At 70.3% G+C, this 110,399-nt stretch carries 118 protein-coding genes, 1 tRNA gene, 6 pseudogenes and 1 other annotated feature (1 of these 126 only partly in view); of the genes and pseudogenes, 74 read left to right on the top strand and 51 right to left on the bottom strand.

What is annotated here, in order from left to right:
• The first annotated feature begins 80 nt into the window (after positions 1–80).
• Complete coding sequence (locus JOE53_RS13115) at positions 81–599, top strand: adenine phosphoribosyltransferase (RefSeq protein ID WP_036290523.1); 519 nt, start codon at positions 81–83, stop codon at positions 597–599.
• Here the strand turns inward: JOE53_RS13115 and JOE53_RS13110 are convergent.
• A complete protein-coding gene (locus tag JOE53_RS13110) occupies positions 596–1,453 on the bottom strand; it encodes a substrate-binding domain-containing protein (protein ID WP_325168505.1) in 858 nt (285 codons plus the stop codon). The genes JOE53_RS13115 and JOE53_RS13110 overlap by 4 nt on opposite strands.
• Here JOE53_RS13110 and JOE53_RS13100 point away from each other — a divergent pair.
• Positions 1,436–3,052, top strand: a complete 1,617-nt coding sequence (locus tag JOE53_RS13100) for a MinD/ParA family ATP-binding protein (protein ID WP_271170967.1) — start codon at positions 1,436–1,438, stop codon at positions 3,050–3,052. The two genes, JOE53_RS13110 and JOE53_RS13100, sit on opposite strands and share 18 nt — an antisense overlap.
• Before the next feature lie 170 nt (positions 3,053–3,222).
• On the opposite strand, the gene hpxO is transcribed toward JOE53_RS13100, so the two are convergent.
• The 4 genes from hpxO to JOE53_RS13080 form a co-directional block, all read right to left on the bottom strand.
• Positions 3,223–4,416: an FAD-dependent urate hydroxylase HpxO gene (hpxO, locus tag JOE53_RS13095; protein WP_204947974.1), complete on the bottom strand. Its 1,194-nt coding sequence runs from the start codon at positions 4,414–4,416 to the stop codon at positions 3,223–3,225.
• A 245-nt stretch (positions 4,417–4,661) separates the two neighbouring features.
• Positions 4,662–4,982, bottom strand: a complete 321-nt coding sequence (gene uraH, locus JOE53_RS13090) for a hydroxyisourate hydrolase (RefSeq protein WP_061681921.1) — start codon at positions 4,980–4,982, stop codon at positions 4,662–4,664.
• Positions 4,979–5,473, bottom strand: a complete 495-nt coding sequence (uraD, locus tag JOE53_RS13085; RefSeq protein WP_233449572.1) for a 2-oxo-4-hydroxy-4-carboxy-5-ureidoimidazoline decarboxylase — start codon at positions 5,471–5,473, stop codon at positions 4,979–4,981. Before uraD ends, uraH begins: the two co-directional genes overlap by 4 nt.
• Positions 5,474–5,487: 14 nt before the next feature.
• Positions 5,488–6,114, bottom strand: coding sequence for a helix-turn-helix domain-containing protein (locus JOE53_RS13080; RefSeq protein WP_016463960.1), 627 nt, complete (start codon positions 6,112–6,114; stop codon positions 5,488–5,490).
• Between the two features lie 220 nt (positions 6,115–6,334).
• On the opposite strand from JOE53_RS13080, the gene JOE53_RS13075 reads away from it, so the two are divergent.
• The 7 genes from JOE53_RS13075 (at position 6,335) to JOE53_RS13045 (ending at position 15,867) form a co-directional block, all read left to right on the top strand.
• Entirely contained in the window at positions 6,335–8,005 is a 1,671-nt protein-coding gene (locus JOE53_RS13075; RefSeq protein ID WP_204947972.1) for an NCS1 family nucleobase:cation symporter-1, read from the top strand.
• Positions 8,002–8,844: an aspartate/glutamate racemase family protein gene (locus JOE53_RS13070; RefSeq protein WP_204947971.1), complete on the top strand. Its 843-nt coding sequence runs from the start codon at positions 8,002–8,004 to the stop codon at positions 8,842–8,844. Before JOE53_RS13075 ends, JOE53_RS13070 begins: the two co-directional genes overlap by 4 nt.
• Positions 8,832–10,262 (top strand): allantoinase AllB, encoded by a 1,431-nt coding sequence (gene allB / locus JOE53_RS13065; protein WP_204947970.1) that lies wholly within the window; start codon positions 8,832–8,834, stop codon positions 10,260–10,262. The genes JOE53_RS13070 and allB overlap by 13 nt, the downstream gene beginning before the upstream one ends.
• Complete coding sequence (locus tag JOE53_RS13060) at positions 10,259–11,368, top strand: acetamidase/formamidase family protein (RefSeq protein ID WP_204947969.1); 1,110 nt, start codon at positions 10,259–10,261, stop codon at positions 11,366–11,368. The genes allB and JOE53_RS13060 overlap by 4 nt, the downstream gene beginning before the upstream one ends.
• Before the next feature lie 316 nt (positions 11,369–11,684).
• Complete coding sequence (locus tag JOE53_RS13055; protein WP_204947968.1) at positions 11,685–13,250, top strand: AtzH-like domain-containing protein; 1,566 nt, start codon at positions 11,685–11,687, stop codon at positions 13,248–13,250.
• Positions 13,247–14,557: a pyridoxal-phosphate-dependent aminotransferase family protein gene (locus JOE53_RS13050; protein ID WP_204947967.1), complete on the top strand. Its 1,311-nt coding sequence runs from the start codon at positions 13,247–13,249 to the stop codon at positions 14,555–14,557. The genes JOE53_RS13055 and JOE53_RS13050 overlap by 4 nt, the downstream gene beginning before the upstream one ends.
• Positions 14,554–15,867, top strand: a complete 1,314-nt coding sequence (locus tag JOE53_RS13045) for a Zn-dependent hydrolase (RefSeq protein ID WP_061681904.1) — start codon at positions 14,554–14,556, stop codon at positions 15,865–15,867. Before JOE53_RS13050 ends, JOE53_RS13045 begins: the two co-directional genes overlap by 4 nt.
• 124 nt (positions 15,868–15,991) lie before the next feature.
• On the opposite strand, the gene JOE53_RS13040 is transcribed toward JOE53_RS13045, so the two are convergent.
• The gene (locus tag JOE53_RS13040) at positions 15,992–16,609 is read right to left on the bottom strand and encodes an LOG family protein (protein ID WP_204947966.1); all 618 of its coding nucleotides are present in this window, start codon (positions 16,607–16,609) and stop codon (positions 15,992–15,994) included.
• Positions 16,610–16,702: 93 nt separating this feature from the next.
• Here JOE53_RS13040 and JOE53_RS13035 point away from each other — a divergent pair, with 93 nt between their 5' ends.
• Positions 16,703–18,079 (top strand): amidohydrolase family protein, encoded by a 1,377-nt coding sequence (locus JOE53_RS13035; RefSeq protein ID WP_204947965.1) that lies wholly within the window; start codon positions 16,703–16,705, stop codon positions 18,077–18,079.
• A 197-nt stretch (positions 18,080–18,276) separates the two neighbouring features.
• Here JOE53_RS13035 and JOE53_RS15135 read toward each other — a convergent pair whose 3' ends face one another.
• From JOE53_RS15135 to JOE53_RS13005, 6 genes are all read right to left on the bottom strand, one after another.
• Positions 18,277–19,167, bottom strand: coding sequence for an ABC transporter permease (locus JOE53_RS15135; RefSeq protein ID WP_204947964.1), 891 nt, complete (start codon positions 19,165–19,167; stop codon positions 18,277–18,279).
• A gap of 2 nt (positions 19,168–19,169) precedes the next feature.
• Complete coding sequence (locus JOE53_RS13025; RefSeq protein ID WP_005051686.1) at positions 19,170–19,976, bottom strand: ABC transporter permease; 807 nt, start codon at positions 19,974–19,976, stop codon at positions 19,170–19,172.
• A gap of 2 nt (positions 19,977–19,978) precedes the next feature.
• The gene (locus JOE53_RS13020; RefSeq protein WP_204948256.1) at positions 19,979–20,791 is read right to left on the bottom strand and encodes an ABC transporter ATP-binding protein; all 813 of its coding nucleotides are present in this window, start codon (positions 20,789–20,791) and stop codon (positions 19,979–19,981) included.
• Between the two features lie 22 nt (positions 20,792–20,813).
• Complete coding sequence (locus JOE53_RS13015; RefSeq protein ID WP_061681896.1) at positions 20,814–21,911, bottom strand: ABC transporter substrate-binding protein; 1,098 nt, start codon at positions 21,909–21,911, stop codon at positions 20,814–20,816.
• Positions 21,912–21,985: 74 nt separating this feature from the next.
• Positions 21,986–24,742: a molybdopterin-dependent oxidoreductase gene (locus JOE53_RS13010; RefSeq protein WP_204947963.1), complete on the bottom strand. Its 2,757-nt coding sequence runs from the start codon at positions 24,740–24,742 to the stop codon at positions 21,986–21,988.
• Positions 24,739–25,542, bottom strand: a complete 804-nt coding sequence (locus JOE53_RS13005) for an FAD binding domain-containing protein (RefSeq protein ID WP_204947962.1) — start codon at positions 25,540–25,542, stop codon at positions 24,739–24,741. The genes JOE53_RS13010 and JOE53_RS13005 overlap by 4 nt, the downstream gene beginning before the upstream one ends.
• Positions 25,543–25,685: 143 nt before the next feature.
• On the opposite strand from JOE53_RS13005, the gene JOE53_RS13000 reads away from it, so the two are divergent.
• Both JOE53_RS13000 and JOE53_RS12995 read left to right on the top strand, forming a co-directional pair.
• On the top strand, positions 25,686–26,777 hold the full coding sequence (locus JOE53_RS13000) for an XdhC family protein (RefSeq protein WP_204947961.1): 1,092 nt from the start codon (positions 25,686–25,688) through the stop codon (positions 26,775–26,777).
• Positions 26,774–27,328 carry a nucleotidyltransferase family protein gene (locus tag JOE53_RS12995; RefSeq protein WP_204947960.1) on the top strand — a complete coding sequence of 185 codons (555 nt, stop codon included), beginning with the start codon at positions 26,774–26,776 and terminating at the stop codon, positions 27,326–27,328. The genes JOE53_RS13000 and JOE53_RS12995 overlap by 4 nt, the downstream gene beginning before the upstream one ends.
• Positions 27,329–27,882: 554 nt before the next feature.
• On the opposite strand, the gene purQ is transcribed toward JOE53_RS12995, so the two are convergent.
• Positions 27,883–28,590 (bottom strand): phosphoribosylformylglycinamidine synthase subunit PurQ, encoded by a 708-nt coding sequence (purQ, locus tag JOE53_RS12990; protein WP_036321138.1) that lies wholly within the window; start codon positions 28,588–28,590, stop codon positions 27,883–27,885.
• On the bottom strand, positions 28,587–28,832 hold the full coding sequence (purS, locus tag JOE53_RS12985) for a phosphoribosylformylglycinamidine synthase subunit PurS (RefSeq protein WP_036289123.1): 246 nt from the start codon (positions 28,830–28,832) through the stop codon (positions 28,587–28,589). Before purS ends, purQ begins: the two co-directional genes overlap by 4 nt.
• A 345-nt stretch (positions 28,833–29,177) precedes the next feature.
• On the opposite strand from purS, the gene JOE53_RS12980 reads away from it, so the two are divergent.
• The 5 genes from JOE53_RS12980 to JOE53_RS12960 all read left to right on the top strand — a co-directional run bounded on the left by JOE53_RS12980 (position 29,178) and on the right by JOE53_RS12960 (position 35,108).
• Positions 29,178–30,452: an ABC transporter substrate-binding protein gene (locus JOE53_RS12980; RefSeq protein WP_204947959.1), complete on the top strand. Its 1,275-nt coding sequence runs from the start codon at positions 29,178–29,180 to the stop codon at positions 30,450–30,452.
• A gap of 86 nt (positions 30,453–30,538) precedes the next feature.
• Positions 30,539–31,639 carry a carbohydrate ABC transporter permease gene (locus JOE53_RS12975; RefSeq protein WP_204947958.1) on the top strand — a complete coding sequence of 367 codons (1,101 nt, stop codon included), beginning with the start codon at positions 30,539–30,541 and terminating at the stop codon, positions 31,637–31,639.
• Positions 31,636–32,553 (top strand): carbohydrate ABC transporter permease, encoded by a 918-nt coding sequence (locus JOE53_RS12970; RefSeq protein WP_204947957.1) that lies wholly within the window; start codon positions 31,636–31,638, stop codon positions 32,551–32,553. The genes JOE53_RS12975 and JOE53_RS12970 overlap by 4 nt, the downstream gene beginning before the upstream one ends.
• Before the next feature lie 29 nt (positions 32,554–32,582).
• A complete protein-coding gene (locus JOE53_RS12965; protein WP_204947956.1) occupies positions 32,583–34,091 on the top strand; it encodes a GH1 family beta-glucosidase in 1,509 nt (502 codons plus the stop codon).
• 3 nt (positions 34,092–34,094) lie between these two features.
• Positions 34,095–35,108 carry a LacI family DNA-binding transcriptional regulator gene (locus tag JOE53_RS12960; RefSeq protein WP_039413784.1) on the top strand — a complete coding sequence of 338 codons (1,014 nt, stop codon included), beginning with the start codon at positions 34,095–34,097 and terminating at the stop codon, positions 35,106–35,108.
• 66 nt (positions 35,109–35,174) lie between these two features.
• On the opposite strand, the gene JOE53_RS12955 is transcribed toward JOE53_RS12960, so the two are convergent.
• Positions 35,175–36,530: a uracil-xanthine permease family protein gene (locus tag JOE53_RS12955; RefSeq protein ID WP_204947955.1), complete on the bottom strand. Its 1,356-nt coding sequence runs from the start codon at positions 36,528–36,530 to the stop codon at positions 35,175–35,177.
• Between the two features lie 173 nt (positions 36,531–36,703).
• Entirely contained in the window at positions 36,704–37,543 is an 840-nt protein-coding gene (locus JOE53_RS12950) for a MurR/RpiR family transcriptional regulator (RefSeq protein WP_204947954.1), read from the bottom strand.
• 127 nt (positions 37,544–37,670) lie between these two features.
• Between JOE53_RS12950 and murQ the strand changes: the two genes are divergently transcribed.
• Positions 37,671–38,606, top strand: coding sequence for an N-acetylmuramic acid 6-phosphate etherase (gene murQ / locus JOE53_RS12945; RefSeq protein WP_204947953.1), 936 nt, complete (start codon positions 37,671–37,673; stop codon positions 38,604–38,606).
• Between the two features lie 63 nt (positions 38,607–38,669).
• Positions 38,670–38,999 carry a hypothetical protein gene (locus tag JOE53_RS12940; protein ID WP_026095586.1) on the top strand — a complete coding sequence of 110 codons (330 nt, stop codon included), beginning with the start codon at positions 38,670–38,672 and terminating at the stop codon, positions 38,997–38,999.
• Here the strand turns inward: JOE53_RS12940 and JOE53_RS12935 are convergent.
• Positions 38,980–39,826, bottom strand: a protein-coding gene (locus JOE53_RS12935) for an IS5 family transposase (RefSeq protein WP_233449959.1) whose coding sequence is annotated in 2 segments (ribosomal slippage) — positions 38,980–39,519 and positions 39,521–39,826 — 846 coding nt in all. Because the reading frame shifts where the segments join, the coding sequence is not laid out codon by codon here. The genes JOE53_RS12940 and JOE53_RS12935 overlap by 20 nt on opposite strands.
• A 139-nt stretch (positions 39,827–39,965) precedes the next feature.
• Here JOE53_RS12935 and JOE53_RS12930 point away from each other — a divergent pair.
• A pseudogene (locus tag JOE53_RS12930) lies at positions 39,966–40,848 on the top strand (IS5 family transposase).
• A gap of 396 nt (positions 40,849–41,244) precedes the next feature.
• Here the strand turns inward: JOE53_RS12930 and JOE53_RS12925 are convergent.
• Positions 41,245–41,928 (bottom strand): Crp/Fnr family transcriptional regulator, encoded by a 684-nt coding sequence (locus JOE53_RS12925; RefSeq protein WP_204947952.1) that lies wholly within the window; start codon positions 41,926–41,928, stop codon positions 41,245–41,247.
• 164 nt (positions 41,929–42,092) lie between these two features.
• On the opposite strand from JOE53_RS12925, the gene JOE53_RS12920 reads away from it, so the two are divergent.
• The 4 genes from JOE53_RS12920 (at position 42,093) to JOE53_RS12905 (ending at position 45,944) form a co-directional block, all read left to right on the top strand.
• Complete coding sequence (locus JOE53_RS12920) at positions 42,093–42,332, top strand: heavy-metal-associated domain-containing protein (protein ID WP_204947951.1); 240 nt, start codon at positions 42,093–42,095, stop codon at positions 42,330–42,332.
• Positions 42,333–42,426: 94 nt separating this feature from the next.
• Positions 42,427–44,433: a heavy metal translocating P-type ATPase gene (locus tag JOE53_RS12915; RefSeq protein ID WP_204948255.1), complete on the top strand. Its 2,007-nt coding sequence runs from the start codon at positions 42,427–42,429 to the stop codon at positions 44,431–44,433.
• Positions 44,434–44,536: 103 nt separating this feature from the next.
• Entirely contained in the window at positions 44,537–44,962 is a 426-nt protein-coding gene (locus JOE53_RS12910) for a cupin domain-containing protein (RefSeq protein ID WP_204947950.1), read from the top strand.
• A gap of 76 nt (positions 44,963–45,038) precedes the next feature.
• The gene (locus tag JOE53_RS12905) at positions 45,039–45,944 is read left to right on the top strand and encodes an NADP-dependent oxidoreductase (RefSeq protein ID WP_204947949.1); all 906 of its coding nucleotides are present in this window, start codon (positions 45,039–45,041) and stop codon (positions 45,942–45,944) included.
• Positions 45,945–45,968: 24 nt separating this feature from the next.
• Here JOE53_RS12905 and JOE53_RS14810 read toward each other — a convergent pair.
• Positions 45,969–46,202: pseudogene (locus JOE53_RS14810) on the bottom strand (integrase core domain-containing protein); the annotation flags it as partial.
• Positions 46,203–46,218: 16 nt separating this feature from the next.
• Positions 46,219–46,614, bottom strand: a complete 396-nt coding sequence (locus tag JOE53_RS12895; RefSeq protein WP_204947948.1) for a transposase — start codon at positions 46,612–46,614, stop codon at positions 46,219–46,221.
• Positions 46,615–46,669: 55 nt separating this feature from the next.
• Here JOE53_RS12895 and JOE53_RS12890 point away from each other — a divergent pair.
• From JOE53_RS12890 to JOE53_RS12880, 3 genes and pseudogenes are all read left to right on the top strand, one after another.
• Positions 46,670–47,619, top strand: a pseudogene (locus tag JOE53_RS12890) (IS3 family transposase); the annotation flags it as partial.
• Positions 46,969–47,103 (top strand) — a sequence feature (AL1L pseudoknot). It overlaps the preceding pseudogene by 135 nt.
• Before the next feature lie 46 nt (positions 47,620–47,665).
• Positions 47,666–49,063: an IS30 family transposase gene (locus JOE53_RS12885; protein WP_204946865.1), complete on the top strand. Its 1,398-nt coding sequence runs from the start codon at positions 47,666–47,668 to the stop codon at positions 49,061–49,063.
• Positions 49,064–49,070: 7 nt separating this feature from the next.
• Positions 49,071–49,388 (top strand): annotated as a pseudogene (locus JOE53_RS12880) (integrase core domain-containing protein); the annotation flags it as partial.
• Positions 49,389–49,400: 12 nt separating this feature from the next.
• On the opposite strand, the gene JOE53_RS12875 reads toward JOE53_RS12880, so the two are convergent.
• Positions 49,401–49,706: a hypothetical protein gene (locus JOE53_RS12875; protein ID WP_204947947.1), complete on the bottom strand. Its 306-nt coding sequence runs from the start codon at positions 49,704–49,706 to the stop codon at positions 49,401–49,403.
• A gap of 135 nt (positions 49,707–49,841) precedes the next feature.
• Positions 49,842–51,019: pseudogene (locus JOE53_RS12870) on the bottom strand (IS3 family transposase).
• Positions 51,020–51,162: 143 nt separating this feature from the next.
• Between JOE53_RS12870 and JOE53_RS14805 the strand changes: the two are divergent.
• On the top strand, positions 51,163–51,543 hold the full coding sequence (locus JOE53_RS14805) for a phospho-sugar glycosidase domain-containing protein (protein ID WP_204947946.1): 381 nt from the start codon (positions 51,163–51,165) through the stop codon (positions 51,541–51,543).
• A gap of 101 nt (positions 51,544–51,644) precedes the next feature.
• Here the strand turns inward: JOE53_RS14805 and JOE53_RS12860 are convergent, their stop codons facing one another.
• A complete protein-coding gene (locus JOE53_RS12860) occupies positions 51,645–52,592 on the bottom strand; it encodes a phosphoribosylaminoimidazolesuccinocarboxamide synthase (protein ID WP_061681327.1) in 948 nt (315 codons plus the stop codon).
• A gap of 7 nt (positions 52,593–52,599) precedes the next feature.
• Positions 52,600–52,926 (bottom strand): hypothetical protein, encoded by a 327-nt coding sequence (locus JOE53_RS12855; protein WP_204947945.1) that lies wholly within the window; start codon positions 52,924–52,926, stop codon positions 52,600–52,602.
• Positions 52,927–53,014: 88 nt separating this feature from the next.
• Between JOE53_RS12855 and JOE53_RS12850 the strand changes: the two genes are divergently transcribed.
• Together JOE53_RS12850 and JOE53_RS12845 are read left to right on the top strand one after the other, a co-directional pair.
• Entirely contained in the window at positions 53,015–53,647 is a 633-nt protein-coding gene (locus JOE53_RS12850; protein ID WP_204947944.1) for a PadR family transcriptional regulator, read from the top strand.
• Positions 53,644–55,116, top strand: coding sequence for a DHA2 family efflux MFS transporter permease subunit (locus tag JOE53_RS12845; protein ID WP_204947943.1), 1,473 nt, complete (start codon positions 53,644–53,646; stop codon positions 55,114–55,116). Before JOE53_RS12850 ends, JOE53_RS12845 begins: the two co-directional genes overlap by 4 nt.
• A 55-nt stretch (positions 55,117–55,171) precedes the next feature.
• Here JOE53_RS12845 and purD read toward each other — a convergent pair whose 3' ends face one another.
• Positions 55,172–56,446 carry a phosphoribosylamine--glycine ligase gene (gene purD / locus JOE53_RS12840; protein ID WP_204947942.1) on the bottom strand — a complete coding sequence of 425 codons (1,275 nt, stop codon included), beginning with the start codon at positions 56,444–56,446 and terminating at the stop codon, positions 55,172–55,174.
• A gap of 54 nt (positions 56,447–56,500) precedes the next feature.
• On the opposite strand from purD, the gene JOE53_RS12835 reads away from it, so the two are divergent.
• Complete coding sequence (locus tag JOE53_RS12835; protein ID WP_061681321.1) at positions 56,501–56,869, top strand: sterol carrier family protein; 369 nt, start codon at positions 56,501–56,503, stop codon at positions 56,867–56,869.
• Between the two features lie 25 nt (positions 56,870–56,894).
• Here the strand turns inward: JOE53_RS12835 and JOE53_RS12830 are convergent, their stop codons facing one another.
• On the bottom strand, positions 56,895–57,818 hold the full coding sequence (locus tag JOE53_RS12830) for an NADP-dependent oxidoreductase (protein WP_204947941.1): 924 nt from the start codon (positions 57,816–57,818) through the stop codon (positions 56,895–56,897).
• 68 nt (positions 57,819–57,886) lie between these two features.
• Between JOE53_RS12830 and JOE53_RS12825 the strand changes: the two genes are divergently transcribed.
• The 6 genes from JOE53_RS12825 to JOE53_RS12800 all read left to right on the top strand — a co-directional run bounded on the left by JOE53_RS12825 (position 57,887) and on the right by JOE53_RS12800 (position 61,300).
• Entirely contained in the window at positions 57,887–58,876 is a 990-nt protein-coding gene (locus JOE53_RS12825) for a Gfo/Idh/MocA family protein (RefSeq protein ID WP_204947940.1), read from the top strand.
• Positions 58,873–59,310, top strand: coding sequence for a helix-turn-helix transcriptional regulator (locus JOE53_RS12820; RefSeq protein WP_373876949.1), 438 nt, complete (start codon positions 58,873–58,875; stop codon positions 59,308–59,310). The genes JOE53_RS12825 and JOE53_RS12820 overlap by 4 nt, the downstream gene beginning before the upstream one ends.
• A 5-nt stretch (positions 59,311–59,315) precedes the next feature.
• Entirely contained in the window at positions 59,316–59,726 is a 411-nt protein-coding gene (locus tag JOE53_RS12815; protein WP_036321319.1) for a VOC family protein, read from the top strand.
• Between the two features lie 12 nt (positions 59,727–59,738).
• Positions 59,739–60,176, top strand: a complete 438-nt coding sequence (locus JOE53_RS12810; RefSeq protein ID WP_204947939.1) for a hypothetical protein — start codon at positions 59,739–59,741, stop codon at positions 60,174–60,176.
• Between the two features lie 99 nt (positions 60,177–60,275).
• Complete coding sequence (locus JOE53_RS12805) at positions 60,276–60,968, top strand: hypothetical protein (RefSeq protein ID WP_061681358.1); 693 nt, start codon at positions 60,276–60,278, stop codon at positions 60,966–60,968.
• Positions 60,965–61,300 carry an amino acid transporter gene (locus JOE53_RS12800; RefSeq protein WP_204947938.1) on the top strand — a complete coding sequence of 112 codons (336 nt, stop codon included), beginning with the start codon at positions 60,965–60,967 and terminating at the stop codon, positions 61,298–61,300. The genes JOE53_RS12805 and JOE53_RS12800 overlap by 4 nt, the downstream gene beginning before the upstream one ends.
• Positions 61,301–61,329: 29 nt before the next feature.
• Here JOE53_RS12800 and purB read toward each other — a convergent pair whose 3' ends face one another.
• Entirely contained in the window at positions 61,330–62,718 is a 1,389-nt protein-coding gene (gene purB, locus JOE53_RS12795) for an adenylosuccinate lyase (RefSeq protein WP_204948253.1), read from the bottom strand.
• A 58-nt stretch (positions 62,719–62,776) separates the two neighbouring features.
• Positions 62,777–63,280: a low molecular weight protein-tyrosine-phosphatase gene (locus JOE53_RS12790; protein WP_036282749.1), complete on the bottom strand. Its 504-nt coding sequence runs from the start codon at positions 63,278–63,280 to the stop codon at positions 62,777–62,779.
• Positions 63,281–63,408: 128 nt separating this feature from the next.
• Here JOE53_RS12790 and JOE53_RS12785 point away from each other — a divergent pair, with 128 nt between their 5' ends.
• Both JOE53_RS12785 and JOE53_RS12780 read left to right on the top strand, forming a co-directional pair.
• A complete protein-coding gene (locus JOE53_RS12785) occupies positions 63,409–63,660 on the top strand; it encodes a hypothetical protein (protein ID WP_204947937.1) in 252 nt (83 codons plus the stop codon).
• Complete coding sequence (locus JOE53_RS12780; protein WP_204947936.1) at positions 63,657–64,985, top strand: hypothetical protein; 1,329 nt, start codon at positions 63,657–63,659, stop codon at positions 64,983–64,985. The genes JOE53_RS12785 and JOE53_RS12780 overlap by 4 nt, the downstream gene beginning before the upstream one ends.
• Positions 64,986–65,001: 16 nt before the next feature.
• On the opposite strand, the gene JOE53_RS12775 is transcribed toward JOE53_RS12780, so the two are convergent.
• On the bottom strand, positions 65,002–65,403 hold the full coding sequence (locus tag JOE53_RS12775; RefSeq protein WP_005051743.1) for a phage holin family protein: 402 nt from the start codon (positions 65,401–65,403) through the stop codon (positions 65,002–65,004).
• A 79-nt stretch (positions 65,404–65,482) separates the two neighbouring features.
• Between JOE53_RS12775 and JOE53_RS12770 the strand changes: the two genes are divergently transcribed.
• The 5 genes from JOE53_RS12770 (at position 65,483) to JOE53_RS12750 (ending at position 70,853) form a co-directional block, all read left to right on the top strand.
• Positions 65,483–66,553, top strand: a complete 1,071-nt coding sequence (locus JOE53_RS12770) for a histidinol-phosphate transaminase (protein WP_204947935.1) — start codon at positions 65,483–65,485, stop codon at positions 66,551–66,553.
• A 93-nt stretch (positions 66,554–66,646) separates the two neighbouring features.
• Complete coding sequence (locus tag JOE53_RS12765; protein ID WP_204947934.1) at positions 66,647–67,774, top strand: thiamine pyrophosphate-dependent enzyme; 1,128 nt, start codon at positions 66,647–66,649, stop codon at positions 67,772–67,774.
• A complete protein-coding gene (locus JOE53_RS12760; protein ID WP_204947933.1) occupies positions 67,774–68,751 on the top strand; it encodes an alpha-ketoacid dehydrogenase subunit beta in 978 nt (325 codons plus the stop codon). Before JOE53_RS12765 ends, JOE53_RS12760 begins: the two co-directional genes overlap by 1 nt.
• Positions 68,752–68,869: 118 nt before the next feature.
• Positions 68,870–70,195: a dihydrolipoamide acetyltransferase family protein gene (locus tag JOE53_RS12755; protein ID WP_204947932.1), complete on the top strand. Its 1,326-nt coding sequence runs from the start codon at positions 68,870–68,872 to the stop codon at positions 70,193–70,195.
• Between the two features lie 31 nt (positions 70,196–70,226).
• Positions 70,227–70,853 (top strand): MarC family protein, encoded by a 627-nt coding sequence (locus JOE53_RS12750; protein WP_204947931.1) that lies wholly within the window; start codon positions 70,227–70,229, stop codon positions 70,851–70,853.
• 15 nt (positions 70,854–70,868) lie between these two features.
• Here the strand turns inward: JOE53_RS12750 and JOE53_RS12745 are convergent, their stop codons facing one another.
• Positions 70,869–71,102: a hypothetical protein gene (locus tag JOE53_RS12745; protein WP_036287816.1), complete on the bottom strand. Its 234-nt coding sequence runs from the start codon at positions 71,100–71,102 to the stop codon at positions 70,869–70,871.
• Positions 71,103–71,160: 58 nt separating this feature from the next.
• Positions 71,161–71,652: a manganese efflux pump MntP gene (locus JOE53_RS12740; RefSeq protein ID WP_271171029.1), complete on the bottom strand. Its 492-nt coding sequence runs from the start codon at positions 71,650–71,652 to the stop codon at positions 71,161–71,163.
• Positions 71,653–71,946: 294 nt separating this feature from the next.
• On the opposite strand from JOE53_RS12740, the gene JOE53_RS12735 reads away from it, so the two are divergent.
• Genes JOE53_RS12735 through JOE53_RS12700 form a run of 8 tightly spaced genes read left to right on the top strand, consistent with a single transcriptional unit; the run spans position 71,947 to position 78,863 of the window.
• Entirely contained in the window at positions 71,947–72,885 is a 939-nt protein-coding gene (locus JOE53_RS12735) for a metal ABC transporter solute-binding protein, Zn/Mn family (RefSeq protein WP_204947930.1), read from the top strand.
• A gap of 29 nt (positions 72,886–72,914) precedes the next feature.
• A complete protein-coding gene (locus JOE53_RS12730) occupies positions 72,915–73,721 on the top strand; it encodes a metal ABC transporter ATP-binding protein (RefSeq protein ID WP_204948251.1) in 807 nt (268 codons plus the stop codon).
• Positions 73,718–74,578, top strand: coding sequence for a metal ABC transporter permease (locus JOE53_RS12725; RefSeq protein ID WP_204947929.1), 861 nt, complete (start codon positions 73,718–73,720; stop codon positions 74,576–74,578). The genes JOE53_RS12730 and JOE53_RS12725 overlap by 4 nt, the downstream gene beginning before the upstream one ends.
• Before the next feature lie 56 nt (positions 74,579–74,634).
• The gene (locus JOE53_RS12720) at positions 74,635–75,057 is read left to right on the top strand and encodes a Fur family transcriptional regulator (protein WP_204947928.1); all 423 of its coding nucleotides are present in this window, start codon (positions 74,635–74,637) and stop codon (positions 75,055–75,057) included.
• Positions 75,047–76,057, top strand: a complete 1,011-nt coding sequence (locus tag JOE53_RS12715; protein ID WP_204947927.1) for a permease — start codon at positions 75,047–75,049, stop codon at positions 76,055–76,057. Before JOE53_RS12720 ends, JOE53_RS12715 begins: the two co-directional genes overlap by 11 nt.
• Positions 76,050–76,781: a TIGR03943 family putative permease subunit gene (locus JOE53_RS12710; RefSeq protein WP_204947926.1), complete on the top strand. Its 732-nt coding sequence runs from the start codon at positions 76,050–76,052 to the stop codon at positions 76,779–76,781. The genes JOE53_RS12715 and JOE53_RS12710 overlap by 8 nt, the downstream gene beginning before the upstream one ends.
• The gene (locus JOE53_RS12705; RefSeq protein WP_204947925.1) at positions 76,771–78,195 is read left to right on the top strand and encodes an Ig-like domain-containing protein; all 1,425 of its coding nucleotides are present in this window, start codon (positions 76,771–76,773) and stop codon (positions 78,193–78,195) included. Before JOE53_RS12710 ends, JOE53_RS12705 begins: the two co-directional genes overlap by 11 nt.
• Entirely contained in the window at positions 78,192–78,863 is a 672-nt protein-coding gene (locus JOE53_RS12700; RefSeq protein ID WP_204948250.1) for a DNA-3-methyladenine glycosylase, read from the top strand. The genes JOE53_RS12705 and JOE53_RS12700 overlap by 4 nt, the downstream gene beginning before the upstream one ends.
• Before the next feature lie 4 nt (positions 78,864–78,867).
• Here JOE53_RS12700 and JOE53_RS12695 read toward each other — a convergent pair whose 3' ends face one another.
• Positions 78,868–79,644, bottom strand: coding sequence for a LysR substrate-binding domain-containing protein (locus tag JOE53_RS12695; protein WP_233449569.1), 777 nt, complete (start codon positions 79,642–79,644; stop codon positions 78,868–78,870).
• Between the two features lie 48 nt (positions 79,645–79,692).
• Here JOE53_RS12695 and JOE53_RS12690 point away from each other — a divergent pair, with 48 nt between their 5' ends.
• The 7 genes from JOE53_RS12690 (at position 79,693) to JOE53_RS12665 (ending at position 84,085) form a co-directional block, all read left to right on the top strand.
• Positions 79,693–80,160 carry an MFS transporter gene (locus tag JOE53_RS12690; protein WP_233449568.1) on the top strand — a complete coding sequence of 156 codons (468 nt, stop codon included), beginning with the start codon at positions 79,693–79,695 and terminating at the stop codon, positions 80,158–80,160.
• Positions 80,145–80,480 (top strand): hypothetical protein, encoded by a 336-nt coding sequence (locus tag JOE53_RS14800; RefSeq protein ID WP_233449567.1) that lies wholly within the window; start codon positions 80,145–80,147, stop codon positions 80,478–80,480. Before JOE53_RS12690 ends, JOE53_RS14800 begins: the two co-directional genes overlap by 16 nt.
• Positions 80,481–80,647: 167 nt before the next feature.
• The gene (rpmB, locus tag JOE53_RS12685) at positions 80,648–80,884 is read left to right on the top strand and encodes a 50S ribosomal protein L28 (RefSeq protein WP_005051771.1); all 237 of its coding nucleotides are present in this window, start codon (positions 80,648–80,650) and stop codon (positions 80,882–80,884) included.
• Positions 80,884–81,054: a 50S ribosomal protein L33 gene (gene rpmG, locus JOE53_RS12680; protein WP_005051772.1), complete on the top strand. Its 171-nt coding sequence runs from the start codon at positions 80,884–80,886 to the stop codon at positions 81,052–81,054. The genes rpmB and rpmG overlap by 1 nt, the downstream gene beginning before the upstream one ends.
• A 4-nt stretch (positions 81,055–81,058) precedes the next feature.
• Positions 81,059–81,364 carry a 30S ribosomal protein S14 gene (gene rpsN, locus JOE53_RS12675; protein ID WP_005051773.1) on the top strand — a complete coding sequence of 102 codons (306 nt, stop codon included), beginning with the start codon at positions 81,059–81,061 and terminating at the stop codon, positions 81,362–81,364.
• 360 nt (positions 81,365–81,724) lie between these two features.
• Positions 81,725–82,003, top strand: a complete 279-nt coding sequence (locus JOE53_RS12670; RefSeq protein WP_005051774.1) for an HU family DNA-binding protein — start codon at positions 81,725–81,727, stop codon at positions 82,001–82,003.
• Between the two features lie 93 nt (positions 82,004–82,096).
• Positions 82,097–84,085: a cytochrome c oxidase assembly protein gene (locus JOE53_RS12665; protein WP_204948249.1), complete on the top strand. Its 1,989-nt coding sequence runs from the start codon at positions 82,097–82,099 to the stop codon at positions 84,083–84,085.
• 20 nt (positions 84,086–84,105) lie between these two features.
• Here JOE53_RS12665 and JOE53_RS12660 read toward each other — a convergent pair whose 3' ends face one another.
• The gene (locus JOE53_RS12660) at positions 84,106–85,203 is read right to left on the bottom strand and encodes a hypothetical protein (protein WP_204948248.1); all 1,098 of its coding nucleotides are present in this window, start codon (positions 85,201–85,203) and stop codon (positions 84,106–84,108) included.
• 47 nt (positions 85,204–85,250) lie between these two features.
• On the opposite strand from JOE53_RS12660, the gene JOE53_RS12655 reads away from it, so the two are divergent.
• Positions 85,251–86,636 (top strand): ATP-dependent DNA helicase, encoded by a 1,386-nt coding sequence (locus tag JOE53_RS12655; RefSeq protein WP_233450091.1) that lies wholly within the window; start codon positions 85,251–85,253, stop codon positions 86,634–86,636.
• A gap of 28 nt (positions 86,637–86,664) precedes the next feature.
• Here the strand turns inward: JOE53_RS12655 and JOE53_RS12650 are convergent, their stop codons facing one another.
• Positions 86,665–87,324: a biliverdin-producing heme oxygenase gene (locus JOE53_RS12650; RefSeq protein WP_204947923.1), complete on the bottom strand. Its 660-nt coding sequence runs from the start codon at positions 87,322–87,324 to the stop codon at positions 86,665–86,667.
• A gap of 83 nt (positions 87,325–87,407) precedes the next feature.
• Positions 87,408–87,719 carry a DUF2470 domain-containing protein gene (locus JOE53_RS12645; RefSeq protein ID WP_204947922.1) on the bottom strand — a complete coding sequence of 104 codons (312 nt, stop codon included), beginning with the start codon at positions 87,717–87,719 and terminating at the stop codon, positions 87,408–87,410.
• 148 nt (positions 87,720–87,867) lie between these two features.
• Between JOE53_RS12645 and JOE53_RS12640 the strand changes: the two genes are divergently transcribed.
• The 3 genes from JOE53_RS12640 (at position 87,868) to JOE53_RS12630 (ending at position 90,802) form a co-directional block, all read left to right on the top strand.
• Positions 87,868–89,130 (top strand): serine hydrolase domain-containing protein, encoded by a 1,263-nt coding sequence (locus JOE53_RS12640; protein WP_204948247.1) that lies wholly within the window; start codon positions 87,868–87,870, stop codon positions 89,128–89,130.
• Positions 89,131–89,165: 35 nt separating this feature from the next.
• Positions 89,166–90,053: an EamA family transporter gene (locus JOE53_RS12635; protein ID WP_204947921.1), complete on the top strand. Its 888-nt coding sequence runs from the start codon at positions 89,166–89,168 to the stop codon at positions 90,051–90,053.
• Positions 90,054–90,142: 89 nt separating this feature from the next.
• Entirely contained in the window at positions 90,143–90,802 is a 660-nt protein-coding gene (locus JOE53_RS12630; RefSeq protein ID WP_271171027.1) for a peptidase M23, read from the top strand.
• A gap of 113 nt (positions 90,803–90,915) precedes the next feature.
• Here JOE53_RS12630 and JOE53_RS12625 read toward each other — a convergent pair whose 3' ends face one another.
• On the bottom strand, positions 90,916–91,794 hold the full coding sequence (locus JOE53_RS12625; RefSeq protein WP_204947920.1) for a hypothetical protein: 879 nt from the start codon (positions 91,792–91,794) through the stop codon (positions 90,916–90,918).
• 118 nt (positions 91,795–91,912) lie between these two features.
• Positions 91,913–92,083, bottom strand: a complete 171-nt coding sequence (locus JOE53_RS12620; RefSeq protein ID WP_157556949.1) for a hypothetical protein — start codon at positions 92,081–92,083, stop codon at positions 91,913–91,915.
• 190 nt (positions 92,084–92,273) lie between these two features.
• Here JOE53_RS12620 and JOE53_RS12615 point away from each other — a divergent pair, with 190 nt between their 5' ends.
• From JOE53_RS12615 to JOE53_RS12580, 8 genes are all read left to right on the top strand, one after another.
• The gene (locus tag JOE53_RS12615; protein WP_204947919.1) at positions 92,274–92,591 is read left to right on the top strand and encodes a hypothetical protein; all 318 of its coding nucleotides are present in this window, start codon (positions 92,274–92,276) and stop codon (positions 92,589–92,591) included.
• Between the two features lie 139 nt (positions 92,592–92,730).
• Positions 92,731–93,018 (top strand): ArsR/SmtB family transcription factor, encoded by a 288-nt coding sequence (locus JOE53_RS12610; RefSeq protein WP_325168503.1) that lies wholly within the window; start codon positions 92,731–92,733, stop codon positions 93,016–93,018.
• Positions 93,019–93,021: 3 nt separating this feature from the next.
• Positions 93,022–93,414: a VOC family protein gene (locus tag JOE53_RS12605; RefSeq protein WP_233449566.1), complete on the top strand. Its 393-nt coding sequence runs from the start codon at positions 93,022–93,024 to the stop codon at positions 93,412–93,414.
• 371 nt (positions 93,415–93,785) lie between these two features.
• Positions 93,786–94,145 carry a VOC family protein gene (locus tag JOE53_RS12600; RefSeq protein WP_204947918.1) on the top strand — a complete coding sequence of 120 codons (360 nt, stop codon included), beginning with the start codon at positions 93,786–93,788 and terminating at the stop codon, positions 94,143–94,145.
• Positions 94,145–95,086: an ATP-binding cassette domain-containing protein gene (locus JOE53_RS12595; protein ID WP_061680917.1), complete on the top strand. Its 942-nt coding sequence runs from the start codon at positions 94,145–94,147 to the stop codon at positions 95,084–95,086. The genes JOE53_RS12600 and JOE53_RS12595 overlap by 1 nt, the downstream gene beginning before the upstream one ends.
• On the top strand, positions 95,083–95,883 hold the full coding sequence (locus JOE53_RS12590) for an ABC transporter permease (protein ID WP_204947917.1): 801 nt from the start codon (positions 95,083–95,085) through the stop codon (positions 95,881–95,883). Before JOE53_RS12595 ends, JOE53_RS12590 begins: the two co-directional genes overlap by 4 nt.
• Before the next feature lie 8 nt (positions 95,884–95,891).
• The gene (locus JOE53_RS12585; protein ID WP_061680919.1) at positions 95,892–96,242 is read left to right on the top strand and encodes an ArsR/SmtB family transcription factor; all 351 of its coding nucleotides are present in this window, start codon (positions 95,892–95,894) and stop codon (positions 96,240–96,242) included.
• The gene (locus JOE53_RS12580) at positions 96,239–96,697 is read left to right on the top strand and encodes an SRPBCC family protein (protein WP_204947916.1); all 459 of its coding nucleotides are present in this window, start codon (positions 96,239–96,241) and stop codon (positions 96,695–96,697) included. The genes JOE53_RS12585 and JOE53_RS12580 overlap by 4 nt, the downstream gene beginning before the upstream one ends.
• A gap of 144 nt (positions 96,698–96,841) precedes the next feature.
• Here the strand turns inward: JOE53_RS12580 and JOE53_RS12575 are convergent.
• Positions 96,842–96,915, bottom strand: a tRNA-Gly gene (locus JOE53_RS12575).
• Between the two features lie 619 nt (positions 96,916–97,534).
• Between JOE53_RS12575 and JOE53_RS14795 the strand changes: the two are divergent.
• Positions 97,535–97,672, top strand: a pseudogene (locus tag JOE53_RS14795) (alpha/beta fold hydrolase); the annotation flags it as partial.
• A 103-nt stretch (positions 97,673–97,775) separates the two neighbouring features.
• Here the strand turns inward: JOE53_RS14795 and JOE53_RS12570 are convergent.
• Genes JOE53_RS12570 through JOE53_RS12560 form a run of 3 tightly spaced genes read right to left on the bottom strand, consistent with a single transcriptional unit; the run spans position 97,776 to position 99,591 of the window.
• Positions 97,776–98,507 (bottom strand): hypothetical protein, encoded by a 732-nt coding sequence (locus tag JOE53_RS12570; protein WP_204947915.1) that lies wholly within the window; start codon positions 98,505–98,507, stop codon positions 97,776–97,778.
• A complete protein-coding gene (locus tag JOE53_RS12565; RefSeq protein WP_204947914.1) occupies positions 98,504–99,004 on the bottom strand; it encodes a DUF6114 domain-containing protein in 501 nt (166 codons plus the stop codon). Before JOE53_RS12565 ends, JOE53_RS12570 begins: the two co-directional genes overlap by 4 nt.
• The gene (locus JOE53_RS12560) at positions 98,995–99,591 is read right to left on the bottom strand and encodes a DUF6230 family protein (protein WP_016464019.1); all 597 of its coding nucleotides are present in this window, start codon (positions 99,589–99,591) and stop codon (positions 98,995–98,997) included. Before JOE53_RS12560 ends, JOE53_RS12565 begins: the two co-directional genes overlap by 10 nt.
• A gap of 162 nt (positions 99,592–99,753) precedes the next feature.
• Between JOE53_RS12560 and JOE53_RS12555 the strand changes: the two genes are divergently transcribed.
• Together JOE53_RS12555 and dcd are read left to right on the top strand one after the other, a co-directional pair.
• Positions 99,754–100,344 carry a TetR/AcrR family transcriptional regulator gene (locus JOE53_RS12555; protein ID WP_204947913.1) on the top strand — a complete coding sequence of 197 codons (591 nt, stop codon included), beginning with the start codon at positions 99,754–99,756 and terminating at the stop codon, positions 100,342–100,344.
• 40 nt (positions 100,345–100,384) lie between these two features.
• On the top strand, positions 100,385–100,990 hold the full coding sequence (gene dcd / locus JOE53_RS12550; RefSeq protein WP_005051803.1) for a dCTP deaminase: 606 nt from the start codon (positions 100,385–100,387) through the stop codon (positions 100,988–100,990).
• A 61-nt stretch (positions 100,991–101,051) separates the two neighbouring features.
• Here the strand turns inward: dcd and JOE53_RS12545 are convergent, their stop codons facing one another.
• The 10 genes from JOE53_RS12545 to JOE53_RS12500 form a co-directional block, all read right to left on the bottom strand.
• The gene (locus JOE53_RS12545; RefSeq protein WP_271171026.1) at positions 101,052–102,044 is read right to left on the bottom strand and encodes an NAD(P)/FAD-dependent oxidoreductase; all 993 of its coding nucleotides are present in this window, start codon (positions 102,042–102,044) and stop codon (positions 101,052–101,054) included.
• Positions 102,041–103,450, bottom strand: coding sequence for an FAD-dependent oxidoreductase (locus JOE53_RS12540; protein WP_204947912.1), 1,410 nt, complete (start codon positions 103,448–103,450; stop codon positions 102,041–102,043). The genes JOE53_RS12545 and JOE53_RS12540 overlap by 4 nt, the downstream gene beginning before the upstream one ends.
• Positions 103,447–104,244, bottom strand: a complete 798-nt coding sequence (gene cobA / locus JOE53_RS12535; protein ID WP_061680934.1) for a uroporphyrinogen-III C-methyltransferase — start codon at positions 104,242–104,244, stop codon at positions 103,447–103,449. The genes JOE53_RS12540 and cobA overlap by 4 nt, the downstream gene beginning before the upstream one ends.
• Positions 104,241–105,158, bottom strand: a complete 918-nt coding sequence (locus JOE53_RS12530; RefSeq protein WP_061680936.1) for an ABC transporter permease — start codon at positions 105,156–105,158, stop codon at positions 104,241–104,243. The genes cobA and JOE53_RS12530 overlap by 4 nt, the downstream gene beginning before the upstream one ends.
• Positions 105,148–105,903 (bottom strand): ABC transporter ATP-binding protein, encoded by a 756-nt coding sequence (locus JOE53_RS12525; protein ID WP_061680956.1) that lies wholly within the window; start codon positions 105,901–105,903, stop codon positions 105,148–105,150. The genes JOE53_RS12530 and JOE53_RS12525 overlap by 11 nt, the downstream gene beginning before the upstream one ends.
• Before the next feature lie 104 nt (positions 105,904–106,007).
• Positions 106,008–107,087, bottom strand: a complete 1,080-nt coding sequence (locus JOE53_RS12520; RefSeq protein WP_204947911.1) for an ABC transporter substrate-binding protein — start codon at positions 107,085–107,087, stop codon at positions 106,008–106,010.
• A 60-nt stretch (positions 107,088–107,147) separates the two neighbouring features.
• Positions 107,148–108,461 (bottom strand): sulfate adenylyltransferase subunit 1, encoded by a 1,314-nt coding sequence (locus JOE53_RS12515; RefSeq protein WP_204947910.1) that lies wholly within the window; start codon positions 108,459–108,461, stop codon positions 107,148–107,150.
• A complete protein-coding gene (gene cysD, locus JOE53_RS12510; protein WP_204947909.1) occupies positions 108,461–109,378 on the bottom strand; it encodes a sulfate adenylyltransferase subunit CysD in 918 nt (305 codons plus the stop codon). Before cysD ends, JOE53_RS12515 begins: the two co-directional genes overlap by 1 nt.
• Positions 109,375–110,118: a phosphoadenylyl-sulfate reductase gene (locus tag JOE53_RS12505; protein ID WP_061680945.1), complete on the bottom strand. Its 744-nt coding sequence runs from the start codon at positions 110,116–110,118 to the stop codon at positions 109,375–109,377. Before JOE53_RS12505 ends, cysD begins: the two co-directional genes overlap by 4 nt.
• Positions 110,115–110,399 carry the 3' portion of a nitrite/sulfite reductase gene (locus JOE53_RS12500; protein ID WP_061680946.1) on the bottom strand. 1,464 nt of this gene lie beyond the right edge of the window, so only the last 285 of its 1,749 coding nucleotides appear in the window; its start codon lies beyond the right edge, outside the window; it ends in the stop codon at positions 110,115–110,117. The genes JOE53_RS12505 and JOE53_RS12500 overlap by 4 nt, the downstream gene beginning before the upstream one ends.

Raw genomic sequence — 110,399 nt, 5'->3', positions numbered from 1 at the left:
TCAGCGTAGCGCAAGCGCTTGCGCACCCGGTGGCGGTTCCCGCGCGACGGGTCGCGTCCGGCGGCGACTAGCCTTGACCGGTGACTTCCGAGGCCCTCGCCCACGCCGAATCGCTCATCGCCGGCATCCCCGACTTCCCGCAGCCGGGCGTGCTGTTCCGCGATATCTCGCCGCTGCTCGCCGACGCGCAGGCCCTGCGCACCGTCGTGGATGCCGTGATCGAGCCCTTCGCGGGGCAGTTCGACGTCGTCGCGGGCATCGAGGCGCGCGGGTTCATACTGGCCGGCGCGGTCGCGATCGCGGCGGGTGTGGGGATGGCGCCGATCCGCAAGGCGGGCAAGCTGCCGCGGCCCGCGGCATCCGTCTCCTACGCCCTCGAGTACGGCACGGCCGAGATCGAGATGAGCGACGACCTCGAGGCGGGCACGCGCGTGCTGCTGGTCGACGACATCCTCGCCACGGGCGGCACTCTGCGCGCGGGCCAGCACCTGCTCGACGAGCTCGGCCTGCAGCTGGCGGGGACGGCGGTGCTGATGGAGCTCGTCGAGCTTCAGGGGCGCGCGGTGTGCGGCCCGGTCCATTCCGTCTTCCGGGTCTAAGTCCGGTCGGTGACCGACGAGCGCATCCGCAACGGCAGCGGAACCAGGTGCGCCGGGGGAGGGGATGATCCGTCCGTCGCGGCACCGCGCTCGATCAGGTCGATGAGTTCGTCCGCGGCGGCGCGGCCGAGCGCGCGCTGCGGGAAGGCGAAGGTCGTGAGGCCCGGTCGCAGCCAGCGGGCGAACGACGTGTCGTCGAACGAGAGCACCGAGACGTCCTCGGGCACGCGCACCCCGCGCTCCTGGAGCGCCTGGTAGGCGCCCATCGCCAGACGGTCGTTGAAGCACAGGAGCGCATCGACCTCGGCGCCACTGTCGAGCACCTCCGACACGAGACGAAAGCCCTCCGGCGGCAGCCACTGCACCGTCGGACGAGCCGACACGATCTGCCGCCCTGCCTCGGCGAAGACCGAGAGGGCGCCGCTGAGACGCTGGGCGGCGGCGAGGCCGAACGGGTGCGCGTTCGCCGGGTCGTCGCCGACGCCGATGAGGTGGATGCGCCGATGCCCGGTGTCCACGAGCAGGCGCGCGGCGGCGGCACCGGCCGCGACCTCGTCCGGAAGCACGCGCACGTAGTCGGCGTCGTCGGTCGGCTCGATGTTCAGCAGCACGGTCGGCATGCGGGTCGCCTCCACCGGGATAGCGCGCGCGTGGGTCATCATCGTGGCCAGCACCACCCTGTCGACCTGCCAGTCGAACATCGCGTCGAGCAGGTCGCGCTCCAGATGCGCGTCACCGGCCGTCTCGCCGACGAAGACCATATAGCCGCGGGCACGTGCCGCCTCGATCGCGCCGCGGATCATCTCTCCGGCTACGACTTCGCGCTCCCCCCGCTCGTGCTGCACGCCCTCCACGAGCACGACCTCCGCCCGCTCGCGCAGTGGCTGACCATGCGGCCCGCCAACACCATCACGGTGCTCGACACCCACGACGGCATCGGCATCGTCGACGTGGGGGAGAGCGATCTGAAGCCCGGCGTTCCGGGACTCCTCGCCCGGCAGGATGGGATACTCGGAGGCGTGACTTTCGAACCCACCGTGCTCGTGACTTCGCAGACCGCCGCCGAGATCCACCTCGCCGGTGAGGTCGACGAAGTCTTCGCCTCGACGCAGGAGGGGCTGCGCAGCCGCATCGTCGAGTCGATCCGGCTGATGGCCGCGTCGGCGGGTGAGCCGGTCACCGCGACCGTCGTCGACGGCGCCACACGGTGGGCCCTCGTCGTCAGCCCCGATGGCAGCTTCACCGAGGCCACAGCGTCGGCGACGGAGGTGGTCGCGGAGCCCATCGCTGCGGCTGCGCCGGCGGCCGATGCCGTGCCGGCACCGGTCGCGGCGGCGTCGCCTGCGGCTGGCGAATCCGATGCCGCACCGATCTCCGCCGTGCCCGTCGCGGCGGCCCCGTCCGCCGCGGCGGCTGCGGAGTCCGCCCCCGCGACGACCGCGGTGGCGGTGACCGACGGGCCGCTGCGCAGCGGCGGCACCCGCCGCGAGGGCGCGCAGCGCACGCCGGCCCAGCGGGCTACGCCGACGGTCGACGACCTGCTCAACTCTCGCGCCGACCGCGCGCGTCCGCGGGCGACCGAGGGGTGGCGCGGAGCGATCCGTCGCCTCACGGGCGGTGCGATCTCGCCCCGCCCGGGCAAGGCCGAGCAGTCGCGCCTCGACCGCGAGCGACTCGTGCAGCGCCGCCTCGACGCGCCGCGCACGATCGTGGTGCTCAATCCCAAGGGCGGGGCCCACAAGACCACGTCGACGCTGCTGCTGGCCGCGACGTTCGGCACCCAGCGCGGCGGCGCCACGCTCGCCTGGGACAACAACGAGACCCGCGGCACGCTCGGCTGGCGCGCGCAGAACGCGCCCCACCACCGCACCGCCGTCGACCTGCTCGAAGACCTCGACCGCTTCGCCACGCCCGATCGAGCGAGCCTCGCGGCGCTCGACACCTACGTACGCACGCAGGTCGACGCCCGCTTCGACGTGCTCGCCTCGGACGAGGATGCCGCGGCATCCTCCACCATCGACGCGACCGCCTTCGACCGCCTCCACGACGTGCTCTCGCGCTACTACCGCCTGCTCATCGTCGACACCGGCAACAACATGCGCGCCTCGAACTGGGTCGCCGCCGTCGCCGCAGCCGACCAGCTCGTCATCGTCTCGACGGTGCGCGAAGACACCGCGGCCAGTGCCGCCTGGCTGCTCGACGGCCTGCGCGAGAAGGGCTTCGACCACAAGATCGACGAGGCCGTCACGATTCTCGCGGCGCCGTCGACCAAGCCCGATCGCAAGCTCGCCGAGCGCCTCGAGCGCCACTTCTCGCAGGTCACGGCCGAGGTCGTGCACGTGCCCTTCGATGCCGCGCTCGTCGACGGCGGTCCCATCGATTTCGATGCGCTGTCGCCCGAGACCCGCGATGCGTGGCTCACGGTCGCGGCATCCATCGCCCGTCGTCTCTGACGCCGCGCCCTCGCGGGCCGCACCACGCCTGCCCGAACTGCAAGGGCTTTGACGGCGACGCGCCGGCGGGATGGCTGATGCCGCGGCGTGTCGCGCGGCATCCCTTGCAGTTCGGCCCGCGGATCGGCGGGTGACGCCGGGGCGGCCCGGCGACGGATGCCGCGGCGCGCTCAGCCCGCGAGCAGCCCGCCGCCGAGGTTGACCGGACTGTCTTCGATGTTGCCGACGATGCCGCGGATGATGCCGGTGCCGTCGGCGGCGCGGAGGCTCTCGTACCAGGCGTCGGTCACGGCCGGGTCGAAGGCGTGTGTCTCCCAAGCGCGCTTGCGCGCCCGCAGCACGAGCTCCCCGGCCCGCTCCACGCGCATCGCGGCGTAGCGGCGGAGGGTGTCGGCGACGCCCAGCGTGTTGGTGGCGAACGCGATGCCGAGCGCGAAGGCGTCTTCGAGCGCGGAGCACGCCCCCTGGCCGATGTCGGGGGAGGTGTTGTGCGCGGCATCCCCGAGGATCGCGACCCGGCCCTTCGTCCAGGTGTCGAACGGGGTGATGTCCCAGATCTCCACGCGGTTGAGCGAGGTGGCCGGGTCGATCGCGGCGAGCAGCTCCTGCACTCCGGGCGCCCAGTCGCCGAACGCCTCGCGCAACGGTGCGACGCCTGCCGCGGGGTCATACGGCAGGCCCGATGGCTGGGGGATGTCGAACCAGAAGTAGAAGCGGTCGCCGGCGATCGGCATGACCGCGGCGCGCTTGCCATCGGCGACGTACGTCGTCCACGCCGTCGGGCGTCCGATGGATGCCGAGACCGGCACGAGCCCGTTGACGTTGGTGTACCCCGAGTACTCGCGCTCGATCGACGGCGCGCCCTCGGGTTGCACGTAGTCGCGCACGATCGAGCGGGCGCCGTCGGCGCCGATGAGCATGTCGGCGGAGTCGGTCGTGCCGTCCGCGAACGTGGCGGTCACGGTCGTGCCGTCGTCGGCGATGCCGACGAGCTTCTTGCCGAGGTGGATGCCGTCGAGGCCGAACCGCTCCATCAGCAGCGCCTGCAGATCGGCGCGGGCGACCGGGTACGGCTTCTGCCCCGTCTGGGTGGTGACCGGCGCGAGGGAGAAGTCGCACAGGGTCTCGCCGGTGTGCCCATCGAGGTAGACCATGTCGGCCATGTCGCCGCCGAGAGCGGCGACCTCGGCGCCGAGTCCGAGCCAGTTCAGCACCTTCACGCCGTTCGACCACAGCGACAGGGCTGCTCCCACCGGACGGTTCTCGCGCATCTGGTCGTAGATGACGACGTCGTGGCCCAGCCTCTGCAGCGCGATGCCCGCGCTCGTTCCCCCGACACCCGCTCCGACGACGATCACCTTCATGCCGGCCACGCTACGGATGCCGTGTCACCGCGACGTTTCCTCGGGGTAACCGCACCCGCCTCCGCCCCCCGCCCACCCGCCCGCCGCCCGCCCGCCCCCGCAGTCCGCGAGACACGGTCTACGCACCGAGACACCGCTGCACACGACGTGTCTCGGTGCACGGCCCGTGTCTCGCGGAGGAGGGCGGACGTCGCGGAGGAGGGCGGCCGTCGCGGGGGAGGGCGGACGTTGCGAGGGAGGGGGGGTCAGGTGCCGCGGTAGGTCGAGTAGGCGAACGGGCTGAGCAGCAGGGGCACGTGATAGTGGCGGGTGTCGGCGACGGCGAAGCTCACCGTGACCGACGGATAGAACGTCTCGGAGCCGCGCGCCGCGAAGTACGGCCCCGTCGCGAACACCAGCGCGTAGGTCCCCGCGGACAGCTCGTCGGGTCCGAGGGCGAGGCGGCCATCGGCATCCGTCCGCCCGCTCGCCACGGCGACTCCGTCGGCGTCGAGGAGCTTCACGTCGACGCCGGATGCCGGGGCTCCGGCCGCGCCGTCGAGCACATGCGTGGTGAGGTGGGTCATGCGATCGTCGTCTCCAGTCGCAGCAGCGCGATCTCGCGCAGCTGATCGAGGGCCTCCGCGGCCTCGGTCTCGTCGCCGTTGCCGAGCCGCCGGTCGAGCTCCGCGCGCATCTGCTCGGGCGTGCGCCCGGCGGCGCGGATGAGGAAGACCCGGCCGAAGCGTTCCTCGTAGGCGGCGTTGCCGTCGGCGATCGCCGCCGTCGTCGCAGCACCGGCTGACGACATCGACGCCTGTTCGCGGCGTGAGGCGGCGGCCTCGGCTCCCGCGCCGCGCGGCTTCTCGCCGATGCGCGGGTGGTGGGCGAGGGCGGTGTCGAGCTCGGTGCGCGTCCAGGTGCGGGCGAGCGCGTCCGCCCGGGCGATCAGCGCGTCGCGCGTTCCGTAGGGACGCCCCGCGACGACGGCGTCGACCCAGGCGGGAACGGCGGCCCACACGCCGACGGTGGATGCCGCGGCATCCGCGGGCAGCGCGTCGAACGCGTCGATGCTCATCTCGGCGGCCATGCTCAGCGGGCTCCGTGGACGACGAGCCAGCGGGCGACGACGGGCTCGCTGGAGGTGTTGTGCAGTCGGTGCGGACGCGAGCAGGGGTAGCTGATGGCATCGCCCGGGCGCAGCACCACCCGCTCGTCGTCGAAGTCGACGGTCAGCTCGCCCGAGACGACGGTGCCGACTTCGTAGCCCTCGTGGCGGAAGAGTCCGGCGTCGCTGTGGGCGGTCGCACCGGGCGGGTAGGTCGACTCGAAGTAGTCGACGCCGGGCGTCGGCACGGGGGAGATGCGGCGGAAGGTCACGCCGTCGTCCAGCACGATCGCCGTGTCGTGCTCGGCGCGGCGCAGCCCGAAGCTCGTCGGCGTGGTCGGCGCCTGCGACCCGGAAGGGTCGAAGACCGAGGTCAGCGGCACGTCGAGCTCGTCGGTGATGGCGATCAGGCGCGAAACGCTCGGCTGCATCACCCCGCGCTCGATCTGCGACACCGCGCTGGGCGAGATGCCGAGCCGGCGAGCGAGGTCGCGCGCCGACATGCCGCGGGCGACCCGCAGGGCGCGCAGCCGCTCACCGACCCCGTCACCCGCGCTCTCGGCACGGTCGGCATCGAGCTCCGGCGGATCGACGGCGGGGGCGCGGCTCATGTCGCGATCGTATCGGGCGCGGATGCCGAGCGGGCGGCGCCCCGATCGGGCTTCACGTGTTCGTCACATGTGAAGAGCCAACTTCACACAGCCGTTACACGAGCGAAATCGCCCGGGCTGGGTGAAGCAATAACTTCACATTACGCACCACCCAGGCCACGGACTCCACGTCGCGGTCCGCCCACCTCCGTCACCGACTCGGAACCCCTGGAAGGTACCCATGACCTCTCTGACCCCAACATCGACCGCACCGTCGACCGGTGTCTACGACATCGTCGAAGCCGCCGGCATGCCCACGGGCGCCGGCAACATGAAGCCGCAGTACGACGAGCGCCTCGCCAACGAGGACCTCGCACCGCTGCGCAAGCAGAAGTGGAGCGCGTACAACATCTTCGCGTTCTGGATGAGCGACGTGCACTCCGTCGGCGGCTACGTCACCGCCGGCTCGCTGTTCGCCCTGGGCCTGCAGAGCTGGCAGGTGCTGATCGCGCTGCTGGTCGGCATCGTCATCGTGCAGTACTTCGCCAACCTCGTCGCCAAGCCCAGCCAGAAGACAGGTGTGCCGTATCCCGTCGTCAACCGGGCGATCTTCGGCATCCGCGGAGCCAACATCCCCGCGATCATCCGTGGACTCATCGCCATCGCCTGGTACGGCGTGCAGACGTTCCTGGCCGCAGAGTCGCTGAACATCGTGTTCCTCAAGTTCATCCCCGGCTCGGCCGCGCTGCTGGACGTGTCGTTCCTGGGGCTGTCGGCCCTCGGGTGGATCTCCTACGGCATCCTGTGGGTCGCGCAGTTCCTGCTGTTCTGGAACGGCATGGAGGTCATCCGCCGCTTCATCGACTTCGCCGGCCCCGCCGTCTACGTCGTGATGATCGCGCTCGCCGTCTACCTCGTGTCGCAGGCCGGCTGGCAGAACATCTCGTTCAATCTGTCGACCAAGCAGCTGGACTTCTGGTCGTCGATCCCGGTGATGTGCGCCGCGATCGCGCTGGTCGTGTCGTACTTCTCCGGCCCGATGCTCAACTTCGGCGACTTCGCCCGCTACGGCAAGAGCTTCGCGGCGGTCAAGCGCGGCAACTTCTGGGGTCTGCCGATCAACTTCCTCTTCTTCTCGCTGCTCACCGTGATCACGGCGTCGGCGACCGTCCCCGTCTTCGGCCAGCTCATCACCGACCCGATCAAGACAGTCGAGGCCATCGACGGCTGGTTCGCGATCCTCCTCGGCGGCCTGACCTTCGTCACCGCGACGGTGGGCATCAACATCGTCGCGAACTTCATCTCGCCGGCGTTCGATTTCTCCAACGTCGCCCCGAAGAAGATCTCGTGGCGCGCCGGCGGGATGATCGCCGCCGTCGGGTCGGTGTTCCTGACCCCCTGGAACTGGTATTCCAACGACGACGCGATCCACTACACGCTGGGCCTGCTCGGGGCGCTCATCGGTCCGCTGTTCGGCATCCTCATCGCCGGCTACTACGTCGCCGGACGCCAGCGCATCAAGACCGATGCGATGTTCACGATGGACCCGACGGGCCCCTACTGGTACCGCCGCGGCTTCAACCCGAACGCGATGAAGGCGCTGCTGGTCGCCGGCATCCCCGCCGTCTTCCTCGGTGTCTTCCCGAAGCTGTTCGCCGACATGGGACTGTTCGACATCTCGTGGATCAGCGACTACAGCTGGTTCATCGGCTGCGGCCTGGGCTACGCCGCGTTCGTGCTCTTCGAGCGCCTCGACCCGCGGGTGCCGACGTTCGACGGTGAAAGCGACGGCGTGTCGGACGGCACGCTCGACGGCGCCGCCGCGACCGCCGAGGCCGAGCCGCCCGCCATCTCGGCCGAGATCCCCGTGGCCGCCGTCACCGGCACGACGGCGGGACCCGGCACCCCGTGAGGATCCTCCTGATCAACCCCAACACCTCCCGGGCGATGACCGCGACCATTGCGGCCGCCGCTCGGGAGGTGGCGGGGGCGGATGCCGAGATCGTCGCCGTCTGCCCCGAACCCGGTCGGGGACCGGCGGCGGTCGAGAGCCACGTCGACGAGGTGGCGGCGGCCGCGGCCGTCGTGGAGCTCGTCCGCGCGGACCTCGCCACCGGCGGCAGCGACGCGTACGTGCTCGCGTGCTTCGGTGACCCCGGCCTCGACGCGGCGCGCGAACTCGTCGAGGTGCCGGTGATCGGCATCGCGGAAGCCGCCATGCACGTCGCGGCGATCGCGGGGCGCCGTTTCGCGATCGTGACGACGCTGGGACGCACGCTCGGACGGGCCCGCGACCTCGTCGCCCGCTACGGCATGGACCGCGCCTGCGCGCAGTACCGCGCCGTGGAGATCCCCGTGCTCGCCCTCGAGAAGCCCGACGAGCACACCCTGGCCCGCATCGAACGCGAATGCCGGGCCGCGCTTGATCCTCCCGCGGTCGGGGCGTCCGGGGCGTCCGGGGACCCGGTCGATGCGATCGTGCTCGGGTGCGCCGGCATGGCCGATCTCTGCGCGCAGCTGTCGGCGCGTGTCGACGCTCCCGTCATCGACGGGGTCGCCGCCGCCGTGGGGCTCGCGATCGGCATGGCACGCATGGGTGTGCGCACCGGCGGGCGGGGCGAGTACGCGCCCCCGCCCGTGCGGAAACACCCGCGAAACGACGCCTCGATAGCGTCTGACGTGTCTTCGGACGCCGCGATGACGCCGCATCCGCAACCGAGGGCACGAGAGGCGATGCTGTGGCAGATGTGAGCGTGATCCGCGCCGAACGCGCCTGGATCGACGGGGCGTTCCGCCCCGCCGAGGTGCGGATCGTCGACGGCGTGATCGCCGAGGTCACCCTGCCCGGGCGCTCGGCGGAAGCGGATGCCGCGGCATCCTCCGACCTCCACGTGCTCGGCGCCGACGAGGTGCTGCTGCCGGGACTCGTCGACTCGCACGTGCACCTCGACGAGCCGGGGCGCACCGACTGGGAGGGTTTCGCGACCGGCACCGCCGCGGCCGCAGCGGGCGGCATCACGACCGTGTTCGACATGCCGCTGAACTCGGTGCCCGTCACGACCACGCCCGAGGCGCTCGCCGCCAAGCGGGCCGCGGCCGCGGGCAAGCTCGCGGTCGACGTCGGCTACTGGGGCGGCGCCGTCCCCGAGAACCTCGGCCGCCTGCGCCACCTCGCCGGCGCCGGCGTCGTCGGCTTCAAGTGCTTCCTCGTGCCGAGCGGCATCGACGAGTTCGGCCACCTCGACCGTGCCGGCCTGCACGCCGCGCTCACCGAGATCGCCGCCTTCGACGGCCTGCTCATCGCGCACGCCGAAGACGAGGCACACCTGCACGAGGCCGCCGTCGACGTCGGCGCGGGGCCGGCGGGAGAGCTCGGACGTCACTACGACACGTTTCTGCGCAGCCGCCCGCCGGTGAGCGAAGAGGCGGCGATCGGCGCCGTCATCGACGCGGCCCGCGCCACCGGCGCCCGCGCCCACATCGTGCACGTCGCCGACGGACAGGCGCTCGATGCCATCCGCGCGGCGAAGGCCGACGGCATCCGCCTCACCGTCGAGACCTGCCCGCACTACCTCACCCTGTCCGCAGAAGAGGTGCCCGACGGGGCCAGCGCGTTCAAGTGCTGCCCGCCCATCCGCGGTCGCGCCAACCAGGACCTGCTGTGGGAGGGCGTGCTCGACGGCACGATCGACGCCATCGTCAGCGACCACTCACCCGCCACTCTTGCGCTGAAGACCGCGGGGGGCGGCGATTTCGGCCTGGCATGGGGAGGCATCGCGGGCGTGCAGACCGGGTTCGCCAGCGTCTGGACCGAGGCGGCGCGCCGCGGCATCCCGCTGGAGAGCCTGCTGCCGCTGTTCACGACCGGACCGGCCCGCATCGCCGGGATGCCGGGACTCGGCGTCATCGCGCCGGGGGCGCGAGCGAACCTCACCGTCTTCGCGCCGGAACGGTCGTGGACCGTCGACGCGCACCGCCTGCTCTACCGGCACAAGCTGTCACCGTGGGATGGGCGCGCCATGCGGGGCGGCGTCGTCACCACCGTGGTCGGCGGAACGGTCGTGTACCGGGCGGGCGACGACGACGTGCGGGCCCGGCCGGGGATCGAGCTGCTGGCCGGCGGTGCGGATGCCGTCGCCGACACGATGCGCGAGGGAGCGACATCATGACCGAGACCATCGACATCCTGCAGCCCGGATCGGGCCGCATCGCCGGCGCGCACTACCTCGCGGCATCCCCCGAGACGGTGCTCTGGGGGCGGCTGCCGTGCGCCGTCGATGCGCCCGTGCTGACGATCGCCGCCGGCGCGACGGTGACGATCGACACCGTCAGCCACGAGGGCATCCTGCCCGACCAGGGCCAGGACCCCCTCGGGTATTTCACCGGTCACGGCGTCCCCGCGGCGCACGTGCTCACCGACGCGATCGAGATCGCCGCGACGGTCGCCCGCGACGCCGCGCTCGACGGGCCGCACGTCGTGACGGGGCCGATCTTCGTCGAGGGCGCAGAGGTCGGAGACCTGCTGAAGATCACCGTCGTCGATCTCGCGCCGCGCGTGCCGTACGGGGTCATCTCCAACCGGCACGGCAAGGGCGCGCTCGTCGGGGTGCTGCCGCGCGGGCCCGAGAACGTCAGCGTGTTCACGCCGGTGTCGGACGGTCGCGGCATCCTGCCCCTCGTCGACGGGGGCGAGCGCGTCGTGCGATTCCCGCTCGCGCCGTTCCTCGGCACGATGGGCGTCGCCGTCGCGGGCGACGAGCGCCCCCACTCGGTGCCCCCGGGGGCGCACGGCGGCAACATCGACATCAACCTGCTCGTGGAAGGGGCGGTGCTGTACCTGCCGGTGCAGGTGGCCGGCGCGCTGGCGTACGTCGGCGATCCGCACTTCGCGCAGGGCGACGGCGAGGTCGCGCTGACAGCACTCGAGGCGTCGCTGCGCGCGACGCTGCGCTTCGACGTGGTGCCGCGCGCGGAGGCGTTCGCTGCGTTCGGGGAGGTGACCGGCCCGCTCGTCCGCACCGACGAGTACCTGGTGCCGACGGGGCTCGACGTCGACCTCGACGAGGCGATGCGCAAGGCCGTGCGCGCCGCGCTCGACCTGTTGCAGGCCCGGTACGGCATGGCCGAGCACCTGGCCTACGCGTACCTGTCGGCCGCCACCGACTTCGACATCTCGCAGGTCGTCGACATCGTCTGCGGCGTGCATGCGCGCATCCGCGAGGCGGACTTCGCCGCCGTCCGCCCGGCCCGGTTGGTCGCCGAGGACGCCTCGTGACCGTCCGCCGCCGCCGCGGCATGTCGCCGCCTCCGCGCGCCGCCGTCCACAACTCCGGAGATTCGGTGGCCACGGGCCCGTCCGGGGCTGTTTCCGGCCGTCCGGGACCACAACTCCGGAGTTGTGCACGCGGCGTCGCCGCCGTTCCCCGCCCGGCCGCCGCCGTTCGCCGCCCGGCTGCCGCCGTTCACAACTCCGGAGATTCGGTGCCCACGGGCCCATCCCGGGCTGTTTTCGGCCGTCTGGGACCACAACTCCGGAGTTGTGCACGCGGGGCCATGGTCCGGGGCGGGCGCCCGTGACGGCGGCTCAGACCATGCCCGACGAGCTGCGCGCGGCGTTCGAGGGGTACGAGCGGGCGATCCTGACGAATGACCTCGACGCCCTGGATGCCGCGTTCGCTCCCGGTGACCGCACGCTCCGCGGCGATGGCGCGGGGCTGCTGGTCGGACACGACGCGATCAGCGCGTTCCGCGGCGCTCGCGGCGGGGTGTCGGCTCGCACCATCGAGCGCGTCGAGTACCGGCCGCTCGCCGAGGGGGTGGCGCTCATCGTCGCCGTCTCCCGGTTCGCTGCCGGCGGCACCGGTCTGCAGACCCAGGTGTGGCAGCTGATCGACGGGCGGTGGCTCATCACGGCCGCGCACGTCACCCCCCGCTCGGTGGCCTTCGACCGTTCGATTTGGCGGACTGTCGGCGACCCGCTCTACCAGGGCGCATGGGAGGGGCCGCTGTCCGGCCTCACGGTCGCCGTGAAGGATCTCTTCGCGATCAAGGGCTATCGCATCGGTGCGGGAAACCCGACCTACCTCGACTCCGCCCGCGCCGAGACCACCAGCGCCCCCGCGGTGGGCGACCTGCTGTGCGGCGGAGCGTCGCTGCGGGGCATCGCCCGCACCGACGAATTCGCGTACTCGATCGCGGGTGACAACGCGCACTACGGCACCCCGCCGAACGCCGCGGTGCCGGGCGCCCTGCCGGGCGGCTCGTCGAGCGGACCGGCATCCGCCGTCGCGCTCGGCCACGCCGACATCGCCCTCGCGACCGACACCGCCGGCTCCGTGCGCGTGCCGGCGTCGTATCAGGGCCTGTGGGGCCTGCGGACGACGCACGATCTCGTGCCGCGGCAGGGGCTGCTGCCTCTCGCGCAGAGCTTCGACACGGTCGGCTGGCTCGCCCGCGACGGCGCGACGCTGCAGGCGGTCGCCGACTGGTGTCTGAGCTACGACGGCTCCGACTCGACCGACTCCGTCTTCGGGGCCTCCGCCGCCGACCTCCCGTGGCGGTTCCGGGTGCCGACCGAGGCGCTCGCCGCCGCCGAGCCGGCCACGCGCGCGGCGTTCGAGGAGCTGATCGCGGCATCCGCTCTGCCGATCGAGCAGGTCTCGCTCGGCGACCTCGACGACTATCTCGTGCCGTTCCGGACGGTGCAGGGTGCGGAGGCCTGGCGCAACAACGGCGACTGGCTGCGCGCGCACCCCGGCTCGACCGGACCTGCCGTGGCCGCGCGCTTCCGCGCCGCTGCCGCGGTCACCGCCGCCGACGAGTCCGCCGCCCGAGCCGCCCTGGAACCCCTCCGCGACACGTTGCACGCGCTCGTCCGCGACGCCGTGCTGCTGCTGCCGACGGTGCCCGGGCCGGCGCCCTCACGCTCGGCCACGGGTGCGCAGGTGGATGCCGTGCGCACCGACACCCTCCGCCTGACGACCCCGGCCGCCGTCGGCGGCCTGCCCGCCCTGTCGGTGCCCCTGCTCACCGTCGATGCTGCGGGCGGCCCCGCACCGGTCGGCGTCTGCCTCGTCTCGCGCGCCGGCACCGACATCGCCCTCGTGCGCCTCGGCCGTGCCCTCCACGCCCGCATCACCGAAACGGAATCCGTATGAGCAGCACCTCCTCGCCCGGCCCGACGAACCTTCCCGGCCCGATCGCCCCGCCCGCGCGGCTGCTGATGGGCCCCGGCCCCATCTCGGCCTATCCGAGCGTCCTGACCGCCATGTCGGCGCCGCTCGTCGGCCAGTACGACCCGTTCATGACGGCGACGATGACCGAGACGCAGGAGCTGTATCGCGGAGTGTGGAGCACCCGCAACGAGGCGACCCTGCTGGTCGACGGCACGAGCCGTGCCGGCATCGAGGCGGCGATCGTCTCGCTCGTGAAGCCGGGCGACCGGGTGCTGGTCCCCGTGTTCGGCCGGTTCGGACACCTGCTGGCCGAGATCGCCGAGCGGGCGCTCGCCGAGGTGCACACGATCGAGACCGACTGGGGTCAGGTGTTCCCGGCATCCGTCATCGAGGAGGCGATCGTGCGGGTGAAGCCGACGCTGCTCGCCCTCGTGCAGGGCGATACATCCACCACCATGCTGCAGCCGTTGGAGGACATCGGCGAGATCTGCCGCCGCAACGGCGTGCTGTTCTACACCGACGCCACCGCATCGCTCGGCGGCAACGCCTTCGAGGCCGACGCGTGGGGGCTGGATGCCGCGACCGCCGGACTGCAGAAGTGCTTGGGCGGTCCGAGCGGATCGTCGCCGATCACGCTCAGCGCACGCGCCGTGGAGGTGATCCGCTCGCGGAAGAAGGTCGAGGCGGGCATCCGCGAGCCCGGCGACGAGTCGTCGGCCGATTTCGTGCGCTCGAACTACTTCGACCTGGGGCAGATCCTCGACTACTGGGGTCCGCGCCGACTCAACCACCACACCGAGGCGACGAGCATGCTCTACGGCGCCCGGGAGTGCGCGCGCCTGCTGCTGATCGAAGGCCGGGACGCCGTCATCGCCCGCCATGAGCTGGCGGGACGAGCGATGCTCGCCGGCGTCGAGGCGCTGGGCTCGGTGGTCTTCGGCGACGTCGCCCACAAGATGAGCAACGTCGTCGCCGTCGAGATCCCCGAGGGTGTGCCCGGCGATGCCGCGCGGTCGGCCCTGCTGGAGGACTTCGGCATCGAGATCGGCACCTCGTTCGGCCCGCTGCACGGCAAGGTGTGGCGCATCGGCACCATGGGTTACAACGCCCGGAAGGATGCCGTGCTCACCACCCTCGCCGCCCTCGAGAGCGTGCTGCGCCGGTTCGGGGCCGCGGTTCCGGCCGGTGGGGGCGTCGAGGCCGCCGCGGACGTGTTCGCCGCCGCGCCCGTGGCGCTGCACGCGCCGCGCACCGGTGCGGCCGTCGCCGTGTCCGCGGAGACGCCGTGACCTCGGCATCCCTCCTGCGCGCCGCGCCCGACGTCATCGCCGCCGCCGCGCGCCGCGTCATGGCGCGGTGCGAGGAGCTCGCGCGGGTGAGCGCGGCTGCGGCATCCATCGAGCGCGTCTACCTCTCGCCCGAGCACGCCCGTGTCAACCGGCTGGCGGCGGAATGGATGCGCGAGCTGGGCATGCGTACGTGGCAGGATGCCGCGGGCAACCAGGTCGGCCGCATCGGCGATCCGGCGGCTCCCGCTCTGATGCTCGGCTCGCACCTGGACACGGTGCTCGACGCCGGGCGTTACGACGGCATCGCCGGGGTGCTGATGGCGCTGGAGGTGGTGCGTCTGCTGCGCGTGCCGGTGGGTGGTGACGGCGACGCGGCCGGTGACGGCTGGACCGTGCCGCTGCCCTTCGCGATCGAGGTCGTCGCGTTCTCGGATGAGGAGGGCACCCGCTTCGGCAAGGCGCTGCTCGGATCGTCCGCGGTCGCCGGCACGTGGAGCGATGCGTGGTGGGAGCTGACGGATGCCGATGGCGTGAGCCTGCGCCGCGCATTCCTCGAGTTCGGGCTCGACCCGGCGCGCGTCGGCGAGGCCGCCCGTCGGCCCGATGAGCTCGTGGGCTATCTGGAGGCGCACATCGAGCAGGGGCCCGAGCTGGACCGCGCGGGCGAGCCGCTCGCGGTGGTCTCCTCGATCGCGTCGGCGCGGCGGTTCCAGCTGGTGGTGGAGGGTGAGGCCCGCCACGCCGGCGGCACGCCGTACGACATGCGTCGCGACGCGCTGCTGGGCGCGAGCGAGGCGGCGCTGGCGGTCGAGCGCATCTGCTCCGCCGAGCACCACATCGTCGGCACCGTCGGACGTTTCGAAGCGTTCCCCGGCGCGGTCAACGTGATCCCGGGTGAGGTGCAGTTCTCCCTCGATCTGCGCGGCGAGTTCGACGGCGAGCGCGACCGCGTGTGGGATGCGCTCGCACGCGAGCTCGACGAGATCATGGGCCGGCGGGCTCTGCGTTGGCGTTCGCGCGAGGTGCACAGCGCCCCGGCGGTGTTCTGCGCACCGCTCCTGCAGGACGTGGTGGCCGGCGGCATCCGCGCGGCCCTTCCGCCGCGCTCCGATGCACCGCCCGTGATCTTCAGCCGCGCCGGGCACGACGGCATGTCGCTGGGGGCCGTGACCGACGTCGGCATGCTGTTCCTGCGCAATCCCGACGGCGTCAGCCACCACCCCGACGAGTCCGTCTCCGCGGGAGACGTCGCCCACGGCATCCGCGCCCTCGCCGAAGCCGTGCTGCTGCGCGGCACCGAGCGCGTCTGACCCGACGCCGCGTCCTCCGACCGCGAAACACCGCCTGTGCACCGAGACGCGGTCTGTGTACCGGTGTGTCGGTGCGCATCCGGTGTCTCGCGGACGCGGACGCGGACGAGGCCGGCAGCCGCCCTCAGGGGCGCACGGGCAACGCCATTGCGCCGGTCATCTCGGCGCCCGGCGAGGCCTCGGTGCGTGCCGGGGGTACGTAGTCGCGCAGTCGTGCCAGCGCCTCAGTGGCCTCGGTCGCGACGACCAGCATGTCGGTGTAACGGGGGTGTGTGAAGCCGCGGTCGCGCATGTTCGCGACGAAGGCGAGCAGCGGATCGAAGTAGCCCGCGACGTTGAGCAGCCCCACCGGCTTGTCGTGGATGCCGAGCTGCGCCCACGTCCACTGCTCCGTGAGCTCTTCGAGCGTTCCCGGTCCGCCGGGAAGCGCCAGGAAGGCATCGGCGCGGTCGGCCATGAGCATCTTCCGCTCGTGCATCGTGTCGACGAGGATCAGCTCGGTCAGGTCCTCGTTGACGGCTTCGCGGGCCTGGAGCGCCCGCGGGATGATGCCCGTGACCTCCGCCCCGGCGGCGAGGGCGGCATCCGCCACCGTGCCCATCAGACCGACGTGGCCGCCGCCGTAGACCAGCGCCATGCCGGAGCGGCCGATCGCCGTGCCGACGGCGCGCGCCGCCTCGACGTAGACCGGGTCGAAGCCCGGGGAGGATCCGCAGAAGACCGTGACCGTGAATAGCGACATGACCAGACGCTAATCCGCCCGTGTTTCCGCTTCGTGCACGGGTGTTTCCGCGCCGTGACAGGTCGGAAACATGGCCTGATTAGCGTGCACAGCATGTCGCTGCTCGTCACACACGCCCGTCTGATCACCGTCCCCACCGGCACGGACGACCCGGGCTACGTCGAGGACGGCTGGATGCTGGTCGGGGACGATGGCCGCATCGCGGCCCTCGGCGCGGGCACCCCGCCGGTCGGCACGACCGCGGACGAGACCCTCGACGTCGCGGGCGCCTTCGTCGCCCCCGGGTTCGTGTCGAGCCACTCGCACCTGTTCACGAGCGGTCTGCGCGGCCTCGGCGTCGCCGACACCCTCTACGGGTGGTGCGACGCGATGCTCGGCACCACCGCGCACATGAGCGCCGATCAGCTCTACTGGGCGACGCTGCACGGCTCCCTCGACTTCCTCTCGAACGGAGTCACCACGGCGTACAACTTCACCGACCCGCTGCAGGCGTGGGAGCCGATGGTCGACGGCAAGCGCACCGGCACCGCGGGCCTGCGGGGCCTCGAGTACCACTGGCGTCAGGCCGAGGGCACGCGGGATTCCGGCATCCGCTTCGTCGACGCCGCCGGCATGGACGTCACCGCCGGAACTCCCGACGAGGTGTTCGACCGCTTCGCCGCCGAGGTCGCCCACACCCGCACGTTCGATGCGGACTACGCGCTCGGCTCGTCGATCATGGGCCAGGTGCAGTGGTCTCCCCACCCGGATGCCGCGGCGTTCGAGGTCGAGGCGATGCGCCGCTTCGGCGTCACGAACCAGGCGCACTTCCTGGAGTCGCCCGAGGCCGTCGAGCACCAGCAGTCGAAGTTCGCGCTGTACCGGGATGCCGGGGCTCTCGAGCTCGGGCTCGTGTTCGGCCACTTCATCCAGACCACGCCCGAGATCATCGCGCAGTCGGTCGCCGGCGGCGCGGCGATGTCGTGGCAGCCGGCATCCAACGGCCGTCTCGCCTCGGGCATCGCGCTCGTGCCCGAGATGCTCGCGATGGGGATGAAGGTCGGCGTCGGCCTCGACGACCAGGCCTGCACCGACGTCAGCGATCCGTGGCAGAACATGCGCATCGGCATCTACGCACAGCGGGCGCGCACGAAGGATCCGCTGTCGATGATGCCCGAGCAGATGCTCCGCCTGCACACCCTCGGATCGGCCGAGATCATGGGCGTCGCCGACCGCGTCGGTTCGCTCGAGGTCGGCAAGTTCGCCGACTTCGTCGTGGTCGATCCGCGCCGCCCCGACGTCGGGCCGCTCTGGCACCCGGTGCGCTCGTACGTGCTGGCGATGAGCCCGCGCAATCTGAAGGCCGTCTACGTCGGCGGTCGTCTCGTGAACGCTGACGGAGTCTCGACCAACCCGCTCGCTGAGGAGGCCTCCGCGAAGGTGCACGAGCTGCCCGCCGCCGTCATTCCCCTCCGCGGCCACCCGCACTGACCCCCCACCCGCACTGCCCCCCGCCCGGCCGAAGTGCAAGGGATGCCGTGCGACACGCGGCATCCGCGCCGTCGCCGACGGCGTGTCGGCCCGCCGACCTTGCAGTTCGGTTCGGCGGGAGGTGGGAGGTGGGAGGTGGGAGGCGGGGCGTGGGGGTGGGGGTGGGGGTGGAGGTGAGCCGGGTGCGCGGAGCGGCCTCAGCGCCCGGCAGCCATGCCCATGCGGGCCAGCACGATGTTCTCCACGATCTGCACGAGGTTGTAGAGCACGAGCGTGATCAGCGTGATGAGCGCGATCGAGGTCCACAGCTGGGCGAACTGCGCCTGCGCGTTGAACTTCAGGATCGACCCGCCGACGCCCGTGCCGGTCGAGAGCCACTCCGCCAGCAGCGCACCGGTCACGGCTCCCGGCACCGACACGCGCGCCGCGGCGAACACCGACGGCAGCGCTCCGGGCAGGTTGACCTTGCGCAGCGCCGTGAACCGGCCGCCGCCGAAGACGTGCACGACATCCAGGCTCTGCTGGCTGGCGCGGCTCAACCCGAACAGCACGTTGGCCAGGGCCGGAAAGAGAACCACGACGGTGCCGATGACGGCGACGGATGCCGGGGTCCCGCGTCCCGTGACGAGGATGATGACCGGAGCGATCGACACCAGGGGAATGGTGCGCAGCAGCAGCACGAGCGGCATGACGCCCGCCTCGATCGCCTTGGACAGGCTGAACGCGATGGACAGGATGATCGCGACGAGCATGCCGACGACGAATCCGATCCACGCGTCGAGCAGCGTCTGGCCGACCAGCGGGAACATCTGTGCCCGGTTGGCCTCCGCCTTCGGCGCCGTGACGAGGAATGTCCACACATCCAGCGGGCCCTTGGCGATGTAGGGGGAGATGCCGGTGAGGCTTACGATCGCCTGCCAGAGCAGCAGCAGCACGAGAAGGGTGATGCCGGCGTTGCCGAGCGAGCGCAGCAGGGTGCGGCGCAGCCCGCGGCGCCGCTCGGCGCGAAGACGCGCGACGGCGATGGGGTCGGCGGTGCCCACGTGGGATGCCGCGGGTGTTGCCGGGGTCGTGTCGATGACGTCCACGCTCACACCGCCTTTCCGGCCACCCACGGGGTGACGAGTCTGATGAGCAGGCCGAACAGTCCGTAGGCGACGAGGGCGAACACGGCGCACAGCAGGAACACCGACCAGACGCCGGCCGAGTCCAGCTGGCCCTGCAGGCGGATGAGCGTCGGCCCGACGCCCGCCGTGATCGCGCCGAGGTACTCGCCGAGCACCGCGCCGAGGAAGGCGGTCGGCACGGCGATCTGCAGCGCCGTGAGGATCGCCGGAAGGGCGGCGACGAGGCGCACCTTGCGCAGCTGGGTCCACCGGCCGCCGCCGTAGACGCGCACGACGTCCAGCGCCGCCTTGTCGGCGGAGGTGAACCCGAGGATCGCGCCGACCACCGTCGTGAACACGCAGACGAGAGCGGCGAGGAAGATCGCGGTCGCCGACGGGTCGCCGGGGTTCTTCGCGCCACCGAGGACGACGATCGAGATGCCCCCGACCGCGACGATCGGAAGGCAATAGGTGACGACGGCGATCTGGGTGATCACCGTCTCGGTGCGCGGGAAGACGAGCACGACCGTCGCCAGCAGCAGGGCGATGCCGTTGCCCCAGAGGTAGCCGATCGCCGCCGCGGTGATGGTCGGCTGGAACACGCCCCAGGCGCCCGCGATGTTGCCCTGCACGAACAGCCAGTCCACGACCGCCCACGGTGAGGGGACCGGAGTGTAGCTCGTCCCGTCTTGCGGACGGAAGGCAGTCAGCGAGAACAGCCACCACACGCCCACCAGCACGACGGCGCCGACGAGTCCCGCGACCCAGCCGGGCACGCGCACGCGAGCCACGGCTACGCCTCGGCCTCGGCGCGGCCGTCGTGTCCGAACAGCAGTTCGGAGGCGCGGTCCACGAGCGCGTGGAACTCGGGCGTGCGCATCATCTCGGGCGTCCGCGGACGCGGCAGGTCGACCTCGATGATCTCTTTGACCCGTCCGGGCCGTGGCGACATCACCGCGACGCGGTCGGCGAGGAAGATCGCCTCACTGATGCCGTGGGTCACCAGCAGCGTCGTCGCCGGCTTCTCGGTCCAGATGCGCAGCAGCTCGAGGTTGAGGTTCTGCCGGGTCATGTCGTCGAGGGCGCCGAACGGTTCGTCCAGCAGCAGCACCGACGGCTTCAGGACGAGAGCGCGTGCGATCGACGCGCGCTGGCGCATGCCGCCCGACAGCTGGGCGGGCTTCGCGTCGGCGAAGTCGCGCAGACCGATGAGGTCGATCAGCTCGTCGACGTAGCCGCGATCGACTTTGCGACCGGCGACTTCGAAGGGCAGCTCGATGTTCTTCCGGATGCTCCGCCACGGCAGCAGCGCGTGGTCCTGGAAGGCGATGCCCAGCTCGCTCTTAGCGCGCAGCTGGTCGGGGGTCTCGCCGTCGACGAGCGCGACGCCGTCGGTCGGTTGATCGAGGGCGGCGAGGATGCGCAGGATCGTCGACTTGCCGCAGCCCGAGGGGCCGAGCAGAGCGAGGAACGAGCCCTTGTCGGTGTGCAGGTCGGTGCCCTGCAGCGCCTGCAGCGAACGCCCGCCGCGCAGCGTGAACGACTTGGAGACTCCGGAGATCTGGATGCCGGTGCCGGCGGCAGTCGCGCCGGCACCGGCATCCATCGTGGATGACACGGACATCTCGTTAGGGCAGGTACTTCTTGAGCTCGGGGTGCTCGGCGTAGATCTCGTCGATGATCGACGTGTCGAACAGCTGGTCGGCCGTCAGCTCCCAGCCCGAGGCCTTCAGCGACGCGAGGGTCTGGCTCTTCAGGTCGTCCGAGATCGTGAACAGGCCGTTGGCCTGGGTCTCATCGGTCGAGATGAGCTTCGCCTGCGCCTCGATGCCGGCCTTGACCTTGGCGGGGTTCAGCTCGCCGAAGGTGAGGTCGCCGGCCGCGGCCGAGTCGTTGTAGTGCTTCGTGACGACCGTCACGGTGTCGTCGACGGGCTTGGTGAACGTGTCGGTCCAGCCCTTGATCTCCGCGATGAGGAACGCCTTCAGAAGGTCCTTGTGCTCGGCGAGGTACTGGTCGGTGACGGCGTACGACTCGGCGACGTAGGGCAGACCGTTCTCGGCGTAGGCGAGGTTGGTGGTCGGGTATCCCGCCATCTCGACCGTGATGGCCTCGTTGGTGAGGTAGGCCATGAAGCCGTCGACGTCGCCGTTCATGAGCGGTGTCGGATCGAAGTCGACGGGCACGATCGTCAGCTGGCTCTCCGAGATGCCGTTCGCGGCGAGGAGCGCCTTGAACACCGAGGCGTTGGAGTCCTGCACGCCGATCTTCTTGCCGATGAGGTCCTTCGGCGTCGCGATGTTGCCCTTGTCCTTCAGTGACAGGATCGTGAAGGGGTTCTTCTGGAAGGTCGTCGCGATGATCTTCAGCGGGGCGCTCTGCTCCGACACGGCGGCGCCGACGGATGCGGCATCGGTCAGCGCGACCTGCACCGAGCCGGACAGGAGCTTGGCGACACCCGTGTCGGGGCCGGCGACGCCGGTCACCTTGGAGAAGCCCGCCTGGTCGTAGTAGCCGTTGTCGTAGGCGTAGAACTCGCCCGCGAACTCCTCGTTCTTGATCCACGAGTACTGCACGCTGATGTCGCCGTAGCTGGCGGCCTCACCGGATGCCGAGGGGCTCGCCGCCCCTCCGGACGAGGAACAGGCCGAGAGGGCGAGGGCTGCGGCGGCGGCGACCGCCAGAATGATTCCGCCGCGGCGGCGACGGCTGGAGGGTGAGTGCATCGGGTCTCCCGGGTGCTGTGTCTTGTGCTGTGGATGCAGAACGGGCTGCGGTGATTCTGGAGACGATAGGTGTCTCACATTTCCGGCATTTGCCCGTTCGTGTTTCGGTGGTGTGACGCGAGGCGCCAGACACGGTCGCGGCGAAACGGCTGCTCGTAGGGTCGAGCGCCGACTGCGCGGGCGATGGCGTTGCCGATCGCCGGCGCGACGGGGTTGTACGGCGACTCGCTCATCGACTTCGCGCCGAACGGGCCGAGCTCGTCGGCGGTGTCGGCGAAGTACACCTCGGTGTCGGGGATGTCACCGAACTGGGGCACCCGGTAGAGGCGGAAGACGGGGGTGGTCACCTTGCCGTCCTCGACCATCACCTCTTCGTACAGGGCGCTGCCGATGCCCTGCGCCACCCCGCCCTCGATCTGTCCGCGGCACTGCGCCGGATTCATCACGAATCCGGCATCCGCCGACTGGATCGACTGCAGGATGCGCACGACACCGGTGCGGGGGTCGACGGCGACCCGGACGGCGTGGACGTTGAACGCCAGTGAGCGGTGCTCACCGAGCTCGCTGCCGTCGGCGGTGAGCTCCCCGTCCGCCGTCAGCTCGTCCAGCGGCACGACGCGAACGGGCGTGTATACGCCGTCGGGCATGAGTCGGGCCGCCGCGGCATCCGTGCCGGTCAGCTCGGCCGCACGGGCACGCATTCGCGCGGCGAGCGCGAGGCAGGCGGCGTGCAGCGCCTTGCCCGCGACGGTGATGCCGGCCGATGCGAACGCGCCCGTGTCGTGGGCGACGGCGTCGGTGTCGGCGTGCCAGAGCTCGATGCCGTCGGGGTCGGCGCAGAGGTCGGTGACCGCGATCTGGCGGAGCACCGTCGTGGTGCCGTTGCCGAACTCGGCAGTGCCGGCTCGCAGCAGGTACGTGCCGTCGGCGCGGAGGGTCACGCTCGTGTGCGCGATGTGGCCGAAGGGCGCCATCGTGGCGATCATCGCCGCCGCGACCCCTTCGCCGACGAGCCATCCTGCAGGCGCGCGGACGCCGTTGCCGCGACGCAGCGCGGACTCGGCGAGGTCGAGGCACTGATCGAACCCGTAGCTGCCCCACACGAGGTCGTCGTGGCCCGGGTCGTCCTGCGGGGTGACGGCGTTGCGCCGGCGCAGCTCGAACGGGTCGATGCCCAGACGCTCCGACAGCTGGTCCATCGCCGACTCGACCCCGAGCACGACCTGCCCGAGCCCGTATCCGCGGAACGCGCCCGACGGCACGTTGTTCGTGTACACGACCTCCGCGTCGAGCCGTTTGAGCGGAACCCGGTAGATCGTCGTCGACTCGGCGAGGGAGTGGAACATGACGCCGCGGGAGTGGTTGCCGTAGGACCCGGTGTCGCTCAGCAGATCGATCGCCATGGCGGTGAGCCGTCCGTCGGCATCGGCCCCGAGGGTGACCGTCACGCGCATCGGATGCCGCACGGCGGCGCGCTGGAACTCGTCGGCGCGGCTGAACTCGAACGCCACCGGACGGCCCGTGCGCAGCACCGCGAGGGCGACGAGATCCTCGGTGAACATCTCCTGCTTGCCCCCGAATCCGCCGCCGAGGCGGGCCGTGTGCACGCGCACGCGGTCGCGGTCCAGGCCGAAGATGTGCGCGATCTCGTCGCGCGCCAGAAACGGCACCTGCGTCGAGGAGCGCAGCACCAGGCGGCCATCGTCGTCGAGCCAGCCGATCGAGCCGTGGGTCTCCAGCTGCGCGTGCGTGACCCGCGCGGTCTGCCACGTCCCGGTCACCGTCACGGCGCTCGCGGCCAGGGCGGCCTCGAGCTCGGCGGCGTCGGGCCCGGCGTGCACGCTCGCGATGACGTTGCGCCCGGCCTCGTCGACCCGGTCGGCGGGCGTGCGGTCGGGATGCAGCAGCGGAGCGCCGGGACGGCGCGCCTGTTCCGGATCGAAGACGGCGGGCAGCAGCTCGTAGTCCACACGGACGAGCCGGCACGCCTCATCCGCCGCCTCGGCGGTCTCGGCGACCACCGCGGCGACCCGCTGCCCGACGTGGCGGACCACGTCGTCGAGCATGCGGGTGTCGTCGGGATCGTCGGTGCGGTGCTCATGACGGCCAGTGGAGTAGCGGACGTCGGGAACGTCGGCGTGGGTGAAGATCGCGACGACGCCCGGCACCGCGCGGGCGGTCGTGGTGTCGATCGCCGTGATCCGCGCGTGTGGGTGCGGGCTCGTCACCAGCCGCAGCACGAGGGCGTCGGCCGCAGGGTGACCCGGCTCGAGGTCGAACGTGAAGCTCTCGCGCCCCTGCGTCAGCCGCGGGCCGGCGGGGGGCGCGACCGAGCGGCCGACGACGCCCGGTTCGGATGCCGCGGCATCCGCCCCGCCCCGCCGGCCCGACCGTCCCGTCTCGCGCACCGCGGTCATGATCGCCTCGCGGATCGGGCGATACCCCGTGCAGCGGCAGAGGTTGCCCTTCATGCGACGGTCGAGGTCGTCGAGGTCGCTCTCGCAGAGCGTCGACGCCGTCACGCTCATCCCCGGCGTGCAGAACCCGCACTGGAAGCCGAAGCCGCTGGCCAGCGCCTCCTGCACGGGATGCAGCTCATCGCCCGGTGCGAGTCCGGCCGCCGTGGTGACGTGTCGACCCTCGACACGACCGGCGGGAATGAGGCAGGAGTGCACGGGCTCGCCGTCCAGCAGCACGGTGCAGGCGCCGCAGTCGCCCGCGTCGCACCCCTTCTTGACCTCGGTGTGGCCTGTCTCGCGCAGGAGGGTGCGCAGGCACTGGCCCGGACGCGGCTCGGCATCCACCTCGGCGCCGTCGACGACCCACTTCATGCGAGCTCCCTCCGGATGTCCTCCGCGAGCGCGGCGGCGACACCGCGACGCCAGTCGGCCGACCCGAGCGGGTCGGTGTAGTACCCCGGGCAGTCCTCGACGGCGGCGGCGAGTGTCGCGGCATCCGGCAGGGCGGTGAAGCGCAGCACCGTGGGACGCCAGGTCGCCGCCGTCACGCCGAAGACACTGGCGCCGTCGGGGTCGACCCGGCCCGTGACGACGGCTCCCGAGCGGCCGTGCTCGGCGAGGGCGATCTTGCGCAGCGCGGCGCGCGAGCGCAGCGCGTCCGCCGGCAGGCGGATCGCGCGCAGCACCTCGCCGCGCTCAAGCGAGGTCGTGCCGTTGCCGGTGACGAGCTCGGCGACGGGAAGCTCACGGTCGCCCTCGCCGCTCCAGATCTCGGCGATCCCGTCGAGCCCGACGCAGAGCGCCACCATCGCGCCCGCCGCGAAAGCGCGGCAGACGTTGCCGCCGACGGTGGCGGTGTTCCAGATCTTGAATGAGGCGAGGAGGGCGTTCGCGGCATCGGGGATCATCGCGGCGGCGGTCCACGACGCCGGAGCCTCCCGCGAGAAGGCGACGAGCCGAGCGATGGTGCACGTCGCGGCGATGCGCAGACCCTCGGCATCGGCGTCGAGGTCGGGCCAGCCCATGCCGGTGAGGTCGACGAAACCGGTCGTTGCGGGCTGCGGCTCGCTCATCAGCCACGTGCCGCCCGCCATGATCGTCTCGCCCGGCGCGAGCCGGAGGTCGTCACGGGTGCGCGCCGTCCGGAACGAGCGCACGGTGGTGATGTCCATGTGTCGCTCCGATCTGTTTCGCGTCCCGTCCGCGGCGTCGGGTGCGCGGACCGGATCGAGTCCGAGTGAAACAGACCGCCGTTTCGCCCGTGTTTCACGCGCACGCAACAGGCTCGCAACGAGCGGCGATTACGGTGACGACCATGCGCGAGATCCTGTCCCCGGCGGCCCAGTGGGTGCGCGAGGGGCGTGCGTTCGCGATCGCGACGGTCGTCGCGGTCTCGGGCAGCGCGCCGCGGCCGGTCGGGGCGAGCATGATCGTCTCGGATGCCGCGGTGTTCGGAAACGTGTCGGGCGGGTGTGTCGAGGGCGCCGTCTACGAGCGGTGTCTCGAGGCGATCGACAGCGGAGCGGTGTCGGTCGACAGCTTCGGCTACAGCGACGGCGAGGGCCTCGCCGCGGGCCTCACCTGCGGGGGAGCGGTCGAGGTGCTCGTGCGTCCCGTGTCGCCCGGCAGCGCCGCGGCGGCCCAGCTCGCACTGCTGGCCGAGCGGGATGCCGCCGGCATCCCCACCCGCTTCCGTCTCGTGACGTCGGGCGCTCTCCGCGGGACGGGTGTCGTCGAGCACGGGACCGCCGACGCGTCGGGGGCGGATGCCGCGCCGCACGCCGACGCGATCGTCGTCGAGGTCGGCGCACGCCCGCGGCTCATCGTGGTGGGCGCCGTGGAGTTCGCCGTCGCGCTCGCCCGACTCGGTCAGGCGATGGGGCAGCGGGTGAGCGTGGTCGATCCGCGGAAGGTCTTCGCCAACGCCGACCGCTTTCCCGGGGCAGAGGTCGTGGTCGACTGGCCCGACCGCTATCTGGCCGGCGAGCGGCTCGACGCGGCCACGGCGATCTGCGTCCTGAGTCACGATCCGCGTCTGGACGTTCCCGCGCTGCGGGTCGCGCTCGGCTCGCCCGCCGACTATGTCGGGGCCATGGGCAGCCGCCGCACCCACGACGACCGGCTCCGCCGCCTCCGCGACGCCGGCGTGGGCGACGCCGAGCTCGCACGACTGCGCTCGCCGATCGGCCTCGACCTCGGCGGCGTCTGCGCCGACGAGACCGCCCTGTCGATCCTCGCCGAGATCGTCGCCGACCGCCGCGGCGGGTCGGGTGCACGGTTGTCGGGTCTGGCCGGACCCGTCCACGCCGCCGCTCGCGGCGGGGGGCAGGCGGTGACCGTGCCGGCGAGCCCCGCGGTCTGCGCGCCGATCAGCGCTGTCGGCCGGGCGCCCGCCGGGCGTTCATGACGGTCTGCGGGATCGTCCTCGCGGCGGGCGCCGGCACCCGCTTCGGTGGCCCGAAGGCGCTGGCCCGCACCGCCGCGGGCGAGCCGTGGCTGGCTCTCGCCGTCGGCACCCTCCGTGCCGCCGGGTGCGAGCCGGTCGTCGTCGTGCTGGGTACGGGAGCCGACGAGGCGGAGCCGCTCGTGCCGGCCGGTGCCGTCGTGGTGCGCGTCGCCGACGGGCGCCGTGAGCTGTCGGCATCCGTCCGTCTCGGGCTGGAGGCGGCCGGTGTCTCGGGTGCCGTCGCTGCGCTCCTCGTTCCCGTGGATGTGCCGGAGCTGCCGGCATCGGCGTGTCGTCGGATGATGCGGGATGCCGACGCGAACGCCCTGCGTCAGGCCGTGTACCGGGGTCGCCCGGGCCACCCGGTGCTGATCGGCCGGGCGCACGGGCCGCGGGTGGCCGGTGCGCTGACGGGCGACCGCGGCGCCGGCGCGTACTTGCGGGCGCACGGCGCCGAACGGGTGGAGTGCGCCGACCTGTGGCACGGCCGCGACCGCGACACCTCCGACTGACCCCCGCCCCCGCCGCGCCCGCCGCGCCCACCCGTCGCCCGCCGCGCCCACCCCACCCCCGCCGCGCCCGCGCGGCACCCGCGACCCAAGTGCAAGGGATGCCGCGCAAGACGCCGCTCGCCGGCGAACCTCACCCGCGTGTCGCCCGCTGGGCCTTGCAGGTCGGCATGGCGACGGCGCTCAGACCGCGGCGCCCGCGCCCCACCCGAGCTTCGCCCGCGACCGCCCCACGTCGCCGCACCCGCGACCCAACTGCAAGGGATGCCGCGCAACACGCCGCCCGCCGGCGAACCTCACCCGCGTGTCGCCCGCGGGGCCTTGCAGTTCGGCATGGCGGCGGCGCTCAGACCGCGGCGCCCGCGCCCCACCCGAGCTTCGCCCGCGACCGCCCCACGTCGCCGCATCCGCGACCCAACTGCAAGGGATGCCGCGCAACACGCCGCCCGCCGGCGCACCTCACCCGCGTGTCGCCCGCGGGGCCTTGCAGTCCGGCATGGCGACGGCGGCGATGACAGCGGCGGCGATGGCAGCAGCAGCAGCGGCGGCGGCGGCGCTCAGGCGGCGGCGCCCACCACGGCGGCGATCGCCGAGGTGAAGAAGCCCAGTCCGTCCACGCCCGAGCGCATCGCGTCGGGGGTGTTCGGGCCGAAGCCCGGCTCCACCGCATGCTCGGGGTGGGGCATGAGGCCGACGACGTTGCCGTGCTCGTTCGTGAGACCCGCGATGTCGTCCAGCGAGCCGTTGGGGTTCACGCCGAGGTAGCGGAACGCGACGAGTCCGTCGCCCTCGATTCGCTTCAGCGTCTCGGCCGAGCAGATGTAGCCGCCGTCCGCGTTCTTGAGGGGGATGGTGATCTCCTGGCCGGTCTCGAACGCCGAGGTCCACGCGGTCGACGCGTTCTCCACGCGCAGGCGCTGGTCGCGCCGGATGAACTGCTGGTGGGCGTTGCGGATCAGACCGCCCGGCAGCAGATGAGCCTCCACGAGCATCTGGAAGCCGTTGCAGATGCCCAGCACGGGCATGCCCTTGGCGGCCGCGTCCTTCACCTCGGTCATGATCGGTGCGAGCGCGGCGATCGCACCGGCGCGCAGGTAGTCGCCGTAGCTGAAGCCACCCGGCAGCACGAGCGCGTCGACGCCCTCGAGGTCGTGCGACCCATGCCAGAGGGCGACGGGCTCGGCGCCGGCGAGGCGGATCGCCCGCTGGGCGTCGCCGTCGTCGAGCGAGCCCGGAAAGGTGATGACGCCGATGCGTGCGGTCATTCGACGACCTCGATGCCCACGACGTCCTCGATCACCGCGTTGGAGAGCACCTCGTCGGCCAGAGTGCGCACCGTCTCGAGCGTCTTCTCGTCGGCGACGTCGACGGTGAGCTCGAAGCGCTTGCCGATGCGGACGGCCGAGAAGCCCTCCACACCGAGGCGGCCGAGGGCGCCGGCGACGGCCTTGCCCTGCGGGTCCAGCAGCTCGGCCTTGGGCATGACATCGACGACGATGGTGGGCATTCGGTCCTCCTGAGGGCCGCCTGACGGCCGCGGGGTCGTCCCGCCGACGGATGCCGGAGCCGGTGCGCCGCGGGAGGGAAGGGGTCGCTCTCAGTCTACGGGCATCCGGCCCTCGGCATCCGTTGGCGGGACGACGCCGAGCGGAGCCGATGCCGTCGATTTGCCACGGCTGTCGTTACGCAACCGTGATCGGCTCATGGGAGCGCTCCCTTGCCTTCCTGGGAGCGATCCCATAACGTCGTCGGTGTCCGGTGAGAGCGCTCCCATTCCGATAGCGACGCGGCAAACGCGGGGAGACGGGAACGCAACCCACGCACCTGAAACACATCCACAAAGGAGTGACACGTGAACACACGCGCACTGCGGCGCATCGGCCTCGTGGCCGGCGTCGCGACCACCTCCGCCCTCGTCCTCGCCGGCTGCGCCGGTGGCGGCGGCGGAGCAGCCACGGCCGACCCCAACGAGAAGGTCACCCTGACCGTTGCGACCTTCAACGACTTCGGATACTCGGACGCCCTGTTCGCCGAGTACACGAAGGAGCACCCGAACGTCACGATCGTGCACAACAAGGCGGCCACGAGCAACGACGCGCGCGCCAACTACTTCCAGAAGCTCGGCAAGACCGGCCTCGCCGACATCGAGGCCATCGAGGTCGACTGGCTGCCCGAGGTCATGAAGTACTCCGACCTGCTCGCGCCCGTTCCCGCCGACCTGAAGAGCCGCTGGCTGGACTGGAAGACCAAGGCCGCCACCGACCCCAAGGGCAACCTCATCGGCTATGGCACCGACATCGGCCCCGAGGGCGTCTGCTACCGCTCCGACCTGTTCGCCGCGGCGGGCCTGCCGACCGACCGCGAGTCGGTCGCGAAGCTGCTCACCGGCGACTGGAAGACCTACTTCGACACCGGTGCCAAGTACACCGCCGCGACCGGCAAGGCGTTCTTCGACTCCGCCGGCGGCACCTACCAGGGCATGATCAACCAGGTCGAGGCCGCGTACGAGAACCCCTCGGACGGCAAGATCACCATCGACCCGCAGGTCGAGACGATCTACAACCAGGTGCTCGACGCCGCCAAGACGCAGTCCGCCCACCTCAGCCAGTGGTCCGACGACTGGATGGCCGGCCTGTCCAACGGCTCGTTCGCGACGATGCTCTGCCCGGGCTGGATGCTCGGTGTCATCTCCGGTAACGCCAAGGACGTCAAGGGCTGGGACATCGCCAACGTCTTCCCCGGCGGCGGCGGCAACTGGGGCGGTTCGTACCTCACCGTCCCCGCCAACGGCAAGAACGTCGCGGCTGCCCAGCAGCTCGCCGACTGGCTGACCAGCCCCGACACGCAGCTCAAGGCGTTCGAGGCGGCCGGCACGTTCCCGAGCCAGGTCGACGCGATGAAGTCCGACACGCTGCTGAGCTCGAAGAACGAGTTCTTCAACAACGCTCCGGTGGGCCAGATCCTCACCGACCGCGCCAACGCGGTCACCGTGTCGCCCTTCAAGGGCCAGTTCTACTTCCAGATCAACGACGCGATGCAGAAGGCTCTGACGCGCGTCGAAGAGGGAACGCAGGACAAGACCGCCTCGTGGGCGCAGTGGCAGACGGAAGTCGCCGCCATCAAGTAAGGACGACGGCAGACATGTGACAGCGGGCCCGGGGGACCCTCCCGGGCCCGCTCCCTGCCTCAACCACGAGATCGAAGGACTGAAGAGTGGACACCACCAGAACCTCCACGCGCGTGCGCGGCACCGCCGCCACCGCCGCGCGTCAGTCGAAACGGATCGGCTTCGGCAGCCGGCTGAGCTCGTGGGACCTCAAGCTCTCGCCGTACCTCTACATCTCCCCGTTCTTCATCCTGTTCCTCGTCGTCGGGCTCTTCCCGATCGGGTACACCGCGGTGATCTCCTTCATGGACTGGGACCTGGTGCGAAACTCCGGCACGTTCGTCGGGTTCGACCAGTACGCCACCGTGATCTCCGACCCGAAGTTCTGGGCGGCGCTGCGCAACACCTTCAGCATCTTCCTGCTGTCGTCGGTGCCGCAGCTCATCGCCGCCGTGTTCATCGCGGCGCTGCTGGATCAGAACATCCGGGCCAAGACCTTCTGGCGCATGGGCGTACTCGTCCCCTACGTCATGGCCCCGGTCGCCGTGGCCCTGATCTTCTCGAACATGTTCGGTGACCAGTACGGCATCATCAACACCTGGCTGAGCAGCATCGGGCTGCCTCCCGTCATGTGGCATTCCGACACCTTCGCCAGCCACATCGCGATCGCCACGATGGTGAACTTCCGGTGGACCGGATACAACACCCTCATCCTGCTGGCGGCCATGCAGGCCATCCCGCGCGACTACTACGAGGCCGCGACCGTCGACGGAGCCGGAAAGGTGCGCCAGTTCTTCGCGATCACCCTGCCGAGCCTGCGCCCCACCCTGATCTTCGTCATCATCACGTCCACCATCGGTGGCCTGCAGATCTTCGACGAGCCGCGCATGTACGACCAGACCGGCACCGGCGGCGCGAACAACCAGTGGCTGACGATCTCGCTCTGGCTCTACGACCTCGGCTGGGGCCAGTGGAACCTGGGCCGCGCCGCCGCGCTGGCCTGGATCCTCTTCATCATCATCCTGGTGATCGGCGTCATCAACCTCTTCATCACCCGCAACCTGGTGCGCGACGAAGGAAGCCGCAACACCCTCACCCGGGCACAGATGCGCGCCGCCCGACGCGCAGCCCGTGCCGCGGTCGCCGCCGATCGCGCGGCGGCATCCGAACCCCGTCGCACGAACGAATCAGCGGAGGTGACGCGATGAGCGTCTTCAACGAACAGGCCGTCCCCGTCGTCGACGACGCGCTGCCGACCCCGGGCCGGGGCGAGAAGAAGCGTCGTCCGCGCCACGTCAAGGGCACCCGCCCGGGCTGGATCGTCTACGCGTGCCTCGCCGCCGTGCTCGTCGGCAGCCTCTTTCCCTTCTACTGGTCGCTGCTGATCGGATCCGGCGACTCGTACACGATCCGCGACCCCAACATGTCGTGGATCCCGGGCGGCAACTTCTTCGCCAACGCCGCGAAGGTCATGAACGATCCCGCCGTGAACTTCTGGATGGCCCTGTGGAACTCGATCATCAGCTCCGGCCTGATCGCCATCTCGGTCGTCTTCTTCTCCACGCTCGCAGGCTGGGCGTTCGCCAAGCTCACGTTCAAGGGATCGAGCTGGCTGCTCGTCTTCGTCATCGCGACGATGGCCGTCCCCACCCAGCTCGGCGTCGTGCCGCTGTACATCCTGTTCAGCGACATGGGCTGGACCGGTCAGCTCGGCGCGATCATCGTGCCCGCCCTCGTGAGCGCGTTCGGTGTGTTCTGGATGACGCAGTACCTGCGCCAGGCGGTGCCCGACGAGCTGATCGAGGCGGCCCGCGTCGACGGGGCGAGCTCGTTCCGCACCTTCCTGACCGTTGGGCTGCCGGCCGCGCGACCGGCCGCCGCGATGCTCGCGCTGTTCACCTTCGTGTCGGCGTGGAACAACTTCTTCTGGCCGTTCATCGTTCTCGACCGGCAGAACCCGACGCTCCCTGTGGCGCTGTCGCTCCTGCAGTCCAACTACTTCGTCGACTACTCGATCGTGCTCGCGGGTGTGCTCCTGGCCACCATTCCGCTGCTGATCCTATTCGTGTTCGCCGGCAAGCAGCTGGTCAGTGGCATCATGCAAGGCGCGGTCAAGGGCTGAGCGCCCGACCGCTTCAGAAAGGTCGACTCATGACAGAGTTCTCCCGCTCCTTCCCGGAGGGCTTCCTCTTCGGCGCGGCCACCGCCGCGTACCAGATCGAAGGCGCTGCTTTCGAGGACGGTCGCACGGCATCCATCTGGGACGCGTTCAGCCGCGTGCCCGGCGCCGTGATCGCCGCCGACAACGGTGATGTCGCGTGCGATCACTACCACCGCTTCCGCGACGACGTGTCCCTCATGAAGGACCTCGGTCTCGACACGTATCGCTTCTCGGTCTCGTGGTCGCGGGTGCGTCCCGACGGGGGGCCGGTCAACCGCAAGGGGCTCGACTTCTACGAGCGCCTGGTCGACGAGCTGCGGGCCAACGACATCCTGCCGTGGCTCACGCTGTATCACTGGGACATGCCGCAGGCGATCGAGGAGAAGGGCGGCTGGACCGTCCGTTCCACGAGCGAGCAGTTCCTCGAGTACGCGCTGAGCGTTCACGACGCGCTGGGCGACCGGGTGCAGAACTGGACGACGCTCAACGAGCCCTGGTGCTCGTCGTTCCTCAGCTACACCGCCGGCATCCACGCGCCGGGCCGCTACAGCGCGACCGATGGCGTGCTCGCCGCCCACCACCTCATGCTCGGCCATGGCGCGGTCGTGCGCGAGCTCCGTGAGCGCGACGCCGATCTGCGCCTCGGCATCACCCTGAATCTCACCGTGGCCGACGCCGTCGACCCCGCGGATGCCGCGGATGCCGATGCTGCCCGCCGCATCGACGGGCAGTTCAACCGGTGGTTCCTCGATCCGATCTTTCGCGGCGCGTACCCCGCCGATGTGATCGAGGACATCCGCGCCGTCGCGCCCGAGGCCATCGACGCCCTCGACGAGGCGAACCAGCCGGGTGACCTGGCGACCATCTCGCAGCCGCTGGACGCGCTCGGGGTGAACTACTACCACGGCGAGTTCGTGGGTGGCGCACCCGACCCGCAGCCACCGCTGCCGGGCGACGCGCCGACCGACCGGCCCGCGGCATCCCCCTTCCCGTCGCACGAGGGCATCTACTGGCACGATCGTGGTCTGCCGCGCACCAACATGCACTGGGAGGTGCAGCCCGAGGGGCTGACGCGTCTGCTGCAGCGCGTCTGGGCCGAGTACGCCCAGCCGGCCGGCACCGCCCTGTACGTCACCGAGAACGGCGCGTCCTACGACGACGAACTCGTCGTCGAGGACGGCGTCGCCCGCGTGCACGACCTCGAGCGCACGCAGTTCCTGCTCGCCCATCTGGAGGCGATCCTCGATGCCGCGGATGCGGGCGTGGACGTGCGGGGGTACTTCTACTGGTCGCTCCTGGACAACTTCGAATGGGCCTGGGGATATGCCAAGCGCTTCGGGATCGTCCACGTCGATTACGACACCCAGGTGCGCACCGCGAAAGACAGCGCGCTGGAGTATCGTCGGGTCATCGCCGCCCGCGCACTCGACGACGCGGCGGTTCCGGTCTCCGGGACCGTCCCGCACCCCGGCGCTCCGATCTCGACGCTTCAGAGGTAGCCCGTGACCATCGACACCCCGCGAGTCGCCCCGACGATCGAAGAAGTCGCGGCCGCCGCGGGAGTGTCGCGGTCGACCGTCTCCCGCGTCGTCAACGGCTCCACGGCCGTGAGCCCGGCGGCTCTGGAAGCGGTGCGGCGCGCCATCGCGGACCTGAACTACGTGCCCAACCGTGCCGCGCGCTCGCTCGCGAGCCGCGCCACGATGGCGATCGCACTCGTCGTGCCCGAGGACACCACCCGGTTCTTCGGCGACCCGTTCTTCGCCTCGGTCGTGTCGGGAATCAACACGCGCCTCAGCCGGTCGGAGTACGTGCTCAACCTGATCATCGCGAGCGACGATCCGGGTGACAAGACCTCGGCATACGTGCGCAGCGGCGCCGTCGACGGTGCGATCGTCGTCTCGCACCACACGAGCGACACGTTCATCGACCGCATCGCGCACGTCGTGCCGGTCGTCTACGGCGGCCGTCCCGTGCGGGAGCGCGAACGCGACTACTACGTCGACGTCGACAACGTCGCCGGCGGACGAGAGGCGACCGAGTATCTGATCGGTCGAGGCTTCCGCCGCATCGCGACGATCGCCGGCCCTGTGACGATGCCGGCCGGCATCGACCGTCTCGTGGGCTTTCGCGATGCGCTCTCCGCCGCCGGGCTCGAGCCGGTCGCCGAGGAGGACGGCAACTTCACGGCCGACGGCGGCTCGGCCGCGATGCAGCGGATCCTCGAAACGGGAGTGGAGTTCGACGCGCTCTTCGTCGCGAGCGATCTGATGGCTCGCGGTGCGCTCGCGGCGCTCGGACGCGCGGGCATCCGCGTTCCCGAGGACGTCGCGATCGTGGGCTTCGACGACTCGCCCGTCGCGCGCACCGTCAGCCCGCAGCTCACGACGATGCGCCAGCCCTCCCACGAGCAGGGGGAGCGCATGGCCGACATGCTGCTGTCGATCCTCTCCGGCGGCACGCCCGACCGTGTGACGATCCTGCCGACGGAGCTCATCGTCCGCGACTCCGCCTGACCCCGGCATCCGCGGGGCGCCGCGTCGGTCGGCGCCGCCCCTCGTCAGTCGATCCGGCGCTGAGCGTCAGCCGACGTTCTCGGGGTCGCCGCCGAGCGGGCCGATGGGCACGATCGGCCCGCCGTCATCCGCGCCGGTCTTGCGCGCCCGGGCGATGGCGTTGCCGAGGTGGTAGATGACGAGAGCGGTCACGGTGCCCAGGACGATGGCGCCGAAGCTGAGCGTTCCGAGGTTCATCGTGAAGCCCGCGATCGCGATGACGAAGGCCACGGCGACCGTGTACTGGTTGACCGGGCGGGAGAAGTCCACCTGGTTGTCGACCCAGATCTTGATGCCGATGACGCCGATGAGGCCGTAGAGCGCGGTCGTCACGCCGCCGAGCACGCCCGCGGGCATCGCGAAGATCACTGCGCCGATCTTCGGGGAGAAGGCCAGCAGGATCGCCACGGTGCCGGCGACCCAGTAGGCGGCCGTCGAGTACACACGGGTTGCGGCCATGACGCCGATGTTCTCGCCGTACGTGGTCGTTCCCGAGCCTCCGCCCAAGCCCGCGATGGTGGTCGCCAGGCCGTCGGCGATCAGCGCGCGACCGGTGCGCTTGTTGATCGAGGGGTCGCCGGTCATGGTGGCGACGCCGCGCACGTGGCCCACGTTCTCGGCGATCAGCACGAGGATGACGGGCAGGAACATCGGCAGCATCGCCCAGGCGTGCGCGTCGCCGAACGCGGGCAGGTGGAACTGGGGGAGGCCGACCCACGCGGCATCCGCGACGCCGTCCCATTTCACGCGACCCATCAGCGCGGCCACGACATAGCCGACGACGACGCCGAGGAAGATCGAGATGCGGCCCAGGAACCCACGGAAGAACACCGCGAAGAGGATGCACGCGGCCAGCGTGATGCCGCCGAGCAGCGCGTCCTGCTGGAAGTTCGTCCACGCCACGGGGGCGAGGTTCAGGCCGATGAGTGCGACGATCGCGCCCGAGACGACCGGCGGCATGAGCTTCTCGATCCAGCCGGTGCCGGTGGCCTGCACGAGCAACCCGATGCCGGCCAGCAGCACGCCGGCGACGAACACGCCGAGCAGGGCCTGACTGATCTGCTCGCCGGTCTCCAGCGCCTTGCCGCCGCCCGGGCCGAGGGCGAGGATCGGCGCGATGAACGCGAACGAGCTGCCGAGGTAGCTGGGCAGGCGGTTGCCGGTGAGGACCAGGAACAGCAGGGTGCCGATACCGGAGAACAGCAGCGTGGTCGAGACCGGGAACCCGGTGAGCAGCGGCACGAGGAATGTCGCACCGAACATGGCGACCACGTGCTGGGCGCCGATCGCGATGGTCGCCGGCCAGCCGAGGCGTTCGTGCGGCTTGACGACGGCGCCGGGCTCGACGGTGCGGCCGTCTCCGTGCTGAGTCCAGATGGGCATGGTCGTGCTCCTTCTTCGGCGGTGCGGTCGGCGAAACGGCGGGGGATGGGACGGGCGGCCGATGCCCAGGTCAGGCTACCTGGGAGCGGGCTGTGAGCCGCGCACGCGCGCCGTGAAAGAGCGCTCCGGTCTCAGTTGCGCTCGCCCCGCGGCAGATGCTGAGGTGTCACGGCCTATCGAGTGGCGTCCAGCACCGATCCGAGATCATCGAAACGCAGCTGCCCGACCCTCAGGAAGAGGAAGTCGACGACGGCGAGCTGCGCCATGCGGCTGGCCAGCGCCGCCGCGCGCAGCGTCGCCTCCCGTGCGGGTGTGCGCAGCACGAGGTCGCAGGCGTCGGCGAGCGCCGAGTCGGGGTCGCCGGTCACGGCGACGGTCAGGGCTCCTGTGCGGGCGGCGACCTCGACCGCGTGCAGCACGTCGCGGGTGCCCCCACTGAACGAGAAGGCGATGACGACGGCATCCGTGTCGGCGAGCGCGGCGTGAACGAGCTGCAGATGCGTGTCGGGGGCGTTGAGGCAGTTCACCCCGATGCGCTGGAGCTTCTGCGACAGGTCGCCGGCGGCCAGGCCCGACGCGCCCACGCTGACCGCGATCACGCGCGCGCCCGCGGCGATGCGCCCGGCGACCTCCTCCAGCGCCGCGAGGTCGATCAGCCGCGCGGTCTGCTCGATCGTGCGCGCCTCGTGGAAGGCGACCTTGGAGACCATGTCGGACAGTGAGTCCGAGGGGTTGAGCTGTCCTTCGGCGATGTCCGAACGTTCCAGGTCGGCCGCGTTGCGCGACAGCTCCTGGGCCAACTGCATCCGCAGCGCCGGAAAACCGGCGAAGCCGAGCGCCTTGGAGAAGCGCACGACCGAGGCCTGAGAGACGCCGGCATGGTCGGCGAGCTCGGCCACGGTCGCGCTGACGACGGCATCCGGATCGCGGAGCACGATCGTGCCGACCCGCGACTCCGCGGGACGCAGACGCGGCACGGCCGTGCGGATCGCCTCGATGACGTCGCCGTCCATGTCGCCTCCCGGGTCTGCGCCAGTCTCCCACGTTCCATGAAATCATGCTTCACATTTTGTCGACATTATGAAATAGTCATTCACGCCCGCGCAGCAGCGACGGGCCCGCCACCGACGAGGAGGCCGCATGACCGCTCCCGTGTCCGCCGTCACCACGGAACAGCAGAACCCGCGTACCCGGGCGCTCGACGCCATGAGCGTCACCGAGCTGCTCACCGCGATGAACGAGGAGGATCGCCGCGTGCCCGTGGCCGTCGCCGCCGCGATCGGACAGATCGCCCGTGCGGTCGATCTCGCCGTCGCCGCCCTCGGCGCCGGCGGCCGGCTCATCTACCTGGGCGCCGGCACGAGCGGACGGCTCGGGGTGCTGGATGCCGCGGAGTGCCCGCCCACCTTCGGCACCGATCCGGGACAGGTGCGGGGGGTGCTCGCGGGTGGGCGCGCCGCCATGTTCGAGGCCGTGGAGAACGCCGAAGACTCCGTCGAGTTCGCCGTCGCCGACCTGCAGGCCATCGAACTGAGCGCTGCCGACGTCGTCGTGGGAATCGCCGCCTCCGGCCGCACGCCCTACGTCATCGGCGGCCTCGACCACGCGCGCGCGATCGGCGCGGCGACGGTGGCCCTTGCCGCCAACCCGAATGCCGAGATCAGCGAGCATGCCGACGTCGCGATCGAGATCGACAACGGTCCCGAAGTGCTCACCGGTTCCACTCGGCTGAAGGCGGGCACGAGTCAGAAGCTGGTGCTGAACATGATCTCCACGGCGACGATGGTGCGCCTCGGCAAGGTCTACGGCAATCTCATGGTCGATGTCCGCCCGACCAACGAGAAGCTCGTCGACCGCGCAGTCCGCATCGTGCAGGCCGCCACCGGATGCGACCGCTCACGCGCCGAGAGCGCACTGGCCGACGCCGACGGCCACGCGAAGACCGCCATCGTGGCGGTCCTCTGCGGAATCGGCGCCGCCGCCGCCCGCGAACGACTCGCGGACGCGCACGGCTTCGTCCGCGCCGCCATCGACGACGCGGCCCCCGCCGGCGCCGCCCCCACCGACCAGCGCTAGGGCGTGTTGATCAAGAAGGTGCGGGGTGGCCAGCCGCCGCGAGTTGCGCGGGAGAATGGGCGTGTGAAGATCCAGGTGCTGCATATCGAGGATTGCCCGAATTGGCAGGAGGCGGGCGATCGAGTACGGCTGGTGCTCGACTCGATCGGACGGGGCGATGTTCCGGTGGAGTTCGTGTTGATCCGCACCGAGGCTGAGGCGGTGAGCTCTGGTTTCGCGGGCTCGCCCACGATTCTTCTGGACGGTCAGGACTTGTTCCCGTCCCAGGGGAACACTGCCGACTTGGCGTGCAGGGTCTATCTGACCGAGCGCGGCTTTGCGGGTGCGCCGACGGTGGGACAGCTTGAGCGCACGCTGCAGGAGCGCGAAGCGCTCAGCGGAGATCGGTCTTGATCCAGATCAGCGCCGCGGCGAGGCTGACGGCGGCTCGGTAGTTGCGGGCGAGTTTGTCCGAGCGCATCGCGATGCCGCGCCACTGCTTGAGACGGTTGAAGCAGCGTTCTACGACGTTGCGTCCCTTGTAGCGTTCCTTCTGCTTGTCGCCGAAAGCGATCGGCCGGCCCGGCTTCTTGCGGCGGTGCGCGATCTGGTCGTCCCGCTCGGGGATGGTCGCCGCGATCCTCCGGTCGCGGAGCCAGGCGCGGTTCGCCCTTGAGGGGTACCCCTTGTCGGCGAGCACCCGGTCGGGGCGGGTGCGGGGGCGGCCCTTCCCGTCGCGGGGAACGCGGATGTTCTCCAGCACCGCGCTCATCATCGTGGTGTCGTTGATGTTCCCGGCGGTGATCATCATGCTCAGCGGCCGGCCGCGGCCGTCGCAGACCAGGTGCAGTTTGGTCGTCAGCCCGCCGCGGGAGCGTCCGATCCCGTGATCAGGCGGCTCGGACCACGGATTCTTGTGATTCGGCACAGCCCCCTGTGTCCCGGGCGAGGGTCGCGCCGTGCTGATGCACGCGCGCGATCGTGGAGTCGATCGAGACGACCCAGTCGATTTCCCCAGCGGCGTCGGCCTGCTTCTGCACCTCGGTGAGCAGCTTCTGCCAGGTGCCGTCCCCGGCCCACCGGTTGAACCGCTTGTAGATCGAGTTCCACTTCCCGAACCGTTCCGGAACGTCACGCCACGGCGCACCGGTCCGGTACTTCCACGCCATCCCCTCGATAGCGAGCCGGTGATCCGTCCACGGCCGCGACCGACCGGTCACCGTCGGCATCAACGGCTCCATCACGGCCCACACCTCGTCAGAGATCTCCTGTCGCGTCACCGTTCAAGACTCACCCACCGAGGAGCGGAACCTCTTGATCAACACGCCCTAGGGCGTGTTGCTAAACATCTGCGGTTGCCTCGTGGGTGAGTCTTGATGCGTGTTTCGTGACGTGATCTCGGATGAAGCGTGGGCTGTGATCGGTCCGCTGTTCCCGACTGCGAAGTCGACGGGGCGGCCGCCGGTGGATCGGCGCGCGGTGGTCGAGGCGACGGCGTGGCGGTTCCGGACTGGTGCGCCGTGGCGGGACGTGCCGGAGCGGTTCGGGAACTGGAACACGATCTATAAGAACTTCAACCGGTGGTCCGAGCTGGGCGTGTGGGCGCGGGTGCTGGAGAAGACGCAGGCTCTCGCGCAGCAGTCCGGGGATCTGGACTGGGTCGCGTCGATCGACTCCACGATCGTGCGCGTGCATCAGCACGGCGCCACCCTTCCCCGCGCCACAGGGGGCTCTGGCGAACTACAAGAAATTCGGTGACGAGCCACCCGATCACGCGATCGGCCGTTCCCGCGGTGGGTTGACGACGAAGAATCACCTGGTCTGCGACGGCAAGGGACGAGCTCTCGCGTTCATCCTCACGCCCGGACAAGCGGCGGACACGAGCATGCTGACCGCAACGCTGAGCGAGATCCGCGTCCCGGGCGCGAGAGGCAGGCCGCGGTCGAGGCCGGATCGGCTGCTCGCGGACAAGGGTTACCCGTCGAAGGCGAATCGCGCCTGGCTGCGCGAGCGCGGGATTGCCGCGACGATCCCTGAACGTGACGATCAGATCGCTCACCGCCGCAAGCGCCGCGGGCGACCGATCGACTTCGGTCAGGAGCAGCGGGTCCGCTACCGTGGCCGCAACGTCGTCGAGCGATGCTTCAACAAGCTCAAGCAGTGGCGCGGGATCGCGATGCGCTCAGACAAGACCGCACGCAACTACCGCGCCGGTCTCTGCCTCGCCGCGACACTCCACTGGCTCACCAGCAGCGTTCACTGAACATCGACGTCGACGTCTTCACCCTCGCTCGTCCGCTTCAATCGTGCCAGGTGGTATCGCCACCCCTCTTCTTTTTTGCGCCGCCCTGAACAGGTGAAGTACTCGTAGCGATCGCCTTGCTTGTCACGGGGTCGTTCGATCATGAGCTTGGCGCCACACGAGCAGCACAAGCTCCCCTTGAGGTAGTGGTCGTACTTCTGAGGCCGCTCACCGACAGCGTTCTTCGCATCGAGCTGCGTCTGGACCTGCAGCCAGGTGTCCGGGTCGACCAGCGGGATGTGGGCGCCATCGTAGGTGACGCCGCGATGTGACCACGCTTACGCACCCGAGGACGAGGCAAGCCGCATTCGGGCCCGGCCGCACGCCACCTTTAGCCAAGCCATGGCGATACCCTGTCTATCGAGGTGTGGCTACGCGTTCGAGCCCATCAATGTCGAGAATCGTGACTTCACGACGCCCGTGGAGTTCGATGACACCGGAGGCGGCGAGAGCGGCAAGGCGTCGGCTCAGGGTTTCTGGCGTGGTGCCCAGATAGGAGGCGATTTCGTACTTCGCCAACGGTAGCCACACTGTGGGCACGCCGTCTCGGATGCCGCCGGGCAGATCCAGCAGGTAGGCCGCGATGCGGGCGCTGACATCGCTGGAGGTGATGGCGGCCAGCAACCGCTCGGCGGAGGCGAGCCTGTCGGACAGAGTCCGCAGCATCCGCAGACCGACATCAGGGTAGTCGCGCAGCAGCGCCGAGAGGTCTGTGTGGTCGAAGACGCACATCCGGCTGTCTTCCAGCGCGACGACGAGGTCATTGGGCAGGTGGCCGGTCAGGAAGGCCCGTTCGCCCACGACATCACCGTCGGTCACCGTGCGCAGGATTTGTTCCTGGCCGTTGGCCGCCGCATGACTGACCTTGAGCTGTCCGCTGTGCATCACCAACAGACGCGAGACCGACTGTCCTGGCGAATAGACCGTCTCCCCCTTGGCAACATGCACCGGGCGGACGAACTCCGCGACCCGCAACTGCTCCTCGCGGGTGAGTCCTTGGAAGATCGGCACGCGGCTGACGCACAGATCGTCCACGGGCATGTGGCAAGTCTACCGGAGTCGGCATCGGCGCCGCGGGACCGGACAGCGTCAGCTACGCCTCGGTAGCAGGCGGGCGCCGAACATGATCTATGTCAAGGAGTTCCGGACGCCGCAAACCTATCGTGAAGGTACCAACAAGGAACACATCACGAAAGGGGTCCACCATGGCCACCTCCACCCCCACCACCACTCACACCGTCCTTAGAGCGGAGGGATTCTCCTGCCCCTCGTGCGTGGCGAAGATCGAGAAGCAGGTCGGGCGACTCAAGGGTGTCGAGAACGTGAAGGTCCACTTCGCCTCCGCCCGCATCGAGGTGGACCACGACAACGAGCGCATCTCCGTGGATGACCTCGTCGCCGCTATCGCCAAAGCCGGCTACAAGGCCGCACCGTCCGCCTTCTGAGACCAACGGCCCCCGCGCGCCACCTGCGGACATCCTCCCCACATTCCACTCTGCCGCTCCGCCGGCACGAGACCCAGAAAGGTCGTACCCGAAAGTGAACAGGCTCCAAAAATGGGTCTATGGGAACTGGTCAGTTCCCGTCGTGTCCGGCGTGCTCATCATCACCTCCTTCGCCATCCAGTGGCTGGCCGGGGGTGCCGCCAACCTCACCGTCAGCCCCCAGTGGTGGCTCGACGCCGGCGCCCACGCCACTCACGCCAGCGAGGCTTTCACCCTCGGAGATGTCTTCATGATCGCCGCGGCCGTGGTGGCCGGCTACGGGATCGTGGTGAAGGCGGTGCGCGCGCTGATCGCCAAGGTCATCGGCATCGACCTACTCGTGTCGGTTGCGGCGATCGGCGCGGTCATCATCGGCAACTTCTGGGAGGCCGCGGCGGTCACGTTCCTGTTCGCGATCGGCCACGCGCTGGAAGCTGCGACCCTCAACAAGACCCGCTCGGCACTGGCCGAACTGGTCGCCGTCGCGCCCGATTCCGCGATCGTCGTGCGCGATGGCGAGCAACAGGAAATCCCCGCCGGACAGGTGAGAATGGGCGAGATCGTCCTGGTCAAGAACGGCGCGAAGGTCCCCGTGGACGGCCAGGTCGTCTCCGGCACCGGCGCCATCGACGAGGCCTCCATCACCGGCGAGTCCATCCCAGTGGAGAAAACTAAGGGCGGGCAGGTCTTCGCCGGCACCGTTTCCCGCGGCGGATTCCTACAGGTCCTGGCCACTGGCATCGGCGCAGACACCACCTTGGCCCGCATCATCCACCGAGTGGAAGAGGCTCAGGACGCCAAGGCCAAGACCCAGGCCTTCATCGACCGGTTCTCCACGTGGTACACCCCCGCTGTCATGGTCCTGGCCCTGGTGGCCGGACTCATCAGCGGAGACGTGGTGCTGGCCCTGACCCTGCTGGTCATCGGTTGCCCCGGTGCCCTGGTGATCTCCATCCCGGTCGCCATCGTGGCGGGCATCGGCCGCGCTGCGCGCAACGGCATCCTCATCAAGGGCGGCGAGTTCCTGGAGACTTCCGCGAAGATCTCCGCGGTCGCCGTGGACAAGACCGGCACGCTCACCGAGGGACGTCCCCAGCTGACCGACGTCATCATTTTGGATTCCACGCTCGACCGTGCGGAGGTGCTGCGCTGGGCCGCGGCAGCCGAGGCCGGCTCCGAACACCCACTGGCCCGCCCCATCCTGGAGACCGCCCGCGAGGAGGGCGTCGCCCCGCAGGGCATCCCCGGCGCCGTCACCCCGGTCCCCGGCAAGGGCATCGTGGCGAACGTCAATGGCCGCCAGGTGCTGATCGGCAACCCACCGCTACTGGAGCAGTACGGCGTTGCCTCAGGCATCGCCGAGGCAGCGCAGGCCGCCCAGGAGCTGGCCGCCGCCGGAAAAACTCCTATGATCGTCGCTGTTGACGAGACAGTGGTCGGCGTCGTCGCCGTCGCCGACCAGATCCGCCAGGACGCACCCGAGATGGTCGCGCGACTGCACCGGGCCGGCGTCGAGAAGGTCGTCATGCTCACTGGTGACACCCGACTGGTGGCCGAGGCCGTCGGCAAAGCCACCGGGATCGACGAGATCCACGCCTCCCTGCTCCCTGAGGACAAGCTGGACGCTGTCACCGAGCTACAGCGCCAGGGCCACACGATCGCGATGGTCGGTGACGGCGTCAACGACGCCCCGGCTCTCGCCACCGCGAACATCGGCGTGGCGATGGGTGCGGCAGGCTCAGCCGTGGCCGTGGAGACCGCGGACATCGCCCTGATGGGCGACAACCTGCTCAAGCTGCCCGAGGCCATCGGCCTGGCCAAGCGAACCGTGAACGTGATGAAACAGAACATCGCAATCGCCCTGATCACCGTGGTGCTACTACTGGCCGGAGTCTTCGCCGGCGGAGTGACCATGTCGATCGGCATGCTCGTTCACGAAGCCTCCGTGCTCGTGGTCATCGCCAACGCGATGCGGCTCCTGCAAAACACCCGAGACTCCACGACGACGCCAAAGAGCGAACGCACTGCTACGGGGACCGCGGCGGAGCATGTGACCGCCTGACGCCCCCGGGGCAGTGGACCCGCCCCGCGGCACCGAGCACCTCGAAGACTCAAAACAACGACGCAAACACCGAAATCAACACACGAAACAGAGGAGACCGACCATGAGCGAAAAGAACTTCACCCTGGGCGACAACGTCGAGCATTTCACCATCGCGGACGTGGCCAGGGACAATCCCGACTTCCGGAAGGTGCTGTGGACCGGAGAACACACCCAGATCGTGGTGATGACCATTCCGCCCGGTGGCGAGATCGGAGACGAGGTCCACGAACACACCGATCAGATCCTGACCTTCGTCTCCGGAACCGGCGAAGCCGACCTCAACGGCCACACACACCCCATCGATGCCGGTGACCAGTGCGCAGTACCCGCCGGTGCCCAGCACAACTTCCGCAACACCGGGGACCAGCCACTGGTGCTGTACACCATCTACAGCCCACCCGAGCACGCCGCCGGCGCCGCATTCGCCACCCGGGAAGAGGCTGACGCCGCCGAAGCCGCCGGTGAGGACGAACCACCCCGGCCCTGACCGCCACCGCCACGACAGACCCATCCGGGACGTCGACGACGCACCACCCAGTCCAGATCAGAAGGAGATTCCATCCATGTCCAAGGTTTATGTCTTCACCGGCTACGGCGGACCCGAGGCCCAGCAACTGATCGAGCGGCCTGTTCCAACGCCCGGGCCCGGGGAACTGGCCATCGAAGTCCGAGCCGCTGGTGTAAATCCGGCGGACTGGAAGATCCGGGAAGGCCAGCTGGGCCGTCACTGGAGCCTGCCGGCGCCGATGGGCCGTGAAGCCGCCGGCGTGGTCACTGAGGTCGGTGACGGGGTCGAGGACTTCGCCGTGGGCGACGAGGTGCTCGGCCTTGTGGCGCCCGGGCAGGGTGGAATGGCCGAGCACACGCTACTGCGCGCCGCCACGACTGTGGCCAAGCCCGAGGAGATCTCCTTCGCCGACGCGGCCACCATCCCGGTGGCCGCCGCCACAGCCTACGACGCCACCCACCAGATCGAACTCGAACCGGGCCAGACCCTGCTACTGCTCGGCGCCGGCGGCGGAGTGGGACTGATCGCGGCACAGATTGGTCGCGTGCACGAGCTCACGGTCATCGGCGTCGCCAGCGCAACCAAGCGGGAACTCGTCGAGTCAACCGGCGCCACCTTCATCGAATCCGGTCCAGGGGCGGCCGACCGGGTGCGACAGGTGAGCGCGGACGGCCCAGACTTGATCGTTGATCTCGTCGGTGGCGATGCGCTACGTGCTGTTGCGGACCTGGTGCCCGACCGAACCCGGATCATCTCCGCAGCGGACCCAGACACCGCCGCCGAGCTCGGCGGCCAGGCCCTGGCACGCACGGATGAGGCCATGGCCAAGATCACCGAGGTGATCCAATACGGGCTGGTCGATCCCCACGTGGACGCCCAGTTCGCCCTTGATCAGGCAGGTCAGGCGATTGCCGCCGTGGAGACCGGACACGCTGCTGGAAAGATCATCGTGGTGCCCTAAGGTGAATCGGCCTGACTTTCGTTCCTATCGGGAGCCTTGTCCGGCAGGTGCCGGTTGGGCTGATTCCTGGTCAGCGTAATACGCCTGTTCGACCTCGGCGGGTGTTCGCATGTCGAGCTCGCCGTGGAGGCGGGAGTTGTTCCACCACCACACCCATTCGAGGGTCGCGAGCTCAACCTGCTCGACGGTGCGCCAGGGCCCGCGCTGGCGGATCAGCTCGGTCTTGTAGAGGCCGTTGACCGCCTCGGCCAGGGCGTTGATGCTCCTATAGTTGTCAACTCCTGATTTCGCCGGTTCTCGGGTCGGTCTTGACGAGGTGGTAGACCTCGCGGATCACGTAGCGTTTCAGGCATCGGATGATGTCGCGCTTGCTCTTGCCCTCGGCGGTGCGTCGGGCAACGTAAGCGATCGTGGGCTCGTGGAATCTCATCCTGACGATCACAGTCCGGTAGATGGCGGCGTTGAGTTGACGGTGTCCGCCGTGGTTGATGCGATGCTTGCCGCTGGTCATCCCTGATCCGGTCGGGATGGGGCTGATGCCGGCGAGTTTTGCGAATGCGGCCTCGCTGTGTATGCGTTCGGGGTTGTCGCCGGCGACGATGAGGATCTCCGCGGCGGTGTCGACGCCGATGCCGAACTCGTCGAGCAGGTGCGGGGCGCGTTGGAGCACGTGAAGCGCCCTGAGTTTGTTGGAGGCTCCTGACCTTGGAAACGAGGATGGAGTTATGCCCAAAGAACTGGCGAATGGGAAGCCGACAACGCGTCGCTACTCGAGCGAGGAGAAGGCCGCCGCAGTGCGGATGGTGAGAACGCTGCGCGCTGAGCTCGGCGTCACGCAAGGGACCGTGCAGCGCGTCGCGACGCAACTCGGCTACGGGGTCGAGTCCGTGCGGACGTGGGTGAGGCAGGCCGACGTCGATGACGGTGTCGCCCCCGGCGTGAGCAGCGCCGAGGCGCAGCGGGTGCGAGAGCTCGAGCAGGAGAATCGGGAGCTTCGCCGGGCCAACGAGGTGCTCAAGCGAGCCGCGTCTTTCTTCGGGGCGGAGCTCGACCGCCACTACCGGAAGTAGTCGCGTTCATCGACGCGAACAAAGACGACGTCGTGGACTGCCGTCGCCTCGGAGTCGAGCTCATCTGCAGACTGTTGCAGGTGGCTCCGAGCAGCTACTACGCCGCCAAGATCCGCGCCCCCTCGGCTCGTGCCCTGCGGGACGAGGAGTTGGTGCCGCAGCTGGTCGAGATCTGGGAAGCCAACTATCGCGTTTACGGGGCCCGCAAACTCTGGAAAGCCGCCCGACGTGCGGGGATCACGATCGGCCGGGACCAGACCGCCAGGTTGATGCGGATCGCGGGGATCGAAGGCGCGAGGCGGTCGAAGCGGATCAAGACGACCAGGCCGGATCCTTCGTCGGCGCGGCACCCGGACCTCGTGAAACGGGAGTTCACCGCAACGGCGCCCAATCGGCTCTGGGTCACGGATCTGACATTCGTGCCGACCTGGGCCGGCGTCGCCTATGTGTGCTTCATCGTCGACGCGTTCTCCCGCATGATCGTGGGGTGGCGGGTCGCGTCGCACATGCGCACCGAGATGGTCCTCGACGCGATCGAGATGGCCCGCTGGTCCCGCGGCGCCCACCACGAGGATCTGCGGTGTCACAGCGACGCCGGGTCTCAAGGTGAATTCAACTGGTCGTCGCAACACCTCTATCAGGAGGTGTTCGATGGTTCGTCGTCAGCAGGCCGCGGACAGGGCTGTTCGTCCGAAGCTCCGCTCGCCGGGGCATCCGAAGTTTCAGAAACCCGTCGAGGCGGCGTTCTGGGGCGAGATCGCGAAAGGGCTGCTCGCTGAGGAAGCCGCGGGGGTTGTCGGCGTGGCGCCCGCGGTCGGCGCAAGATGGTTCCGACACGCTGGCGGCATGGCGCCATTCGACATCGCCCAGCAGTCATCGGGCCGCTACCTCTCGTTCGCTGAGCGCGAGGAGATCGCGATTCTCAAGGAGAAGGGCAAGGGCGTTCGCGAGATCGCTCGCGCCATGGGCCGCGATGCCGGGACGATCTCTCGTGAGCTGCGGCGGAACGCGGCCACGCGGGGCGGGAAGCTGGAGTATCGGGCGTCGGTCGCGCAGTGGAAAGCAGACATGACCGCGAAGCGACCCAAGGTCGCGAAACTCGTCGCGAACCCGCGGCTGCGCGCGTATGTCGAGGAGCGCCTGTCGGGGAAGATCACCCGCCCCGATGGCACGATCGTCACCGGCCCCCAGCCGCCGCGGTTCACCGGGAGAGGCAAGCCGCATCGGAAGGACAGGGCCTGGTCCTGGGCTTGGAGTCCGGAGCAGATCTCACACCGGTTGAAGATCGACTTCCCGGATGATGAGTCCATGCGCATCAGCCCAGAGGCGATCTACCAGTCGCTCTACATCGAGGGCCGCGGCGCGCTCAAGCGCGAACTCGTCTGGAACCTCCGCACGGGCAGGGCGCTACGCGTCCCCCGAGAGCGGTCGCGGCGCAAGACCTGGGCGCATGTCACGCCGGAGACGCTGATCAGCGAGCGACCGGCGGAAGCCGACGATCGCGCCGTCCCCGGGCACTGGGAAGGCGATCTGCTGATCGGGTTGGAGCGCTCGGCGGTCGGCACGGTCGTCGAGCGCAAGACCCGTTACACGCTGCTCGTCCATCTCCCGCGGGAAGAGGGCTATCGGCACAAGGAGACGCCGAAGAACGGGCCGGCGTTGGCCGGCTATGGCGCGATCACGATGAAGAATGCTCTCGCCAACACGATGTCGGCGCTGCCGGCGCAGCTGGCGCGCTCGTTGACCTGGGACCGCGGCAAGGAGATGTCCGCTCACGCGCAGTTCCGCGTCGAAACCGGCATCCCGGTGTTCTTCGCCGATCCGCAGTCGCCCTGGCAGCGCGGTACGAACGAGAACACCAACGGGCTGCTGCGTCAGTACTTCCCGAAGGGCACCGACCTGTCCCGCTGGAGCGCCGAAGACATCGAAGCCGTCGCATTCGCGCTGAACACGCGCCCTCGGAAGTCGCTCGGATGGATGACTCCCGCTGAGGCCTTCAACGAGCAGCTATTGTTGCTCCAACAAGCCGGTGTTGCATCGACTGGTTGAGCCCGGTCAATTCACGTCGATTCGCTACGGCGAACGATTGGCAGAGATCGGCGCCACGCCGTCGATCGGAACCGTCGGCGACAGTTATGACAATGCCCTGGCCGAGACGGTGAACGGCTACTACAAGGCCGAACTCGTCCGAGGCCCCGCGAGGTCAGGGCCGTGGAAGACCATCGAAGATCTCGAGCTCGCGACCCTCGGCTGGGTGCACTGGCACAACACACAGCGCCTCCACGGCTACCTCGGCGACGTCCCACCCGCCGAGTTCGAGAACGCGTTCTATGCTGTCCAGGGCGACCGCAACCTGCTGGTCGGAATCAAATAGCGCGAGTCTCCATCAGACCCAGGGCGCTTCAACGAGCTGCTCGATCTGCGCTTCGAGATCCTTGATCTCATCGTTGAGCGCGATCCATCGTTTCGCGATCGAGCGGAGAGCGTGACGGTTCGCGTCCTCCGGGGTCTCCAGTCCGCGGGGTCGGAGCGCGGCGCAGTGCCGCGCGACCATCTTCTGCGTCTTCTTGGCGGTCTCGCGTCGGAGGTCTTCGGTGGCGTGGACGAGCATCGCTTTGAGGGTGATCATCGCTCCGGTGCGGTCTTTCACCGCGGTGTCATGCGCGACTTTCAGCTGTCGAATCATCTCCACGACCCCGTCCGCGGTCTTCGGGATCGCGGTCGCGAATCCGGCGAGCACGGCCCGGGCGGCGTTTTCCGCGTCAAGGGTGTCGGACTTCCCGTTGAGTCGGCGGGGCGTGGGGAACGATTCGGTGACAGGTTTGGTTTAGGCCGCGAGTGTGAGCGGCTCGGCTAGCTTGGCTTCGAACTCGATGGGCGTCAACCCGCCGAGGGCGTCCTGTGCTCGTTGCCGGTGATACTTCCGCTCGATCCAGACGACGATCGCGAGCCGTAGTTCCTGCCGTGTTGTCCACCGCTGCTGGTTGAGCACGTTCGTTTGCAGCAGCGACCAGAACGACTCCATGGCCGCGTTGTCCCCCGCGGCGCCGACACGGCCCATCGATCCGACCATGTCGTGACGGCGCAACTCGCGAGCCATCGCCCTACTCCGAAACTGGCTGCCCCTATCGGCATGCAGGATGCAGCCCGCGACCTCACCGCGGCGGGCGACGGCGTTTCGGACGGCGTCGACGGCGAGCTTCGCGGTCATCCGATCCGCGATCGAGTAGCCGACGATCCGGTTGGAGAACACGTCCTTGATCGCGCAGCAGTAGAGCTTGCCTTCGCTCGTCCAATGCTCCGTGATGTCCGTGAGCCAGACCCTGTTGGGCGCGTCGGCGCGGAACACACGGCGGACGTGGTCGTCGAACACGGGCGGGCCGGCCTTCTTGCCCTTCCCGCGCCGCCGACGCTGCGCGGACGAGAGGATCCCTGCCTGCGAGCACAGTTTCCACGCCGTCCGCCGACTCATCCGCCACCCCGCCCGGCGGGCTTCGTCGGCAAGGTACCGGTATCCGAACGTCGGGTCGTCGTGATGCGCGTCATGCAACGCGTTGATCCGATACGCGCGGACCACATCCGCCTCCCTGATCGGGTCGTTCCGCCACCGGTAGTAGGGCTGGCGGGCGAGCTTCAAAACCCGGCACGACACCGTCACGGGAATCCCCGATTCGGCGAGCTCAGATACGAGCGGGTATGTCATTTTGGGGAGCCACCGAGCCGCAGATTCGCCTGTGACAGATACGCCGTCGCACGGCGGAGGACCTCGTTCTCCTGCTCGAGCAGGCGGATCCGCTTCTTCAACTCCCGCGCCTCGGCCGCATCGGCAGCGGTCTGGCCGGGACGGTTGCCGTCTTCGACATCCGCTTGGCGGAGCCAGTTCTGCAGCGTTGGTTCGCTGATGCCGAAGTCAGTGGCGATCTGTTTGATGGTGACGCCGCTCTCACGGCTGCGAGCGACCGCGACAACGTCTTCGCGGAACTCTCTGGGATAGGGACCGGGCATGATGACATCCTCCCCGCCAGCACCTCCCGGCACTAACGATCAGTTGTCACCGATTCGTTCCTCACGCCCGCACCGCGTGGCGCAACTATCTGCACCTGCGAGCGATCGCGCCCGGTGTCGAGATCGTCTGCGCCGAGGGCACCGTGCGGGCGGAGCATCTCGAGTGGATCGCCCATCACGAGCGCACCGGCGAGGTGACGGTGCCCCTGTCGGACCTCGACCCGGCGGCGGCCTTCCTTCGCGGCGCCGCCTGGCGGCTGCGTGTCGAAGACAGTGCGGCGTCGTTCCGGCTGGAGGAGACGCGCGGGAGCGTCGCTCCGGATGCCGCGTGCAACGCCGACCGGCGGGCCGCCGGTTCGCTGCAGATGGACCTCGACGGGCTCGGCCGCTACCGCGGCGAGATCCACCTGATGCGTCGGGATCTGCCGCTCACGGGCCTGCAGGCCCACGTCGGCGAGATCGCGGCGCCCTCTCGCGGCATCGTCGAGAGCCTGCGACCGGGCGACACGGTGCGTTTCGTCTGACCGTTGCGGTGTCTCGCCTGACGCGGCGTGCGGCGTTTCGACTCGCGGTCACTCACTCCCGATCGCCCCGCGAGCGCGGCGAGTCGACACGCGCTTCCCCGTCAGTCGGTCAGCTTCTCGAGCAGTTCGCGGTACTTGGCGGCCGTGCGCTCGACGATCTCGGCGGGCAGCTCGGGCGGCGTCCCCTGCCCGTTCCAGGCCGCGGCGAGCCAGTCGCGGACGATCTGCTTGTCGAAGCTCGCCATCCGCTCGGCGGGGGTCGTCCCGCGCGCCCAGGCGGCGGCATCCCAGTAGCGCGACGAGTCGCTCGTGAGCACCTCGTCGGCCAGGGTGAGCACGCCGTCGGCATCCACCCCGAACTCGAACTTCGTGTCCGCGAGGATCAGGCCCTTCGCCTCCGCGGTCGCCGCCGCGCGGCGGTAGATCTCGAGGGACAGGTCGCGCAGCTGCGCGGCCCGCTCGGCGCCGACCAGTTCTTCGGCGCGCGCGAACGAGATGTTCTCGTCGTGCTCTCCCATCGGCGCCTTGTACGCCGGAGTGAACAGCGGTTCGGGCAGGCGGTCGCCGTCCTGCAGGCCGGCGGGCAAGGGGATGCCGCACACCGTCCCCTCGGCGACGTACTCCTTCCACCCCGATCCGGTGAGGTAGCCGCGCACGACGCACTCGATGGGCAGCATGTCGAGGGTGCGCACGATCATCGCGCGCCCCACGACGGCGGCCGGAACCAGATCCACCGCATCGTCCGACTCGGCTACGAGCGCGTGGGTCGCGGCGAGGTGGTTCGGGATGCGCCGTCCGCCGTCGGCGCCGGAGAGCTGATCGAACCACCACAGACTGAGCGTCGTGAGCAGCTCACCCTTGCCCGGGATGCCGGGACTCAGCACGTGATCGAAGGCGCTGACCCGGTCGCTCGCGACGACGAGCATGCGCTCCGCCGGCGCGGGGCCACCCTCCGCGGGGCGGTACAGGTCGCGCACCTTGCCCGAGTAGACATGGGTCCAGCCGGGCAGATCGGCGGGCGCGGCGGAAGGCGAGGAGGCGTCGGTCACGCGTCCATTATCGCGGGGTGATGCGGTCGACGAACGCGTAGGCCTCCGCCACGACGTCGGGCCAGAGATCCATGGCATCGGTCCCGACGAAGACCCACTCGCGCATCGCGCGGCCGCGCATGGTCATCCGTTCCGCCCTGCCGGTCTGCTCGAGCGCGGTGACCCTCTCTTCGGGCAGCTTCGCGATCAGTCCCGACCGATAGCCCATGAACGCGAACACCTTCCCGCGGATGCGCAGGCCCTCGCTGCCGAACATCGGGCCGATGTCGACGCCCGGGAGCACCATGTACTCGGCGGCGATGTCGTCGAACACCGCGCGCGCCTCTGCCGTCATGAGCAGACCTTAGCGCGCCGTGACAAATCAGCGTATAGTCCATGTGGACTAATCAAGATGGAATAACAAGCCGCGGAGGAGAACAGTCGTGAAGAGCGCCGTGGACCGGCTCACACCGTTGGGAGTGATGGTGCTCGCGCTGCTGCGCGAGGACGACATGCACCCCTACGAGATGATCCGGCTGATGCGGCACCGTCACGACGATCGCATCGTGTCGGTGACCAACGGCACGATGTACCACACCGTCGCGCGTCTGGAGAAGTCCGGTCTGCTCGCCGAGGTCGGAGTCGATCGGGACGGCAACCGGCCGGAGCGCACGACGTACACCCTCACCGATGCCGGCCACGAGGTCGTCCAGGACTGGGTGCGCCGGGAGCTTCCGCTCCTGGACCGGCACGTCGAGTTCCGCGTGGCGCTGGCCGAGGCGCACAATCTCCCCCGCGAGGACGTCGTGGCGTTGCTGTCGACCCGTCGGGAGCAACTCGCCCGTGCGCGCGACGAGCTCGCCGACGGCATCGCCCATGCGCGCGAGAGCAAGACCGGCCCGGCATCCGTCATCGAGCAGTACCTCATCGAGATCGATCGCGAGCGCGCCCTGCTCGCCGCCGACCACGACTGGCTCGCCGACCTGCTGGAACGGCTCGCCCACCCCGACTTCGTGTGGGGATCACACGAGAAAACCGATCGCTATCTGGCACAGAGAGAAGCCGCACGCTCATGACCGAACAACGCACGCGCGATGTGACCGCGCCCGCACCCACCCCGTGGCCCGCCCTCTGGGCGCTCGTTATCGGGTTCTTCATGATCCTGGTCGACACCACCATCGTCTCGGTGGCCAACCCCGCCATCAAGGCGGCCCTCGACCCGTCCACCAACAACCTCGACAACGTCGTGTGGGTCACGTCGGCCTACCTCCTGGCGTATGCCGTGCCCCTGCTGATCACCGGCCGTCTGGGTGATCGATTCGGACCGAAGCGCATCTACCTCATCGGCCTCGCGATCTTCACGCTCGCATCCCTGGGCTGTGGCCTGTCGGGATCCCTCGAGATGCTGATCGTCTTCCGCGCGATCCAGGGCCTGGGTGCCGCACTCATGACCCCGCAGACGATGGCCGTCATCACCCGCACCTTCCCGCCCCAGCGCCGCGGCGCCGCGATGGGCCTGTGGGGAGCGACCTCCGGGGTCGCCATGCTCGTCGGGCCGCTCGCCGGAGGCCTGCTCGTGGACGGCCTCGGCTGGGAGTGGATCTTCTTCGTCAACCTTCCCGTCGGCGTGATCGGCTTCGTCCTCGCGTGGATGCTCGTCCCGAACCTCGAGACGCACCCCCACCGCTTCGATCTGGTCGGGGTCGTCCTGAGCGCGGTCGGCCTGTTCCTCATCGTCTTCGGTCTGCAGGAGGGTGAGCACTTCGACTGGGCCGCCTGGGTCTGGACGATGATCGCGGGCGGCGTCGTGGTCATGGCGCTCTTCATCTGGCAGCAGGCGAAGACCCGCAGCGAGCCGCTCGTGCCGCTCGGACTGTTCCGCGACCGCAACTTCTCCGTGTCGAACTTCACGATCGCCACGGTCGGCTTCACGGTGACGAGCATGTCGCTGCCGCTCATGTTCTTCGTGCAGCTGGCGCGCGGTCTCACGCCCACCGAATCGGCGCTCCTGCTCGTGCCGATGGCCGTCGCCGCGGGTGTGCTCTCGCCGCTGACCGGCCGACTGCTCGACCGGGTCGACGCCCGCGTCCTGCTGGCGCCGGGGCTGCTGCTGGTCGTCGGATCGCTCTTCTGGTACTCCTCGCTGATGCGCGCCGACACTCCGATCTGGATGTTCCTGCTGCCCTCGTTCCTGATGGGCGTCGGAAACTCCGGCATGTGGGGGCCGCTGGCCACCACGGCGACCCGCAACCTCGAGCCGCGCCAGGCCGGCGCCGGCGCGGGCATCTACAACACGACGCGCACGATCGGTTCGGTGCTCGGCTCGGCGGCGATCGCCGCGTTCATGCAGTCGCGTCTCGAGGCGAACCTGCCGGGCGCCTCGAACGCCGGCGGCGACTTCGGTGCCGGACAGCTGCCCGCGTTCGTCGTCGACGGCTTCTCGAACGCCATGGCGCAGACGATCCTGCTGCCGGCAATCGTGCTGCTGATCGGCGTCGTCGCCGTGCTGTTCATGCAGCGCCCGCCGCACCTCGTCAAGCGCTGAGCGCGCGCGGCATCGCCCATCGCCGCCCGGTGAAGCCCGACGACGACACGACTCGTCAGTCGAGCGCCACCCGGGCGGCGATGTCGCGCCGGTAGTGCGAGCCCTCCAGGCCGATCCGCTCCAGAGCGGCATACGCCTGGTCGCGCGCGGCGCCGAACGAGGAACCGGTCGCCACGACATTGAGCACGCGTCCCCCCGTCGCCACCAGCTCATCGCCGTGCATCGCCGTCGCGGCGTGGGCGAGGTGCACTCCCGGGACGGATGCCGCGGCATCCAGCCCCGTGATGACCCGCCCGGTACGCGGCGCCTCGGGGTAGCCCTCGCTCGCGAGCACCACGGTGATCGCGGCGGTGTCGGCGAACTCCGGTGCCGGCTCGTCCTCGAGCGTGCCGGATGCCGCCGCCATCAGCAGTCGCGACAGAGGGCTGGTCAGACGGGCGAGCACGACCTGGGTCTCGGGGTCGCCGAAGCGGGCGTTGAACTCGATGACCTTGATGCCGTCGGCGGTCAGGATGAGTCCCGCGTAGAGCAGACCGATGAAAGGGGTGCCCTCGGCATCCAGCGTGCGGATGACCGGCTCGGCGACCGTGCGGGTCACCTCGGCGACGAACGCCTCCTCGCTGCCGAAATCGTCGCTCAGCCAGGGCAGCGGCGAGTAGGCGCCCATCCCGCCCGTGTTCGGGCCCGCGTCGCCGTCGTAGGCGCGTTTGAAGTCCTGCGCGGGGCTGAGCGCGCGCACCGTGTCGCCGTCGCTGACGAAGAAGAGCGACACCTCCGGCCCGGAGAGGAACTCCTCCACCAGCACGGGGCCGGTGGGAAGGTAGGTGTCCGCGTGCGCGAGCGCCGCCTCGCGGTCGTCGGTGACGACGACCCCCTTCCCGGCGGCCAGCCCGTCGGCCTTCACGACGTGCGGGGCGCCGTAGGCGTCGAGGGCGGCTTCGACCTCGGCGCGGGTCGTGGCCCGCGTCGCCCGACCGGTGGGCACGTGGGCGGCATCCATGATCCGCTTCGCGAACGCCTTCGAGCCCTCCAGCTGCGCCGCGGCCTTTCCGGGGCCGAACACCGGGATGCCGTGCTCCCGCAGGGCGTCGGCGACTCCCGCGACCAGCGGCGCCTCGGGGCCGATGATCACGAGGTCGATGTCGTGGTCGTTGGCATACTCGGTCACCGCGGCGGGGCTGTTGGCATCGAGGGCGGCGACGATCGTGGCGTCGGCGGCGATGCCGGCGTTGCCGGGGGCCGCGAACACGTCGTGGCCCGCGTTCTCCCCCTTCAGAGCGAGGAGGATGGCGTGCTCGCGGGCACCGGAACCGAGGACGAGAATGCGCACCCGGCCAGCCTACCGACGGGCCGCCGCGTCGTGAGTGCGGGCTAGCGTGGAGGCATGGCCCGCAAGATCTCCACCGCCGACGGTCGTGACGCCCTCGCCGCTGTCACCGCGGCGAGGGATGCCGAGGTGACGCCGCCGCGCACGGAGCTGGCGACGGCCGTGCGGTACCTCCTGCAGCTGCTCGCCGAGAAGGCCCCCGGCAACACCGTCGAAGTGCGGGTACCCCCGTTCGGTGCGGTGCAGGTGGTCGAAGGCCCCCGGCACACGCGCGGTACGCCGCCGAACGTCGTCGAGACCGATGCCCCCACCTGGATCGCGCTGGCGACCGGTGCCGAGTCGTGGGCCGATGCCCTGGGTGCCGGACGCATTCTCGCGTCCGGCACCCGGGCCGACCTCGCGCCCCTGCTGCCGCTGCGGCCGTGAGACCGCCGCCGCGGGGCGGGCGCGGTCAGACGGTGACGACGATCTTGCCGCGGGTGTGGCCCTCTTCGAGAGCGGCGTAGGCGGCGGCAGCCTCGTCGAGCGGGTAGGTCGCCGCGATCTCGACGCGCAGCTCGCCCGCCGCGACGAGTTCAGCCAGCTCACCGAGCTGGGATGCGTTCGGGCGCACCCACACGTAGTGGCCGCCGAACTCGGTGCGTGCGCGGGCGTCGGCGATCGAGGCGACGACGCCGCCGTCGGCGAGCAGGTCGGGCGTCGAGTCGAGCGTCGAGCCGCCGACGAAGTCGATGATGACGTCGAACCCGTCGGGGGCGATCTCGCGGGCCGCAGGCACGAGGCCCTCGCCGTAGACGACGGGCTCGGCGCCCAGATCGCGGAGGTACGCGTGGTTGCGCTCCGACGCCGTGCCGACGACACGAGCCCCGAGCCGGCGTGCGAGCTGCACGCCGAACGAGCCCACCCCACCGGCGGCGCCGTGGATCAGCACGGTCTGGCCCGTGCCCACTCCGGCACGCTCGAGCGTCTGCAGCGCCGTCAGCCCGGCCAGCGGCAGGGCGGCGGCATCCTCGAACGACAGGCCCTCCGGCTTGAGGGTGGCGGTGCGCACCGGCACCGGCATGAACTCGGCGACCGAGCCGTTCTCGACGATGTCGGCGCGTGCGTAGGCGAGCACCGCGTCTCCCACGGCGAACTCAGGGGTGTCCAGTCCCGTCTTCTCGACGATGCCGGCGACGTCCCAGCCGGGCACGACCGGAAGGCGGGTGTCGATGAGGCCGCGCAGGTAGCCCTCGCGGATCTTGTAGTCGACGGGGTTGATCCCGGCCGCGACCACCCTCACCACCAGGGTGTCGGGACCGACGTGGGGCTCCTCACGGTCGGTGAGCTCGAAGCGGTCGTTGCCGCCGAAATCCGAATAGACGAGTGCCTTCATGCTCGATCCCAACCGTGCGCGCCCGGCATCCATTCCTCCGGACGAGCCTCGCGCCTATTCTGGGGGGCGTGATCAGACTCGCCACGATCGGCACCAGCACCATCACCGAGAAGTTCGCGGATGCCGTCGCGCAGACGCCCGGCATCCGCATCGACGTGGTGTTCTCCCGCGACGCGGCGCGCGGTCGCGCGTTCGCCGATCGGCTCGGCATCGACGGCGTGAGCACCGACCTCGAGGCGCTGCTGGCCTCAGGCGCGGTGGATGCCGTCTACGTGGGGTCGCCGAACGGCGCCCACGCCGCGCAGGCCGAAGCGGCCATCGCGGCGGGTGTGCACGTGTTCCTCGAGAAGCCGGCGACACCGACGGCGGACGAGTTCGCGCGCCTCGTCGAGGCGGCCCAGGCCCGTGGGGTCGTCGTGTTCGAGGGCATGCGCAACGCGTACGACCCGGGCATGACCCGTCTGCGTGCCCTGCTGCCCCAGGTGGGAACGGTGCGGCTGGTGTCGTTCGGGCAGAGCCAGCGGTCGGCGCGGTATGACCTCGTCCTGGCCGGCGAGACGCCGAACATCTTCGACCCGGCTCTCGCGGGCGGAGCGCTGTTCGATCTGGGTGTCTATCCGCTCAGCGCCGCGATCGAGCTGTTCGGCGCACCGCGTGCGGTGGTCGGGGCGACGGCGACGATCGCGACCGGTGCCGACGGCGCGGGTGCCGCCGTGCTCTCCTACGACGGCTTCGTCGTGCAGATCGGCTTCTCCAAGATCGGCGCCTCGCGTCGACCGAACGAGATCCAGGGCGAGCTCGGCACGATCGAGATCGATGAGATCACCGCGCCGCGCCGGATCACGCTCGACCTGTTCTCCGGCGTGCACGAGGAGGTCGAGATCGACGGCCCCGACAACAACATGCGCTTCGAGGTGGCCCGCTTCGCCCAGCTCGTCCGTGGAGATGACGAGGCATCTGCCGACCAGCGGCGCAGCCTCGAGGTGCTGCGCGCCGTCGAGGCGATCCGTGCCGATGCCGAGAAGCTGCGCGCCGGATCGGGACGCGCCGCGCGGTGAGCGCCGGGGTCGAGCTCGACACGCTGGTGCGGATGCGACGCGTGCGCGACATGATGGACCGCGATTTCGCCCAGCCCCTCGACCTGCCCACCCTTGCGCGGGCCGTGCACGTCTCGCCGGGTCACCTATCGCGACAGTTCCGGCGGGCCTACGGCGAAACGCCCTACTCGTACCTGATGACGCATCGTGTCGAACGCGCCATGACCCTCCTGCGGACGACGCAGCTCGCCGTCACCGACATCGCGCTCGCCGTCGGCTGCCCGTCTCTGGGTACCTTCACCACACGCTTCACCGAGCTGGTGGGCGTGTCTCCGGGACGCTATCGCACCCGCGGCGCGCCCTTCCGCGTCGGCATGCTCCCCTGCATCGCCCGTCGGCTGACCCGACCGGTCAGGAATCGAGAAGCGCTCCCGCGCGAGACCGGCCTATCGTGAGGCCCATGAGCATCAGCATCCACTCCTCCTTCCTGCCGCACGTCGACGCCGAGGCGTCGCTCGCGTTCTACCGCGACGTGCTGGGATTCGAGGTGCGCCTGGATGTGGGCTACGAGCACCTGCGATGGATCACGGTCGGCCCCGCCGGCCAGCCCGACACCGCGATCGTGCTGCACCCGGTCGGTGTGGGACGCGACATCAGCGACGACGAACGGCGGACGCTCGCCGAGCTCGTCGCGAAGGGCAGCTACTTCGGGGTCAACCTGGCTTCCGACGACCTCGACGGCGACATCGCCCGCCTGGCGGCGGCGGGCGCCGACATCGTGCAGTACCCGACCGATCAGGACTACGGGCTGCGGGATGCCGCGGTGCGCGATCCCGCCGGCAACCTCCTGCGCATCCAGCAGTCCCACTGAGAGGAGACACCCATGAGTGACACCAAGAGCGGCTTCAGCGCCGATGAGCGTGCGGCGATGGCGCAGCGCGCCGAAGAGCTGCGATCCACGAAGGGGCTGAAGGGCGCCGCCAAACAGGCCGCGGAGCTCGAGGCGTGCATCGCGGCGATCGACGCGTTGACCGGCACCGACAGGGAGGTGGCCACACTGCTGCACCGCGTCGTCACCGAGGAAGCGCCGCAGCTCGCGCCGAAGACCTGGTACGGCTTCCCGTCCTACGCCCGCGAGGGGAAGGTGGTCGTCTTCTACCAGCCGGCATCGAAGTTCGACACGCGATACGGCACGGTGGGCTTCCAGGAGGACGCGCTGCTGGACGACGGTGACATGTGGGCGACCTCGTTCGCCGTGGTCGCGGTGACACCGGCCGTCGAAAAGACGCTGCGGGAGCTCGTCGCCCGCTCGGTGGCCTGAGCGCGCACCGCCGGCATCCGGCGAAGGTCGGCGCCGGATCGGCGCGGGCGACGACCTAGACTGGTGGGGTTCCACCGTCCCCGATCCGATGAGTCCGACGTGTCCGACGACGCCCCCGCTCCCACCCGTACCCACGGTGCCGGAGCGACCCGCACCTTCGACGTGCGTCATGTGCAGCTCGGTCGCGCCCTGCTCGCCGCTCTCGCCGCCGTGATGGTGACCTTCTCGCCCGACCACTCGGCATCCGTCGGTCTCGCCGTCTTCAGCGGGTGGGCGATCGCCACCGCGCTCGTGCTCCTGATCGGTGCGTGGCTCGCCTTCCCGCGCGAGCGCCGTTCCGTTCCGATCCTGCTCGGAGTGCTGACTCTGCTCGCGGGGATGGCCACCGGCATTCCGGGGCTGCGTTCGACGGCGCTGTTCTTCGTCGTCGTCATCGCGTGGGCGCTGATCGCGGGTGTCGCCGAGCTCATCGGGGGCGTGCGGCTGCGCCGCAGCGCCGCGTCCCTCGAGGGCGTCCTGCGCAGCGAGCGCCGCGACGAGGGGCGCGACGGCGTGCTCGCGGGTGCGCTCACCATCGCGCTCGGCATCGGTCTGCTCCTGGTGAACCCCGCGTACAGCCTGGAGTACTTCATCTCCGAGGCCGGGCGTTCCTTCACCCTGACCGGCATCACCATCGGTGTCGGCCTCTTCGGCGGCTACGCCGCCATCATCGCCGTCTTCCTCGGCATCGCCGGCTTCTCGCCGCGACGCCCCGCCGCCGAGGACGGCACCCGTTCAGGAGGTTCCGCATGAGCGAGCCGCGTCCCACCCGTCGTGATCTGCTCAAGCCGGTGCAGCTGCTGAGCTTCGCCTTCGCCGCCGCCCTGTTCTCCGGCCTCGTCACGCTCGTCTCGATGGGGTTCTTCCAGGACCTCACCGGCGACGAGCGGGTGCACGTCGTCGTGGTCTCGTTGGTCGTCGCCGGCGTCGCCTTCATCGCGACGCTGGTCATCATCGCGCTGTGCATGCTCGCGGTCGATCCGGCCCAGATGGGCGGCGAGATCGACCACGGCGTGCTCATGGACGACACGGATGCCGAGGCATCCCCCGACGCCACGGACGACGGCGCCGCGCCGCGCCGCTGAGCCCGTCGAGAGACGCGCTCAGACGCCGCTCAGACCCGGTCGACGAGCTCGTCCGCCAGGCCGGTGTATCCGGCCGGCGTGAGAGCCAGCAGGCGCTCCTTGGCGGCATCCCCGATGTCGAGGGTGCGCACGAAATCCGCCAGCTCGGGGCCGCCGACGCGGCGTCCGCGCGTGAGCTCCTTCAGCAGCGCGTAGGGGTCGGTGATCTGCGACCGTCCCGCGACGATCTCCGCGCGCACCACCGTCTGGATCGCCTCGGCGAGCACCTCCCAGTTCGCGTCGAGGTCGGCGAGGAGCACGTCGCGGGAGAGTGAGATCTCGGTGAGCCCGCGCTGCAGGTTGTCGAGAGCGAGCAGGGAGTGCCCGAACGCGACGCCGATGTTGCGCTGCGTCGTGGAGTCGGTGAGGTCGCGCTGCATGCGGCTCGTGACGAGGGTCGAGGCGAGGGTCGTGAACAGACCTCCCGAGATCTCGAAGTTCGCTTCGGCATTCTCGAAACGGATCGGGTTGATCTTGTGCGGCATGGTCGACGAGCCCGTGGCGCCGGCGACCGGGATCTGCGCGAAGAAGCCCATCGCGATGTAGGTCCAGATGTCGGTCGCGAGGTTGTGCAGGATGCCGCCGGCGTGACGCACCCGGTCGTACAGCTCCACCTGCCAGTCGTGCGACTCGATCTGCGTCGTCAGCACGTTGAAGTCGATGCCGAGGCCCTCGATGAACGCGCGGGACAGTTCGGGCCAGTCGACGTCGGGGGCGGCGGCCAGATGCGCCGACCAGGTGCCGGTGGCGCCGGAGAACTTCGCCAGGTACTCGCCGCCGGCGATCTGCGCGGCCACGCGCTCGAGCCGCCAGGCGAAGACGGCGAGCTCTTTGCCCATCGTCGACGGGGTGGCCGGCTGACCGTGCGTGCGCGAGAGCATCGCGGCATCCCGGTGCTCGTGCGAGAGCGCCGCCAGAGCGTCGATCACGGCGCGCAGCTTCGGCAGCCAGACGTTCTCGACGGCACGCTTGACCGTCAGGGCGTATGACGCCGAGTTGATGTCCTCGCTGGTGCACGCGAAGTGCGTGAGCTCGGCGACGGCGTCGAGGCCGAGTGTCTGCAGCCGGTCGCGCACGAGATACTCGACGGCCTTCACGTCGTGGCGGGTCACCGACTCGGTGGCGGCGAGCCACTCGATCTCCGCCGCGCCGAACGCCCGGTAGAGCTCGCGGAGGGCGTCCTTCTGGTCGGCCGTGAGCGCCGTCGAGCCGAACAGGCCGCGGTCGGTGAGCGTGATGATCCACTCCACCTCCACCTCGACGCGCGCACGGTTGAGGCCGGCCTCCGACAGGTACGCCGACAGGTCGGCGACGGCGCCGCGGTAACGGCCGTCAAGCGGGCTGAGGGGCTGGTGGGCGAGGGTGTTCGCGGTGGTCACGACGCGGGCTCCGATCACGGTGTCTGTCGACGCGCGGCCGGTGCGCACGACGACAGGCTCACAACGGACGGATGGCCGGTTCGAGCTGCCGGAAGAGCGCCCGACTCGCGCTCTCGATCATACCGAGCACGTCGTCGAACATCTCCGGGCCGGCGTAGTACGGGTCGGGGACGTCCAGGTTGCCGTGCGCCTCGGGGTCGAAAGAGAGCAGGAGCGCGAGCTTGTCGGCATCCGTCGTCGTGCGCGCCCAGCTCGCGAGGATGCGCTCGTGCGAGCGATCGAGGGCGACCACGAGGTCGTTGCGCTCGAAGTCGTCGAGCGTGAACTGACGGGCGCGGTGGCGTGCGCCGTCGTAGCCGCGTCGCGCGAGCGCATCGAGGGTGCGGCTGTCGGCGCGTTCACCCACGTGCCAGTCGCCCGTCCCTGAGCTGGTCGACACGACGCGAGCGCCGAGGCCGGCGCGGTCGGCGATGTCGCGGAAGACGATCTCGGCCATGGGGGAGCGGCAGATATTGCCGGTGCAGACGAACACGACGCGAAACGGTGCGGCGTGGGCAGTCACCTCCCCATTGTGGTGCAGGTCGACGGCCGCACGAAAGACCTCCTCCCCACGCGGGCGGCGCGCCGCGCCTGTCCACGGATGTCGAGACCGTCGCACGGCGCTGCGCAGCCCGGGCCGACGATCGTCCTGTGGACCGACTCGCGGATATCGCCGATGCCCGGGCCCTCCTGCGTCAGGCGCGTGAGACTCTCGTGGAGTCGAATCTGCGGATGCTCGGGCTGCGGGCCGACGCGCAGTGGGCGACCACGGCGGCAGAACCCATCCGGGAGCGTCTCGACGCCTGCGCGCACCTGAGCGCGGTCGCGATCGATGACATCGACACCTGGGACCGTGACCTGGCTCAGGCGGCCGAGCGGGCGCTCATCGAGGCGGCCGGATGAGCGACGACGTCGACATCCGCTCCGGCGGGCTCGTCGCGGTCGACACCGATGCGCTGCGAGAGCTGTCCGGCGCCCTCGGGCCGATCTCGGCTCGTCTCGATGAGGTCGCAGAAGCGCTCGCCGGCGCCGGGACCGCGTCGCTGGCTGCCGGGCTCTGGGTTCCCGATCCCGCCGGGCGGGCGCGGGAGGCGCACGCGATCGCCACCGACCTCTCGCGCACGCTCGACACGCTCGCCCAGACGTACGACCTCGCCGAGAAGGAGGCGCTGCACGCGCTCCACGGCACACGCGACGTCGACGTCATACAGCTCGCGGCGGCACGGATGCAGGCCGAGGGGGATGTCGCGGCGGCGGCGAAGCGGCTCGCGGCCGAGTGGATCGAGGGCCGTCACCGCGACATCGAAGACCAGATGCGAGACAGCGCCCTCATGCTCGGGGTGTACGGCCCGCTCGGACCCGCCCTGACGCAGCTGACCGCCGCCGTCCGCCGCGCCGGTCGGGGCACGGTGCCCGCCGCGGCGCCCCCGTTGCGGCCCGGGGCAGAGACGGCATCCGTCGAGGAGATCAGCACGCATCGCGCGACCGGTGCCGACGCCGCGCCGCGCGGACTGGTCGACGTCATCGATCGGATGCCGGGACAGGACGGCCTCGACGATGCGCGCGTGCGCGTGGAGGAGTACCGCTACGCGTCCGGCGAGCGCGAGTTCGTGGCCTACATCGCGGGAACCCGCGCCGCGTTCGCGGCGGACGAGCCGTGGGACATGACCTCCAACCTCCAGCTGTACTTCGGTGCCCAGTCGTCGTCGTACCTCGCGGTGGAGCGCGCGCTGACGGCGGCGGGGGCGGTCGCGGGAGATCGCGTGCACGTGTTCAGTCACTCGCAGGGTGGCATGATCGCGGCCTACCTGGCGCGGGACGGCGACTTCGACGTCGTGACCGAGGTCAGCTTCGGCAGCCCCGTCCAGGCCGAACAGGCCGACGGTGTGCTCTCGGTCGCCGTCCGGCACACGGACGATCCGGTCGCGGCGCTCGCGGTCGGCGGCTTTCCGGGTGTCTCGGGCTCTGGCGACAGTGTCGTCGTCGAACGCGAGGCCGATCCCATGCCGCGGTGGAGCGATGCGACGTTCGCGGTGCACCAGCTCGACGCCTACCGCGAGACGGCGGCGATGGTCGACTCCTCGGACGATCCGCGCATCGACGCGCTGCGCCAGCGTCTCGCACCCCTGGCGGGCGCGGTCGTCGTCACCTCGACGGTCTACGGCGCCCACCGAGAGCAGGCCAGCTCGGCGGATCGACGACGGCGTTCGGGGGGAGGAGGGCTCTGATGAGGTGACGAGACCGTCAGCTGCGGCGCTTCTTCTCCTGCGGGCGCAGCAGAATGCCGAACACCCAGTTGATGAGCGAGATGAGGATCGCGGCGACGACGCCGAGCCAGAAGCTCTCGACGGTCAGGCCCCAGCCCCACGAACTGGTGACCCACGCCGTGATCCACAGCAGCAGCCCGTTGATGACGAACGAGATGAGCCCGAGCGTCAGGATGTACAGCGGGATCGCGACGATCTTGATCACGGTGCCGATGATGGTGTTGACCAGCGCGAAGATCGCGGCGACGGCGAGCAGCGTCAGTACGAGCTGCAGGGTCTCACCGGGCGCGAACGGCGTCACCCCGACCCGGAGGGCGGGGATGAGGGTCACGACCCAGATGGCGAAGGCGTTGACGACGACGCGGACGATGAAGCGCATGGTGCTCACAGTCTTCCACGCGGATGCCGCGCTCGAAAGGCTTCACTCCAGGTCGCAGCGCCCCTCGTAGACTCGACGCGTGACCGATCTGCCCGTGCGCATCCGCCCCGAGATCGCCGCCCTCCCCGCCTACAAGCAGGGAAAGCAGGCCGGCGCCGAGGCGTTCAAGCTGTCCAGCAACGAGAACCCCTTCGCCCCCCTGCCGAGCGTCGTGGCCGCGGTGCAGGCGGCCATCGCCGTCAACCGCTACCCGGACGCCTCATCACCGCGCCTGCGCGCCCGCCTCGCGGAGCGCTTCGGCGTCGGTGACGACGCGGTGCACATCGCGGCCGGGTCGGTGTCGATCCTCTTCCAGCTCGCCCAGGCCACGAGCGGACCTGGCGATGAGATCCTCTTCTCCTGGCGTTCGTTCGAGGCCTACCCGAGCCTGGCGACGGTGGCCGGCGCGACGGCCGTCACCGTCCCGAACGATCCGGCGGGCGGTCACGACCTCGAGGCGATGGCCGACGCCGTCACCGAGCGCACCCGCATGATCATCGTCTGCAGCCCGAACAACCCGACGGGCCCCGTGGTGACGCAGGCCGGCTTCGACGCGTTCCTGGCGCGTGTCCCCGGCGACGTCCTCGTCATCCTCGATGAGGCCTACGCCGAGTTCGTCACCGACCCGGATGCCGTGGCCGGCGCCGATGTCATCGCCGCCGGACACGCGAACGTCGTCGTGCTGCGCACCTTCTCGAAGGCCTACGGTCTCGCCGGCCTGCGCGTCGGCTACGCCGTCGGCGACCCGCGCATCCTGGCGGCCGCGCGCAGCACCGGCATCCCCCTGTCGGTGACGGCCGCCGCCGAGGAAGCGGCCTTGGCCAGCTTGGATGCCGAGGAGGAGCTGCTCGAGCGCGTGCGCACCCTCGCCGCGCACCGCGACGACCTGGCCGCACGGCTGCGCGCGGCGGGGTGGGACGTTCCCGAGGCGCAGGGCAACTTCGTCTGGCTGCCGGCCGGCGCGCGAGCCCTCGAGGTCGCGGCGGCGTTCGAGGAGGCCGGCCTGATCGTGCGCCCCTTCGCCGGTGACGGGGTGCGCATCTCCATCGGCGAGCACGAGGCGATCGAGCCGATCGTGCGGGTGGCGACATCCGTCGCAGCGCGCCGTTAGTTCCTGCCCGTTGTGCTCGGCACACGGCGGATCGCGATTCCCGTTGTCGATCCCATGCAGTCGGACGCATGCGCGGGGCGTTAGCGTGGGAACATGACCCCGCCTGACGACCCGGCCCTCGTGCGCGTTCTGGCGGCGGACGGGACGTTCGCCCCCACATCCGAAGCCGAGCGCTACCTGCCGCTCATCGACGCGCTCTCCGACGCCGAGCTCGAGACGTTCTACCGCGACATGGTGGTCGTGCGCGCCTTCGATCGGCAGGCCACCAACCTGCAGCGGCAGGGCCAGCTCGCCCTGTGGCCGCCGTCACTCGGGCAGGAGGCCGCCCAGGTCGGATCGGTGCGTGCCGCCCGGCCGCAGGATCACCTGTTCCCGTCCTATCGCGAGCACGTCGTGGCCACCGCCCGCGGTGTGGACCCGATCGACATCATCCGCGTGATGCGCGGTCTCACGCACGGCGGCTGGGATCCGACCGACCCGAAGAACGGCAACGTGCACATCTACACGCTCGTCCTCGGATCGCAGACGCTGCACGCGACCGGCTTCGGTATGGGCCTCGTCTTCGACAAGCGGTGCGGCACGGGCGATGCGGACCGCGACGAGGCCGTCGTGGTCTACTACGGCGACGGCGCATCCAGCCAGGGCGACGTGCACGAGGCGATGGTGTTCGCCAACACCTACCGGACGCCCCAGGTCTTCTTCCTGCAGAACAACCACTGGGCCATCTCGGTGCCGGTCGCCACGCAGTCGCGAGCGCCTCTCTACCGCCGCGGCGCCGGATACGGCATGCCGTCGACCCTCGTCGACGGCAACGACGTGCTGGCCAGCTACGCGGTCTCCAAGCTTGCGCTCGACGAGGCGCGCGCTGGCGAGGGACCCCGCGCGATCGAGGCGATGACCTACCGCATGGGCGCGCATACGACGAGCGACGACCCCACCAAGTACCGCACGTCCGACGAGGAGCAGTCGTGGGCGCGGCGCGATCCGATCGCCCGCATGCGTGCTTACCTCGAGGCGCGGGGGGCGGCGGCATCCTTCTTCGACGAGGTGGATGCCGCGGCGCAGGCCTACGCGGACGATGTGCGCGTACGCACCAACGCGCTCGGCACGATCGAGCCCGAGTCGATGTTCGCGCACGTCTACAGCGAGGACCACCCGTTGATGGTGGAGCAGCGTCGCTGGCTCGCCGATTACGAGGCGTCGCTGGAGGGAGGAGTCTGATGGTGGAGTCCATGCCCCTCGCGAAGGCGCTCAACGCGGGTCTTCGCGCCGCGATGGCCGCCGACGGCCACGTCCTGCTCATGGGCGAGGACATCGGTCGCCTCGGCGGCGTGTTCCGCGTGACGGAAGGCCTGCAGGCCGAGTTCGGCGAGCAGCGGGTGCTCGACACCCCCCTCGCCGAGTCGGGCATCGTCGGCACCGCGATTGGTTTGGCGATGGCCGGGTTCCGTCCGATCATCGAGATCCAGTTCGACGGCTTCGTCTTTCCCGCCTTCGACCAGATCACGACGCAGCTCGCCAAGCTCACCAACCGGCACGAGGGCGCGCTGCAGATGCCGGTCGTCATCCGCATCCCGTACGGCGGCCACATCGGAGCTGTCGAGCACCACCAGGAGAGCCCGGAGGCCTACTTCACGCACACCGCGGGCCTGCGCGTCGTCTCTCCGTCGACGGCGAACGACGCGTACTGGATGATCCAGGATGCCGTCCGCTCGCCCGACCCGGTGATCTTCCTCGAGCCCAAGGCCAAGTACTGGATGAAGGGCGACGTCGACACCGCCGAGCGCCCCCTGCCGCTGCACGCGTCGCGGCTCGTGCGCCGCGGCACCGACGTCACGCTCGTCGGCCACGGCGCGATGGTCACGACGCTGCTGCAGGCGGCCGCGCTCGCCGAGAGCGAGGGCACCTCGTGCGAGGTGATCGACCTGCGCTCGCTCTCGCCGATCGACTACGGTCCCATCCTCGACTCGGTGCGCCGCACGGGCCGCATGGTCTACGCGCAGGAGGCGCCCGGCTTCACGTCGGTGGGTTCCGAGGTGGCCGCGACCGTCATGGAACGGGCGTTCTTCGCCCTGGAGGCGCCGGTGCTGCGCGTGTCGGGCTTCGACGTGCCGTTCCCACCCGCCAAGCTCGAGGGCACCTACCTCCCCGATGCCGACCGCATCCTCGAGGCCGTCGACCGCGCGCTGGCCTACTGACCCGCCCCGCCCCGCCCATGACCGCGAGACACCATCCCTGCACCGAGACACGCGTCGTAGCCCCGTGTCTCGGTGCGCATCACGTGTCTCGCGGACTCACGCCCTGAAGGAGAACGACATGAGCGAGCAGATCTTCCACCTGCCGGACGTCGGCGAAGGCCTCACCGAGGCCGAGATCGTCCAGTGGCGCGTCGCGCCCGGCGACACCGTCGAGGTCAACGACGTGCTCGTCGAGATCGAGACGGCCAAGTCGCTGGTCGAGCTGCCCTCGCCCTTCTCCGGCACCGTCGGCGAGCTCCTCGCCCCCGAAGGTGAGACCGTCACGGTCGGGGCCCCCATCATCACGATCGGCGGCGCGGCGGCGGATGCCGAGACCCCCGCACCCGCACAGCCCGAGCCGGCCGCGGCATCCGACGACGGCGGCGCCGTGCTGGTCGGCTACGGCACGGGCGCCGGAGCGACCTCTCGCCGCAAGCGCCCGGCCGAGCGCGCCGAGACCGTGCGGGCCTCCGTCGGGGTCGTCGCCAAGCCGCCGGTGCGAAAGCTCGCGCGCGACCTGGGCGTCACCCTCGCCGAGGTCACCCCCACGGGTCCCGCCGGCGAGGTCACCCGCGACGACGTCGTGCGCCACGCCGAGCAGGCGAGCGTCTTCCGCAACATCGCGACGCCCACCGCGCCCGCCGAGCGGGAGCAGACGATCCCGGTCTCCGCCGCGCCCGTCCCCGCACCGCCGGTCGGCGAGCGCGAAGAGGCGATTCCGGTCAAGGGCGTGCGCAAGGCCACGGCCTCGGGCATGGTGCGCTCCGCCTACACCGCGCCGCACGTCTCGGTGTGGACCGACGTCGACGCGACGCGCACGATGGAGCTCGTCAAGCGGCTGAAGGCGTCGCCCGACTTCGCCGACATCAAGGTCTCGCCGCTGCTGATCATGGCGCGCGCGGTGATCTGGGCGGTGCGACGCACGCCGTTGATCGGCGCCGCGTGGATCGACAAGGAAGACGGCTCGGCCGAGATCCGGGTGCGCAACTACGTCAACCTCGGTATCGCCGCCGCGACGCCGCGGGGCCTGCTCGTGCCGAACATCAAGGACGCCCAGGACCTGAACCTCCGCGAGCTCGCCAAGGCGCTCGAGAAGCTGACACTGACGGCCCGAGAGGGAAAGACCACGCCGGCCGATCAGCAGGGCGGCACGATCACGATCACGAACATCGGCGTCTTCGGGATGGATGCCGGCACCCCGATCATCAACCCGGGCGAGTCGGGCATCGTCGCGATGGGCACGATCCGCCAGAAGCCATGGGTCGTCGACGGCGAGGTGCGTCCCCGCTTCGTCACCACGGTCTCGGGCTCGTTCGACCACCGCGTGATCGACGGCGACGGGATGAGTCGCTTCATCGCCGATGTCGCATCGATCCTGGAGGAGCCGGCGCTGCTGCTGGACTGACCCCCGGCATCCGCTGCGACACAATGAAGGCATGCTGACCGTCTTCGTCGCCGCCCTCGCGGCGCTCGTCCCGATCACGAATCCGCTCGGGGCGGTTGCGGCCTACGCCGGGCTGTCCGCCCACCTCGACGAGGCCGACCGCCGCCGGCAGTCGTGGCTCACGGGCATCTACGTCGCCGCCATCCTGACCGTCTTCGCGCTGCTCGGAACCCTGATCCTGCAGTTCTTCGGCATCTCGCTGGGCGCGCTGCAGATCGCCGGCGGCCTCGTGGTGATGCACTCCGGGTTCGGCATGGTCGTGCCGCGCGCGCTGGGCGCGGGGGCCTCGGATGCCGAGAAGGAGCATGCCGCCACGAAGACCGACATCAGCTTCTCGCCGATGGCGCTGCCGCTCATCGCCGGCCCCGGTGCGATCGGCGTGATCGTGGGACTCGCGGCGCGCAATCCCGGCATCCTGGACCGCGTCGGGATCGTGCTCGCCGTCCTCGTCATCGCGGCGGTGATCGCGGTGCTCCTGCGCTACGGCACGCCGCTGGCCGAGAAGCTCGGTCCGACCGGTGTCGGCGCGATCACCCGCGTGATGGGGTTTCTCATCCTGGCCATCGGCGCAGAGATCCTCGTGCACGGCCTGACCGCCGCGCTGCCGGGCCTCGCCTGAGCGGACGGCGCCTCGTCAGCGCGCCCGCGGGTCGTCGACGGGATCGACGACGGGGTGGAAGTTTCCCGACAGGTTCGCCGGCTGCAGCACGTCGCCGAGGCCGCCGCGCTTGCCCGTCCAGAGCGACGGGCCGCGGACGCCGGGAAGCTGCGTGAGCACACTGCCGGTGAACCGGCCTTCGGGCGGAATGTATGGGTTCGCCTTGCGGTTCGCGCGCCACGTGCGGAACCGATCGATCAGTCGCGTCATGACACCCTCCTCCTGTTCACGGTAGGTCCTCGCCGCGTCGCGGGCAAGGAGGGGGCCGTCAGGCGGTGAGGTGCTCGATGAGGATCTGCGTACCGATCCCGATCAGCACCAGGCCACCGACGATCTCCGCCGGGCGGCGAAAGCGCGTGCCGATGCGGTAGCCGATGAAGACGGCGAGAAGCGACAGTGCGAACGTGACGAGTCCGATCGTGGTGACGGCGATCGCGACGTCCACGTTCAAGAAGGCGAAGGACACCCCGACGGCGAGCGCGTCGATGCTCGTCGCGACCGACAGGAGCACCACCTCGCGCACGCTGAAGGCCTCGATGTCGTGCACGTGCTCGGGGTGCTCCGCGTCCACCGGGGGGTCGGGGCTCAGCGCCTCCCACAGCATCTTCCCGCCGACCAGCGCGAGCAGGCCGAACGAGATCCAGTGGTCCCACGGCGCGATCGCGTCGGCGAACGTCGAACCGAGCAGCCAGCCGAGCAGCGGCATGATCGCCTGCGACACCCCGAATGCGGTCGCGAACACGAGCGCCGTGCGCAGCACGTGCGCGCGCAGCTGCAGGCCCTTTCCGAGGGCGACGGCGAAGGCATCGGCGGAGACGCCGAGCGCGAGCAGCAGCAGAGTCCAGGGGGAGATGACGGCTCCTCGAGAGGCGAAGGCGACAGCGGAGGGGTCGCAGAGAACGTGACACGGTCGTTCGCGAGCGCCGTCGGACGCGAGGACCGAAGAACAGCCTGTCGGCGGCGCGGTCTCGACTTCAAGCGGAAGCTATGAACTGACAGCATTTCGGCCGCCCTGGTTTTGATAACGATTATCAGTAGTTCTAGGGTTGAGGACATGAAGCGTCCCGTCGTCCTCCTGTCCGCGCTCGTCGCGGCATCCGCCCTCGCCCTCGCCGGCTGTTCCAGCTCCGCTACCTCGTCGCCCAGCGGCTCCGCGTCCGCGGGCGGCACGATCTCGGTCGTCGCCTCCACCAACGTCTACGGCGACATCGTCAAGACGATCGGAGGTGACCACGTCGAGGTCACCTCGCTCATCGCCGACGAGAGCAAGGATCCGCACGAGTTCGAGGCGACCGCGGCCGATCAGCTCGACGTCCAGAACGCGCAGCTGCTCATCGAGAACGGCGGCGGCTACGACCCGTTCATGGCCTCGCTGAAGGATGCCGCGAAGTCGACCGCCCCGCTGATCAGCGCCGTCACCTTCTCGCCCGAGTGGACGGGCTCCGACCCCACCGCGGCCGTCGACGGCTTCAACGAGCACGTCTTCTACGACCCGCAGACCATCGCCGCCGTCGCCGACGAGATCGCCAAGCAGCTCGGCACGCTCGACCCCACCGATGCGAGCGTCTTCACGGCGAACGCCACGGCGCTGCGCAGTGACATCGACGAGAAGGTCACGCCGATCCTGGGCGACATCTCCAAAGCCCACGGCGGCGCCGAGATCTTCGTCACCGAGCCCGTGCCGCTGTACCTCGCCGAGGCCGCTGGACTGAAGAACGTGACCCCGCCCGCCTTCAGCGAAGCCGTCGAAGAGGGCCAGGACGTCCCGCCGGCGACACTTCTCGACGCGCTCACGCTCATCGGTGGGGGATCGGTGAAGATCCTCTTCGTCAACGGCCAGGCCGCGGGTGCCGAGACCACGCAGGCCGAGGCGAAGGCCGCGGCGGCGAACGTGCCCGTCATCAAAGCCTCGGAGCTGCTCCCGGAGGGCCAGAACTACGTATCGTGGATGACTGACATGGCTACGCAGATCAAGACCGCGCTGGGTTCGTGACCCCCGCCCCCGCTCTTCCCCTTCGCATCATGGCCGCTGCGCTCTCGCGCAGCGGCCATGAGCTGTGGCGCGGCCTCGACCTCGAGTTGCAGCCGGGCGAACTGGTCGCGGTGCTCGGGCCCAGTGGTGCCGGCAAGACCACGCTTCTTCGCGCCGTCCTCGGCCTCGAGCGCCTCAGTGCGGGCTCGATCGAGGCGCTCGGAGAGCCCGTGCGCCGGGCCGGGAATCGTCGCATCGGCTACATTCCGCAGCAGCGCCCGCTGCCCCGGCACACGGCGATGCGCGGCCGCGATCTCGTCCGTCTCGGTGTCGACGGCCACCGCTTCGGCTTCCCGGTGCCGCGCCGCGGCGACCGCGCTCGCGTGCAGACGCTGCTCGATGCCGTCGGGGCCGCCTCGTTCGCCGACCGCCCCGTGGGCCTGCTCTCCGGGGGCGAGCAGCAGCGGCTGCGCGTGGGACAGGCGCTCGCCGACGACCCCGGGCTGCTGCTGTGCGATGAGCCGTTGACCAGTCTCGACCTGGCCAATCAGCGTGACGTCATCGACCTCATCGACCGCTACCGCACCGCCAGCGGCGCCGGCGTGCTGCTGGTCACGCACGACATCAACCCCGTGCTGGAGAAGGTCGATCGTATCCTCTACCTCACCGGCGGCCGTTTCACCCTCGGCAGCCCGGACGAGGTCCTGACCTCCGAGACCCTCACCGCCCTGTACGGCACCCCGGTGCATGTCGCCCGTGTCGGCGGGCGCCTGGTCGTGGTCGGCGCCCCCGACTCGGATGCCGATCACCACCATCACGGCGACGCCGTCGTCGCACCCGCGGGAGGTGTCGCGTGAGCTGGGGAGACATCGGCAACGCGCTGTTCGGCGGGATGGCGCGCTACGGCGACATCCTCGCCCTGGTGCAGAACTCCGTCTGGGCCGGCGCGGTGCTCGGCATCATCGGCGGACTCATCGGCGTGTTCGTCCTGCAGCGCGACATGGCCTTCGCCGTGCACGGCATCAGCGAGCTGTCCTTCGCCGGCGCGGCGGCGGCGCTCCTTCTCGGCGTCGACGTCGTCACGGGCTCGATCGCGGGCTCGCTCATCGCGGCGGGTCTCATCGGCTGGCTGGGCGCGCGCGCCCGCGACCGCAACTCGATCATCGGCGTGCTCATGCCGTTCGGGCTGGGTATCGGCATCCTGTGCATCTCGCTCTACAACGGCCGCAGCGCCAACCGCTTCAGCCTGCTGACCGGTCAGATCGTGTCGGTGCAGAGCGATCAGCTGACGGTGCTGATCGCCTTGAGCGCGATCGTGCTCGTGGGACTGCTGCTCATCTGGAGACCGCTGAACTTCGACTCGCTCGACCCGCAGTCGGCCGCCGCGCGCGGCGTGCCGACGACCGTCGTCTCGTTCGCGTTCATGATCCTGTTGGGCATCGTCGTGGCGGTGGCGGTGCACATCATCGGTGCCCTCCTGGTGCTCTCGCTGCTGGTGACCCCGGCGGCGGCGGCGATGCGGGTCTCCACCGGCCCCATCGCCGTGCCTCTGCTGGCCGCCGGCTTCGGCGTCACCGCGGCGGTGGGCGGCATTCTGCTCGCCATCGCGGGAACGCTGCCGGTGAGCCCCTACATCACGACGCTGTCGTTCCTCATCTACCTCGTCTGCCGCGTCGTCGACGGCGTGCGTCGGCGCGGCACGGTCGAGGCGTGACATCGTCCAGCGCACGCGTCCAGCCGGCTCCTAGACCCCGCGGGTAGACTCCCGGCATGGCCCAGCGCAACACCTGGCAGCGCGATCGCGTGCGCGAGGCGTTGACCGACGCCCCCGGTTTCGTCAGCGCCCAGGCGCTGCACGCGACCCTGCGCGGCGAGAACACGGGCATCGGACTGGCCACCGTCTACCGGGCGCTCGCGACGCTCGCCGCCAGCGGCGAGGCCGATCAGCTGCAGAGTCCCGACGGCGAAGCCATCTACCGCGCGTGCTCGACGACCGGTCACCATCACCACCTGATCTGCCGCTCGTGCGGTCTCGCCGTCGAGATCGAGGCCCACGAGGTCGAGGCGTGGGCGCAGCGCACCGCCGCCGCGCACGGGTTCACCGCCGCCGAGCACGTCGTCGACATCTTCGGTCTCTGCGCCTCCTGCTCCGCGCTGCGCGCCGCCGATCCGGTCGGAGAGCGTGTCGACTGAGGTGCGCGTCGCGCCGGCCCGTCCCCTGGTGGCCGTCGGCATCGGCGCGCTGGTGGTGGCCGCGCTCATCGCGGTCGATTTCCTCGCCCCGGGGCCTGCCTTGCCGACCCGGCTGCAGGACGGTCTCACCCTCTCCATCAGCGTCCTGATCGAGTCGCTCCCCTTCGTGATCCTCGGCGTCCTGCTGTCGATCGTGGTGCAGGTGTGGGTGCCGGCCGGTGCGATCGAACGATGGATGCCGCGGGCACCGTGGGCGCGGCGGGCGGTGCTGTCGCTCCTGGGCATGCTCATCCCCGTCTGCGAGTGCGGAAACGTCCCCTTCGCGCGCGGTCTCATGATGCGCGGGCTGGGGGTCGCCGAGACGCTCACCTTCCTGATCGCCGCGCCGATCGTGAACCCGATCGTGATCATCACCACGCACCAGGCGTTCGGGTTCGACGACGGCATCCTCATCGCGCGCCTCCTCGGCGGCTATGCGGTCGCGAACCTCATCGGGTGGCTCTACAGCCGGCATCCCGACCCCGATGGCCTCATCACGGATCGCTTCCGTGCCAGCTGCGAGATCTCGCTCGAGAACGCGGCGCACGGCCGCGGGCCGGGCAAGGCGCAGCAGAGCCTCGCCCAGTTCGTCGTCGAACTGCGCGCCGTCATGCCCGCGCTCGTGATCGGCTCTGCCCTGGCCGGCGCCGTGCAGGTGCTCGTGCCGCGCTCGGCGCTGCTGGCGATCGGATCGAACCCCGCGCTGTCGATCGTGGCCATGATCACGCTCGCGATGATCGTGTCGATCTGCTCGAACGTCGACGCCTTCTTCGCGCTCTCGTTCGCCTCGACCTTCACGCCCGGCTCGATCGTCGCGTTCCTGCTCGTGGGTCCGCTCGTCGACGTCAAGATGCTCGCGCTGCTGCGCACCACCTTCCGCTCGAACGTGCTGGTAGGGCTCGTCGTGATCGTCGTGCTGTTCGCCGTGGCCGTCGGATCGGTGGTGAACCTCCTTGCGTGAACTGATCGGATCGCGCCTGCTCGGGGTGGGACTGGCCGCGGGCCTGGCCGCGGTCACGGTGGTGCTGTGGCTGAACGGCCAGCTGGCGCTGTACATCAACCCCTCGTCGAACTGGTTCGCGGTGCCGATGGCGATCATCGCCCTCGTCGGTGCGGTGATCAGCTTCGCCCTGCCGGAGGGCGCCGAATCCGACCACGGGCACGATCACGACCACGGCCACGAGCGCCGCGGCGGCTGGGGCACCGCCGCGACCGTGACCGGCGGTGTGCTGTCGGTCGGCGTCGTCGCGGCGATCATGCTGACGCCTCCGGCGACGCTGTCCGCCGAGCTCGCGATGCAGCGCGACACGGGTGCTCCACCACTGTTCCAAGGCTCCGACACCGTGGCGCTGGCTTCCACGGGCGACACCTCGAAGTTCGGCGTCGGGGAGTGGGCGAGCGTGTTCGCGACGGCGACCAACCCCGAGGCGTTCGACGGCGACACCATCACGCTCACCGGGTTCGTGACCCCCACCGACGGCGGATTCGGACTGACGCGCCTGGTCATCACGCACTGCGTCATCGATGCGCAGCCGGCGAGTGTGCCGGTTGCCTCGGGCGACATCCCGGCCACCGGCACGTGGGTCACCGTGACGGGCACGATCCGCGACGCGGGGGGACGACTGCAGATCCAGCCGGCCTCCGTGCAGACGGTCGATCAACCCAAGGATCCGTATGAGTACTGAGCGCGCGACGCGTCGTGAGCGCACACGTCGCCGCCGCGCCCGCGCCTTCCTCGCGGGGTTCGCGATCGTCGTCGCCGCGCTGGCCGTCATCGGACTCGCCGGCGCCGCCGTCACGGTCGCGCAGGGTCCGCGCGTCACGAACGTGAGCGTCGACCCGGATGCCGCGGTCAGCGCGGCCGGCTCGCGGCTGATCATCACGACCACCCAGTCCCTCGCCAAGGTCACGCCGACCCAGGTCACCGTCTCGCCCGCCGCGCCTTTCACCGTGGACACGTCCGGACGCAGCGTGGGCATCCGCTTCACCCAGCCGCTGTGGGACGACACCTCGTACACCGTGACGATCGATGGGGTCAGCGGCATCGGCGGCGGCCCGACAGCATCCGTCTCGCAGAGCTTCACCACGCCCGCGCTGCAGGCCTTCGTCCTGCAGCGCGGCGACGGCGGCGATCGGATCCTGCGCACCGGCCTCGCCGGTCAAGACCCCGAACCGGTCTACACCAACGCGCACATCGAAGACTTCCGTGCCACCGCCGGCCATCTCGTCATGTCGACGCTCGACGACGACAAGAAGTCGCACCTCGTGGTCACCGATCTCGACGGCGGCAACGTGCGCGAGCTCGCCCTCCCCGGCGACGGCACGGTCACCGACCTGCAGAGCGCCGATCGGGGAGATCTCATCGGCTACACCTACACGGATGCCACCGTCGGCACGCCGGGCGCTCGCGAAGCCCGGCTGTTCACGGCCTCGCTCGCCTCCGCGCAGAGCGATGCGCAGCCGACGATGATCCAGCGCAGCGGCGGCGAGTCCCGCGTCGACGACTGGCGGTTCGTGCCCGGCACCGACAGCATCCTCATGCTCACCTACGACGGCGCCCTCACTCTCATCTCCCCGTCCGGCGGCGACCCGGTCACCCTCGGCAACGCCGTGTCGATCGACGGCATCGCGCGCGGCACGACCACCGCGATCGTCGAGCGTGTGGAGGGGCCCGCGGCCATCGATCTGGCCACGGCCAAGCAGGTCGACCTGCCGCCGACCGACAAGGCTCTGGGGCAGACCAACAAGATGGTGCCGATGAGCAACGGCGACACGCTGCGGGTGCTCGCCGTCGTCGACGGCTTCACGGTGCGCTCCACCACCGTCAACGTCGTCGACACCGCGGGAAAGGCGACACCGGTCTTCTCCGTCGACCCGAAAAACATCCTCATCCAGTCGTGCGTGTCGCCGAGCGGGAGGTACGCCGCGTTCCTCGTGGCCCCGGATGCCGTGTCGAACCCGTACGACGGGTACAAGCTGCCGATGCCGACGCACCTGCGCACCCACGTCGTGGCCCTCTCCGGCCCGGAGGCGGGAACCGAGGTCGGCGCGCTCGCGGGCTTCGACATCTCGTGGTGCCAGACGCCGCCGCGCACATGAGCGAGCGCTCGGGCCTGATTCCCGCGACCCGGGCAGCGCTCACGGCGCTGCCGGTGGAGGTGGCGCCGCGCCTGCTCGGCGGTTTGCTGGAGGTGACGATCGGCGACGCACGCGTGGCGGTGCGTCCGACCGAGGTGGAGGCCTATCACGGCGCCGGGACCGGACCGGAGGCCGACCCCGGATCGCACGCGCGGATGGGGCGGACGGCCCGCAACGCGACGATGTGGGGCCCACCGGGTCATCTCTACGTCTACCTGAGCCACGGCATCCATTCCTGCGTCAACGTCGTGTGCGGGCCGCAGGGTCAGGCCGGCGGAATCCTGCTGCGCGCCGGCGAGGTGATCGACGGCGAGCAGATCGCCTTCGCGCGTCGGCCCACGGCGCGCGTGGCCCGCGATCTCGCGCGCGGCCCCGGCAGGCTCGGGGATGCCGTGGGCCTGCGCCACCCCGTCCACGACGGCATCGACGCGGTCGTGGGCGTCCCGCGGGCCGGCGCCGTCGCCCGTCTGTGGCTGCCGGTCGCGGCCCGCTCCGACATCGCGTCGGGACCTCGCGTCGGGGTCGCGGGCGTCGCGGGGACGGCCGCATTCCCGTGGCGGTTCTGGGTCGCGGGCGACCCGACCGTCTCGCCGTTCCGCTGGGGGCGCGGGGCGGGTCCGACGCTCTGACTCGTCAGCCGACGGCGAACCGCTGCAGCATGACCGCGCGCAGCGCCACCGCCGCCGGTCCGGCGTGCCGCCGGGTGCTCACGCTCAGCGGCCACTCGATCACCGGCGTGACGGGCACCGCGATCGTGCCGGGCGTCGGGACGACGAGCACCTGCGGCGCGAGCGCCACGCCGAAACCGGCGGCGACGAACGCGGGGATGTCGCCGACCGCGGAGACCTCGGTCGCCACCTCGCGCACGAGCCCGGCGCGGGTCAGGGCTCGTTCGAGGAGCACGCGGTGACCGAAGCCGTGCGGAGCGTCGATCCATGATTCGGCCGCCAGGAGTTCGAGGGGAACCTCCGGCAGCGCGCTGAGTGCATGCCCGTCGGGGAGCAGTGCCACGAAGGGCGAGCGCACCAGCTCGACGGTGTCGAGGTCGGGCAGCTCCGCGGACGGCAGCCCCATGAAGGCGAGGTCGATCCGTCCCCGCCGCAGCTCGTCGGCGAGGCCGGTGGAGCCGGAGGGAGAGGAGATCAGGCGCAGGCGCACGAGGGGATGCTGCGCGCGGAAGGCGGCGAACAGCTCGGGCATGCGCAGGGTCGGGAGGTTCACGAAGATGCCCACGCGCAGCAGGCCCTCGACGCGACCGGTCGCCGCGCTCTGCAATCGGCTCGTCGCATCGACGATCTCCCGAGCGGGCTCCAGCAGGTGCTCACCGGCGGCCGTCAGCGCGACGCGCCGTCCGGAACGGCAGCCTCGTGTCCATGGCGACAAACTATCGATGATGTCGATGAGCAGCATCAATCGAATTCGTTAGATTCGATGCGACCGAAAGCGCATCCTGAGGTCATGACCACCACCAGCCTCCCCGCCGCCGGGGCGCCCGCCGTGATGTTCCTGCTCTGGCAGGACGTCACGGGACTCATCGTGGCCCGCTTCGTCTCCGGCGTCGGCATCGGCGGGTTGACCGCCACCGCGACGGCGCACATCGCCGAACTGCGCGCCGTGGCGGTGCCGTCGTCGACGATCGCCCCGATCGTCTCCAACTTCGCGAACATGGGGGGACTGGCCGTCGGGCCGCTCGTCGCCGGTGCGCTGGTCACCTGGGTGCCCGCTCAGCTGGAGACGCCCTACGCGGTGTTCCTCGGGCTGCTCGCCCTCGCTCTCGTGGCGACAGCGGTGGTTCCCGAGACCGTCGACCGCGGGCAGCGGCGGCGCTACCGTCCGCAGCGCATCGCTTTCCGGCGGCCGCACGCGGCGCGTTCTGGGCAGCGGGCACCGGGGCGTTCACCGGATTCGCGGTGTTCGGCCTCATGATGGCCCTCACCCCGACCGTGCTGGCCCAGGCCATTGGTGTCACGTCGCGCCTCGCCGCCGGGGCGGTGCCGTTCGCCGTGTTCATGTCGGCGGCCGTCGCGCAGGTGCTCACCGTGCGTCTCGGCCTGCGTCGTCAGCTGCTGCTGTCGTGGATCTTCATGGGTGCCGGGATCGCGCTGCTCGCGGTCGCCGTCGCGCTCGGCGCCCTGGCCCCGTTCGTGATCCGCGGCGATTTGGTGCTCGTCCTGATCTCGGTGGCGACACCTCGCCGCGTGATCGGCGACGGCGCGACGTCAAGCCGACACGCCCGGCCGTGCTAGACTGACTCTTTGTCTGCGCGCACTCCAGCACGCAGTTCGTATCCCACCACGTTTCGACTCGCCTCCGGCTCGCTCAACGACCGGCGGAGGAGTCCGATCCCACCTGGGATGCAGACAAGGGATCTTGGGTGGCACCGTCCGGTGTCACGGTACTAAGGAGAATCACTATGGCAGCAGTGTGCCAGGTGACCGGAGCTGTTCCCGGCTTCGGTCACAACATCTCGCACTCGCACCGCCGGACGAAGCGCCGCTTCGACCCGAACGTGCAGAAGAAGACCTACTACGTTCCTTCGCTCGGTCGCAAGATCACGCTGAACGTGTCGGCCAAGGGCATCAAGGTCATTGACGCCCGCGGCATCGAGTCGGTCGTCAAGGACCTCATCGCGAAGGGTGTGAAGCTCTAATGGCGAAGAAGGCTCAGGACGTTCGTCCGATCATCAAGCTCCGGTCGACCGCCGGCACGGGGTACACCTACGTGACGCGTAAGAACCGTCGCAACAACCCCGACCGCATCGTGCTGAAGAAGTACGACCCGGTGATCCGCAAGCACGTCGAATTCCGAGAGGAGCGCTGATCTCATGGCCAAGAAGAGCAAGATCGCGCGCAACAACCAGCGCGAGGAGGTCGTCGCCCGTTACGCCGAGAAGCGTGCCGAGCTGAAGAAGACCCTCGTCGACCCGAACGCGACCGACGAGGCCCGCGAGGCCGCCCGCGTCGGCCTGCAGAAGCTGCCCCGCAACGCGTCGCCCGTGCGCCTGCGTGGCCGCGACGCCATCGACGGTCGCCCCCGCGGCTACCTGTCGAAGTTCGGCATCTCGCGTGTCCGCTTCCGCGATATGGCGCACAAGGGCGAGCTGCCCGGTGTGACCAAGTCGAGCTGGTAAGCACCGACGCACACGTCTCGAAGGCCCGTCCCGTCAGGGGCGGGCCTTCTGCGTTCCCGTCCGGCACTGGATTCGGAGATCGGCAACGGATGCGGACGGGGCGGGCCGCGGCATCCGATTCCGGTGTCGACCTCCGAATCCGGGGCCGAGCAGCAGGCGGATGCCGCGGTCACACCAGCCTCATCCGTCACCATTCGATGCCGACACGCCGGGGAACATGACCTCAGGGGGGCGTAAATCCGCGGATTTCCGGGGATCGTAGGTATATTCGGGTGCGGTCCCATCGACCAAACCGGGCGTTCGCCGTCCGGTCCGATCTCACTGAAGGCGGCATCCGCTGCCGTCTGGAGGACAACCCCAATGGCTATCACCAAGACTGAGCTCGTCGCAAGCATCGCCAGCGCCACCGGCGAGAGCCAGGCCACCGTCGGCCGCGTCGTCGACGGCCTGTTCTCGGCTGTCTCCGAGGCCGTCGCCAAGGGCGAGAAGGTCACGATCCCCGGCTTCCTCTCGTTCGAGCAGGTCGCCACCGCCGCGCGCACGGGCCGCAACCCGCAGACGGGCGAGGAGATCAAGATCGCCGCCGGCAAGCGCGTCAAGGTCACCGCGGGCTCCAAGCTCAAGGCCGCCGTCAAGTAAGTACGGCCCTTCACGAGGGGGGATGCCGCTCGGCATCCCCCCTTCGGCGTGTCCGGCGCCGCGTAGGCTGGACGGGTGATCCCGACCCGTGTGATGCGTTTCGTGGGCCCGGCGATCCTCGTCGCGGCCGCCCTCGTCGCCCTCGTGCTCGGGCTCCTGTACGGTGGGGGCGCCGCCCCGCTGCTCGTCGGCGACGCCGGTCCGGTCGTGCGCTGGGGGCTGCCGATCGTCACCCTCGGCGTGAACCTGTCGGCGGCGGGCATGATCGGATCCCTCGTGCTCGCGCTGTTCGCGCTGCGCGCGGGGGAGCGCCCCTTCGACACGGCGCTGGACGTGGCATCCATCTCGGCCGCCCTCTTCACCGTCGCGAGCGGGTTCACCGCCTTCTTCACGTTCGTCAACATCTTCAATGCCACCCCGAACGCCGGCGCGGAGTTCGGCGGCCAGCTGGGGCGCTTTCTCGTGTCGACCGACCCGGGCCGCGCCTGGGCGCTGACCACCCTTGCCGGAGCCGCGCTGACGGTGCTCACCTTCGCCGTCCGCGGATGGACCTCGACGTTGTTCGTGGCCGCCCTGGCGATCGCCAGCCTCGTGCCGATGGCCACCCAGGGCCACTCCGGCGACGACGCCGGCCACAACATCGCCGTCTCCGCACTCGCGCTGCACATCATCGCGGCCGCCGCCTGGCTCGGCGGCCTGCTGCTGCTCACGGTGCTGCGACCCCAGCTGCGGGGAGCCGAGCTGGGCGACGCCCTCGCGCGGTACTCGAGCATCGCCCTGGTGGCCTTCGTCGTCGTCTCGCTCTCGGGGGTCGCGCGCGCCGCCGTCGGCATCGTCGAGCCCAAGTACCTGCTGTCCGCCTACGGGGTCCTGCTCGGCGTGAAGGTGGTCGCCCTGCTGCTGATGGGGGCGCTCGGCGCGCGGTATCGCACCGGGCTCATCTCCCGCATTCAGCGTGACGAGATGCCGAGCGCAGAGCGCTCGTCGCGGCGGTTCTGGGGTCTGGTGACGCTCGAGATCGTCTTCATGGGCATCGCCAGCGGAGCGGCGGTGGCGCTGTCGCGCACGCCGCCGCCGGTCGACACGCGCCTTCCCGACGTCAAGACGCCGGCGGAGATCCTCACCGAGGTGCCCCTGCCCCCCGAACTGACCATCGCGCGCTGGTTCACGCAGTGGGACATCGACATCCTGTGGGCGTTCGCCGTCGGCTTCGGCCTCTTCTTCTACCTCGCCGGCGCGTGGCGTCTGCACCGCCGCGGCGATCGCTGGCCGATCTACCGCACGCTGCTGTGGGTGCTGGGCATGCTCTCCCTGCTCTGGGTGACGAGCGGTCCGATCAACGCCTATCAGGACTATCTGTTCAGCATGCACATGATGGGCCACATGCTGCTGACGATGGCCATTCCGATGATGCTCGTCTTCGGCTCCCCCGTCACACTGGCCTCCCGGGCCATCGCCAAGCGCGACGACGGCTCGCGTGGGGGGCGTGAGTGGATCCTGTGGGCGGTGCACACGCCGTTCGCCCGCGTGGTCACCCACCCGCTGTTCGCGGCGGCGATGTTCGTCGGATCGCTCTGGGCGTTCTACTACACCGACCTCTTCCGCTGGACGCTCTACGACCACCTGGGACACGAGTGGATGGTCGCCCACTTCCTCATCTCGGGCTACCTGTTCGTGCAGTCACTCGTCGGCATCGACCCCGTGCCGTTGCGCTACCCCTACCCGTTCCGGCTGCTCACGCTGATCGGTGTGATGGCGATGCACGCGTTCTTCGGCATTTCGATCATGATGTCGTCGGGACTGTTCGTGGCCGAATGGTTCGGCTCGATGGGGCGCACGTGGGGGGAGGCCCCGCTGGTGGACCAGTACACCGGGGGCGGCATCGCGTGGTCGATCGGCGAGATCCCGACCCTGATTCTGGCGATCACGGTGGCGATCCAGTGGAGTCGCACCGACGAACGTGCCCAGCGTCGCGGCGATCGTCACGCCGATCGGACGGGGGATGCCGAGCTGGAGGCCTACAACGCGCAGCTCGCGCAGCTCGCGGCCCGCGACGCACGGGAAGCCCGACTCACACGCTGACGGCGGCAGCCCCGTCGGGGTCAGCCGGCGGACTGCACCTGGATCGAGGCGGTCCCGTCGGGGAGTATCGTGATCGTGCCGCCGACCCGGAACGGCACGTCCTCGTCGACGTGGGTCACCGAGCCGTCGAAGATCGATTTGATGTCGACGACCACGTGCGCCGCGGCATTCGCGGGGACGATCGACCACCCGGCGCCATCGGGCTGCAGGGAGATCTTGGGCTGGTCGACCATGGACCACACCGGGGGCTCGAGGATGCGGTTGCGCACCTGCAGCCCGAACGGGCACCCGGTGGGCTGCAGCACCTGCTGGGTCGTGCAGGCGGTGAGGAACGACTCGACGCGCTCCTGCACGACATCGACGAAGGTGGAGGTCGGCTGGGTCTGGATGTCCACGGGCACCTCGGCCTGCGGCGTATCGGACAGAACCGCCACGCCCGGGCTGGAGGAGACCGGGGTGTCGACCGAGATCGAGTAGAGGCCGGGCGAGAACACGAGCAGCGCGACCGGGGTCAGCGGATCGGCGTTCGTGCCGTTGGGCGAGACCTGTCGGGTGTCGACCGCGAACCCGTTCACGGAGAAGGCGGTGGCACCGCGCAGGGTCAGATCGATCACCGCCAGCGGGCTCTGCGCGAATCGCCAGGTCGGTGCCAGTCCGACCCACCCCGCCCGCTCCACGCGGAACGTGGACGTGCCGGCGTGCGGGCCGGCGTGGTACGACACCGTCACGAGCTCGACCCCGTCGGATTCCTGCTCGCCCACCACACGGATGTCGCTGAGCGGGGCAAGCGCCGCGCGGCGCAGGAGGGCTTCGCTCGCATCGGTGGGAAGCCCGGCATCCGTGAGATCGGAGGATGCGATCGGCACGCCGGGCAGGGCGAGGGCTTCGGGGACGCGCCCCTGGCTGAGCAGATCGAGATAGCGCGTGACGAAGGCGCCGGGGCTGTACAGATCGCGGTACACCGTGGCGGTCGCCGCCCCGATCGCGCCCACCAGGAGCAGACCGACGACCGACAGGGCGGTCAGGTCGAACGCCAGTCGGCGGCTTCCGCGACGGGCCGGGGAACGGCGCGTCGCGGCATCCGTACCCGCCTCTGCGGCGCGCGCCTGCTCACCCACCACCCCGTCCACAGCTCCAGTCTAGGAAACCCTTCCTGATGGCTAGCATGGATCCGGTGAGCATCCCCTCCCTCTCCGCCGAGCAGGAGGAGCTCTTCCGCCTCATCGAGGACACGCGGGAGCACGTTTTCGTGACCGGGCGCGCGGGCACCGGCAAGTCCACTCTCCTGCAGCACCTCGCCTGGAACACCGAGAAGCAGATCGCCGTCTGCGCCCCGACGGGGGTGGCTGCCCTGAACGTCGAGGGGCAGACGATCCACTCCCTCTTCCGGTTGCCGATCGGCCTCATCGCCGACAGCGAGCTGGAGCAGTCCGAACCCGCGCGGCGGGTGCTCAAGGCGATCGACACCCTCGTCATCGATGAGGTGTCGATGGTCAACGCCGACCTGATGGATGCCATCGACCGCTCGCTCCGCCAGGCGCGGGGCCGGCGCTCGGAGCCGTTCGGCGGCGTGCAGATCATCATGTTCGGCGATCCCTACCAGCTCTCGCCCGTGCCGCCGCGCGGCGATGAGCTGCGCTACATCCAGGACCATTACCGCTCGTTCTGGTTCTTCGACGCCCAGGTGTGGGCGGGCCCCTCGACGGACGGCTCGGCGATCCGCTCTGACGGGCTGCTCGATCTCGGCCGCGTCGGGGCGCCCCTGCACATCCGCGAACTGCGTCAGATCCACCGCCAGTCCGACGACGGCTTCAAGGCGATGCTCAACGCCGTCCGCCACGGGGTGGTGACCGCCGAGATCGCGGGCATGCTGAACGCCGCGGGTGCCCGCCCGGTGCCCGAACCGGTCGAGGGCGAGCCTCCCATCATCACCCTGGCGACCCGCAACGACATCGTGTCGCGCATCAACCAGCGCCACCTCGACGCCCTGCCGGGCCCGGTGCAGACGGCGCGTGCGGACGTCAGCGGCGACTTCGGGCGGGGCGAGGCGTCGTACCCCGCCGACACCGAGCTGCAGCTCAAGGTCGGCGCGCAGGTCATGTTCCTCCGCAACGATGTGGGCGGTCGTGGGGACGGCCCGCGGTGGGTGAACGGATCGATCGGCACCGTCACGCGCATCGCCGGGGGTACGGTGCGGGTCGAGCTGGACGGTGAAGAGGTCGACGTCGAGCCGGCCGTCTGGGAGAGGTTCCGCTATGCGTACGATCCCGGGTCGCGAAAGCTCACCCGCGAGATCGTCGCGGAGTTCACGCAGTTCCCGCTGCGACTGGCCTGGGCGGTGACGATCCACAAGTCGCAGGGCAAGACGTACGACCGCGCCGTCATCGACCTGGGCTCGGGAGCGTTCGCACCCGGGCAGACGTACGTGGCGCTGTCGCGGTTGACCTCGCTCGACGGCCTCTACCTGTCGCGCCCGCTGCGCCCGAGCGACATCCTCGTGGATGCCGACGTCCGCCGGTTCATGGCCGGGGTCCGCGCCGCGGGCTTCTGACCGGCCCGCGAGGAGTCGAAACGCGGGGTCAGGCGGATGCCGCGGCGGCGGCCTTGGCGGTGGCGAGATCGACGAAGAGCTCGGTGTTGAACTGGTACGCGGCGAGCACCTCGTCGATGACGCGCTCGCGCTCCTCGGCATCCCATGCGACGGCGTCGAGCTGCTCGCGATAGACATCCTTGAAAGCGGCGGGGTCGGCGATCTGGTCGAAGAGATAGAAGCCGATGCCGTTCGTCTCGAAGCCGAACTGGCGCGCCATGAGCTTTCCGATGAACAGGCCCCCGGAGAGGTCGCCGAGGTAGCGGGTGTAGTGATGGGCCACGAAGCCGCCCGGCCAGGTCGTGCCCACCTCGCGGATGCGCTCGACGTAGCGGCGGGTCGTCGGAAGCGGCGCGATGCGTTCGCGCCAGTCGTCGCCGATCAGGAAGGCGAGATCCGCCTCGATCGCGGGCAGGCGCGTGAGCTTCTCGCTGATGAAGGGCGCGGCGACCGGGTCATCGCGCATCGCGTCGGCGGCGGCCTCGAGGGCGTCGTAGATGAACCAGTGCTGGGCGACGAGCGCGACGTAGTCGTCGCGCGTGCCGCGGCCGCGCATGAGGTCGTGCATGAACCCGGCGTGCTCGCTGCCGGAGTGGGCGGTACGCGAACGCTCGCGCAGGGCCGTGGAGAACGGGATCGGCTCGGTCACAACCGTCAGTGTAGTTGAAACTAAGGCTCACCTAAACTGAAGGTTGTCTGCGGGATCGCTGGGCGGCCGGACGGCCCCTGTGGTCATCCGTGCGGGCGCGGAGTGATCCCCAGTCGTGCACACGCCTCGTCGTACAGCGCGACGATCTCGCGGCGCACGTCCCGACGCTCGCTGATCTGCCCTCCGGGCCAGGGGACGCGGATGACGTCCTCGCCGCCGTCGGCGAGGGTGACGTGCCACTGACCGGCCGCGCCGTCGAACGTGACCATCTCTGACGCCACGACGTCGACCTCGGGCGCGAACGCCCGCGCGATGAGCAGGTTGTCGTCGGAGTGGTCGTCGTTCATGTGGCCGAGAACGCTGGTCAGAGTGTCGTCGTCGAAGGTGTGCGCCATGGCACCCACCATAGGGGCGGGTGCACGGGGCGCGACGGCCCACCTCCCGGGGCAATGGCCCCGCGACGCAATCGTCACAGGAGTGTCACGGCGGTCGGGTCGCCCGCGCATCGTGATCTACGCTGAGAGGACTGACCAGGGGGTGAGCATGCGGGCTCTTCGTCGATCGCGGCGTCTTGCAGCGGTGGCCGGTACGCTCGCGCTGGCGATCGCGCTGGCCGCGTGCTCGTCGAGCCAAACGGTGTCGTTGCCGTTGCCGGACCAGGTGGATGCCGCCATCGGCGGCGATGTTCAGGCCCAGCTGCAGACGGCCGTCGAGCGCGCCGTGGCCGCATCGGGCGCATCGGGCGCGATCGTCGGCGTGCGCGTTCCGTGGGCGGGTGTCTGGGATGCGGGCATCGGCACGGTCGCTCCCGGCGGCGCCGCGGTGAGCGACGCGATGACCTTCCACGCCGGTGCGCTGACGCGGTCGATGACCTGCGACGTGCTCTACGGACTCGTCCACGACGGCGTGGTGTCGCTGGACGACCCGGTCGGCAAGTATGTGACGGGCCTCGGTGACCAGGGCGCTCGGGACGGCCTGACGCTCGGTCAGCTCTGCGACTCGACGTCGGGTATCGGTCCGTACGATCCGAGCATCGACGCGCGTATACGCGCCACTCCCTCCCGTGTCTGGACGCCGCGGGAGCTGATGGCCTTCGGGATGTCGCGCGAATCGACCATCCAGCCCGGAACCGTGTTCGCCGACTCCGACACCGGGTACGTGCTGCTGGGCTTCGCCCTCGAGCGCGCGACCGGCAAGACCGCGTCGCAGCTCTATCAGCAGTACGTGTTCGGTCCGAACGGGATGACCTCCACATCGCTGCCCGACAACGGCACCGCCGAGCTGGACGGCCTGTGGACGGGCACCGCGGCCGATGGCAGCGCGGCGTGCACCGCTCCCACCCCGGTGGTCGGCTTGTCGTCGAGTGCCGGCTTCACGGCATCCGGTGTCATCAGCGATCTCGCCGACACGGGTCGATACGTGCAGGCGCTGGCGATGGGGCTCCGTCCCTACGACGCGCCGGGCCGCTTCGAGAACCCGCTGCCGGCGGTGGCGAACGGTCCGTCGTGGTTCACCGCGCGTGGTGGGGCGTACCAGGCCGGCAGCCTCATCGGGCAGTACGGCTCGGTCCCCGGTGCGTTGACGGCCGCGTTCGCCGACAGCACGACTGGGATGAGCGTCGTCGTCACGTTGAACAACTCGCGGGCGTCGAGCGACCTCGTCCGCAGTCTCGCGTGGGAGCTCGCGGCCATCGCGTCGAAGGCGCCGGCGGCTTCGGGACGCACCGCCCCGCAGGCGGGGCTGCCGTGGACGGCGGAGGACATGGCCGCGCAGGTCACCGCCGCTGCGGTATGCCCGATCCCGTGAGATCGAGCACGGTGTGAGCTGCCGATGAGCGCCGCGTGAGCGCCGCGCGCACCCCCGCATCTGGAGCGCCGGCCGCGGTCGGCCTCGTCGTCGCCGGACTGGTGTGTCAGGAGGGCGGCGCCGCGATCGCGGTCACGCTGTTCCCGCACGTCGGCGCCCTGGGCATGGTGATGCTGCGCCTCGCGTTCTCCGCGCTGATCCTTCTGGCCGTCGCGCGGCCGCGGCTGCGCGGGCACGGGGCGAGCGCGTGGCGCGATGTCATCGTGTTCGGCGTCGTCCTCGGCACGATGAACGGGCTGTTCTACCTCGCGCTGCAACGTCTGCCGCTGGGAGTGACGGTCACGATCGAGGTGCTCGGCCCGCTCGCGCTGTCGATCATCGCCGGGCGCCGTCGTTCGTCCTGGCTGTGGGCCGGCGTCGCACTCATCGGCGTCGTCGCCCTGGCCGGCGGCGGATGGGATCGACTCGACCTCCTCGGCGTGCTGTGCGCCCTCGGCGCCGCGGCGAGCTGGGCGATCTACATTCTCGCGTCGGCGCGCGTGGGTGCCGCGTTCCCGCGTCTGGACGGGCTGGCCATCGCGATGGCGATCGGCGCCGTGCTGTCGCTGCCGTTCGGCATCGTCCAGGCGGGCGCAGCGCTGCTGCGGCCGGAGATGCTCGCGCTCGGCGCCGCGGTCGCCCTGCTGTCGTCGACGCTGCCGTACGCGTTCGAGCTGATCGCGCTGCGGCGCCTACCGGCGGCGGCGTTCGCCATTCTGATGTCGCTCGCCCCGGCAGTCGCGGCGTTGGCCGGCTGGGCACTGCTCGGACAGCGTCTCGCGTGGCTGGAGATCGTGGGAATCGTCCTGGTGATCGCGGCATCCATCGGCGCCGTGCGCGCCGCCGGGCGCCGCGTGCGCGACGCCGTGGAGCCGATCGGCTGAGGCGGCGTCATCCCCATCGTCGGGTGCCCTCCGGCCGGTGATCAGCCGACGTTCGGGTGACGGATAGTCGCGCGTGACAGGATGCCGCGGTGACCTCGCGCTCCTCGACATCCGGCCGCGGCGGCTCGACGAGGCGTCGGCCCGTTCGTCGCCGTCCGGCCCTCAGCGCCCGGCGGCGACGTCAGCTGCGACGTCGCCGGGCGGTCGCCTTAGCGGTGGTGGCCGTGCTCGCCATCGGGCTGGGCGTGGCGGGGGTGGCGATCGGGCAGGCCGTGCGCCATGCCGCCGTCTGCGCGGAGGCCGAGGGATTCGGGCGGCAGCAGCTCGACAACGCACGCAGCATCGTGGCGGCCGGCCGCGATGCCGGACTGCCTGTGCGCGACCAGACGATCGCGGTGATGACGGCGCTGGGGGAGTCCAGTCTGCAGAACATCGACTACGGCGATTGGGAGACGAGCGGGGTGACCAACCCCGACGGCTCACGCACGACCTCGATCGGTCTGTTCCAGCAGCAGGACGGCTGGGGAACGCGGGAGCAGCGGCTCGATCCCTACACGGCGGCGAGCCTGTTCTACCGCGCCATGGTCGAGAAGGTGCCCGAGCCGGAGCGGTCGGCGACGGCGCCCACGGAGGTCGCCCATCGGGTGCAGATCAATCGCGATCCGACGCACTACGCCCCGTACTGGCCGCTGGCCGAGCGGATCGTCGCCGTGCTCGACGATCAGACCGTCGTCGATACCTGCCTCTGACGGGCGTGCCTCTGGGGTCGTCCTGTCTCGACCGCGACGATCCCCGATCACCCGCCCCCGTGCGGTGCGCGGCACGGGGAAAGGTACCAGGCGCGTCGGCGTCGGTGTCCGACTCAGGCGGCGCGCACGGCGACGAACGCCGAGGGCTCGAGGTCTCCCGTCGGAGAGACGAAGATCCGCTTCACGTCGGAGGGCGTGCGGGGGTCGAACACCAGAGGGCGCGACGCGCCCTCTGCGGGCACTTCGCGCGGCGGCAGGAGGGCCAGGCAGGTGACCCAGCGGCGCGCACCCTGGCCGTCATCGAACGCGAACGTGAGGGAGACCGCCGCGCGCGCGGCGGCCATCGCCTCCGTCGACAGCTGCGGCGACGAGGTGACCTCGGCGTCGACGAGACGGCCGGTGGTCAGGAGTTCGGCGGCCAGGTCGGCGTTGCGCCGGCGGAAGCGCTGCGCGCGCAGGCGGCCGATGATGCTGGTGAGACCCAGGGCGATGAAGATGCCCGGCAGCCACCAGATACCGGTGTACATGATCCACGCACCGACGCCCCAGGCCTCGTCCTCGTGGAAGACGGGGTCGACAGCGACGCCCACGGCATCCGGCGCCGCCCACATCGGCAGCGAGAGGAGCACGCCGGTCGCGAGGCCGAGGAGGACGATCGATGCCGGGCCGAGGAAGGCGTAGTACGTGCGCCGGCCCGTGTAGCGGTGGTTCCACGCCGAGTAGGCGCCCATTGTGATGATGCTGGCGATGATGCCGACCGGCAGGGCCGTCGATCGGACGGCGACGGGGACGCCGCCGTCCCAGGTGCTGAATACGCTGTTGATCGACACGATGCGTACCTGGTCGAAGAAGCCGCCGATGCCGAAGCCGATGATCGCTGCGGCGGCGAACCCCGCGAGCCCCCAGAGGAGGGTGGCCGTCAGTGCCCGCGGCGAGCCGACGAGCTTTCGATCCCGTTCGGCGGCCGCGGCTTTCGGGTCGATGAGACTCATGGCTTCCAGCCTATGAGGACGGTGGTGAAGGTCAGGGTGATCTCCTCAGCGCGACGAGCGGTCGATCTATCCCAGCGCGGGGCGACGCTCACGGGGTCGGTGAGCTCGACGGCGACTACTAGCGCAGCGCGACCGTACCGGTTCCGGATCGTCGGCCGCCGATGGTGCTTCCTCCGCTCACATCGAGTGATGCTTCGGTCGTGCGCGACGCGCGGTCGGAGACAAGGAACGAGACCGCGTCCGCGACGACGTCGGTCGCGCCGCCGCCTGCCGGTGTGATGGGGGTCATGAGCATCTTCAGGGGCGGGAGGTGGAACCCGCAGACGGGGCGGCCCCCCGCAACGCCCCGCCTGCGACAGCGACGTGATGCCGCCAAACAGATCGTGGAACAGAACCGTGTCGGGAAAGAACAGGCCTGTGATAAGCCGCCTTATCGCCATGAGACGGCAGTAATTCCTGGTGCGGAGTAGGTTGGCCCCATGTCCACAGCGCCTTCGCTCCTCATCGACCTGGCCGGCGTCGCCCGGCTGGCCGGTGTGCAGCGACCCGTGGCATCGATGTGGCGGTCGAGGTTCGCGTCGTCGCCGGATCCTTTCCCGCGGGCGATCAACGTCGAGGGCGGCCGGGCCTGTTTCGAGGCCGATCACCGCCCGATCCGCGTCGAGATGCTGCCCGACGGCCTCGAGGCCGAGCTCATCGAGGCGGCAGAACGTGGTGAGGCAAGGCGCGGCGAAGGTAGCGTTGAGCACGTCGAGGTCTTCCGGATGGTGAGTGTAGGAACTTCCGGTCCCGGGTGACCTCGACCCCTATCCAGCCACCGCCGCCCGACCCCCGGCTACACCCTCAACATGCGTCGCACCTAGGCCGTGTTGATCAAGTCTGATTTGATCCAGATGAGCGACGCGATGTTGACATGCAAGTGTCTACTTGCCTATTGTGATCGGAGTGGGAGACGTCTACCAGGCGCTCGCCGATCCGACCCGGCGGTTCATCCTCGATGAGCTGGCGGAGCGGGATGGGCAGAGCCTTTTCGAGCTGTGCAGCCGGCTGGTCATGCGGCACGGCATCACATCGAGCAGGCAGGCGATCTCCCAGCACCTGGCCGTCCTGGAGGACGCGGGCCTCGTCAGCTCGCGCCGTTCGGGGCGGACGAAGCTCCACCACCTGCACACGGAGCCGCTGCGCGAGATCGTCGAGCGCTGGCCCGCCGAACCTAAGGAATGACTCATGGGCATCCGTATCAACGTGACGAGCGTGTTCGTCGACGAGCAGGCCAAGGCACTCGACTTCTACACGGAGAGGCTGGGCTTCCTGCCGAAGACCGATGTGCCCGTCGGGGAGTTCCGCTGGCTCACGGTCGTCGGCCCCGATGACCCTGACGGCACAGAGCTGCTGCTCGAGCCCGACCAGCACCCGGCTGCAAGGGCGTACAAGGCCGCGCTCGTCGCCGACGGCATCCCAGCGGCGTCCTTCGCCGTCGATGATGCGGCGGCGGCGCACGCCGAGCTCACCGCGAAGGGCGTCCGTTTCACGCAGGAGCCGACCGTGATGGGGCCGGTCGTCACCGCCGTCCTCGACGACACGTGCGGCAACCTTATCCAGCTCGCCAGCCCGGCATGAGCGTGTCTGAGGACTCGCCGAAAGCCTGCGATGCGGAGGGACGCAAGACGGGACAGTGGACCGAGCCCGACCCGCATGGCGGCGTGTGCGGGCGATGATCGGCTGGAAGCATCCAGCTTCGCCCTCCCCAACCTTGCCCTTGCGATGCATCGCGGTGACGTACGCGGCGCTACCGGGCCGCGTTCGGGGTGACTCGTTCGCTGCACGCCGTCCGGGGGATCGCCTGCGCGGGAGGTTCAGGAGCGCGAGACTCACCGAGTCGAGCGCCGCGCCCAACGTCGTGTGGTACCCGATCCATGTCACCCCTCAACCTTCTGTAGGTTTTCACCTACGTTTGACACGTAGGATAATGCCTACCTAAAGTGGGTGACATGACAGTCTCGAACCTGAAGAGCATCACGTTGTTCGTCGCGGACCAGGACGCCGCCCTCGCCTTCTACGCCCACAAGCTCGGCCTCACCGTCCGCCAGGACGTCTCCAACGGTGAACACCGCTGGCTGGAGGTGGTGCCGCAGAGCGCGCAGACCGGCGTGCTCCTGCTGCGCCCGTTCCCCGGCATCCAGGCCGGGACCGCGCGCGGAATCATGCTCGCGGTTCCCGACGTCGAGACCGCGGCGACCGAACTTCGGGAAGCGGGCGTCGAGGTCTCCGGGCCGACCCAGATGCCGTGGGGGCTGGAGGCGACATTCTCGGACCCGGACGGCAACGGGTTCGTGCTGTCGGCCGCCTGATGCCCGCGATCATCGAGACCGAGGGGCTGACGAAGTCCTACCGGGGGGTGACCGCGCTCCGGGGCGTCGACCTGGAGCTGGAACGTGGCACGGTGCACGCACTCCTGGGGCCGAACGGCGCAGGGAAGACGACCCTGGTCTCGATCCTCTCCACCGTCCTGCGACCCGAGAGCGGCACCGCGCGAGTGGCCGGATACGACATCGTTCGGCACCCGGCGAACGTGCGGGGCGTGATCGGGCTGGCGGGCCAGCATGCGGCGGTCGAACCGAAGCTGACCGGCCGCGAGAATCTCCAGGTGTTCGGCAGACTCAGCGGCCTCGGCGCCCGGGCCGCGCGAACTGCGGCAGATGAGGCGCTCGGACGGCTCGGATTGGAGGACGTCGCGGATCGCATCGCTGGCACCTACAGCGGCGGCACTCGCCGTCGCCTCGATCTGGCTGTCAGTCTCGTCGCCCGTCCCGCGCTCATCCTGATGGATGAGCCGACAACCGGGCTCGATCCGCTCAGCCGCCGCCAGCTCTGGGACGCCGTGATCGACCTGACCCGACAAGGGACAGACGTGCTGCTGACGACCCAATACCTGGAAGAGGCCGACGCGCTGGCAGGCAACGTGATCGTCATCGACGGTGGCGAAGTGGTCGCGCATGGCTCACCCGCTCAGCTCAAGTCCCGCGTCGCCGACGAGACGGTCACCATCGCAGTCGACCGGCCCGAGCACGCAATCCTCGCAGCGGAGTCCGCTCCCGATGATGCGCGGATCGGCGAGGACGGGATGACCGTCATCTGGACCTCACGGGAAGGCGCGCGCGAAGCGCTCGGCGTCTTCGCCGACCTTGCTGCCCGTGGGATCGAGTTGCGCGAGCTGACCATCCGCCGACCCACGCTCGATGACGTGTTCCTCGACCTCGTCGGCACCGACAAGACAGAAAGCGCCCGATGACCGCCACGACGACGCCCCGGCACACCGTCTGGCCGGTCGCCCTGCTCGCGGTGGCCCGCCGGCACGCGCTCGCCACGCTCCGCACGCCGGCCGTGGTCATCATGTCCGTGGTGCAGAGCGTGGTGTTCCTGCTCATCGTCCGCTACGTCTTCGGCGGCGCGATCGGCACCGGGAGCCTGGACTACGTGCAGTTCCTCGCGCCGAACCTGCTCGTGGTGAGCATGCTGTTCTCGGTGATCGGCGTCGGCGGCGCGGTCGCTGAGGACATGGGTTCCGGGGTCACCGACCGCCTCAAGTCCCTGCCGATCGCGCCTTCGGCCGCACTCGCCGGGCGAGCGATCGCGCAGCTCGGACTCTCCGCATTCACCCTCGTCGTGACCGCCGGAGTCGCCCTCGCGGTCGGCTTCCGGCCGGAGGCCGGAGTACTCGGGCTGCTCGGCGTGCTTGGATGGTGCCTGCTCGTCGCGCTCACCTTCGGGTGGGTCTTCATCCTCGCCGGGGTCGCAACCCGCAACGTGCAGGCGGCGCAAGGCATCGGCTTCATCGTGCTGCCGTTCACATTCGTGTCCGGCGCTTTCGTGCCGGCCGAGTCGATGCCGGACTGGCTGCGCGGCTTCGGCGACAACCAGCCCGTGACGGTACTCGTCCAGGCCGCCAGATGGCTCGCCCACGGCGACGCGGGCATCGCCGGCGCACCGCACGACGGCGGCTACTATGTGCTGGTCGGACTGGCCTGGATGGCGGCGATCCTGATCGTCTCCGCCGCCGTCGCGGTCGGCCTCGACCGACGACGCTAGGAACTCCGATGACCCGCCGAACCCACTCCCTCCCCGTCGACCGGGTGCTCGCAGCCCTCGCCAATCCCACCAGGCGCGAGGTGCTGGACCTCCTGCTCGACGGCCCACGCTCAGCATCCGACATCGCCGCACAGTTCGACATGGCACGGCCCTCGGTATCCGAGCACCTGCGTGAGCTCCGGGAGTCCGGCCTGGTCACCGAGACTCGCGATGGTCGCTACCGCCGCTACTCGCTCAACGCCGACCCGCTCACCGAACTGCACGACTGGCTCACCCCCTACGAACGGTTCTGGCGCGGCCGCCTGACCGGACTGGGCGCGGTGCTCGATGCCATGCCCGATGAGGACGGCGGCGCATGACGGTCGAGGACCTCACCACGATCCGGGTCGACCAGTTCTACCCGCACCCGCCCGCGAAGGTCTGGCGCGCCCTGACGACTCCCGACCTCATGTCCCAATGGCTGATGCCCAACGATTTCCAGGCCGTCGCCGGACATCGCTTCACCTTCACCGCGGCGCCCGTGGAGGCCACCAACTTCTCCGGCACCATCGCCTGCGAAGTGCTCGAAGTCCGACCCCCGGAGCGGCTGCGGATCACCTGGCGCGATGCCGACGGGACCAACCCGCTCGACAGCACCGTCACGTTCCACCTGCACCCCGAGGGTCACGGCACGCGGCTGATCCTGGAGCACAGCGGCTTCGACCCCGACGACCCCGGCCAGCAGATGGCCCGCCGCATCATGAGCGGCGGCTGGCGCAGCCACGTCCTCCGACGCCTCGGCGACCTCCTCAACGACCCCCATGTCTCGGGATAGGTATCGCGCGTCTCTTCGGAGTACGCGAGCCGCCGGAGTGTGACGCAGGATCTCATCGCCGAGCCCGGTGAGTTGCTGAGGCTGGCCGATTCCGAGGGCCAGCGCACTAGGCCCGGATGCGATCGACTTCGTATGTCAATGAAGTGGAGGGGCTGACGGGAATCGAACCCGCGCTGTCTGCTTGGGAAGCAGAAGTTCTGCCATTGAACTACAGCCCCACGACGACCTGACGGCCGTGCCCGTCCAGCATACCCACGAATGTCGCTGACTGATCGCCGCACTGAGCGCGGGCGGGCGCCGCTACGCTGCGCTGGGCGCAGAGATGATCGCGACGACATCGGGGGCGCCAACACCATGACCCCCGGAACGTTCCGTTGCTCGAGGATCCCAACTTCTTCGAGCTTGCGTACAGCGTTGCTCACCGCTTGGTAGGTCAGCCCTGGAAACGCAACACGGTTCCAGGTGGCTGTGCAGAGTTCTGGCGGCGCCGCGAGTGGATGAGCGGCGAACGCGACGCGCTCGTAGGTCTGCCCTCGGCCGTCCGTGCCGGAGATCGGAAGGAGGTCGCCGATCGGACTTGCGGCGAATCGTGCGGGATCCGTGCTGCTCTCCTTCAAGTTCCCTTGATCACACCACGTATCGATTCAACGAAAACCGGAAACAATTGAACTTGCAGTCGCGTAATTGAAGCGTGCCGCAATGACGCATGGCCCTCGGCTCACTCGCGCCGCCGCCCCGAACGTCTATACAGATGTAGGAACGGGTCAGCGGATGCCGCGGTTGGCGTGAACACGCTCGGATCGAGCGCACCCATGCACACGACCCGGAGGACCGATCATTGCCTACGTCACCACCGAAGACGGCGCGGAGATCTCCTACAAGGACTGGGGAAGCGCTGGCGCCCAGCCCATCGTCTTCCACCACGGCCCGCCCCTCTCGTCCGACGACTGGGACGCACAGCTGCTCTACCTCATGCTGACCACGCACGCGGACGTCATCAACCCCGACATCCTCGCGTTCATCCAGTCCTGACCCTCCGTTCGCGACCCGCCCGCTGCGCCGGGCGCCGCACTCCCCGTCACTCCGACAGGTGCTGCACCGTGTTCGTGTAGGTGATCGAATCGGCCGTCGATCCGACGAGGCCGAGGGTCACGCCGAACATCGAGTCGAGGCCTTCGGCAGGCGGCGGGGTGTCGGCGCCCAGCGTGAGCAGCTTTCCTCCCGGAAGCGTCGCGCTGAGCGAGTTGATGTACACCACCACGTGCCCGTCGAGGGTCATCGTGTCGGCCGTCGTCGTCAGGATGGGGCCGGTGTCGTGGCGGACGGTCAGGCTGAACCCGGAGATCGTGATGCGGTCGGCTTCGAGCTTCAACGCCGTCGTCCGCGAACCGTCGGCGAGGGGAACGGTCACGACCGAGATGCCGCGCAGGCCGCTGAACGACAGCGACGTCGACCCGAGCTGTGCGGACGGCTGCGTGAACACGGGTCCCTGCTCGTCGGCGACGGGCGCCACCGCGGGCGGCGTCGTGCCTTCCGACGGCGACGGGGTCGGCTGCCCGGGTTCCGGAAGGCCGGGGACGGTCGGCAGGCTCGGGATGCCGGGAACCGACGCGCTCGCCGACGGTGACGGACTGGGCGTCGGGGACGGCGACGAGTGGCAGGGCATGATGATCGGGATGCACCACTCGGTCGGCCGTGCGCCGGAGGTCTCGGCGGCTGCCGCGGGGAGGGCTGCGGCGCCGACGGCGCTCGGCGCGAGCGCGAGGAGCGCGGCCGCCAGCAGCGCGGAACGAGCACGCCGCGTGGTCATCGTGTGACCGCCTCGTCGGGGACGATCGCCTCCTCGGCATCCGCCTCAGCCGTCGGCTCCGACTCCGCGGTGCGCGCGGCTCTCGGCATCCACGACACCGCGAGGATGCCGCCGACCGCCGACAGCACGAACCCGATCAGGAACCCGCCGAGGTTCACCCCCACGATCGAGTAGACGCTCGTCGCCAGCGCGATCACGCCGTACAGGATGCGGTGCGCCGGCGTGGCGACCACGAGGGCGCCCAGCACGATGAGTAGCAGCGGGATCACGACCGCCTGCAGTCCCTCGATGCCGAGGTGGATGTGCAGGCGCCCGAAGTCGAGCTGGCTCGAGCCGAACATCGCGAGGCCGCCGACGATGAGCAGGATGCCGCCCACGAGCGGCCGATCCTTCCGCCAGGCGCGCGCCGGCCGGCCCGCCACGGGCGTGGGCACGGTCTCGTTCTCGGGCTCCGCGGCGAGCTCGGCGGCGCGGGACGCCCGGCGTGTCAGAAGCATCCGCTCGACCCGTCCGTCAGCTTCAGCGACATTCCGGTGAGCGTGAAGACCGAAGCCTGCGTGCTCCACGAGATCTGCTGGAGGTTGTTGATCGTGACGCTGTCGGCATCCTGCGCGAAGTCGCCCGCCGAGCCCTTCGCCGCCGTGTTCACGGTGGAGGCGTCGACGCCGATGCGGATGTTGGAGAACGACGAATCGCCCTTGAGGTCGGTCATGCCGATCTGCAGGTCGCTCGCGGTGGCGGGGTTGCCGCCGCCACCGGCCGTGATGAGCACACCCACTTTGCCGAGCGGGGTGTCGGAGATCACCGACTGGCAGAGATCGTAGAGCTGCGCCGACGCGATGTTGGCGATCGCTACGTTGTGCGAGCCGCCCGCCGTGTCTTGCGTCACGCCCGCGTACTGCGAGAACCCGGTGCCTTCGAGCTTGGATGCGCTGATCTGGAACTGGCTGCCGGAGACCGCGAACGAGACCGGAACGGCGCCCTGCGCGACGCCTCCGAGGAGGAACGTGGAGGCGAGGACGACGGGAATGGTGGCGAGGGTGATGCGTCCCGCGCGGGAGCGAGTCGGGTTCGAGAGTCTCATCGATCCTCCGGATGCCGGGGCGCCGGCTCCGCTGCCGACGCGTTCGATCATCGACTGTGCGCCTCAATTGACAATCAGTCAATAAGGGAGGCGCCTCTGTGAGAGAACTCTCACGAAGAGCGGCCGTGGGACCGCGCCCACCTCGTGGGTAGGGTCGAGGGCATGTCCTCCGAGCACCGTCGGCGCCTGTCGCGGGAGGATCGGCGCGCACAGTTGATCGCTTCGGGCGTCGCGTTCCTCGCGTCGCGGCCGCTCGACGAGCTCACGATCGAGGCCCTCGCCGAGCGCGAGGACGTGTCGCGTGCGCTCGTCTTCCACTACTTCGGCACGCGCCAGGGCCTGCACACCGCGGTGGTCACCACCGCCCGCGACGCGCTGATCGCGGCATCCGCCCCCCGCGCGGAGCTGCCGCCGCGCGCCCGCCTCGACGACACGATCGAGCGGATCGTCGCGTTCGTTCGCGCCCACCGCGGAACCTTCTACTCGCTGGTGCGGGGCGTCGCCAGCGGCGACCCGGTGGTCCGCGAACTCGTCGACGAGGCCCGCGACGAGAACGCGCAACGGATCCTCGAGGTCTTCCACGAGCTGGGTCACGCCGACTCGCCCATGCTGTCGGTGGCCGCACGCGCCTGGGTCGCGTTCGCCGAGGACGTGCTCATCGAGCTCGGTCTCGAGTCCGACCGGCCCGCCGATGAGATCGTCGCCTTCCTGTCGCGTTCGGCGCTGGCGATCGCGGCCTCCGTCGACCGCTGAGCGCGCCGCGCTGTCGCCGTGCGGCCAGTAGGCTGGCCGCGTGCTGCTCAGTGACCGCGACATCCGCACCGAGATCTCCTCCGGCCGCGTCGGACTCGACCCGTGGGATGCCGCGATGGTGCAGCCGTCGAGCGTGGACGTGCGTCTGGATCGCTACTTCCGGCTGTTCGACAACCACAAGTACCCCTTCATCGATCCCGCCGAGGACCAGCCCGATCTCACCCACCTCATCGAGGTGCGCCCCGACGAGCCGTTCATCCTGCACCCGGGCGAGTTCGTCCTCGGCTCGACGTTCGAACAGGTGACGCTGCCCGACGACATCGCCGCGCGCCTGGAGGGCAAGTCGTCGCTCGGACGCCTCGGACTGTTGACGCACTCGACCGCGGGCTTCATCGACCCCGGCTTCTCCGGTCACGTCACCCTCGAGCTGTCGAACGTCGCGACGCTGCCGATCAAGCTGTGGCCGGGGATGAAGATCGGTCAGCTGTGCTTCTTCCGGCTGTCGTCCGCGGCGGAGAACCCCTACGGCACGGGGCCGTACCTCAACCGATATCACGGTCAGCGCGGCCCGACCGCGTCGCGGTCGTTCCAGAACTTCCACCGCACGGATGTGGGTTCGACGGATGCCGGGGCGCGCGGCGCCTGATCCGGCCGCTTCCGATCCCGGCCGCGTCTGACGGTCGGCAGGCGTCCGCGGAGACCGCGGGTCAGTGCGCGGTGGTGACGCCGACGCCGACGCTGTCGTGCACGAGCACGGCGGCGACGCGGGCGCCCTGCCCCGCCGCGACGATGAGCTGCTGCGGACCGGAGGCGGCGTCGCCCGCCGAGTACAGCCCCGGGATCGAGGTGCGGCCGGCGCGGTCGGTCCGCAGGTGTCCCGCGTCGTCGCGCTCGGCGTCGACCCCGTCGAGGAACTCCAGCGCCGGTTCCCACACCGGGCGGACGAACCCGCCGTCGACCTCGACGCGCGTCCCGTCGGCGAGCACGACCGCCGAGATCGCGCCGCGCTCGCCGACGAGCTCCGCGATGGGCGCCCGCTCGACGCCGACGCCGGATGCGACCAGCTCCGCCTCCTCGACGGCGTCGACGATGCCGGCTCCGTTGGTGAACACGGTGAGCCGGCTCGTCCAGTGCGCGATCAGTCGCGCCCGCGCCGCGAGGTCGGGCGTCTCGCCGATCAGGGCGAGGCGGCCGCCCTGCAGCTCCCAGGCATCGCAGGCGGCGCAGCTGAACAGCGACATCCCGTAGAACGAGCGGATGCCCTCCACCGCGGGCAGCGTCTCGCGCAGTCCAGTGGCGACGACGACCGATCGGGCACCCAGCCGGGGCTCGGCGACGGCGGCCCGTCCGCCGATGGCGACGATGAACCGTGCGTCGCGGGACGACGGCGCATCGGATGCCGCGACCCGTACGACGGAGGTCGCGATCGTCCGCTCGAGGATGCGCACGTCGGGGTACGCGTCGAGCTCGGCGCGTGCGAGTTTGCGCAGCTCCATCGGCGATACGCCGTCGCGCGTCAGGAAGCCGTGTGAGCGGAGGGTGGCGGCGTTTCGGGGACGCCCCGCGTCGACCACGACGACCGATGCGCGCGCGCGGGCGAGGTTCAGCGCGGCCGAGAGCCCCGCCGGTCCACCGCCGACCACCACGACGTCCACGACCCGCGTGCCCGACGCGCCGGCATCGCGCGGCGCGGCGCTCACGACGGGGTCAACGCGCCCGCGCGCGAGATGTCGACCTGCTCCTCGCGGGGCACGACCTTGACGCGGTCGCGGGTATGGGCGTGGCCCGCGCCGAGTGCCCGCTCGTGCGCGTCGAGGGCCAGCCAGCCCTCCCAGGTCGTGTAGTCGAGCGCCCGCTCGTCGAGCAGTGCCCGCACGTCGGTGTGCACGGTGGGGGTGGACAGGAGGCCGGCGCGGGCGTCGGCGAGCAGGTGGGTGATCGTCTCCAGGGCGTCGGACTTCGTGTGGCCGATGAGCCCGACGGGCCCGCGTTTGATCCATCCCGTCGCGTACAGGCCGCCGATCGGCTCGCCGGCCGCATCCTCGACACGTCCGCCGGCATTCGGCACGACGCCGCGCACGTCGTCGAACGGCGCGCCGACGACGGGCGAGCCGTGGTAGCCCACGGCGCGGTAGACGGCCTGCACGGGGATGTCGCGCAGCTCGCCCGTGCCCCGGACGGCGCCGTTCGGGTCGCCCGCCACGGGGGCGGTGCGCTCCAAGCGCACGGCCTCCACGCCCGTCTCGCCGAGCACGGACACCGGGGCGTGGAAGAAGTGCAGGTGCACCCGTCGGGCGCGGTCGGCGTGGGTGTGCGCGGCCTCCGGCTCGCGCGTGCGCCACGCGTCGAAGATCCGCCGGATCACCTTCAGCTGATTGTTCCCCGGAGTCGCCGTCGCCGCGTCGAGCGCCGCGAAGTCCTCGTCCGCGAGGACGATGTCCACACCGGGCACCTCCCCGAGCTCGCGCAGCTCGATCGGGGTGAACTTCACGTCGAGGGGACCCCGCCGCCCGAAGACGTGCACGTCGGTGACGACGGATGCCTCGAGTCCGGCCAGCACGTTGTCGGCGACCTCGGTCGTGCGCAGATCCTCGGCGTGCTTGGCGAGCACGCGGGCGACGTCCAGCGCCACGTTGCCGTTGCCGATGACCGCGACCTCGCGCGCGGTGAGCGGCCATGTGCGGGGCGCATCGGGGTGACCGTCGAACCACGCGACGAAGTCGGCCGCACCGTGGGAGCCGGGCAGCTCGATGCCGGGGATCGCCAGCTCCGCGTCACGGATCGCGCCGGTGGCGAGGATGACAGCGTCGTAGCGCGCGTGCAGCTCCTCGAGGGAGACATCGCGGCCCACCTCCACGTTGCCGAGGAAGCGGATCGATCCGGCGTCGAGCATCTCGTGGAGCGAGGTGACGATGCCCTTGATGCGCGGGTGGTCGGGAGCCACCCCGTAGCGGATGAGTCCGTACGGCGCCGGGAGCGAGTCGAACAGGTCGATCGCGACGGTGCCGCCCTCCTCCCGGACGGCGTTCGCGAGGATGTTGCCGGCGTAGATGCCGGCGGGTCCCGCGCCGACGATGGCGACGCGGAGGTCCGGGGCGGTGCTCACAGGGATGCCTTTCGGAGGACGGGTTCGGCCGGGGTGACGGCGGCGAGATCGGCGGGGGCGTAGGGGCTGAGGGTGACGACGTCGCCCACCACGACGACGGCGGGGGAGCGGACGCGGCGGACGGCCGCTTGATGGGCGATGGTCGCGAGCGTGCCCACGGTGACGCGCTGGCCCGGCCCGTACCCGTCCTCGACGATGGCCACGGGGCAGTCGCCGCCGCGTTCGCCGCGCGCCAGCGTCAGGGCGGCATGGGCGAGGGTGCCGACGCCCATGAGCAGCACGACGGTGTGATCGCGCGCGCCGCCGACGGCGGAGATCTGGTCGTGCGCGGTGACGACGGTGAACGCGGTCGCGATGCCGCGGTGGGTGAGGGGGATGCCGGCGACGGCCGGCACCGAGACCGCACTCGTCACGCCGGAGACCACCTCGACGTCGACGCCGTGCGCGCGGCAATGCGCCAGCTCCTCCAGGCCGCGGCCGAACACGTACGGATCGCCGCCCTTCAGCCGCACGACCTCCCTGCCCTCGCCGGCGAGCTGGACGAGCAGCGCGTTGATGGCGTCCTGCGGCACGGCATGGTGTCCGGGAGCCTTGCCGACGTCGACGATCTCGGCGGTGAGCGCGTAGCCCTCCGCCGCCAGCCCGTCGAGGACCGCGCGCGCGCCGAGGCGGTCGGCCACGACGACGTCGGCCTTCTGCAGGGCGCGCAGGCCGCGCAGGGTGAGCAGGCCCACGTCGCCGGGACCGGCGCCGACGAGCGTGACCCGGCCCGCCGGGTCGGCCGCGGCGCTCACCGGGTGCTCCCTGCGAGCAGACCGCGGTTGCGCAGCATCCGGCGCTCGAGTGGCGCGAAGACGACCAGCTCGACGAGGATGCCGATGGCGAGGATCACGAGGATCGTCGCCAGCACCCCGGCGAGGTCGGCGAGCTGTCGGCTCTGATCGAGCATCTGCCCGAGGCCGAACCCGATCGTGCCGCCGGTCGCGATGATCTCCGCGGCCATGAGCGAGCGCCACGAGAACGCCCAGCCCTGCTTGAGGCCGGCGACGTAGCCGGGCAGCGCGGCCGGCAGCACGATCAGCAACGGCTGGGAGACGCGCGTGGTGCCGAGGACCGTGCCCACGCGCCGCAGCTGCGGCGGCACCTGGGCGACCCCGGCGATCAGTCCGTTGACGATCGAGGGGATGGCGCCCATGAGGATGACGAAGTAGACGGTGGCGTCGGTGAGCCCGAACCACAGGATCGCCGCCGGGACCCAGGCCACCGACGGCAGCACCTGCAGCCCCGAGATGATCGGTCCGACGGCGCGCCGGATCGGGCGGACCTCCGCCAGCAGCAGCCCGATCGGCGTGCCCACGACGATCGCTATGAGGAATCCGATGAGTCCCCGCTCCAGGCTCGTGACGACGGCGAGCTGCAGACGCCCGAGGTCCCACGCGTCGCCCAGCGCGAGAGCGACGTCGAGCGGCGACGGCACGCGGTCGGGCCGCGGGCGCGCGATGACGACGTACAGCTGCCACGCCGCGATGAGCAGGGCGACGAACACCACCGGCGGCAGCACACCGGCCGCGACGCGGCGCCAGGGCTCGCGGGCGCGCTCGGGCGTCGTCTGCAGGCTGTCGAGGCCCGCGGCGAGGGTGCGCAGGCTGTCGTCCGGGGTGGATGCCGCGGCATCCGCCCCGGCGAGCGCGATGGTCTCAGGAGGCATTGCGTCGGATCTCCTTCCGCAGGCGTTCGGTGATCTCGGCCGCCAGCTGGGAGACCTCGCGGGACTCGATGCGCCGCGCCGTCGCTCCCGGCACGCGCCATTCGTCCGCGATGCGGCCGGGGCGGCTGGAGAGCAGCACCACTCTCTGACCGAGGCGCACCGCCTCGCGCACGTTGTGGGTGACGAACACGATCGTGCGTCCCGTCGCGCGCCAGACACGGTCGAGCTCCTCGTGGAGGAGGTCGCGGGTGATGGCATCGAGCGCGGCGAAGGGCTCGTCCATGAGCAGGACCGGGCGGTCCTGGGCCAGTGCCCGCGCGAGCGCCACCCGCTGGCGCATGCCCCCGGAGAGCTCATGCGGACGCTTGGCGGCGGCATCGGCCAGATTCACGACGTCGAGCAGTTCGCGGGCGCGCTCGCGGCGCTGCGTCCGCGGGACGCCGCGCAGCTGCAGCGCGAGCTCGACGTTGCGCGAGGCGGTGAGCCACGGCATCAGCGCCGACTCCTGGAACATCACCGCGGTTCCTTCGGCGGGTGTCTCGATCGTGCCGCTGGAGGGCGCGTCGAGTCCGGCGATGAGGTTGAGCAGCGTCGACTTGCCGCATCCGGAGGCGCCGATCAGGCAGACGAACTCGCCTGGCGCGATGTCGAGTCCGACCCCGTCCAGCACGAGAGGGCCGCCGCCGAAGCGCTTCCCGACCCCGCGCAGCCGCACGATCGGCGCCGCGGCGGGGCCAGCGGGCACGGGCGGTGCGGTGAGGTCGAAGCTCGGTCGGAGCGCGGAAGGCGGCTTCGCGGGGAAGCGGGAGTCCGGGGCGGCCGACGGTGTCGGCGTCGTGCGGGCCACGGTCACTGCTCGCCGAGTCCGGCGGCGGACACGCTCGGCGCCCCGCGCTGCTGCAACAGCCCGTTGAGCGGCCGCAGGTCGAACAGGCCCACGATCGATCCGCTCTTCTGCGTGCCGGCCTGTCGGCCGTGGTCGACGAGCGTCTGGAACGTCTCGGCATGCGGGTCGGCCGAGAAGCTCACCTGTGCCAAGGCGCGGGTGAGCACGGCGTCGCTGAGCCCCTTGCCCGTGTCGGCGGCGAGTCTCGCGTTGATCTGCGCACCGGCGGTGTCGGGGTGCTCGACGATCCAGGCGATCGCGTCGAGGTCGCCCTGCACGAGTGCAGCCACTGTCTGCGGGTGCGCCTGGAGGTAGTCGGTGCGCACCAGGAGCACGGTCGTGGGGAAGACCCCGCCCGGCCAGAGCTCCGCCTCATCGACGAGCACGGTGCCACCGGCGTCGAGCACGAGCCGCGACGCCCACGGCTCGGGCACCCAGGCCCCGTCGATCTGGCCGTCCCGGAACAGCGTCAGCGCCTGCGCGTTCTCGGTGGGCGTGATGTGCACGTCGCCGCCGCCGGTCGTGTCGGTCGCCAGCCCCTTCTCCTTCAGCCAGCTGCGCAGGGCGACGTCCTGCGTGTTGCCGAGCTGCGGCGTGGCGATGGTCGTGCCCTTCAGGTCGCTCGGCGACGAGATGCCGTCGCGGACGACCAGCGCCGCGCCGCCGATCGTGGCGCCCGCGACGATGCGTGCCGAGACGCCGCCGGACTGGATGAAGGTGTTGATCGACGGATTCGGACCGATGAACGTCGCATCGATCGCTCCCGCCGAGAGGGCCTCGATGGCTGCCGGCCCCGCCGTGAACGTCTGCGTCGTGAGCGCGGTGTCGCCCAGCGCCTTCTGGAAGATCCCCTCCTGCAGTCCGATGAGGGCGGGAGCGTGGGTGATGTTCGCGAAGTATCCGAGTCGCAGCTCCGTCGCCGGCGTGCCGCCGGTGGGGTCGCCTGCGGTGTCGGCGGATGCCGCGGAGGAACAGCCGGCGAAAGCCATCATGCTCGCCACGGCCAGTGCGGTGAGGGTGAGGATACGGGTGGGCTTCTTCATCGGTTCGCCTCCTTCGGGGTGCGGGTGAGTGCGCGGGTGCGCCGGTGGCGCGGTCGGGGATCAGGCCTGGACGGTGCCGGCGGCGAGGGTCGCGCCGTCCTGCGGATGGATGACCAGGAACGATCCGGTCTCGCGGTTGGTCGCGTACGGCTCGACGGCGAGGTCGGTCGACAGACGCAGCGTGGCGCGACCGATCTCGTTCACCGCGATCTCGGTCGCCGGTTCGTGGGCGAGCGTGTCGAGGTCGCGTCGTGAGACGATCTCGGCGACGAGGGCCTGCACGGTGGTCGTGCCGTGCTTGACGAGCACGCGGCTGCCCGGCGTCAGCTCGCGGGGGTCGAGCTGGAAGAGCTCGGCGTCGATCGTGCGCGTGGCATCCGGAAGTGTTCCGGCGGTGGCGATGACGGCGCCGCGCGAGGCGTCCACGTCGTCGGCGAGCTGCACCGACACCGACTGGGGGGCGACCGCCTCCTCGCCGGGGGCTCCGGCGATGTCGATCGCGGTGACGGTCGTCTCGACCCCCGCGGGGAAGACGGTCACGCGGTCGCCGACCCGGACCGAGCCCGACGAGATCCGCCCCGCGAACGAGCGGTGGTCGCGATAGCGCTCGGCGGCCTCGGGGTCCGCGGCGAGCTCGGGGGCCAGGCCGCCCTGCGGTCGCAGCACCAGCTGCACCGGCAGGCGGAAGTCGGAGGGCGTCTCGAGCTCGTCCCGTGCCGGCAGGGTCTCGAGCAGCTCGAGCAGGGCGGGGCCTTCGTACCAGGGGGTGCGAGCCGACCGCTCGACGATGTTGTCGCCCTCCAGCGCCGAGACCGGCAGCACGTAGATGTGCGCGATCCCGAGCTCGGCCGCGACGGCGCTCACCTGCGCGGCCACCGGCGTGTAGCGGTCCTCCGCGAAGTCGAGGAGGTCGATTTTGTTGACCGCCACGACGACGTGCGGCGCCCGCAGGAGGGCGACGACAGCGAGATGCCGCCGTGTCTGCTCCAGCACGCCCTTGCGCGCGTCGATCAGGACGACGACGGCGTCGGCGGTCGTCGCACCGGTGACCATGTTGCGCGTGTACTGCACGTGCCCGGGGCAGTCCGCGAGCACGAACGACCGCGCACCGGTGGAGAAGTACCGGTAGGCGACGTCGATCGTGATGCCCTGCTCGCGCTCGGCCCGCAGGCCGTCGGTCAGCAGCGCGAAGTCGAACGCGCCGTGCGCGAAGCCGCGATCCACCGAGGTGCGCTGCACCTGCGCGAGCTGGTCGGAGAGGATCGCCTTCGAGTCGTGCAGCAGTCGCCCCACGAGGGTCGACTTGCCGTCGTCGACCGACCCCGCGGTGGCGAACCGGAACAGCGTCGGCGCGGCCGTGAGCGTCGTGGTCATCAGAAGTACCCGTCCTTCTTGCGATCTTCCATCGCCGCCTCCGACAGGCGGTCGTCCGCCCGCGTCGCACCGCGCTCGGTGATGGTCGTGGCGGCGATCTCGCGGACGATGGATGCGACGTCCGCGGCATCCGACTCGACCGCGCCGGTGCAGCTCATGTCGCCGACCGTGCGGTAGCGGACGGTGCGACGCAGGATCTGCTCGCCCGCGCGGGCGGGCGAGGACGCGCCCACCGCGCGCCACATGCCGTCGCGGGCATACACCTCTCGTTCGTGCGCAAAGTACAGCGGGGGCAGCGCGATCTGCTCGCGCTCGATGTAGCGCCAAATGTCCAGCTCGGTCCAGTTGGAGATGGGAAACGCGCGGACGTGCTGGCCCGGGGTGTGCCGCCCGTTGTACAGCGACCACAGCTCGGGGCGCTGGTTGCGCGGATCCCACTGTCCGAACTCGTCGCGCAACGAGATGATGCGCTCCTTGGCGCGTGCCTTGTCCTCGTCGCGCCGCGCGCCGCCGAACACGGCGTCGTGACGGCCGGCGGCGATGGCATCCAGCAGGGGCTGGGTCTGCAACGGGTTGCGGGTGCCGTCGACGCGCTCGTGCAGTCGGCCGTCGTCCAGGTAGTCCTGCACGCGGGCCACCTCCAGGCTCAACCCCAGACGCGCGACGGTCTCGTCGCGGAACGCGATGACCTCGGGGAAGTTGTGGCCGGTGTCGACGTGCAGCACGGGAAACGGGACGCGACCGGGGAAGAACGCCTTCGTCGCGAGGTGCAGCACCACGACCGAGTCCTTGCCGCCGGAGAACAGCAGCACGGGTCGCTCGAACTCCGCGACCACCTCGCGGATGATGTGGATGGCCTCGGCCTCGAGCAGATCGAGCGTACTCAGGCGGGTCGGCGCGGTCGTGTCGGTGGTCATTCGTGCAGTCCGCATTCCGTCTTGGCCGACCCGGCCCAGCGGCCGGAGCGGGGGTCGTCGCCGGGCGCCACGGGACGGGTGCACGGCCGGCATCCGATCGACGGATACCCGAAGTCGAGGAGCAGGTTCACCGGGGCCTTGTGGGCGGCGGCGTAGGAGAGCAGATCGTCGAAGCTCCACGCGGCGACCGGGTTCACCTTCACGAGGCCGTTGCGCTCGTCCCAGGCCACGAGCGCCGTGTTCGTGCGGGTGGGAGCCTCGTCGCGGCGCACGCCCGTGAACCACACCTCGTAGCCGCCGAGCGCGCCCTGCAGCGGCTCGACCTTGCGCTGCGAGCAGCACAGCGAGGGGTCGCGCTCGTACAGGCGCGCGCCGAACGCGGCGTCCTGCTCGGCGACGGTCTGCTCGGGCAGGACGTCAACGACCCGCACGTCGAGCACGCGGTCGACCTCGTCGCGCGTGCTGCGGGTCTCGGTGAAGTGGTAACCGGTGTCCAGGAACAGCACGTCCACGCCGGGCAGGTGCTGCGAGACGAGGTGTGGAAGCGCGGCATCCGCCATGGAACAGGCCACCGCGGCCGCTTCCGCGGAGAAGTTCTCGGCCACCCAGCGGACGACTTGGTCGGCGGCGGCCTCGTTCGCGGTGAGACTGCCGAGCAGGGCGTTGCCGGCCTCGGCGAGCGCGCGCAGCTCGTCCGCGCTGCGGCGTGCGGCGGCGCGGGGGGCGAGGGAGACGCTCATACGAGCGCCTCCTCGTCCGCACGGTGCGCCCACTGGGCGAAGGTCTCGTCGGCTGCCACGTCGCGCTCCGCGACGAACCGCGTGACGACCCGCTCCACATAATCGGCGATCCCGTCGGCGGCGACCTTGAGGCCGCGCACCGTCCGTCCGAGTCCGGCCTCCTCGCGGTCCTGCGAGGCGAGGCCGCCGCCGAGGTGCACCTGGTAGCCGGGGACCTGTTCGCCGTCGATCGTGACGAGCTGTCCCTTCAGCCCGATGTCGGCCGTCTGGATGCGGGCGCA

This window comes from Microbacterium laevaniformans, assembly GCF_016907555.1.
Taxonomy (GTDB): Bacteria; Actinomycetota; Actinomycetes; order Actinomycetales; family Microbacteriaceae; genus Microbacterium; species Microbacterium laevaniformans.
Note: the sequence above shows the minus strand (reverse complement) of the source record. Positions and strands in the feature narration are given on the sequence as shown.

Excerpts from the sequence above, each read along its gene's own strand:
- uraH (WP_061681921.1), bottom strand. The coding sequence starts at position 4,982 with ATGACCCACCTCACCACGCATGTGCTCGACGGCGCGGCCGGAGCCCCG.
- JOE53_RS12910 (WP_204947950.1), top strand. The coding sequence starts at position 44,537 with ATGAGCGAAAAGAACTTCACCCTGGGCGACAACGTCGAGCATTTCACC.
- JOE53_RS12955 (WP_204947955.1), bottom strand. The coding sequence starts at position 36,530 with ATGCCCATCTGGACTCAGCACGGAGACGGCCGCACCGTCGAGCCCGGC.
- rpmB (WP_005051771.1), top strand. The coding sequence starts at position 80,648 with ATGGCAGCAGTGTGCCAGGTGACCGGAGCTGTTCCCGGCTTCGGTCAC.
- JOE53_RS12505 (WP_061680945.1), bottom strand. The coding sequence starts at position 110,118 with ATGAGCGTCTCCCTCGCCCCCCGCGCCGCCGCACGCCGCAGCGCGGAC.
- JOE53_RS13075 (WP_204947972.1), top strand. The coding sequence starts at position 6,335 with ATGACCTCTCTGACCCCAACATCGACCGCACCGTCGACCGGTGTCTAC.
- JOE53_RS12995 (WP_204947960.1), top strand. The coding sequence starts at position 26,774 with ATGACGGTCTGCGGGATCGTCCTCGCGGCGGGCGCCGGCACCCGCTTC.
- JOE53_RS12620 (WP_157556949.1), bottom strand. The coding sequence starts at position 92,083 with ATGACCCCCATCACACCGGCAGGCGGCGGCGCGACCGACGTCGTCGCG.
- JOE53_RS12720 (WP_204947928.1), top strand. The coding sequence starts at position 74,635 with ATGGCCCAGCGCAACACCTGGCAGCGCGATCGCGTGCGCGAGGCGTTG.
- uraD (WP_233449572.1), bottom strand. The coding sequence starts at position 5,473 with ATGAGCATCGACGCGTTCGACGCGCTGCCCGCGGATGCCGCGGCATCC.
- JOE53_RS12780 (WP_204947936.1), top strand. The coding sequence starts at position 63,657 with ATGAGCGACGACGTCGACATCCGCTCCGGCGGGCTCGTCGCGGTCGAC.
- JOE53_RS12645 (WP_204947922.1), bottom strand. The coding sequence starts at position 87,719 with ATGGCGCACACCTTCGACGACGACACTCTGACCAGCGTTCTCGGCCAC.
- JOE53_RS12515 (WP_204947910.1), bottom strand. The coding sequence starts at position 108,461 with ATGACCACGACGCTCACGGCCGCGCCGACGCTGTTCCGGTTCGCCACC.
- purQ (WP_036321138.1), bottom strand. The coding sequence starts at position 28,590 with ATGACCGCACGCATCGGCGTCATCACCTTTCCGGGCTCGCTCGACGAC.
- rpsN (WP_005051773.1), top strand. The coding sequence starts at position 81,059 with ATGGCCAAGAAGAGCAAGATCGCGCGCAACAACCAGCGCGAGGAGGTC.
- JOE53_RS12885 (WP_204946865.1), top strand. The coding sequence starts at position 47,666 with ATGGTTCGTCGTCAGCAGGCCGCGGACAGGGCTGTTCGTCCGAAGCTC.
- JOE53_RS13010 (WP_204947963.1), bottom strand. The coding sequence starts at position 24,742 with ATGAAGTGGGTCGTCGACGGCGCCGAGGTGGATGCCGAGCCGCGTCCG.
- JOE53_RS12830 (WP_204947941.1), bottom strand. The coding sequence starts at position 57,818 with ATGAAGGCACTCGTCTATTCGGATTTCGGCGGCAACGACCGCTTCGAG.
- JOE53_RS13040 (WP_204947966.1), bottom strand. The coding sequence starts at position 16,609 with ATGTCGCTATTCACGGTCACGGTCTTCTGCGGATCCTCCCCGGGCTTC.
- cysD (WP_204947909.1), bottom strand. The coding sequence starts at position 109,378 with ATGACCACCGACACGACCGCGCCGACCCGCCTGAGTACGCTCGATCTG.
- JOE53_RS12970 (WP_204947957.1), top strand. The coding sequence starts at position 31,636 with ATGAGCGTCTTCAACGAACAGGCCGTCCCCGTCGTCGACGACGCGCTG.
- JOE53_RS12735 (WP_204947930.1), top strand. The coding sequence starts at position 71,947 with ATGAAGCGTCCCGTCGTCCTCCTGTCCGCGCTCGTCGCGGCATCCGCC.
- JOE53_RS12580 (WP_204947916.1), top strand. The coding sequence starts at position 96,239 with ATGACGGTCGAGGACCTCACCACGATCCGGGTCGACCAGTTCTACCCG.
- JOE53_RS12950 (WP_204947954.1), bottom strand. The coding sequence starts at position 37,543 with ATGGACGGCGACGTCATCGAGGCGATCCGCACGGCCGTGCCGCGTCTG.
- JOE53_RS12655 (WP_233450091.1), top strand. The coding sequence starts at position 85,251 with ATGGATCCGGTGAGCATCCCCTCCCTCTCCGCCGAGCAGGAGGAGCTC.
- JOE53_RS12595 (WP_061680917.1), top strand. The coding sequence starts at position 94,145 with ATGCCCGCGATCATCGAGACCGAGGGGCTGACGAAGTCCTACCGGGGG.
- JOE53_RS12605 (WP_233449566.1), top strand. The coding sequence starts at position 93,022 with ATGGGCATCCGTATCAACGTGACGAGCGTGTTCGTCGACGAGCAGGCC.
- JOE53_RS12730 (WP_204948251.1), top strand. The coding sequence starts at position 72,915 with ATGGCCGCTGCGCTCTCGCGCAGCGGCCATGAGCTGTGGCGCGGCCTC.
- JOE53_RS12920 (WP_204947951.1), top strand. The coding sequence starts at position 42,093 with ATGGCCACCTCCACCCCCACCACCACTCACACCGTCCTTAGAGCGGAG.
- JOE53_RS12560 (WP_016464019.1), bottom strand. The coding sequence starts at position 99,591 with ATGAGACTCTCGAACCCGACTCGCTCCCGCGCGGGACGCATCACCCTC.
- JOE53_RS12700 (WP_204948250.1), top strand. The coding sequence starts at position 78,192 with ATGAGCGAGCGCTCGGGCCTGATTCCCGCGACCCGGGCAGCGCTCACG.
- JOE53_RS12530 (WP_061680936.1), bottom strand. The coding sequence starts at position 105,158 with ATGCCTCCTGAGACCATCGCGCTCGCCGGGGCGGATGCCGCGGCATCC.
- JOE53_RS12760 (WP_204947933.1), top strand. The coding sequence starts at position 67,774 with ATGGTGGAGTCCATGCCCCTCGCGAAGGCGCTCAACGCGGGTCTTCGC.
- JOE53_RS12670 (WP_005051774.1), top strand. The coding sequence starts at position 81,725 with ATGGCTATCACCAAGACTGAGCTCGTCGCAAGCATCGCCAGCGCCACC.
- murQ (WP_204947953.1), top strand. The coding sequence starts at position 37,671 with ATGACCGCTCCCGTGTCCGCCGTCACCACGGAACAGCAGAACCCGCGT.
- JOE53_RS13005 (WP_204947962.1), bottom strand. The coding sequence starts at position 25,542 with ATGGACATCACCACCGTGCGCTCGTTCCGGACGGCGCGCACCCGTGAC.
- JOE53_RS13050 (WP_204947967.1), top strand. The coding sequence starts at position 13,247 with ATGAGCAGCACCTCCTCGCCCGGCCCGACGAACCTTCCCGGCCCGATC.
- JOE53_RS12855 (WP_204947945.1), bottom strand. The coding sequence starts at position 52,926 with ATGACGGCAGAGGCGCGCGCGGTGTTCGACGACATCGCCGCCGAGTAC.
- JOE53_RS12590 (WP_204947917.1), top strand. The coding sequence starts at position 95,083 with ATGACCGCCACGACGACGCCCCGGCACACCGTCTGGCCGGTCGCCCTG.
- JOE53_RS13020 (WP_204948256.1), bottom strand. The coding sequence starts at position 20,791 with ATGGATGCCGGTGCCGGCGCGACTGCCGCCGGCACCGGCATCCAGATC.
- JOE53_RS12965 (WP_204947956.1), top strand. The coding sequence starts at position 32,583 with ATGACAGAGTTCTCCCGCTCCTTCCCGGAGGGCTTCCTCTTCGGCGCG.
- JOE53_RS12800 (WP_204947938.1), top strand. The coding sequence starts at position 60,965 with ATGAGCGAGCCGCGTCCCACCCGTCGTGATCTGCTCAAGCCGGTGCAG.
- JOE53_RS12585 (WP_061680919.1), top strand. The coding sequence starts at position 95,892 with ATGACCCGCCGAACCCACTCCCTCCCCGTCGACCGGGTGCTCGCAGCC.
- JOE53_RS12665 (WP_204948249.1), top strand. The coding sequence starts at position 82,097 with ATGCGTTTCGTGGGCCCGGCGATCCTCGTCGCGGCCGCCCTCGTCGCC.
- JOE53_RS12775 (WP_005051743.1), bottom strand. The coding sequence starts at position 65,403 with ATGCGCTTCATCGTCCGCGTCGTCGTCAACGCCTTCGCCATCTGGGTC.
- JOE53_RS12835 (WP_061681321.1), top strand. The coding sequence starts at position 56,501 with ATGGCCCGCAAGATCTCCACCGCCGACGGTCGTGACGCCCTCGCCGCT.
- hpxO (WP_204947974.1), bottom strand. The coding sequence starts at position 4,416 with ATGAAGGTGATCGTCGTCGGAGCGGGTGTCGGGGGAACGAGCGCGGGC.
- JOE53_RS12690 (WP_233449568.1), top strand. The coding sequence starts at position 79,693 with ATGACCACCACCAGCCTCCCCGCCGCCGGGGCGCCCGCCGTGATGTTC.
- JOE53_RS13035 (WP_204947965.1), top strand. The coding sequence starts at position 16,703 with ATGTCGCTGCTCGTCACACACGCCCGTCTGATCACCGTCCCCACCGGC.
- JOE53_RS12925 (WP_204947952.1), bottom strand. The coding sequence starts at position 41,928 with ATGCCCGTGGACGATCTGTGCGTCAGCCGCGTGCCGATCTTCCAAGGA.
- JOE53_RS12640 (WP_204948247.1), top strand. The coding sequence starts at position 87,868 with ATGCGGGCTCTTCGTCGATCGCGGCGTCTTGCAGCGGTGGCCGGTACG.
- JOE53_RS12615 (WP_204947919.1), top strand. The coding sequence starts at position 92,274 with ATGTCCACAGCGCCTTCGCTCCTCATCGACCTGGCCGGCGTCGCCCGG.
- JOE53_RS12600 (WP_204947918.1), top strand. The coding sequence starts at position 93,786 with ATGACAGTCTCGAACCTGAAGAGCATCACGTTGTTCGTCGCGGACCAG.
- JOE53_RS12750 (WP_204947931.1), top strand. The coding sequence starts at position 70,227 with ATGCTGACCGTCTTCGTCGCCGCCCTCGCGGCGCTCGTCCCGATCACG.
- JOE53_RS12705 (WP_204947925.1), top strand. The coding sequence starts at position 76,771 with ATGAGTACTGAGCGCGCGACGCGTCGTGAGCGCACACGTCGCCGCCGC.
- JOE53_RS12815 (WP_036321319.1), top strand. The coding sequence starts at position 59,316 with ATGAGCATCAGCATCCACTCCTCCTTCCTGCCGCACGTCGACGCCGAG.
- JOE53_RS12695 (WP_233449569.1), bottom strand. The coding sequence starts at position 79,644 with ATGCTGCTCATCGACATCATCGATAGTTTGTCGCCATGGACACGAGGC.
- JOE53_RS13015 (WP_061681896.1), bottom strand. The coding sequence starts at position 21,911 with ATGCACTCACCCTCCAGCCGTCGCCGCCGCGGCGGAATCATTCTGGCG.
- purS (WP_036289123.1), bottom strand. The coding sequence starts at position 28,832 with ATGCCCACCATCGTCGTCGATGTCATGCCCAAGGCCGAGCTGCTGGAC.
- JOE53_RS12810 (WP_204947939.1), top strand. The coding sequence starts at position 59,739 with ATGAGTGACACCAAGAGCGGCTTCAGCGCCGATGAGCGTGCGGCGATG.
- JOE53_RS12765 (WP_204947934.1), top strand. The coding sequence starts at position 66,647 with ATGACCCCGCCTGACGACCCGGCCCTCGTGCGCGTTCTGGCGGCGGAC.
- JOE53_RS12520 (WP_204947911.1), bottom strand. The coding sequence starts at position 107,087 with ATGAAGAAGCCCACCCGTATCCTCACCCTCACCGCACTGGCCGTGGCG.
- JOE53_RS12625 (WP_204947920.1), bottom strand. The coding sequence starts at position 91,794 with ATGAGTCTCATCGACCCGAAAGCCGCGGCCGCCGAACGGGATCGAAAG.
- JOE53_RS12745 (WP_036287816.1), bottom strand. The coding sequence starts at position 71,102 with ATGACGCGACTGATCGATCGGTTCCGCACGTGGCGCGCGAACCGCAAG.
- JOE53_RS12570 (WP_204947915.1), bottom strand. The coding sequence starts at position 98,507 with ATGACCACGCGGCGTGCTCGTTCCGCGCTGCTGGCGGCCGCGCTCCTC.
- JOE53_RS13000 (WP_204947961.1), top strand. The coding sequence starts at position 25,686 with ATGCGCGAGATCCTGTCCCCGGCGGCCCAGTGGGTGCGCGAGGGGCGT.
- JOE53_RS13060 (WP_204947969.1), top strand. The coding sequence starts at position 10,259 with ATGACCGAGACCATCGACATCCTGCAGCCCGGATCGGGCCGCATCGCC.
- JOE53_RS12565 (WP_204947914.1), bottom strand. The coding sequence starts at position 99,004 with ATGCTTCTGACACGCCGGGCGTCCCGCGCCGCCGAGCTCGCCGCGGAG.
- JOE53_RS12845 (WP_204947943.1), top strand. The coding sequence starts at position 53,644 with ATGACCGAACAACGCACGCGCGATGTGACCGCGCCCGCACCCACCCCG.
- JOE53_RS13055 (WP_204947968.1), top strand. The coding sequence starts at position 11,685 with ATGCCCGACGAGCTGCGCGCGGCGTTCGAGGGGTACGAGCGGGCGATC.
- JOE53_RS13080 (WP_016463960.1), bottom strand. The coding sequence starts at position 6,114 with ATGAGCCGCGCCCCCGCCGTCGATCCGCCGGAGCTCGATGCCGACCGT.
- rpmG (WP_005051772.1), top strand. The coding sequence starts at position 80,884 with ATGGCGAAGAAGGCTCAGGACGTTCGTCCGATCATCAAGCTCCGGTCG.
- JOE53_RS12755 (WP_204947932.1), top strand. The coding sequence starts at position 68,870 with ATGAGCGAGCAGATCTTCCACCTGCCGGACGTCGGCGAAGGCCTCACC.
- JOE53_RS12905 (WP_204947949.1), top strand. The coding sequence starts at position 45,039 with ATGTCCAAGGTTTATGTCTTCACCGGCTACGGCGGACCCGAGGCCCAG.
- JOE53_RS12555 (WP_204947913.1), top strand. The coding sequence starts at position 99,754 with ATGTCCTCCGAGCACCGTCGGCGCCTGTCGCGGGAGGATCGGCGCGCA.